Origin of the sequence: Nocardia jiangsuensis, from assembly GCF_042650385.1 — a bacterium.
In the GTDB taxonomy this organism is placed as follows: domain Bacteria; phylum Actinomycetota; class Actinomycetes; order Mycobacteriales; family Mycobacteriaceae; genus Nocardia; species Nocardia jiangsuensis.
Genome location: NZ_JBHSAX010000004.1, coordinates 203,273 through 296,393 on the forward strand (window position 1 = coordinate 203,273; position 93,121 = coordinate 296,393).

Genomic DNA, 93,121 nt, shown 5'->3' on the forward strand with positions numbered 1-93,121 from the left:
GGTCGCGCCGTGCTTGCAGAAGGTGGCGATGAGGTAGCTGCCGCGCCCGTGCTCGCGGCCGTCGAAGGGGTCGCGGTCGAGCAGCGCGCGCAGCTCGGCGTGGCTGCGCACGATGGTGCCGCCGCCGATGCCGAGTTCGGCGCGCAGCGCCTCCTGGATCCGGTCCTCCAGCGCGGGCACGTCGTCGTCCGCGGCATCGAAGACGATATTGCCGCTGGCCAGCACCGAGCCGACCTTCGTGTAGCCGAGCGACTCGAACACGCCGCGGAGCTTGTCGTTGGCCATGTTCTTGTTGCTCGGCATGATGCCGCGGAGCAGGGCGGCGTACCCGGTCATGCCGCGCCGCCGCCGACCCCGCTCTTCTTGCGCTCGATATCGGCCAGCGCGGCCAGGTACTTCTCCCGCTCGGCGGCGCCGGCCTCCCAGGTCACCTTGCGGTTCTTCACCACCCGGGCCGGGGCGCCGACGGCGATGCTGTAATCCGGGATGTCGCCCCTGACCACCGCGTGCGCACCGAGCACGCAGCCGCGGCCGACCCTGGTCTCGCGCAGCACGGTGACCTTGGCGGCGATCCAGGTGTCCGGGCCGATCCGCACCGGGCTCTTGACGATGCCCTGGTCCTTGATCGGCAGCGTGATGTCGTCCATCCGGTGGTCGAAATCGGTGATGTAGCACCAGTCGGCGACCAGGGTGGACTCGCCGATCTCGATGTCGAGGTAGGCGTTGACCACGTTGTCCTTGCCGAACACCACCTTGTCGCCGATGCGCAGCGAGCCCTCGTGGCAGCGGATGGCGTTGCCGTCACCGATGTGTACCCAGCGGCCGATCTCCAGCCTCCCCAGCTCGGGGGTCGCGTGGATCTCCACCCCCTTGCCGAGGAACACCATGCCGCGCAGCACGACGTGCGGATTGGCCGCCTTGAACTTGAACAGCCGGTAGTAGCGCACCAGGTACCAGGGCGTGTACGCCCGGTTGGCGAGCACCCAGCGCAGCGAGGCCGGGGTCAGGAACCTGGCCTGTTTCGGATCGCGGCGCCGCGATCCCCGCCAGCGCGAGTGCAGCGGCGCACCCCACATGCTCGTCACGAAGTCTCCTCCGTCGATCGGTCTTCGGATACCACAGACTAGTCTTGCCATCGGCCGGTCTCGGCGCCGGCAACGACCACGAGGGGAGAGCAGCAGGTGCGAAGCGGCGGTGCACGTTCGGCGTCCCGGTTGGCGGCTCCCGCTCCGCGCTCGCGTCCGGGCGCACGCACGCTAGCCGCGGCTCCCGGCGCGCGCCGCGCGGCGGCGCTCGCTGCCGCGGCGCTGGCCTGCCTCGCGCTCACCGCCTGCGGCACCGACGTCGACGACATCACGCAGGGCCCCGGCTTCGGCTGGACCGCCGCGCACAACGACGGCCGCAACAGCGGCACCACCGCGGTCGAGGGCTCGCGCCAGCTCGGCCCGGCCTGGCAGCGCCCGCTCGGCGGGCCGGTTGCCGCGCCGGTGACGGTGGGGTCGCAGGGGCAGATGTTCGTCACCACCCGCACCGCGAACTGCGCGATCTTCTCGTTCCAGATGAGCGGCCGCAAGCGCTTCTGCAACCAGCTCGGCCCGAACGCGATCGCCGCGCCCACGCTGCTCGATTCGGCCAACAATGTCTACGTCGGCGACGACAGCGGCGTGAACTCGGACAATTTCCTCGGCCAGCCGCGCTGGCGCACCCCGGTCGCCGGGGTGCCGGTGACCATGCAGTTCACCGGTGACGGCCACGTCCTCTCGATCACCCAGACCGGCCAGGTCGACGTGCTGGAGCGGCAGACCGGCAAGCGCATGGTGCCAACCGTCCAGCTGCTCGGCGAGCCGGACTTCCTGCGCGCCCCCGACCTCACCTGGCCCGCCGCCGGGCAGGGGCTGGACGACTGCGCCACCGGCGGCCCGCGCTGCGCCGTCTCCACGCAGGCGGCGGTGGACGGCGCGAGCGGGCGGATCTACGCGACGGTGTGGGAGCCCGGCCGCCCGGCCGCGGCGCTGGTGGCGCTGCGCTACACCGGCGACCGGATCGAGCGGCTGTGGAGCGCCGAGCTGCTCACCGACGGCGCCGCCGCCGGGCCGACCGTCTCCGCCGACGGGAGCACCGTCTACGTGGGCGACAACAGCGGCAGGCTGCTCGCCATCGACACCGCCGACGGCCGCACCCGCTGGGCGCACGAGCTGGGCTGGACTCCGCGCGGCGGGCTCTCGGTCGACGCCGACGGGCTGCTCGTCCCGGCAGGCGACGACGGCTACCTGATCGCCCTGCGCGACACCGGCGACGCCGTGGAGACCGTCTGGGAGCGCAAGGATCTGGCGCTGCGCGGCACCCCGGTGCAGACCGCGGGCGGCACCGGCTACACGGTGGCCGCGATCGGCGACGGGCTCACCCTCATCACCTTCGACACCGAGACCGGCGCGACCGTCGACTCCGACGTGCTGCCCGACGCGCAGGGCAGCACCACCGGCACCGCTGTCGGGCCGAAGGGCGAGGTGGTGACGGCGACCAGGATCGGGGAGCTGTTCGTCTTCACGCCGGTGTCGCAGGGGTAGCGGTACAGAGGAAGACCGCGGCGGCGCGGCCGATCCTGGTGACCACCAGGGTGTAGGGGGTGCGGCCGCTCGGGGCGAGGGTGCGGCGCAGGCGGTCCGGGTCGAGGTCGACGCCGCGGACCAGGATCTCCAGGGGGCCGCAGTCGCGGCGGCGCAGTTCGGCGCGGAGGGGTTTCTCGCGCAGCTCGAAGCGGTCGACGACGCGGAAGCCGCGGGTGCCAGGAGGCACGGTGTCGCCGGTCAGGTAGGCGATTCGGGGGTCGAGCTGCCAGAGGTCGTTGGCGGCGGCGTACTGCCGGACCAGCCCGGCTCGGACAACGGCGCCGTCCGGGTCGACGATCCAGGCGCCGGGTTCGCGCTCCGGGATGTCGTCCGGGTCGGCGTCGGTCAGGGTGGTCGATCGCTGCCCGGTCCGGAGCACCGTGGCGCGGCGAGTGATCCCCGGTTCGGTGAGCCCCGGTGACCAGAGGCAGGCTTCGCGGACGCCACCGTCCAGCGAGACCAGCTCGATCTCGCCGGGCCAGTCCAGGCGGGAGAAGTCCAGGCCGGGCGCGCACTTCACCACCAGGTCGCGGCCCGCGTAGGCGGTCAGCAGGTCCGGTAGCGGCGGTTGCAGTGCCGCGGGGTCGTGCGTCCGCTTCCCGCCCGCCCGCCGCCCCGGATCGGCCACGATCACCGCGTCGCGGCTGCACGGGACCAGCGCATCCGCGCGGACGAGCACCACCGGCGCGAGTGCCGGGCGAGCCGCCGCGGCGGCTCGCTCCGCAGCGGTGCCCGCCCCGCGGGCACCGTCCCCGGCCGCGCCGGGCGAGGTCTCCGCCGTGGCGGCGAGGTTTTGCGCCGCCATGTCGAGGCGTACCGGATCGAGATCGCTGCCGAGGACGGCGGGACAGCACCGCGCGAGGGCGGCGAGTTCGCCGCCGATCGAGCAGGTGACGTCGTGCACCGCGCGCCCGGCGAGCCGAGCGGCCCGATGCCTGGCGACAGCGCTCGGCGTCGCCTGCTGCAGCGCGTCGTCGGTGAACAACCACTCCCCCGCGCCGTCCAGCTTGACGGCGGCGCGGCGGCGCAGCCGCACCGTCTCCACCAGGGCGGCGGCCGCCGCACCGTGCGCGCGCCTGACCCGGCCGAGATCGGTGAGCAGCGATCCGTCGGTGAGCGGCAACCCGTCCGTCTCGGCCAGCGCCGCGCGCCCGGCCGCGCTCGCCAGGAACGCGATATCCGGGCGCGCGAAGGAGTATCCCAACTACTGGGCCGGTGCGCCCGGCTTCACGCCGGTGATCATGGCGTTGTAGAAGAAGCGCCGCGGCACGATCCGGTGCAGCACCTTCTCGTCCAGCGCGCTCAGCTTGAGCCACGCCTTGTACTGGAACAGCCGGTACCGCATGGTGAGCTTCTCGTCCGGAACCGCCGCCTCGAAGGTGCGCACCGGCCAGCCCCAGAGCGCGGCCGCGAACTCCTCGGTGTGCGCGAGCGCGTCGACCGCGCCCGCCCGGCGGGCGATGGCCTCGAGCTCGCTCGGCTCGAAGGTGTGCAGGTCGACCACAGCCTCCAGGGCAGCGGCCCGCGACGACTCGTCCAGCTCGGCCTGCGGGCGCCGCCAGCCCGCGAGCACGGGCAGCTTGGTGATCGTTGTGGTGATCTTCCAGGTGATCCGACCGAGCCAGCGGGCGTAGAAGTTGCCCGCGGTGGTCGGCTCACCGGCGAAGACGAAGCGGCCGCCCGGCTTCAGCACCCGCAGGCACTCCTTCAGCGCCAGCTCCACGTCGGGGATGTGGTGCAGCACGGCGTGCCCGACCACCAGGTCGAAGGTGTCGTCCTCGTACGGGATGGTCTCGGCGTCGGCCACCCGGCCGTCCACGTCCAGCCCCAGGTGCTCCGCGTTGCGCAGCGCGACCTTCACCATGCCCGGCGAGAGGTCGGTGACCGAGCCGCTCTTGGCGATCCCGCCCTGCATCAGGTTCAACAGGAAGAAGCCGGTGCCGCAGCCGAGCTCGAGGGCGCGGCCGTAGGGCAGCTCGACCTGGCCCGCCGCGAGGTCGAAGCGACCGCGCGCGTAGTCGATACACCGCTCGTCGTAGGAGATCGACCACTTGTCGTCGTAGGTCTCCGCTTCCCAGTCGTGGTAGAGGACCTGGGCGAGCTTGTTGTTCTCCCGCGCGGCTTCCACTTCGGCCTCGGTGGCGTGTGGGTTCGGCGCGGGGTCGTCGGGGCGTACCGTCATGAGTTCAGAGCCTACCGTCCGGTTCCCGGTACCTGGTTCGGGCCGTCCGCCGCGTACGCGCCCGCGGCCCGCTGCGGCTCCCCGGTTCGCGCGAGCCCGATCCATGCCGAGATCGCGTGCGAGGAGTGCTGCGCGGGCGCCTCCAGCACCGACTTGGCGGCGGCCACCGCCGCGCCGGGCAGGCCGGCGAAGCGCTCGGCCCAGCGGTGTGCGGCGTCGTAGACGTCGTCCGGGGCCACGACCTCGTCCACCAGCCCCAGCCGCAGCGCCTCGTCGGCCTCCACGTAGCGCCCGCTGTAGACGAGGTCGCGGGCGGTGCGCAGCCCGACCGTCCGGATCAACCGGTCCATCCCGGCCGTCGGGACGGTGCCGCGGTGAATCTGCGGCAGCCCCAGCTTGACATTGTCGCCGACGATCCGGCGGTCCGCGCCGAGCGCCAGCTCCAGCGCGCCGCCCAGGCAGTAGCCGGTGATCGCGGCGACCGTCGGGCACGGCACCGGCGGCAGACAGTCCAGGTGCTGCGCGTGGTCGCTCGCCAGCGCGGCCGCCTGGTCCGGGCTCCAGGTCGCGATCTCGGCCAGGTCGTCGCCCGCGCTGAAGATTCGCTCGTCGCCGTAGACGACCAGCGCCGCCACCCGCTCGTTCTTCCCCGCCCGCTTCGCCGCCACCGCGATCTCGCGGGCGAGCTGCAGGGTGATCAGGTTGGCCGGGGGCCGGGAGAACCGCAGCACCGCAACCCCGCGCTGCTCGGGCAGCTCCAGGGTGGTGAACTCCGCGGGCGTGTTGTTCGACATGGCTGGCGAGATTACCCGGCCGAACTCCCGGTCAGCGCGCCGAGCCGCGCAGCTCCATGGGGTCCGGCACGTCGGCGAAGTACCGTTCGTGGTCCGGGAATTCGAGCACCGTGCGGCCGCCCGGGTGCACCACCAGCGGCTCGATCGGCTCGATCACCGGCTGCGCGGCGAGCACCGCGGCGGTGTCCGGGTACCGCTCGATCGCCACCAGCTGCGACCAGGTGGGCGGGAGCAGCACGTCCTGGCCTGCGCGCCAGCGCGCCAGCGCATCGGCCGGAGTGCGCCAGTGCACCAGTTCGGCCTCGGAGGTGGCGCCGTCCGCGCGCTGCCCCGCCGGCAGCACCGCGACGAAGAAGCGGGTGTCGTAGCGGCGGCGCTCGATGACCGGGGTGACCCAGTTGGCCCAGGGCCGCAGCAGGTCGGCGCGGAGCACGAGGCCGGTCTCGGCCAGGAAGGCCGCCAGCGAGGTCTCCCGCGACTCCAGTGCGTGTCTGGCGTCCCGGTACTCGGTGGTGTCGGAGACGACGGTCTCGGCGGTGGGGCCGGCGAGCAGCACGCCGCACTCCTCGAACGTCTCCCTGACGGCCGCGCAGATCAGCGCCTGGGCACGCGGGCCGGTGGTGCCGAAGCGCTCGGCCCACCAGTCCGGGCCGGGCCCGGCCCAGGCGATCTCGGCGTCGGCGTCGGACGGGTCGACCCCGCCGCCGGGGAACACCGTCATCCCCGCGGCGAAATCCATGCCGGTGACCCGCCGCTGCAGGAAGACCTCGGGCCCCGCGGCGCCGTCGCGCACCAGCAGGACGGTCGAGGCGTCCCGCAGCGGGGCGACGGGCTCGGGATCGTTCGGCTCGCTCACCAACTCACCCTAGCGCTTGTTCGGACAGGTCAGCGGTGCCGGTGCTTGCCGGAGCGCCGCGCCCGGCGCGCGAACCAGCGGCCGTCGACCTGATCCAGTGCGATGGACTGCCGGAAGGCCGCGCTCAGGTTCTCCGCGGTGAGCACGTCGGCCAGCAGCCCCTGCGACACCACCTCGCCCTCGCGCAGCAGCAGGCCGTGCGTGAAGCCGGGCGGGATCTCCTCCACGTGGTGGGTGACCAGCACCATGGCCGGGGCGTCCGGGTCGCCGGCCAGGTCGCCGAGCCGCTCGACCAGCTCCTCGCGGCCGCCGAGGTCGAGCCCGGCGGCAGGCTCGTCGAGCAGCAGCAGCTCCGGGTCGGTCATCAGGGCGCGGGCGATCAGCACCCGCTTGCGCTCGCCCTCCGACAGCGTGCCGTAGGTGCGGTCGGCGAGGTGCTCGGCGCCGAGGCTCTCCAGCATGTCGAGCGCGCGCTCGGTGTCCACCCGCTCGTACTTCTCCCGCCACCGGCCGAGCACCGCGTACCCGGCCGAGACCACCAGGTCGGCGACCTTCTCGTCGGCGGGCACCCGGGCGGCGACAGCGGCGGAGGAGAGGCCGATGCGCGGGCGTAGCTCGGTGACCGCGACCTTGCCCAGCACCTCGCCGAGCAGGTTCGCGGTGCCCGCGGTGGGGTGCATCTCGGCGGCGGCCATCCGGAGCAGGGAGGTCTTCCCCGCTCCGTTCGGGCCGAGCACCACCCAGCGTTCGTCCAGTTCGACCTGCCAGGTGACGGGGCCGACCAGGGTGCGGCCGGACCGTCGGATGGTCACGGCGTTGAAGTCGATGAGGAGATCGGGATCCGGTTGCGACACGGGCTCCATCTTGGACCACGGGCGGCGGCCGCGCCCCGCCGCCCTCGGCGCGGTGTGCCCGAAGTTCTCCGGTGGCGCAGGATGATTGCCCGCGGGCGCGTCGGGGGCGGCGGTGCCGGGGCGCTGTCTGCCGCGGTGCCCGCGGGCCAGGCTCATCCGAGCGCGGGCGGCACGGCGATCACCGTGATCGAACCGGGCGCTACCTCGGTGTACCCGGCGTCCCTCACCGCAACGGCGCCACCACCGGCGTGCAGGGCGAGCAGCTCCCGCCACCGCTCCGGCCCGGCTTCGCGCACCGCGCAGCGGAATTCGTCGCGGGCCCAGCGCGCCGCCGCGGCGAGCGGGAGCGCACCGGCGAGCAGCATGCTCGCATGCCCGACCTGGGCGGCAGCCTTGCCGACCGTCATCCCGAGCTCCCGGTTCACCCAGAGCGCCGGCACATCGGCCGCGGGCTCCTCCGGTTCGTCGGCGAGCAGCTCGGTGCCGCCGATCTGCAGCCGCTTGATCCGCGGGTCCACCGCGCCGACCGGGCCGGGCACCAGCGCCCGCGCCTGCGCGCCGCGCACGGTCAGCGTGATCCCGGGAACCTCCTGCGCGGCCCGCCACTGCGCCCCGCGCGCCCGCCGCGTGACCTTGCGGATGCGGGCCCGCTTCCAGGCGAGATACCCCTGCTCCCACGGCCCGCCCGGTGCGGAGCGCTCGTCGAGGCAGAGCGCGACCGCGACGGCAGCGGCGGCCGCGAGCAGGTCGCTGCGGGCCGGTGGCTCGATCTTGGGCAGATGCAGCACCATCTGCATGGCCTGGACCTGCGCCGGATCGGCCGGGTCCGGGGCATCGCCGTAGCCGCGCGCGAGCTCGGCGTGCAGTGCGGTGAAACCCGCTGTGGGGCTTCCGTTCTCGTCCACCCCGAGTTCGGGGCCGACCGGCGTGCACGTCCCGCCCGCGCCGATCTCGCCTCGCGTATCGAAACCGACGTCCTCCACCCTCGACCTCCGTCCGTCACGCAAGCGAAACTCCGTGAGAATACGTGGCCGAGCGGGCACCCGCCGGGTGAACGGCGGGTCAGCCCAGCGGAACCCGGCGCAGCAGCCCGTCGCGGGCGTCGGCCGCCTCGACCTCGTCGCGGGTCACGCCGAGCACGAAGAGCACCGCGTCCAGGAACGGGTGCGAGAGCGCGGCGTCGGCCACCTCGCGCAGCGCCGGCTTGGCGTTGAAGGCGACGCCGAGCCCGGCGGCATTGAGCATGTCGATGTCGTTGGCGCCGTCGCCGACCGCCACCGTCTGCTCCATCGGCACCCCGGCCTCGGCGGCGAAGCGGCGCAGCGCGGTCGCCTTGTAGGCCCGGTCGACGATCTCCCCCGTCACCCGGCCGGTGAGCTTCCCGTCCACGATCTCCAGCGTGTTGGCCTGCACGAAATCCAGCTCCAGCTCGTGCGCGAGCGGCTCGATCACCTGCCGGAAGCCACCCGAGACGACCCCGCAGCGGAACCCGATCCGGCGCAGCGTCCGGATGGTGGTGCGGGCGCCGGGGGTGAGCTCGATCCGCTCGGCGACCTCCTCGATCACCGACTCGTCCAGCCCGGCCAGGGTGGCGACCCGCTGCCGCAGCGATTCGGCGAAGTCGAGCTCGCCGCGCATGGCGGCCTCGGTGACCGCGCGCACCTCGTCCTCGACGCCCGCGTGCGCGGCCAGCATCTCGATCACCTCGCCCTGGATCAGCGTGGAGTCGACGTCGAAGACGATGAGCCGCTTGCCGCGCCTGGCCAGCCCGGCCCGCTCCACGGCCACGTCCACCTGCTCGGCCACCGCCACCTCGGCCAGCGCGGTGCGCAGCACGGCGTCCTCGTCGGGCGCGGTGACCAGCAGCTCCATCCCGGTCACCGGGTAGTCGGCGATTCCGCGGATGGAGTCGATATTGGCGCCGAGCTGGGCCAGCCTGCGGGAGACGGCGCTGAACGCCCGCGCGGTCACCGGCGCGCCCAGGATCACCACGGCGTGCGTGGAGACCGGCTGCCTGCCGATGGCGGCATCCACCTCGACGTCGACGTTCATGCCGACGGTGTTCATCGCCTCCTCGACCTCGTCCTGCAGCAGCTCCGGGTCGGCCGGGCAGGTGACGAGGACGCCGAGCGTGAGCCTGCCGCGGATCACCACCTGCTCCACGTCGAGCAGGTGCACGCCGTGCCGCGACATGGCCGCCAGCAGCACGGAGGTCACGCCGGGGCGGTCGGGCCCGGTGACGGTGACGAGAACGATGGTGTCGGCCACGCGGTTGCTCCAGGGTCGGTCGGGTGCGCTCACGAAACGAGTGTGCACCCGCCGGGGATCGGCGGGTGCACACTCGGGTCACACGGTTACTTGGAGAGCGCCACCCGCTCGTCGGACTCGGCCTGGTGCTTCGTGGTGCCCCAGCCCACGTGCGCCTCTTCCCGCATCCGGTCGATCATGTGCGGGTAGTGCAGCTCGAACGCGGGGCGCTCGGAGCGGATGCGCGGCAGCTCGTAGAAGTTGTGCCGCGGCGGCGGGCAGGTGGTGGCCCACTCCAGCGAGTTGCCGTAGCCCCACGGGTCGTCCACGGTGACCACCTCGCCGTACCGGAAGCTCTTGAAGACGTTCCAGATGAACGGGAGCATCGAGGCGCCGAGCACGAAGGCGCCGATGGTGGAGATGGTGTTCAGCGTGGTGAAGCCGTCGGTGGGCAGGTAGTCGGCGTAGCGCCGCGGCATGCCCTCCGCGCCCAGCCAGTGCTGCACCAGGAACGTGGTGTGGAAGCCGATGAAGGTGGCCCAGAAGTGCCACTTGCCCAGCCGCTCGTCCATCATCCGGCCGGTCATCTTCGGGAACCAGAAGTAGATGCCGGCGAAGGTGGCGAACACGATGGTGCCGAAGAGCACGTAGTGGAAGTGCGCGACCACGAAGTACGAGTCGGTGACGTGGAAGTCCAGCGGCGGGGAGGCCAGGATGACGCCGGAGAGGCCGCCGAAGAGGAAGGTGACCAGGAAGCCGAGCGAGAAGAGCATCGGTGATTCGAAGGTCAGCTGGCCGCGCCACATGGTGCCGATCCAGTTGAAGAACTTCACGCCGGTCGGCACCGCGATCAGGAACGTCATGAAGGAGAAGTAGGGCAGCAGCACCGCGCCGGTGGCGTACATGTGGTGCGCCCACACCGCGATCGAGAGCGCCGCGATGCCGAGCGTCGCGTAGACCAGGGTGGTGTAGCCGAAGATCGGCTTGCGCGAGAAGACCGGGAAGATCTCCGAGACGATGCCGAAGAAGGGCAGCGCGATGATGTAGACCTCGGGGTGCCCGAAGAACCAGAACAGGTGCTGGTACAGCAGGATGCCGCCGGTGGCCGGGTCGTAGATGTGGCCGCCGAGGTGCCGGTCGTACGCGAGGCCGAAGAGCGCGGCGGTGAGCAGCGGGAACGCGAGGATGACCAGCACCGAGGTGACGGCGATGTTCCAGGTGAAGATCGGCATCCGGAACATGGTCATGCCCGGAGCGCGCAGGCAGACGACCGTGGTCAGCATGTTGACACCGCCGAGGATGGTGCCGAGGCCGGAGACGGCGAGACCGAGGATCCACAGGTCGGTGCCGACGCCGGGCGAGTGCAGGATGTCGGTGAGCGGCACGTACGCCGTCCAGCCGAAGTCCGCCGCGCCGCCGGGGGTGACGAAGCCCGCGGTCGCCATGGTCGCGCCGAACGCGTACAGCCAGTAGCTGAAGGCGTTCAGCCGCGGGAAGGCGACGTCGGGGGCGCCGATCTGCAGCGGCAGGATGATGTTCGCGAAGCCGAACACGATCGCCGTCGCGTAGAAGAGCAGCATGATGGTGCCGTGCATGGTGAACAGCTGGTTGAACTGCTCGGGCGAGAGGAACTGCAGGCCGGGGCGGGCCAGCTCGCCGCGCATCAGCAGCGCCATCAGGCCGCCGATGAGGAAGAAGCTCATGGAGGTGGTCAGGTACATGACACCGAGGACCTTGGGGTCCGTGGTGGTGACCATCTTGTAGAGGAACGACCCCTTCGGCCCGGTACGGGCTGGATACGGCCGAGACGCTTCCACCTGTTTGACCGGCTGGGGCTCAACAGCAGTCACTGATCCTCCTCGTTCGCGTGCGCTCCCCAGATCGTAAACCTTCTGGCCGGGGCGGTCCGACTCCGGTCCTACTCTGTGTCGTATTTCCGTTCCGGGCCGATGCGCAGGTGGGTGCTACCCGCTCCGCCTGTACCCTCACCCGCATGCCGGTGAGTGCCCGCGTCCGCACCCGATTCCTGTCCGCCAGCCCGCGCACCCTAGCGGTGCTCGCGGCGGGCACGCTGCTGCTGGCGGGGTGCGGTCAGCAGACCGACGATGCCAGCACGATCATCCGCACCACCACCAATATCGCGGGGGCGGGCGTGGTCGGGCTGGAGCGCGACACCAGCCGGGCCTGCCCGCTGCCGAGCCGCCCCGACCCCGGTCCCGGCACCCGCGCGGTGACGCACACCGGCGGGGTCGCCCAGGTGCCCGCCGACCCGCAGCGCATCGTCGTGCTCGGCACCCCCGCACTGGACGCCGCCTGCGCGCTCGGGCTGTGGGAGCGCGTGGTCGGCACGACCAGCCCGAACGGCCCGCAGCCCGACTATCTGGGCTACGGGGTCAAGCGGATCGCCTCGGTCGGCCCGGACGGCGCCCCCGACCCGGCCCGGATCGCCGAGCTGGACCCGGACGTCGTCATCGGCACCCAGGGCCAGGGTGACTACGCCGCGCTCGCCGCCGTCGCCCCCACCGTGCTGGCCGGGAGCGGCAGCGGCTGGGCCGCCGAGTTCGTCGGGCTCGCGGCCGGGCTCGCCCGCGCCGACGTCGCCGAGGCGGCGCTGGCCGGGTACCGCGCCGACGCCCCCGCCATCGGCGCCGAACCCGCCGTCGCCGCCGCGCAGTCGCAGGCATCGGTGGTCCGGTTCGGCGCGGACAGCATCACCGTGCAGGGCACCGACACCTTCGCGGGCGGCGTGCTCACCGACATCGGGGTGCGCAGGCCGCAGAACCAGCGCGGCGCCTCCTTCACCGTCGGCGCCGACGACCTGGACCAGGTCGAGGGCGACGTGATCTTCGTGCTCTTCGACGGCGAGGCGGGCCGGGAGTACGGCGAATCGGTGCTCCGCTCGGACGCCTGGAAAGAGCTCGGCGCCGCCACCGACCAGCGGGTCTTCGCGGTGGAGGACTCGGTCTGGCACGGCAGCGGGCTGGTTGCCGCCCGCGCCCTGCTCACCGACGTGCGGCAGAACCTGAACGGCTACGTCACCGGGTGACGTAGCCGCCACCGGCTCAGAACTCCCAGTCCTCGTCTTCGGTGTTCACGGCCTTGCCGATGACGTAGCTGGAGCCGGAGCCGGAGAAGAAGTCGTGGTTCTCGTCGGCATTCGGCGAGAGCGCCGAGAGGATGGCCGGGTTCACGTCGGTCTCGTCCTTCGGGAAGAGCCCCTCGTACCCGAGGTTCATCAGCGCCTTGTTGGCGTTGTAGCGCAGGAACTTCTTGACGTCCTCGGTGAGCCCGACCTCGTCGTACAGATCCTGGGTGTACTCCGCCTCGTTCTCGTACAGCTCGAAGAGCAGCTCGAAGGTGTAGTTCTTCAGCTCGTCGCGCTCCGCCTGCGAGACCAGCTCCAGGCCCTTCTGGTACTTGTAGCCGATGTAGTAGCCGTGCACCGCCTCGTCCCGGATGATCAGCCGGATCATGTCCGCGGTGTTGGTCAGCTTGGCCCGCGAGGACCAGTGCATCGGCAGGTAGAAGCCGGAGTAGAAGAGGAAGCTCTCCAGCAGCGTCGAGGCCACCTTGCGCTTGAGCGGATCGTCGCCGTTGTAGTACCCCAGCACGATCTCGGCCTTGCGCTGCAGGTTGCGGTTCTCCTCCGACCAGCGGAACGCCTCGTCGATCTCGCGCGTCGAGCAGAGCGTCGAGAAGATCGAGCTGTAGCTCTTCGCGTGCACCGACTCCATGAACGCGATGTTGGTCAGCACCGCCTCCTCGTGCTGCGTCACCGCGTCCGGGATCAGGCTCACCGCGCCGACCGTGCCCTGAATGGTGTCCAGCAGGGTGAGCCCGGTGAAGACCCGCATGGTGAGCTGCTTCTCGTCCGGGGTCAGCGTCGCCCAGGACGGGATGTCGTTCGACACCGGCACCTTCTCGGGCAGCCAGAAGTTGCCGGTCAGCCGGTCCCACACCTCGGCGTCCTTCTCGTCGGGCACCCGATTCCAGTTGATGGCCGACACCCGATCGATCAGTTTCATGCTGCAGCCTCCGGTCCTCGTCGTAGTCCTCAGAACACTACCTCTTGTGGACCGGTCGCTTTCGTAGCACAAGAACTTGTGGCATGAATGTCGCGAATCCACTGCATAGAGTGGCTCCGGGCGCCGGTCGCAGCGGCCGCGCCGGGAGGGGAAAGCCGTGTTCCGGAGGGTACTGTCACTGGTCGCCTGCTGCGTGGCGCTGTCCGGTTGCGGGCAGCCCGAACCGGACTACTGGTCGCAGCCGCCCGCCGGTGACGCGGAGCTGCGGGCGCTGCTGGAGCGGGCCAGGGCCATCGACGTCTGTGCGCTGCTCGGGGCCGGGGAGCTCGCCGAGGCGGGGTTCGGCGAGACCCCCGTTCCCGTCTGGTTCGATGGCTGCGGCACCATCTCGGACGATCCCGCGGTCGGCGTAATTTGGCAGGTCACCACGGCGAACGGCCCGCTGGAGCCGCAGGGGGATGCCGTCGCCACCACCATCGACGGCGCCCCGGCCGTCGTGCGCGAGACCGCCCCGGAGCCGGGCGGGCCGCGGCGCTGCGAGACGACCGTGCAGCTCGGCGCGGTACTCGAGCTGGACCTGGACCTCACCTCGCGGGACGCGGAGAACTGCGCTCCGGCCACCCGGCTCGCCGCAGCGGCCGCCGCGCGCTGGCGGGCGGAGCCGCGCCGGGCGAGCACCCCGTTCGCGAACACCGATCCCTGCGCGGCCACCGCGGCGCTCGGCGTCCGGCCCAGCGCAGTCCGGCTGTGGGAGTGCGGGTTCGAGTACCGGGGGCAGCGGTTCCTGCTGACGCTCGGCGAGGTGGGCGAGCAGCAGCTCGGCGCGGAGCGCTTCGAGATCGACGGGCACCCGGTGCACTGCGAAGAGCACGAGCCGGGCGCGTTCGTGAACCCCGCGCGCGTGCCCATGGGGCCGCCGCTGCCCGCTACCGTCTTCGATGACGAGACCGGGCCGCGCCGGGCGGTACTGAGCCTCTCCCCGATCCAGTTCGATGGCCCGGCCGAAGTCGTGACCGAGGTCCTCCGCGCCGCCGTTCCGCTCGCGGCCGGGTAGAGCGCGTCATCGGATGCCATCGCCGGACGGCGCCACTTCGGACGAAGGCAGGTGCCGCGCTCGGGTTCCCGGCCGGGCGCGCCGCCGGTCGATCTCGGCCCCGATCAGCGCTCGCGCCGCCGGGCCCGGCACGGATGAAGTGGGCGAGGTCTGGTCAACGGCCGGGCGGCCGACCGCCCGGCGGCATTCCGCCGGGACCGCCGCCGGGTGCCGCCTGCCGGGACTGCGTGTTCTGCGACTTCTCCGCCACCCCGACCGTGATGGCGACGGTCATCCGATCGTTCGGCGAGCCGGTAACGGTCGCGAGTTCCGCGTCCCACCCGTCGCCGAAGACATTGTCGGAGTCGAGCGAGACCCGGGAGAGGTTGCTGACGCTCCGCGCGTACCCGGAGTCGGCGGCGAAGACCTGCTCGCTCGCATCCTGCGGGAGGGCGATCTGCGAGGTGAGGCGGGCGTTCTCGCCCGCGACGGCGACTTCGAGCGAGTCGTAGACCTCGAAGTGGATGTGCGGCCAGCGGCCGGAGTAGCAGGCCGGGAAGATCGAGGTGAAGGTGACGGTGCCGTCCGCATCTGCCACCTGGACTCCGCGCAGGTAGTTCTGCTCGGTGATGTTCTTCCCGTACAGCGAGTACTCGCCGTCGCGGTCGCAGTGCCACACGTACACCGCCATGCCGGTACCCGCCGCGCCGGACTTCGCCAGGTCCTTCAGGGTGATCCGCAGCGTCATCGGTACCCCCTCGGCGGTGCCGGTGAATCCGCCGAAGCTGGTGGTGATGTCGCTGCGCACCACGCCGGACCGCACCAGCACGTTGGGCCCGTTCGAGCCGTCGCCCGGGTACGGCCCGGCCGTCTCCTGCGGTGCCGCGGCGACGGACGTACTCGCCGTCGTGGTCGGGGTCGTCGAGGTGTCCGAGCCGGACGCGCACCCGGCCGCGGCCAGCCCCGCCGCCCCCGCACCGAAGAAGAACAGCGCCCGTCGGCGCGTCATGGTGCGCAGGTCGTGCGCCAACCCCAGATCGTGCTCGTGCCGCTCGCCCATGCGAACCCCTTTCGTCGTTTCCGCTGATCAGGAGCGACAGTAGGGGCCGGGTCCGGCACGGAGCCGGCTGCGCGCTGGGAGAATCCTGTGTGTCGGCGGGCTCAGATCCCGAGCACCAGCTTGGCGATGCTGAAGTAGAGGATCAGCCCGGTGGCGTCGACCAGCGTGGTCACCATGGGCGCGGAGACGACCGCGGGGTCGATGCGCAACCGCTTGGCGAGCAGCGGCATCATCCCGCCGATGGTCGCGGCCCAGGCGCAGATCAGCACCAGCGTGAGCCCGACGACGACGGCCACCTTCGGCCCGACGAAGACCCCGCCGATCAACACACCGGCGACGGCGAGCATGCTGCCGAGCACGAACCCGACCCGGCACTCCCGCCAGATCACCTTGAGCAGGTCACCGCCGCGCACCTCGCCGACCGCGACCGCGCGCACGCACGCCGTCGCCGCCTGGGCTCCGGCATTGCCGCCCGCGCCGATGAGCAGCGGGATGAACAGCGCGAGCTGGGCCGCCTGCTCGAGGGTGCCCTCGAAGAAGTCGGTGACGCTCACGGTCAGGGTGGCGGCGACCAGCAGGAGCAGCAGCCAGAGCGCGCGGTAGCGCGCCAGCTGGAAGACCCCGGCCGCCATGTAGTGCCCGGCCCAGGGCGCGGAGCCCGCCTGCTTGGCGACGTCTTCGCTGTCCGCGGCCTCGATCACCTCGACCGCGTCGTCGATGGTGAGCAGCCCGACCAGCCGGTCCTCGCTGTCCACCACCGGCAGGTCGATGACGTTGGTCTCGCGCATCACGCGGGCGGCGCGCTCGGCGGAGTCGGTGGCGCGCACGAAGGCGGGCTCGGTGCGCACCAGGTCGGCGACCAGCGCCTCGGGGCCGCTGAGCACGAGTTCGCGCAGCTCGACCACGCCGGTGAGCCTGCGGCCGGTATCGACGACCGGCAGCGTGTACACGGTTTCGGCGCGGCCGCCCTTGGCGCGCACGGTCTGCAGCGCGGCGGCCACGGTGAGGTCGCGCGGGAGCGCCACCACCTCGGGGGTCATGTAGAGCCCGACCGACCCCTCCGGGTAGCCGAGCAGCCCCGCGGTCATCCGGCGTTCGCGCGGGCTCAGCCCCGCGAGCACCTTCTTGGCGACGGTGGCGGGCGCCTCGCGCAGCATGCGGGCCCGGTCGTCCGGGGCCATGTTCTCGATCAGGTCGCGGAAGCTCTTGTCCCGCAACCCTTCCAGGATCTGCTGCTGATCGACCGGCTCGAGCTCCTCGAAGACGGCGAGCGCGAGATCCTTGTCGAGCAGCCGGAACGCCATGCCCGCGCGGACGGCGTCCATCCGGGCGAGCTGGTCGGCGATGGCGTGCGGCGAGTGGTTGCCGAGCCAGTCCAGCGCGGCGTCGGCGCGGCGCGTCTCCACGAGTTCCTGCACGGTGTCCGGCAGCGAGAGCGCCGGGCGTACGTCGATGACATCGGTTTGCGACATGGGAGATCCCCTCGGCACGAGGCAATGGGTGAGCGAGTTCTACGACTGCGTCACACCGCGAAGCGCTATCCCACGCGCGCACCCGGCCGGAAAAGCCGAGGGATCGGAAAGATCAGAGCGAAGGGGCGGCGCCGCGCGGCCTTCGACTGGGAGGTTCACTGCACATGACAGTCCACCTCCTCGTTCCGGGTGCGGGGCGAGTGCCGCCGCGGGAATCAACGTGGGCGAGAGTACACCGCCGCGCCGCGGATTTCACCTCGTGGCGCGGGCGCGGTGACGGCGCTCATAGCGTGCGCGCGGCTTCGACATCGGGCCAGGTAGGGGTGTGGGTAACCCGATTGGCGCGGGTTCGCGCCGTGCCCGTAGAGGTAGAGGTGCGGAACCAGGCCGCGCAGCGCGCGGTGCACGTCGAGCCGGTCGTCGATCATGTGCGTGGTGCCGAGCACCGCCTTCTCCTGGCGGGCCCGGCAGAACCGGAGATCGCCATCCGGCACACCGGTGCGGGGGGCGTACGCATGGCGTCGGCGTGGCGGCCGTCCGGAATTCCCGCGGTCCGCCTTCGAATTCTCTAACCGGCGGCGACCACGGTGTCGGCGACCTCGGTGCGCAGCCGGCGCAGCCCGTCCCGGATCCGGCTCTTGACCGTGGAGAGCGGAATGCCGAGCTGGTCGGCGACCTCGGGGTAGCTGCGGCCGCCGTAGTAGGCGAGTGTGATGGCCTCGCGTTGAATCGGGGTGAGCACCCGCATGCCGTCGGCCACCGAGTTCGCCTCCAGCCGGCGGGTGACCGATTCGGTGACCACGTCGTGGTCGACCGGCCGGTGCGCGTGCCCGAAGACCAGGTCGCGCGCCGACGCCGCGGCCTCCCGGCGCACCCGGTCGACCGCGCGCCGGTGGGTGAGCATCAGGAGCCAGCCGAGCGGGCTCGACCTCCCGGCGTCGTACCGCGCCGCCGTCAGCCACACCTGGAGGTACACCTCCTGGGTGATCTCCTCCGCCGCCGCCTCGCGCCGCACCACCCGCAGCGCGAGGCCGTAGGCCCTGGCGCTGGTGGCGCGGTAGAAGCCGGTGAAGGCGGACCGGTCGTTGTGCGCGACGGCCGCGAGCAGCGCGTCCAACTCGGACCGTTCCCCCGGCTCACCCGACGTGTGCGCTCGCGTCATTTCCGCTGGTCCCTTCGTTTCGGGCGCACCCGCACACCCCGTGTGCGCGCGTACTGCCCGCGTGCAACCGCCGCAAACTCCGGGATCGGTGGACCGATCCGGCCCCGCTCTCGGCCGTGATCGGAATTGCGCGCGCGGAGCGCCGAATCGTTGCCCGCGCGGCGCCGGCTCGACAGAGTGGAGGATGGGCGCGTGTGCGCCCGACACGCGACGACACACGAGGAGAGTGCTGTGCGCTTCGGAATCTTCGTCCCGCAGGGGTGGCGGCTGGATCTGGTCGGCATCGACACCGCCGCGCAGTGGGGGGTGCTGCGGGATCTCGCCGCGCGCGCGGACGCGAACCCGGTCTGGGAGTCGCTGTGGGTCTACGACCACTTCCACACGGTGCCGGAGCCGACCGAGGAGGCCACGCACGAGGCGTGGACGCTCATGTCGGCCTTCGCGGCGACCACCTCGCGAATCCGGCTGGGTCAGATGTGTACCGCGATCAGCTACCGCAACCCGGCCTACCTCGCGAAGGTCGCCGCCACCGTGGACGCCATCTCCGGCGGCCGCACCGAGATGGGCATCGGCGGCGGCTGGTACGAGCACGAGTGGCGCGCCTACGGGTACGGCTTCCCCACCGCCGGTGAGCGGCTGGGCAGGCTGGACGAGGGCGTGCAGATCTTCCGGCAGGCCTGGACCACAGGCAGCGCCACCCTGGACGGCAAGTACTACCAGGTGGACGGCGCCCGGGTGTACCCGCTGCCGCTGCAGGAGGGCGGGATCCCGCTGTGGATCGCGGGCGGCGGCGAGAAGAAGACGCTGAAGATCGCCGCAAAGTACGCGCAGTACACCAACTTCGCAGGCAACGACCCGGCGGAGTTCACCCACAAGTCCGAGATCCTGCGTGGGCACTGCGCCGACGTCGGCACCGACTACGACGCCATCGTGCGCAGCGCGAACTTCAACGTCGTGGTCGGCGCGACCGAGGCCGAGGTCGCGGAGCGCAAGAAGGCGATCGCCGACCGGCTCGCGCCCGTGCTCGGCGCGGAGAAGGGGGCCGGGTACATCCAGAATCTGACGGCGGGCGGCGCGGCCGTCGGCACGCCGGAGCAGATCATCGAGCGGCTGACAGCTCTGCGGAAGCTGGGGCTCGGGTACGCCATCTTCAACTTCCCGGAGTCGGCGTACGACACCAGCGGGATCGAGCTCTTCGAGAAGGAGGTGCTGCCCGCGCTGGCGTAGATCGTTCGAAGCGATGGGGGCGGAACCGTTTTCGCCCCATCGCTGTCGGTGCCTTGTTCTACGGTCTGCGTCATGTCCGTGAACATCGATGTGTTCTTCAGGGTTCGCAACTCGAGGGACGAGCGCGAACGCGCCGGCGTGGCCGCAATACTGACCGACGTTCTCGAAAGCGAACGCTTGGCTCTCGACGTGGCCATCACCCTGGGGGAGGAAGCCGACGACCTGTACGTGCAGGCGGACTCCGATGATCCGGTCATCTTCAGCGGGTTCTATCGGTGGGTTCCGGAGTTCGAGCGGACGCTCACCGACCGGGTGGTCGCGCTCGTGCCGCACGCCCGCCTGGATTTCGGGTGGGAGTACGTCGATGAAGACTGACTCCCTGCCGGAGCAGGTGCCGGTCGTCCACCGAAACCTGACCGTGACAGTCGGTTCCAGGACGTTCGCCACCTTGACCCGGGACCACCTGCACTACTGGCTGAACAGGCTTCCGCATGCCCGCGGCGGGCCGTTCATGACAGTGATCAGACCCGGCCGCGCGGGTTTCATCCAGACCTATCGCAACAGCGACACCGACTATCTGCTCGAGGTACACGGTCACTCCGACACCGAATTCCTCGGGACCACCGTGGCGGACCTCGCGACGGTCGAGCAGTTGATCTGGGACTGGCTCGAGGGGGACCTGCAGCGCCTGGATGCCATCGCGTGGAACCGTGAGCGCTACTTCTGGTCGGAGTCGCCCGGCGCACCCTGATCGCCGTAGCAGGCGGCCATGGCCGCGGCCCGCTCCCGCAGCGCGCCGCGCAACGATTGCGGGGAAACGACCGCCGCGGCCGCGCCGAGCTGCCACAGTGCCCATTCGGCGTGCCTGAGATCTTGGAAAGCGAGTTCCAGGCAGAGGCGACCGTCCGGGTCGAGGTGCTCGGCGTGGACGGCCAGGGCGGTGTCCGTCAGCTCCGCCCGGCGGTCCGGGTCGACCCGAACCGCCACGACGAGCTGGTCGCCGCCGGTGCGGAAACGACTTCCCCTGTCTCGCCAGACTCGCTCGAGGTCGACGGCTTCCGGCCGTTGCGCCGGTTCGTCCAGTGCCTCGGCTGTGAGCACCCTGGACAACTTGTAGGTGCGGTCCTCCCCCGCCCTGAGGGCGAGCAGGTAGCCCTGGTCGCGTGCGGTGACCAGGCCGATCGGGTCCACCGTGCGCCATCGGGGATCAGTGCCGGCCGCCGCGTAGTGGATGCGCAGCCGGCGCCCGGTGACGACCGCGCGGCGGATTTCCGCCATGACCTGAGCCGGGATGTCGTCGCGGGTGCGTCTGCGCTCGAGCAGATCCGTCTCCGGTTCGTGCAGGAGTCGCCGGGCTCGATCGCCCGCAGCGGCCGCATGGCTCTCCGGCAGCGCATCGGCCACTTTCCGCAGCGCCGACGCGAGCGCGGGCCCCAACCCGAAAGTTCCCGCTCCGGAGGTGAGCAGGGCCAGCGTCTCGTCGTGGTTGAGCCCGGTGAGCTCGGTCCGGAAGCCGGGGAGCAGTGCGAACCCGCCGTGCCGCCCGCGCTCGGCGTAGACCGGGACCCCGGCGGTCGACAGCGCCTCGATATCGCGCAGCACGGTCCGGGTGGAGACCTCCAGTTCGCGGGCGAGCGCGGGCGCGGTCATCCGGCCGCGGCTGCGCAGCAGCAGGACCAGCGAGACCAATCGGTCGGCGCGCACGGCTCGAAAATACCCGACAGCGGTTGTCGTGATTCGTTGCGAGGCTGGTCCGCATGGAACGAACCGCGATCAACCCCGTCACCTGGTCCCTGCCGCTCGGCTTCAACCAGGCCGAGCTGGTCACCACCCCCACCCGGACCCTCTACTGCTCCGGCCAGACCGCCATGAACGCCGACGGCGAACCCCAGCACCCCGGCGACCTCGCCGCCCAGCTCGCCCTGACCCTGGACAACCTGGAAGCCGTCCTCGCCGCCGCCGGCATGGGCCTCCCGAACCTGGTCCGGCTGAACGTCTACACCACCGACGTCGACCTGCTCTTCCAGCACTACGGCGTCCTCGCCGCCCGCCTCGGCGCGGCGGGCATCGCCCCCGCCACCACCATGCTCGGCGTCACCCGCCTCGCGGTTCCCGGCCAGCTGGTCGAGTTGGAGGGGACCGCCGTGGACTGAGTTACACCGCGACCACGGTCAGCAGCGGATCCAAGCCCTTGAAGTCGGCTGCATTGCGGGTGAACAACGGCAGGTCGTTCGACGAGGCGATCGCGGCGATCATCAGATCCATCCGGCGCGGCTTGGGGCTTCGCCCCGCGGAGACGATCAACTTCGCCATCGAGGTGAATCGACGCGCTGCCGTCGCGGAGAACGGCAGCGCGTCGACCGCGTGCTCGATCTCCAGGAGGCGCTCGGTACGGAGCGCCAGCGTCGTCGGATCCGCCGCCAGGGCCACCCCCAGCCCCAGCTCCGCGAGCGTGACCGTGCTGATCCTCGACTCGGTCGGCAGGTCGGCCTCGGAGAGGAGGGGGAGATCGATCAGCGTGCAGGTGTCGAGCAGGCCGACGGGGTACCGGAACCTCGCCCCCGGCTCAGTCATCCAGCCGCTCCTCGCCGAAGACCGCGTCGATCTCCGCCCGCTCCCCCGCCCCGCTCGCTTGACCGGCGAACCTGGCGAGCCGCCGCTGTAGCTCGGCGGTCGTCAGGGTGCGCGGCCGGGTGATGGGCCGCAGCTCGCCGACCGGCTGCCCGTTGCGGGTGATGACGAAGTCCTCACCCGCTTCGAGCGCATCCATCACTCCCGCACTCCCGTTGCGTAGTTCGGCCTGGCTGATCGTCCTGGTCATCTCTTCAGAGTAGCCATGGATGCTATAGGTGGCTATAGCGATCGAGAGGACCGATCGGAGAGGGTGCAGGCCCGGTCACAGCATGCAGCTGACGCAGCCCTCGACCTCGGTCCCCTCGAGCGCCATCTGCCGCAACCGGATGTAGTAGAGCGTCTTGATCCCCTTGCGCCACGCGTAGATCTGCGCCTTGTTGAGGTCACGCGTGCTGGCGGTGTCCTTGAAGAACAGCGTCAGCGAGAGCCCCTGGTCCACGTGCTGGGTGGCGGCGGCGTAGGTGTCGACGATCTTCTCGTAACCGATTTCGTAGGCGTCCTCGTAGTACTCGAGGTTGTCGTTGTCCATGTAGGGGGCCGGGTAGTAGACGCGGCCGATCTTGCCTTCCTTGCGGATCTCGATCTTCGACGCCACCGGGTGGATGGAGCTGGTGGAGTGGTTGATGTAGGAGATCGAGCCGGTGGGCGGGACGGCCTGCAGGTTCTGGTTGTAGATGCCGTGCTCCATGACGGAGGACTTCAGCTCCAGCCAGTCCTGCTGGGTGGGGATGTGCACGCCGGCGTCGGCGAAGAGCTGCCGGACGCGGTCGGTCTCCGGTTCCCAGGTGCGCTCGGTGTACTTGTCGAAGTACTCGCCGCTGGCGTACTTGGATTCCGGGAAGCCGCCGAAGTACGAGCCACGCTCGATGGCGATCCGGTTCGAGGCGCGCAGGGCGTGGTACACCACCGTGTAGAAGTAGATGTTGGTGAAGTCGATGCCCTCGGGCGAGCCGTAGTGGATGTGCTCGCGGGCCAGGTAGCCGTGCAGGTTCATCTGGCCGAGGCCGATGGCGTGCGAGGCGTTGTTGCCCTGCTCGATGGAGGGCACCGAGTAGATGTGGGTCTGGTCGGAGACGGCGGTGAGCGCGCGGATCGAGACGTCGATGGTGCGCGCGAAGTCGGGCGAGTCCATCGTCTTGGCGATGTTCAGCGAGCCGAGGTTGCAGGAGATGTCCTTGCCGACGTGGTCGTAGGACAGGTCGTCGTGGTAGGTCGACGGCGTCGAGACCTGCAGGATCTCCGAGCACAGGTTGGAGTGCGTGATCTTGCCCGCGATCGGGTTGGCGCGGTTCACGGTGTCCTCGTACATGATGTACGGGTAGCCGGACTCGAACTGCAGCTCGGCGATGGTCTGGAAGAATTCGCGGGCCCGGATCTTGGACTTGCGGATCCGCTTGTCGTCGACCATCTCGTAGTACTTCTCGGTGATGTTCACGTCGGCGAACGGCTTGCCGTAGATGCGCTCGACGTCGTACGGCGAGAAGAGGTACATGTCCTCGTTGTTCTTCGCCAGCTCGAAGGTGATGTCCGGGATCACCACGCCGAGCGAGAGGGTCTTGATCCGGATCTTCTCGTCCGCGTTCTCCCGCTTGGTGTCGAGGAAGCGGTAGATGTCCGGGTGGTGCGCGTGCAGGTACACCGCGCCCGCGCCCTGCCGCGCACCGAGCTGGTTGGCGTAGGAGAAGGAATCCTCCAGCAGCTTCATGATCGGGATGACGCCGGAGCTCTGGTTCTCGATCTTCTTGATCGGCGCGCCGTGCTCGCGGATATTGCTGAGCAGCAGCGCGACCCCGCCGCCGCGCTTGGAGAGCTGCAGCGCGGAGTTGATCGAGCGCCCGATGGACTCCATGTTGTCCTCGATGCGCAGCAGGAAGCAGCTCACCGGCTCGCCGCGCTGCTTCTTGCCCGAGTTCAGGAAGGTCGGGGTGGCCGGCTGGAAGCGGCCGGTGATGATCTCCTCGACCAGCTCGACGGCGAGCTTCTCGTCGCCGTCGGCGAGGGTGAGCGCGACCATGCAGACCCGGTCCTCGAAGCGCTCCAGGTAGCGCTTTCCGTCGAAGGTCTTGAGCGTGTACGAGGTGTAGTACTTGAACGCGCCGAGGAAGGTCGGGAACCGGAACTTCTTCGCGTAGGCCTGCTCGAACAGCGCCTTCACGAAGGGGCGGCCGTACTTCGCCAGCACCTCGCCCTCGTAGTAGTTCTCCTCGACCAGGTAGTCGAGCTTCTCGTCGAGGTTGTGGAAGAAGACGGTGTTCTGGTTGACGTGCTGCAGGAAATACTGCCGCGCGGCCTCCCGGTCGCGGTCGAACTGGATGCGTCCGTCCGCGCCGTAGAGGTTCAGCATCGCGTTCAGGGCGTGGTAATCGAGGCCCTCTCCGGCGTCTCCGCCGCGGACCGGGGGCTGCTCCAGGCGGGCTGACTTTCCGGCCGGTGCTGTCGTTGCTGTTGCCAAAACAATCCCAATCCTTCGCGGACGCGGGCCACGTCCTCTGCGGTTCCCATGAGTTCGAAGCGGTAGAGGTACGGAACCGCGCACTTGCGCGAGATCACCTCGCCCGCAAAGCAAAACGTCTCGCCGAAGTTGGTGTTACCCGCGGCGACGACCCCGCGCAGCAGGGCGCGGTTGTGCGGATCGTTGAGGAACTGGGCCACCTGCCGTGGCACGAATTCCCGGTCGGAGCGGCGGCCGTCGAGGTGCTTGCCGCCGCCGTAGGTGGGGCAGATCAGCACGTACGGCTCGTCCACGCGCAGCTTCTCGGAGAGGTGCAGCGGGATGCGCCGGGCGGGCAGCGCCAGTTTGGTCACGAAACGGTGGGTGTTCTCCGATGCGCTGGAGAAGTAGACGAGTCCGGTCACGACACCCTCCTGGAAATGGGCCGCCCGACGGCCCTGCGGCTCAGGCCGCGACGGTGGCGAGCGCCTTGATCCGGTCCGGCCGGAAGCCGGACCAGTGCTCCTCGCCCGCCACGACGACGGGCGCCTGCAGGTAGCCGAGCGCCATCACGAAATCACGGGCGTCGTCGTTCTGCGAGATGTCGACGATGCTGTAATCCACCCCGGCCTTGTCGAGCGCCTTGTAGGTGGCATTGCACTGGACGCACGCGGGCTTGGTGTACACGGTGATGGTCATTGATGTCCCTCTCATCCACGGCCGAATGTCCCTGCGCAAACTTTGGATCCCGGCACGAACATCCCCTTGACAGTTCCCGCCGGGGGCGGTGGACGGGGTGTGCGATTCGGTACGGCAGACACTACACCTAGTGGCCGACAGAACCGAGCAGCACTAGACCTGGTGAGTCACATCCGTGGAATTAACTCCCAGGACACGCCGAGGACGCTTCCCAAAACATGTGATCCAGATCACAAAACACGCTCTCGGCAGCACCTCAGCAAACTCTCGCCCCGCCCGCATCGCCAGTCACAGCGGACACAGCGCGGCGCCCCGCCCACCCGAGGTGGACGGGGCGCCGGGACGGAGTGGAATCAGGCGTCGACGCGCTGGCCGGCGGCGGCCACCAGCTCGTGCAGGGTGGCGCCGAGCTGGGTCAGCGCCTCGGCGTCCTCGCGCGGGTGCGCGGCGCCGAAGCGCTCGCCGATCCCGCCGAACCGCGCGTGCGCGGCCTCGACCACGGTGCCGCCCGCGACGCCGACCGCCTTGACGGTGTCGCCGTGCGCCCACGCCGCGGCGTTCGAGCTGATCGAGGCGCTCACGATGGCGACGGGCTTGCCCTTGACGGCGCCGGAGCCGTACGGGCGGGAGGCCCAGTCGATGGCGTTCTTGAGCACGGCGGTGATCGTGCCGTTGTACTCGGGGGTGACCAGCAGCAGCGCGTCGGCGGCGGCGACGGCGTCGCGCAGCGACTGCGCGGCCGCGGGCACCGAGCCGGGCACATCGATGTCCTCATTGTAGAACGGGACGTCGCCGAGGCCCTCGTACAGCGACACCGATACGCCCTCGGGGGCGGCGTGCACCGCGGCCTCGGCGAGCTGCCGGTTGACCGAGGCGGCGCGCAGGCTGCCGACGAGGACGAGAACGCTGGTCTGGCTCATGACGACTCCTGATGTACTGGGATAGATTCCGTCTGTCCGCAGTAGTAACCGGACCACGGTCCGATTACTTCCCCCGACCCGGAGCCAGCCTTGTGAGCTATGACACACCGAAGGATCGGGCGCCGCTCCCGCTGCTCGGCGCGGTGCCCGAGGTCCCGGTCGAGCGGGCCGACGCCGCGCGCAACCGCAGGCTGCTGCTCGACACCGCGCAGCGGCTGGTGCGCGAGAAGGGCGTGCGCAGCCTGACCATGGACGAGCTGGCGCGCCGCGCCGGGGTCGGCAAGGGCACCGTCTTCCGCCGCTTCGGCACCCGCTCCGGGCTACTGGTGGCGCTGCTCGACCACTCCGAGCAGAAGTTCCAGGGCGCCTTCCTCTTCGGGCCGCCGCCGCTCGGCCCCGGCGCGCCGCCGGTGCGGCGGCTGGTCGCCTTCGGCCGGGCCCGGCTGCTCGACATCGAGGTGGAGGGCGAGCTGCACCGCGCCGCCGAGCTGGGCGAGGCCGAGCAGCGGTACCGCAACCCGCCCTACAACGTGAGCCGGGTGCACGTCACCACGCTGCTGCGCGAGGCGGGCGCGCCGGGCGATCCGCGGCTGCTGGCCGATGCGCTGCTCGCTCCGCTGGCCGCGGCGCTGGTCATGCATCAGCTGCACGACCTCGGGTACACCCGGGACGAGATCGCGGACAACTGGGAGACGCTCGCCCGCAGGGCGAGCGTGCCGGAATGAGGAGCGACATGGCAGGGCTGCGCGAACAGATCAGCGCCGAACTCGGGGTCCGGCCCCGGATCGACCCGGAGGCGGAGATCCGCAGGCGCGTGCAGTTCCTGAAGGACTACCTGAAGTCGACGCGGGCGAAGGGGTACGTACTCGGCATCAGCGGCGGGCAGGACAGCACGCTCGCCGGGCGGCTGGCCGCGCTGGCGGCGGCGGAGCTGCGCGACGAGGGGGTCGAGGCGGCGTTCGTCGCGGTGCGGCTGCCGTACGGGGTGCAGGCGGACGAGGCGGACGCGAAGGTCGCGCTCGACTTCATCCGGCCGGACCGCTCGGTGGTGGTGAACGCGAAGCCGGGGGTCGACGCGCTCTCCGCCGAGACCGCGCGCGGGCTCGGGGTGGACGGGCTGCGCGACTTCGTGCGCGGGAACGTGAAGGCGCGGGAGCGGATGGTGATCCAGTACGCCATCGCCGGGCAGGAGAACCTGCTCGTACTCGGGACCGATCACGCGGCGGAGGCGATCACCGGCTTCTTCACCAAGTACGGCGACGGCGGCGCGGACGTCACGCCGCTCACCGGGCTCACCAAGCGGCAGGGGGCGGCGCTGCTGCGCGCGCTCGGGGCGCCGGAGAGCACCTGGGCGAAGGTGCCGACCGCCGATCTCGAGGACGATCGGCCCGCGCTGCCCGACGAGGAGGCGCTCGGGGTTCGGTACAGCGAGATCGACGACTACCTGGAGGGGGCGGAGGTGAGCGATGCGGTCGTCGAGCGGCTGGAATCGCTCTTCATCGCTACCAGGCACAAGCGGAATCTGCCCGTCGCTCCGCTGGACACGTGGTGGCGGTGACCCGCTCCACCTCGGCGAGGCGGGTGCGGAGGAAGGCGCGAACCGGTTCGGTGGGCGCGGTGGGGATGGCGGCGCGGTAGTGCGCGGCCGCCTCCTGGTAGCGGGCGGCACGCCGGTAGGTGTCGGCGTAGGCGGCGGTGAGCAGGTGGGTGCCGGTCAGGCGGGGGTGCTCGGCGACGGCGTCCAGTTCGGCGATCCCGGCATCGGGGCCGTCGCGGAAGCCGATGGCGATCGCTCGGTTGACCAGGACCGGGGCGGCGGCGCCCGCGGCGGTGATGGCGTCGTAGCAGGTGACGATCCGGGTCCAGTTCGTCTCCGGCCAGGAGCGGGCGGTGGCGTGGGCGGCCGCCATCTCGGCCTGCGGGAGGTAGGGGCCGGTGGCTCCGGCGGCGGCTCGGAGGTGCCGGAGTCCGGCTTCGATGCGGGTGGTGTTCCAGTGGGCGCGGTTCTGGTGTTCGAGGGGCACCAGGGCGCCGGTGCGGGTTCGCCTGGCGGCGCGTCTGCTGTCCTGGAGCAGCATGAGTGCGTTGAGGGCGTTCGCCTCGGCGGCGTGGGGGCCGGGGAGGGCGCAGATCAGTTCGCCGAGGCGGAGTGCCTCGTCGCAGAGATCGTCACGGACGGCGTCCGGGCCCGCGGTGGCGAAGTAGCCCTCGGAGAAGACCAGGTGGATCACCGCGAGCACGACCGGGACGCGCTCCGGGAGGCGGTGCCGCGGTGGGAGTTCGAGTGGGATCCGCGCGCGGCGGATCTTGGCCTTGGCGCGGGAGATGCGCTGGGCAACGGTCGGCTCCGGGACGACGAAAGCACGGGCTATCTCCGCGGTGCGCAGGCCGCAGACGAGGCGCAGGATCAGCGCCACCCGCGCCTCGGGTGCGAGGGCGGGGTGGGCGCAGGCGAAGAGGAGGCGCATGCGTTCGTCGGCGAGGGGGTTGGTCGCTGATGCGCCGGGTGCGGCGCCGTCCCGCGCGGGGCCTACCGGCGCGAAAGCATCCGGCGCAGGTCCGTCCGGCGGGAAGGGGGCGGTTGCGGTGGCGAGGAGCGCCGCTTCCCGTTCCTTGCCTGCCCGCGCGGCTTCCCTGCGGAGCCGGTCGAGGGCGATGCGGCGGGCGACGGTGGTGATCCAGGCGCCGGGGCGGTCGGGGACGCCCTGTTCCGGCCAGTGGCGAACGGCTCGGGTGAAGGCCTCCTGGACGGCGTCCTCGGCGCTGCCGAGGTCGCCGGTGTCGCGGGCGAGTACCGCGACGGACCGGCCGAACTCGGCGCGGTAGATCGCGTCGAACCGGCCGGCCCGCCCGGTCATCCGAAGGCCAGGACCGGGCGCAGCTCGGTGGCCCCGCCGGGGCCGAGCGGGATCCCGCCCGCCAGCTCGACGGCGGCGGCGCGGTCGGCCGCGGTGAAGAGGTAGAGCCCGTCGAGCACCTCCGCCGCCTCGGCGAACGGCCCGTCGGTGAGCAGCAGCTCGCCCGCGGGGGCGCGCAGCGTGGTGGCGGTGCCGGGCGGGTGCAGCGCGACCCCGCCGGTCAGCGCCGCGCCCGCGGCCTCGGCGAAGGCGCCGTGCGCGGCGGCGGCGCGGTCCCACTCCGCGGTGTCCGGTGCGATCACCGCCTCCGGCCGCTCCCAGAGCAGCGCGGCCCACCACTGGGCGCCGGGCTCGGCGTGCGGGAAGTACTGCGCCACGGGCCGCAGCTCGACGGCACCCGTGCGCACGGCGGGCAACTTCCCGGCCACGTCGATCGCCTCGTCCAGATCGGCCACGTCGAGGACGTAGAAGCCGCCGACCACCTCCGCGGACTCCGCGAACGGGCCGTCGGTCACCAGAATCCGCTCATCCTGCCTGGTCAGCCGTACCGCCTCGGAGGTGTCCGCCAGCGCCGCGCCACCGGCGACCGCCGCACCGGCCGCGGCGTCGAAGGCCGCGTACCGCTCCACCTCGGCGTCGAACTCCGGCGTTCCCGGCGTGGCATCCGGCCCGCCCTCGGCCCCGAGCAACACTGCCAAGTAGTACATATCGGTCATCCTTCCCGGTTTCGGAAGAGCACGGAACCCCTCCTACCAGGACGACGAAGACACCCGCCGCACCTCGACAGTGTGATCTGCGTCACCCGCCAGCGAAGGGCGGGAGGACGTCGACCATCGGGGTGAGCACTGCGGCGCGATCCCGGGTGAGCTCGTCGCCGACGAGGTAGGCGCAGGCGTCGAGCATGGCGTCCAGCTCGGCGCCGTAGGCGGCGGCGAGCGCCCCGCGCAGGTCGGCGACGGTGGCGCCGACGGGCAGCGCGAGCGTCTCGCTGTGCTTGCCGACCGCGTCGGCGATCGCGGCGAAGTAGCGGACCTCAACCACCGATCGCTCCCATCGTGCGTTCCGGGGGGACGAAGTCGGCGGCGTCGATGCCGTGCCCAGCCCACTTGTTCCACATCGCCCCGCGCCAGATCTCGGCGAGCCCGGCGTCGTCGACGCCGGTGCGCAGCGCCCGGCGCAGGTCGAATTCCTGATCGCTGAACAGGCAGGAGCGCAGCATGCCGTCGGCGGTGAGCCGGGTGCGGTCACAGCTGTCGCAGAACTTGCGGGTCACCGAGGCGATGATGCCGACGGTGGCGGGGCCGCCGTCGACGCTCCAGGTCTCGGCCGGGGCGGACGGGTCGGAGCGGCCGACCGGGACCAGGTCGAAGCGGGTGCCGAGCACCTCGAGCAGCTCGGCGGCGGTGACCATCGCGCCGCGGGCCCACTCGTGGTCCGCGTCCAGCGGCATCTCCTCGATGAAACGCAGCTCGCAGCCCTGGTCGAGGCACCAGCGCAGCAGGTCCGGCGCACCGGCCAGGGTGGCGCGCATGAGCACGGCGTTCACCTTGACCGGAGTGAGCCCGGCGGCGTGCGCGGCCCTGACTCCGGCGAAGACCGAATCCAGCCGGTCCCGGCGGGTGAGGCGGTGGAAGTCGCGCGCGTCGACGGTGTCCAGCGAGATGTTCACCCGGTGCAGGCCGGCGGCGGCCAGCCCGGCCGCGCGGTGCGCCAGCCCGACCCCGTTGCTGGTGATCGCCAGCGGCACATCGGGGACGGCGGCGTGACACCCGGCCACGATCTGCTCCAGATCCCGCCGCATGAGCGGCTCACCGCCGGTGAACCGCACCTCGCGGATGCCGAGCTCGCGCACCGCGAGCGTCACCAGACGCACGATCTCGGCCGCGGTCAGCAGCTCCTCGACCGGGATCGGCGGCAGCCCCTCCTCCGGCATGCAGTAGGTACACCGCAGCGAACACTTCTCGGTGATGGAGACGCGCAGGTCGCGAGCGGTGCGGCCGTATTTGTCCAGCAGCAGCGGGGTATCGGGGCGGCCGGCCAGCGAGGGATGCCCGGACCGCACGGCTGGGATCCCCATGTCGACCAACGTCACCCCTCCATTATGACGACGGCCGCCGCCGGGTGACCGACTAGGCTGAAACCCATGAATTCCCGGCCCGCTCTCGCCCCGGCCCGGTCGGTCGACGAATACCGGGCCACCGTCGCGGAGCTGCTGCGACCGGCCGGGCCGCGGCCGGTGCGGCAGGTCGCGCCCGGTGCGGCGCTGCACGCGCTGCTCGCCGCCGATGTGCACAGCCCGCTGGAGCTGCCGGTGTTCCGCAACTCCGCCATGGACGGGTACGCGCTGCGCGCGGAGTCGGTGCTGGTGACGCCGGTGACGCTGCCGCTCGCCGGGGTGCTCGCGGCAGGTGCCGACGCGCTCCAGCCACTGCCCGCAGGCGCCGCGGTGAAGGTCATGACCGGCGCACCGGTGCCGCCGGGCGCGGACTGCGTCGTCCCGGTCGAGGACACCAGCTCGGACGGGGAGACGGTGACCGTCTCGCGCGGCCGCGGCGTGGGCGAGTTCGTTCGCGAGGCAGGCACCGACGTGCGGCGGGGTGACCTGCTCGTGCCCGCCGGGACCCGGCTGGCGCCGCGGCACGTCGCCGCGCTCGCCGCGGTCGGGCTGGTGACCGTTCCCGTCGTCGCGCCGGTGCGGGCGGCGGTGCTGACCACCGGTGACGAGCTGATGCCCGCCGGGGTGCCGCTGCGGCCGGGCACGATCTACAACTCCAACGGCGCCGCGCTGGCCGCCGCGCTCACCGACAACGGCGCCGAGGTGGTGTCGGTGGCGCACAGCACCGACGACCACGGCGAGTTCCGCGCGCTGCTCGGCGCCGCGGTGGCCGCCGCGGATGTGGTGCTCACCAGCGGCGGGGTCTCGCAGGGTGACTTCGAGGTGGTCAAGGAGGTGCTCGGGCCGCTCGGCGGGGTGTTCGGCGCGGTGGCGGTGCAGCCGGGCGGGCCGCAGGGGTACACCGTGGTGGACGGGGTTCCGGTGCTCAGTTTCCCGGGCAACCCGGTGAGCACCGCGGTCTCCTTCGAGGTGTTCGCGCGGCCGGTGCTGCGCGAGCTGGCCGGGCTGCCGCCGGTGCCGGAGCAGTGGCTGGCGCTGCGCGACCCGATCCGCTCGCCCGCCGGGAAACGGCAGTACCTGCGCGGTGCGCTGACGGCCGCGGGGGTGCGGGTGGTGGCCGGGCCCGGCTCGCATCTGGTGGCCGGGATGGCAAGGGCCGACGCGCTGGTGGAGATTCCGGAGGCGGTCACCGAACTGCCCGCCGGTGCGGTTGTGCGAGTCTGGTCACTGTGAGCGATCTGTCGCACATCGACCGAGAGGGCCGCGCGCACATGGTCGATGTGAGCGCGAAGGCCGAGACCGCGCGTACCGCCACCGCGGCGGGAGTACTGCGCACCACGCCGGAGGTGGTGGCGCTGGTGCGCGCCGACGACCTGCCGAAAGCCGACGTGCTCGCCACCGCGCGGGTGGCCGGGATCGCGGGGGCGAAGAAGACCTCCGAGCTGATCCCGCTCTGCCATCCGATCGCGCTGACCTCTGTGAAGGTGGCGTTCGAGTTCCTGGCGGACGGGATCGGGATCGAGGCGACGGCCAAGACCACCGGGGTCACCGGGGTCGAGATGGAGGCGTTGACCGCCGTCGCGGTGGCGGGGTTGACGTTGCACGACATGGTGAAGGCGGTGGATCCCGCGGCCGTTCTGGACGGGGTCCGGCTGCTCACCAAGAGCGGTGGGAAGCGCGGGAACTGGTCCCGCGAAGGCGAGGTGGCCGGCGTCGGCGCGGAGCCGGCATTCGCCGCGGTGGACGAGTCCGGCGCGCCGGCCGCCACGGGCGCGACCGCGGGCGCGAGTGCGGTCGCGGGCGCGACTGCGGGCGTGGCCGACAGGACGGCGGATGCCGGAGACGCCCTGGCGGACGACGTCGCCGGAAAAGTGCGATCGGACTCCCCCGCGGGCATCGCGGAACCGCCCGGCGCGCCCGCGCGGAACGCGGTGGTTCTCGTCGCCTCGACCGGCGTCGCGGCGGGGACGCGGGAGGACCGGACCGGGCCGGTGCTCGCCGACTGGCTCACCCGGCTCGGCTTCGCGGTGCGCGGCCCGCTGGTCTACGCGGACGCCGAGATCGCGCTCGGCCTCGCCGACGCCCTCCGCTTCGAACCGGAGCTGGTGATCAGCACCGGCGGCACCGGCGCCGCCCCCACCGACGCCACCCCCGAGGCCACGCTGGCCCTGCTGAACCGGGAGCTGCCCGGGATCGGCGAGGCCATCCGGCGGCACGGCGCCGCGAAGTTCCCGCTGGCCTCGCTCAGCCGGGGCGTCGCCGGGCTGGTCGGCCGCTCGGTGGTGGTGAACCTGCCCGGCTCCCCCGGTGGCGTCCGGGACGGCATCACCGTGCTGGAACCCCTGCTCGACCACCTGCTCGCCCAGGTGGCGGGCGGCGGCGCACACAAGGAGTAATCCCATGTCGACGACTGAGCCGCAGCACTCCGGCGACGTCCGGCTGGCCCGGATCAGCGAGCAGCCGCTCGACCCGGCCGCGGTCGAGGCCGCCGTGCTCGGCCCCGAGCACGGCGCCGTCGTGGTCTTCACCGGCGCGGTGCGCAACCACGATCACGGTCAGGCGGTCTCCGCCCTGGAGTACTCGGCGCATCCGAAGGCGGAGAACTTCCTCGCCAGGTGCTGCGCGGAGGTCGCGGCGGCGTCCGGACTGCCGGTGGCGGCGGAGCACCGGATCGGCGCGCTGGCCATCGGGGATCGCGCCATCGTGGTCGCAGTGGCGGCGCCGCACCGCGCGGAGGCCTTCGCCACCTGCGCGGAGCTGGTGGACCGGATCAAGCTCGAGGTGCCGATCTGGAAACGGCAGATGTTCGCCGACGGGCTCTCCGAGTGGGTCAACGCCTGCGGGTGAACCTGGGCGCGACGGCTCGGCTCGAAGGTGGGCCGATGCCTCCGGTCGAGCGGCCGGATTCCGCCGCCCGGGGCGGATCAGGTCGCCGCTCGGCAACGAAAAGGGGCATCCCCGGCGTTCTACGGGCGGGATCGGACAGGATGGGCTGACCGGGTGTCCACCCGGCCGGTGCCGGCGACGAGGAGCAGGGGTGAGCACGGACCAGATTCTGCTGCACAGGTTCGTCATCGAGCAGCTCGCGGCGGCCGGGGTCGACCCGCGCCGGCTCGCCCGCGAGGCCGGGCTCCCCGAGTGGGCGCTGACCGGCGACTCCGGCCACCTGCCGAGCCCCACCTTCTCCCGGCTGTGGGAGGTGGCCGCACACGCGCTCGGCGACCCGGACGTCGCGCTGCGGGTGGGCGGCAACTTCCAGCTGAGCAGCCTCGGGCTCTACGACTACCTGTTCTCCTCGGCGCCGACGCTCGGCGCCGGGCTGGCCACCTCGGACCCGTACGTCACCGCGGTCACCACCAACCACCGGTTCCACCTGCTCGCCGACAACGAGCGCGAGGTCACGCTCTACCTGGACATGCTCGACGGCGAGGGCCCCGGCCGGGACCTGACCCAGCTGTGGGGGCTGATCGCCTCGCTGACACGGGCGCGGCGCGCGGTGCGCGGGCCGATCGTGCCGATCAAGGTCGGGCTGCGGCAGCGGGCGCCGAGCAGGCAGGCCGTCTACCAGGAGGCGTTCGGCACCGGCGCGGTGGAGTTCGGCGCCGCCTACGACGGCATCACCTTCCGCGCGACGGACATGGAACTCCCGCTCGCGACCGCCGATCCGGCGCTGGCCGCGGTACTGCGTCCGCTGGCCGACGCGCTACCACCGCCACCACCGCTGCGCGCGGTCTGGCCGCGCCGGGTGGCGGCGGCGCTGGAGCGCGCGATGGACGAGGGCGACGTCTCGCTGGAACGGGTGGCCCGCGCACTGGCGCTCAGCCCGCGGACGCTGCAGCGCAGGCTGGCCGAGGCGGGCACCACCTGGCGCCGGGAGCTGGACCGGGCCCGCGACGCGCGGCTGCGCCGGGCGGTGGCGGTCGGCCCGATGAACCGGTCGCGGCAGGCTGAACTGCTGGGCTACTCGGACGCGGCGTCCATGCGCCGGGCGGCGCGGCGCTGGTCGGCGGCGCGCCGGGAGCACTCCCCGCTCACACCCTGAGGTAGCTCGCCGCGATCCGCCAGAAGGACTGCGGCTCCAGGATCTCGAAATCCCAGCTGTCGATCACGCTCTGCACCGAGGTCACGATGGCAGGCACGTCGAAGTCCTCGCGGGTGGCGGTCCCCTTGGCCTCCAGCGCGGCGATCACGTAGGCGGTGGCGCTCTCGCAAGTCTGCACGAAGCTCTCCCATCGGTCGCACGACACGGCGCCCACAGCATTGGACGTCGAATCGACCGCCGCGAAACGAGCCGGAGATGCGCGAGTCCGGCGCGGCGGTCCCGTGGACGAGTCTTGTCGGCGTGTCGCCGGGCCACCAGCACCGAACGCGACAGCCGCCGCCCGAACACGCCAAGATCAGGCGGGTTCCGGGGTGTAGCGCCAGAGCCCGAGCAGGGCGTCGGCGTCGAGCGGCTCGGTGGCGGTGTGCTCGGTGGCGGCGAGCCGGGCGCGCAGCGCCGCCTCGTCCAGGCCGGTGCCGATCAGCACGATGTCGGTGCCGCGGCGCTCGCCCCGCGCCGAGGCCACCGGCTCGACGGCGACGTGCCTGCCGACCAGGTGGAAGGTCCACTTGCGGCGCTCCCCCGCCACCGCGACGGCGGCCACGCCCTTCGCCCGGAACAGCCCGTCCGGCGGGTCCTCCAGGAAGGCGACGAGGGCGCGCGGGTCCAGCGGGCGCTCGGTGCGGAAGGCGATGCTGCGGTAGTCGTCGTGCAGGTGGGGGTGCGGCTCGTCGGCGCAGGGCTCGGCGAGCAGGGCGTCGAAGCTGAGTTGCTCGGGGCCGTCGGTGCGGCGGCGGACCGGTTCGTCGAAGAGGAGCCCCGGCGCTACGCGGCCGTGCGTGGTGGCGTGGATCGGCACCTGGCCGACCGTTTCGGCGATCCGGGCGCGCAGCGCGTCGGCGTCCCGGGCGCGGTCGATCTTGTTGAGCACGACCAGGTCCGCGAGCCGGAGGTGGGTCAGGAGCTCGGGATGCCGCGCGCTGGTCTCCGGGAACTGCTCGGCGTCGACCACCTCGACCAGCCCGCCGTAGCGGATGCGCGGGTTGGCGCTGCCGATCACCATGCGCACCAGGTTGCGCGGCTCGGCCAGGCCGCTGGCCTCGACCACGATGACGTCGACGGCGTGCCTGGATTCGGTGAGCCGGGTGAACATCTCGTCCAGCTCGCCCAGGTCGACGGCGCAGCACACGCAGCCGTTGCCGAGCGAGACCATGGCGTCGACCTGGCCCGCGACCAGCATGGCGTCGATGTTCACGGCGCCGAAATCGTTGACGACGACGCCTATCCTGGTGTCGCCCGCCGCGCGCAGCAGGTGGTTCAGCAGGGTGGTCTTCCCCGATCCGAGGAAGCCGGCCACGATCAGCACGGGAATCCGCTCCGCCATTCCATCCACCCTAGTGAACGTGGGAGCGCCGTTCAGTTCGCGGGTTCGGTGAGGGCGCCCGCCAAGCGGTAGGCGAGATCGATGAGCCCCGTGGTGATGTCGCGCTCGTCCAGGCCGAGCGCCTTCGCCAGCGGGCGGAGCAGCTCGAGGACCTGGGTGATGGGGCCATCGGCCGGGCCGGGGGGTGCGGAGTCCCACGGGTCGACGCCGCGGGCGCGCGGGAGGGACGGGGTCCGCGCCGTCCCGGTCGGGGGCACCGTCGTGGTCGGGGTGGAGGTCCCGTCGGGTGCCGCGCCCGGCTCGGTGCCGTCCGGCGCGAGGGTCGGTGCCGCGCCGCCCGGTGCCGCGCCGGCGCGGGCGGGGTCGGTGGGCTGACCGTTGCCGGGGGAGAGCCCGAGCAGGTAGCCGGCGATGCCGGTGGTGATGGCGATGGCGTGCTGCAGCTGCCCCTCGGCGCTCTCCAGGACGGCGGCGTCCTCGGGATTGGCCCCGTTGCCCATCTCGAGGAAGACCGCGGGAACGTGGGTGAGCGCGGGGCCCGCGATATCGGCCCTGGTCTGAATGCCCTCCATGGCGCCGCCGTAGGTGGCGGGCGAGAAGCCCGCGCGCACGTAGGCATCGCGCATGGTGGTGCTGGCCGCGCGCCCGGCGCCGGACTGGGCCCGGTCGGCGTTCGGGTCCGGGATCGGCAGCTGCGGCACGATCAGGTGGAAACCGCGCTGGTCGGCCGGGGCGCCGTCGGCGTGGATGCTCACCGCGAGCGCGGCGCCGGAGCGGTTCGCCGCCGCTGCCCGCTCGTCGACGCAGCCGCCCCAGCCGGTGTCGTCGGCGCGGCTCAGCACCACCCGCGCCCCCAGGCTCTCCAGCGAGGCCTTGACCAGCTGGGTGACCTCCCAGTTGACGGTGTGCTCGGGCACGCCGTTGACCGTGGTCGTGCCGGTGGTCTGGCACGGCTTGGTGCCGCCGCGGCCGTTGTCCACCTGCCGGGAGAGGTCCTCGGCGTGCTCGGAGCCCTGGTGGCCGGGGTCGAGGAAGACGGTGCGCCCGGCGAGCTCGTTGTTCGCGGGCTGCGCCTGCACAGCGGCGGGAGCCAGCGCGAACGCCGACGCGGTGAGGATCGGCGCCAGGACGACGCGGGTCGTGCTTCGCAGAATGCTCGGCTTCATGTGCGGTCGGCGCTCCGCGAACGGAACGCCCCTCCCTTCCCATTGGTCACACCACACCCACAGGTCACTTCCGTGACTATCCTACGTACCACCGACCGGTGTGTCCTAAATCTCGAAAAGGGCAATTCATACCCGGACGCTCTGGTACATCTGACGGGTATGCGCACCACAGCGGCGCTCGTCGCCGGAGCCCTCCTGTCCGTCGCGAGCCTGGTCGGAGCGGGTACCGCCGCCGCCGAGCCGATCACCGTCATCCCGGTCGACGGCCTCTACCTCGTCGGCGAGGAGATCGTGCCCGGCTGGTACGAGGCGCCGGGAACGCCCGACCAGCGCTACGGCTGTGACTGGCGCAGGCTCTGGACCACCGAGGGCGACCTCTTCGACATGAACCACGTGATCGGCAACGACTTCACCAGGAAGACGCCGGTGCGCGCGGAGATCAAGGCGACCGACGTCGCCTTCCTCACGGTGAACTGCGGTCCGTGGCGGCTGATCCCGGCGCCGCCACGGACCGGCTCGGCGGGTCAGGCCTTCGCCCCCACCGGGTTCGCGTCGGTGGCGGCGTCCGGCACCTCGGTGCCGCGCAGCGAGGTGCCCGCCGTCTCGCGCAGGAAGAACCAGGCGATCAGCCCGATCACGCTGGCGCCCATCATGTAGGCGGCCGGGAAGAGCGACCAGCCGGTGCCCTCGATCGCGGCTTCGTTCACCAGCGGTGCGGTGCCGCCGAAGAGCGCGGTCGAGACGTTGTAGCCGAAGGCGAAGCCCGCGTAGCGCACGTGCGTCGGGAAGATCGCCGGGAAGGTCGAGCTGATGGTGGCCAGCTGCGGCAGGTAGAGCAGCCCGAGGACGACGAATCCGACGACCGCCCAGGCGATCCCCTGCCCCATCAGCCAATACATGGGCAGCGCGAAGACGATCAACCCGAGCAGCGAGACCAGCCACATGGGCCGCCGCCCGACCCGGTCGGAGAGCGCGCCGAAGAACGGGATGGCCAGCATCATGATCAGCTGGCCGATCAGCATCATGGCGGTGGTGGTCGACTCCGCGACGCCGACGGTGTTCTGCAGGTAGGTCGGCTGGTAGGTGAGCAGCGTGTAGTTGACCACGTTCAGCGCGACGACCAACCCCATCAGCGTGAGGGTCTCGCGCCGGTAGGTGACGACCACCTCGCGCAGCCCGGTCGGCGGCCGCTTCGCCTTCGACGCGGCGACCTCCTCGAAGATCGGCGACTCGTCGAGCCGCGAGCGCAGGTACCAGCCGATGGCGCCGAGCGGGAGCGCGATCAGGAACGGGATCCGCCAGCCCCAGTCGTGCATGGCGTCGGTGCCGAGCGCGAGCTGGCAGGCCAGCACCACCGCGGAGCCGCCGACGAAGCCGCCGAGCGTGCCGAACTCCAGGAAACTGCCGTAGAAGCCGCGCTTGCGGTCGCCGGCGCACTCGGCCATGTAGGTCGCGGCGCCGCCGTACTCGCCGCCGGTGGAGAAGCCCTGCACCACGCGCAGCATGATGAGCAGGATCGGCGCGAGCACGCCGACCTGGCCGTGCGTCGGCAGGACGCCGATCGCGCCGGTCGCGGCGGCCATCAGCAGGATGGTGGTGGCGAGCACCGCCTTGCGGCCGATCCGGTCGCCGAGCGGGCCCCAGACCATGCCGCCGAGCGGGCGCAGCACGAAGGAGACGGCGAAGCCGAGCATGACGCCGAGCGTCCCGAGGTCGCCGGGGAAGAACGCGTCGGCCAGGTAGGTGGCGGTCGCGGCGTAGACGCCGTAGTCGAACCACTCGGTGGCGTTGCCCATGGCCGAGGCGGCGACGGAGCGCTTGAGCGTCCCCGGATCCGCCGGTCCCGTTGCCGGTGGCTTGCTGTCGGTCACCATCGTGTCCTTCCCAGCCCGCGGCTCGGGCCTCGCTTCGGCGAGGAGTACCCGTTATCGCGTACAGCACTCCGTGATCATTTCCGGGCTCCGGAGTCTCGGCCCTTAGCAATTACTCAGCTACCATCGGGTACGTGGTGTTTCGACACCGTGGACCGAGCTGGAGGGTCGTCGCGATGGCGGAACCGAACACCTGGCAAGCCCTGCTGGAAGCATTCGCCGAACAGGTGCGCCGACGCGCCGAGATCGACGGCGCCCCCGCACCCGGCCCGCCGCCGCGACCCGGCGCGAGCCCGGCCGAGCTGGCCGCCGCCGAGCAGCGGCTCGGCAGGCCGCTCGACCCTGGACACCGCGCGCTGCTCGCCACCGCGGACGGCTGGGACGGCTACGCCGACGGCGCCGCGCTGCTCGGCACCCCCGACCTCGGGGGCGAGCGCCACGGGTCGGCCGTCGCGGTGCTCGCCGACTTCTTCGCCGAGAGCGAGGGCCGCTTCCCGGCCGCGCTCGGCATCGACCCGGACCCCGCCGTCCACACCCCGGTCGGCGACAGCGCCGAGGACGGCTACAACCGGAACCTCTACCTCACCCCCGACGGTGCCGCCTTCGAACTGCGCGCCCGTCGCCCGGTGCTGCACCCCGGCCTGGGCGCGCTGCTCCGGCACCGGCTGCGCGAGTACACCGAGCGGGTCGACCGGCTCATGTGGGGGCCGGAGCACGGGCCGTGGGGCCGCGACGTGCACCTGGACCCGCCGCCGGTGGACCGGATCATCGCGGTCATGACCGCGCTCGGCCGGATCGCCGACCCCGAGGTGCCGGTGCAGGCCGGGCCGCCCGCCACCCCGGAGCGGCTGAACCGGCTGGAGCGCGCGCTCGGCGTGTCGCTGCGCCCGGAGCACCGCGCCGTGCTGCTCGCCGCGGACGGGTTGCGCTACCCGGGCGGGCAGGTGCTCTCGGTGCCGGAGATCAGGGAGAGCGTGCTGGTCGCGCAGCACACCGCCGCGGGCGACGGGCGCAAGCGGGCCGCGCGGGCGCGGATCAGCAGGGTGCCGCGGGTGCCGTTCGCGCTCGCCGGGATCGCGCTGCTCGGCGTCGACGTCCGGGACGGGCTGGTGCACGATCTGCTCACCGGGCAACCGGTCGCGGGGCCCGCGGGCGAGCGGGACGGGACGGTGCTCGGGCACCTGCTCACCGAGTGCGAAGCGCTGTGGCGGGCGGCCGGGCGGCCGCCGCTGCACACGCTCTGCGTGGTGCTCTAGACGCGCCGATGCCTAGGGACGGACGAGGGTGAGCACCGTGACGTCGGACGGGGCGGCGGTGCGGACCGGCGGGCCCCACGCACCCGCGCCGCGGGTGACGTAGAGCTGGGTGTCGTCGTAGCGCTCGAGGCCGAACAGGGTGGGGTTGGCCAGCCGGGCCAGCAGGTTGCCGGGGAAGACCTGGCCGCCGTGCGTGTGGCCGGAGATCTGCAGGTCGACGCCGTGCGCCCGAGCCTCGTCGACGAAGGCGGGCTGGTGCGCGAGGAGTACGACCGGGCGCGCGGGGTCGCGGCCGGCCAGGGCCTTGTCCAGGTCGGGGCCGTTGCCCTCGTCCTCGCCGGCCAGGTCGTTCACCCCGGCCAGGTCGAAGCCGGGCAGCGCGACGCGCTCGTTCAGCAGCACCCGCATGCCGAGCCGCGGCAGGTAGTCGACCCACTGCTGGGCGCCGGAGATGTACTCGTGGTTGCCGGTGACGAAGAAGACGCCGTGCGGGGCGCGCAGGTCGGCGAAGGGGGCGACGTCCGGGCGCAGGTCGTCGACGTCGCCGTCGACCAGGTCGCCGACCACGACGATGGCGTCCGGGTTCGTGGCGTTCACCGTGTCGACCACGGTGCGGGTGAAGCCCGCGGCCAGCACCGGGCCGATGTGGGTGTCGCTGACCACCGCCAGCCGGAACCCGGCGGCCTCGGGCGGGAGCTTGGCCAGCGGGACGTCGACCTCAAGCACGCGCGGGCCGCGCAGCACGCCGTAGGTGCCGAACCCGACGGTCGCCACCGCGGCCGCAACGCCCGCGCCCGCCAGGGCCTGCGCGATCAGCCTGCGGCGGGTCAGGTCGGTCGCGGTGGGCTCGGCGGCGCCGACGGTCGGCCCGCCCGCGGTCGCGACAGCACCCTCGCCACCCGCCCGGGCGGCAGAATTCTCGCCACCCGCCGCCGGAGCGGCGTCGCTATCGCTACCGCGCCGGGTGGCGCGGAGCAGGAGCGGGCGCAGGACCTCGCCGATCAGGACCGCGAGCAGCAGGTAGAGGAAGAGGACGGCCCAGAGGTAGCCAGGCCAGGCGATGGCGCGGACCGCGCCGATCGGCAACCCGGCGCGGGCGCCGACGAAGGTCGCCAGGGTGAGCAGCGGCGCCACCACGAAGAGCACCGTGCCGAGGCCGCGCGGCACCGAACCGGCGTCGGTGGTGTCCCGCACCAGGCGCAGCCAGAGATACCGGTGCAGGGCGGCGAGGAGCGCGAGCACCAGCAGCCCGACGACGACGAAAACGATGGCCACCGGGCCGACCCTCTTTCCGTTCCGGCCCGTGACCTGCGCACGGACGCCGCCCACCACAGTAGCGACCGCGCAGCGGGACGCACCCGCGGCGGTATCATGCGATCCGTGTCGAATCTGCGGATCAGTGAGGCGGCCGAGCTGCTCGGCGTGAGCGACGACACCGTGCGCCGCTGGATCGAGCAGGGCAGGCTGACCGCGGTCCAGCTGCCCAACGGCCGCAAGGGAGTCGAGGGCAGGGAGCTGGCCGAGTTCCTGCGCGCCACCGCCGAGGCGCCGGAGCCGGGCGTCACCGTCGCCGCGTCGGCCCGCAACCGGTTCCGCGGCATCGTCACCCGGATCGTCAAGGACACGGTGATGGCACAGGTAGAGCTGCAGGCCGGGCCGTTCCGGGTGGTCTCGCTGCTGAGCGCGGAGTCGGTGGACGATCTCGGCCTGGAGGTCGGCAAGGTGGCGGTGGCCTCGGTCAAATCCACGCACGTCGTCGTGGAGGTGCCGGAGCGGTGAGCCGCCGGGTACCCGCCCGGCGGCCGTTGCTGCTGCTGGTCCCCGGCCTGGGCGGGCTGGTCTTCCTGCTCGTCCCGGTGGCCGGGCTGCTGGTGCGGGCGCCGTGGCGGGAGCTGCCCGCCCGGCTGGCGAGCCCGGAGGTGGCGACCGCGCTGCGGCTCTCGCTGGTCAGCGCGACGCTCGCCACCGGGATCTGCCTGGTGCTCGGGGTGCCGCTGGCCTGGCTGCTCGCCCGCGGCGAGCTGCCCGGCCGCGGGCTGCTGCGCGCGCTGGTCACGGTGCCGCTGGTGCTGCCGCCGGTGGTCGGCGGCGTCGCGCTGCTGCTCGTGCTCGGCAGGCGCGGGCTGATCGGGCGGTATCTGGACGAGTGGTTCGGCGTGAGCCTGCCCTTCACCACGGCCGCCGTCGTGCTCGCCGAGGCCTTCGTGGCGCTGCCGTTCCTGGTGCTCGCGGTGGAGGGAGCGCTGCGCTCGTCGGACCCGAGGTACGAGGAGGCGGCGGCGACGCTCGGCGCCTCGCGGTGGTACACGTTTCGTCGGGTGACGCTGCCCGCTGTCCTGCCCGGCGTGGTGGCGGGGGCGGTGCTCTGCTGGGCGCGCGCGCTCGGTGAGTTCGGCGCGACGATCACCTTCGCCGGCAACTTCCCCGGGACCACGACGACCATGCCGCTCGCGGTCTACCTGGCGCTGGAGACCGATCCGGCGGCCGCCATCGTGCTCAGCCTGGTGCTGCTCGCCGTCTCGGTGACGGTGCTGGTCGCGCTGCGCGAACGCTGGCTCGAGGGGGCGCTGTGACGCTGCGTGCCCGGCTCGGGGTGAACCGCGAGCGGTTCGAGCTCGGCATCGAGTTCGAGGTCGCGCCGGGCGAGGTGGTGGCGCTGCTGGGGCCGAACGGCGCGGGCAAGACGACGGCGCTGCGGGCGCTGGCGGGGCTGACCCCGCTCGACTCCGGCGCGGTCCGGCTCGGGGCGCGGGAGTGGGACGTGCCGCCGAAGGTCTTCGTGCCGCCGGAGCGACGCGCGGTCGGCGTCGTCTTCCAGGACTACCTGCTCTTCGCGCACCTCAGCGCGCTGGAGAACGTGGCGTTCGGGCCGCGGGCGCGCGGGGTGCGGCGGGCCGAGGCACGGGCGCGAGCCGCCGCCGGACTGGCGGCGGTCGGGCTGGCCGAGCAGGCCGGGAGCAGGGTGCGGGCGCTCTCCGGCGGGCAGGCGCAGCGGGTGGCGCTGGCCAGGGCGCTGGCCACCGACCCCGAGGTGCTGCTGCTGGACGAGCCGCTCGCCGCGCTGGACGCGGGGACGCGGGTGCGGGTGCGCGCCGACCTGGCCGGGCACCTCGGCGCGTACCGGGGGCACACGGTGCTGGTCACGCACGACCCGCTGGATGCCATGATGCTGGCCGACCGGCTGGTCATCCTGGAGCACGGGCGGGTGGTGCAGGAGGGGCCGCCCGCCGAAGTGGCCCGCCGGCCGCGCTCGGACTACGTCGCCGAACTCGTCGGGTTGAACCTGTACCGCGGGGTCGCGGCGGGCACCGAGGTCGTGGTCGGGCCCGGTGACACCGCTCGGCTCGGCGAACGCGGAGACCGCGCCGCGCCCGCGCGGGACCGCGCCCCGGCACAGCACCCCGACCCCGCTCAGGGAACCTTCACCCTGGCCGAAGCGGCCCAGGGCCCGGTCTTCGTCTCGTTCGCGCCGAGCGCGGTCGCCCTGCACCCGGAGCGCCCGGCGGGCAGCGCGCGCAATACCTGGCCGGTGACGGTCGCGGCCGTCGAGCAGCACGCGCACAGCACGCGGGTGCGGCTGGACGGCGCACCACCGGTCCTCGCCGACGTCACCGCGGCGGCCGTCGCCGAGCTGCGCATCCGGCCGGGCACTCGGCTCTGGGCGGCGGTCAAGGCGACGGAGATGCAGTGCTACCCGGCCTGACTCAGCTCAGCACCGGCCCGTCCTCGGCCGCCCGGAACAGCGGCAGTGCCGCGGCGTTGCTGCGGAAGACGAAATCCCGCGCCCGGCTGTCCACCTCGCCGTCGGTGGCGAGCGAGACCGGCGGCCCGCTCACCCGCACCGCGATCCGGTGCACCTCGCGCCGCACGTAGGTGGGCGAGTGCTCCAGCGTCCCGGTCAGCGTCGACCACACCAGCCTTGTCCGCGAGAAGGGCACGTCGGCGCGGAGGTAGCGCACGTCGAGCGTGCCGCGGTACATCTCCGGCCTCGACATCGGCACCTGGTGTGCCGGGTGGTAGCGGCCGTTGCCGACGAAGAGCATCCACAGCGCGTTCGACTCGCCGTCCACCTCGGCGTGCACCGGCCGCGCGCGCAGCAGCACCCGGATCATGGCGAGCGCCGCGGCCGGCCACTTGCCGAGCCTGCGCTCCCACTGCTCGCGGATGCGGACGAAGTCCGGGTACCCGCCCAGGCTGGCGGTATTGACGAAATCGCGGTGCTCGCCGCCGTCCAGGTCGACCCGCGCGGTGTCGGCGAGCACCACCTCGCCCGCGTTCAGCGCGGCGACCGTGCGCACGGGATCCTCCACCCCCGCGTCCCTGGCGAAGTGGTTCAGCGTGCCGCCGGGAAAGACCGCGAGCGGAAGCCCGTGCCGCACCGCCACTCCGGCCACGTAGGAGACGGTCCCGTCGCCGCCGCTCACGCCGAGCGCGGTGATCCCGCCCGCCGCGATCCCGCGTTCCAGATCGGCGACCAGGTCGCGCTCGGGATCCAGCTCCAGCACCGTCGCCTCGGGCAGCAACCCGATCAGCTCCGCCGCGAACCGCGCGCCCGCGCCGCTGCCGGAGGACGGGTTGACCACGAGCAGCAGCCCGCGCCCGGCGGGCACCGGATCGACGTACTCGGCCGGGCCGAGCATGGCGGGCTCGTCGGCGCGCACCGCCCACCAGCGGTGCGTTGCCCAGGCCAGCCCGACGCCGAGCGCGGCGCCCGCGACCACGTCCGACGGCCAGTGCACCCCGATGTGGACCCGGGAGTACGCCACCGCCACCGCGACCGGCGCCACCACCGCCGCCGCGGGCGGGTACTCCAGCGCCACCCCCGCGGTGAAGGCCGCCGCCGAGGCCGAGTGCCCGGACGGGAACGACGAGGAGACCGGCGGCTTGACCAGCCTGCGCACGAACGGCACCGACTCGTCCGGCGGCCTGCGCCGCGGGAACAGCGGCTTCGCCACGCCGTTGGCGGTGCCGCTGGCCAGCGCGACGGCGAGCAGCCCGCGGGCGCCTGCCCGGCGCACCGGCCGGTTGCCCGCGAGCAGCATGAGCGTGCCGGCCACCAACCAGAGCCGATTGTGGTTCGCGCTGGTCGAGAGGCGCCGCAGCGCGCGGTCGGCCCCGCTCGGCCGCACCTCGGCGCTGCGCTCGACAAGCCACTCGTCCAGACTGCTCGCCATGCCCATCGGCCGCGCGAGACGGCGGGCCCGGTGTAACCCCATGCCGCAGAGCCTAGCGACGAACCGGCACCGGCGAGCCGGCTCGGAAACCTCGTGGCAACATCGTGGACTTCACCCCGATGCACGTGCAATGGAACTTACTGGTGCACAAATGCTTTGAATAAGCGATAAAAGGGCCCTTGCGCAACGTGATCTTTACCCGATTGCCATGCCAACCCCCCGAAAAGCGAATATTATTGCATCACTGCCAGTTTCGATTCGTGCGTGCGCCACTGTCTGGGCGCCTTTCGTGAGCTCTGCCCGGCACCGGCGCACCGGCGAGACTCCGGAGGAAAGCTGCCATGATCCGTCCCGGCCCCGCGCCGCTGCCCGAGCACCAGCAGATCCCCGACGGCGAGGAGCCGTCGACCGCGGTCGTCTGGCCGGACCCGAGCCCGCTCACCTCCTGGTGGGCCGATGTGATGGCCCGGGAACCGGTGACCGAGAGCTGACCCCGGTCAGCCGACGGCCGAGCTGGGCTGTGGAAGCAGCCCGGCCTCGCGGAATCGGAGCAGGCACCGGTCGATCACCGCGGCGTCCACCGCCGGGCAGGTGATGCCGGTGCCCGCCAGCGCACGCCGGGTGGCGGTGTCGTCGAGCACCAGGTCACCGACCCCGGAGTTCAGATCGGCGTAGTTGCCGACCAGCAGCGCCGCTCGCGCCAGGTCGTCACCCGGCGCGCCGCCCGCGGCCAGCCGGTCCGCGAGCACCTGCTGCGCCTCGTCCGGGGTGACGGTGCGCAGCGCGTACCCGAGCCGCTCCAGGCCGTGCAGGATATCCCGCACCGGCGTCGGCGCGGTGTTCACCAGGTGGTACCGCTCACCCGCCGGGATACCGCCGGTGACCAGCGCGGCGAGTGCGCGCGCCACGTAGTCCACCGGCGCCAGCGAAACCGCGGCCTCCGGCGGAACCGCGGGTGCGATGCCGAGCAGCGCGGCGGCCCTGACCATGGTCCAGAGCGAGTCGTCGGCCGCGATCAGCCCGGTGCGGGCGGAGGCGCCGACCAGCCCGGGCCGGTACACCGCGACCGGGAGGCCGCGCTCGCCCGCGCGCCGGACCAGCTGCTCGGCCACCCACTTGCTCGCCACGTACCCGTGCCGGTTCACCTCGTCGGCGGCGAGCACGCTCCGCTCGGTGACCACCCCGCTGCGGTCCGCGCCGAGCACCGCGTCAAGGGTGCTCACCAGATGCACCGGCACCACCCGCGCGGTGCTCGCCAGCCGCAGCAGCTCGCGGGTGCCGCCGACATTCGCGGTGCGCAGTTGCTCGTAGGTCGCCAGGTGGTTGACGAGCGCACCGTTGTGCACGATCGCGGAGAGCCGCGTGGCCAGCTCCGCGAAGACCGGCTCGTCCAGCCCGAGCCGCGGCCGGGCCAGGTCGCCGGGGAGCGCGGTGACCCTGGCCGCCAGATCGGCGGAGTCCAGCTCGTAGTGGTCGAGCGCCCGGCCCAGCCTGCGCAGCCCGTCCGCCGGGTCGGCGGCCCTGACCAGGCAGTAGATCGGGCGGTCGGTGTGGTCGAGCAGCTCGCGCAGCAGGTGACTGCCGAGGAAGCCGGTGCCGCCGGTGAGCAGCAGCGGCCCGGCGGGGTCGGCCGGTTCCAGCCCGCCGAGCTCGATGTCGTCGGCGAGCGCCGCGTCCTCGGCGAGCCGGGCGGCGAAGGCGGCGGGGTCGTCGGCCTCGCTCGCCGCGGCCAGCGCCCGCACGGTGGCCCTGGCGAAGAGCGCGCGCGGCTCGACCCGCAACCCGAGCCGGTCGGCCAGCGCGGTGCGCAGCGTGAAGACCAGCAGCGAGGTGCCGCCGAGCTCGAAGAAGTCGTCCTCGGGGCCGACCTCGTCCAGGTCGAGCACCTCGGCGAAGACCGCGGCGATGGCCTGCTCGCGCGCGGTCATCGGGGCGATCTCGCGGGCCGCGCGGGCGGCGTGCGCGCCGCGCGCGGCGGCCGGGTCGGCCACCGCCTCGCCGCCCGCCGCGGCCAGCACGCCGACCGGGGCGGCCGGGTCGACCAGGGCGGCGGCCAGCACCGCGCGGTACCCCTCGGCGAACCCCTCCACGCTGTCCCGGTCGAAGACCGCGGTGTCGAACCGGAAGACGGCGCGCGGCGGGTTCTCCCTGACGGTGAGGGTGAGGTCGAACTGCGCCGTCGGCTGCGGCACCTCCAGCACCTCGACCCGCAGCCCGGCCAGGGTGAGCGGCGGCGGGGCGGGCAGGTTCTCGTAGGAGAAGACGGTGCGCAGCAGCGGGTGCCCGCCGTCCAGCCGGGGTGCCCGGACGGCCTGCACGATCCGGTCGAACGGGACGTCGGCCTGCTCGAAAGCGTCCAGCGCGGTGGCGCGGACGGCGGTGACCAGGTCGCCGAAGGTGGCCTCCGGGTCGATCCTGGTGCGCAGCGGGACGGTGTTGACGAACATCCCGACCAGGGCGTCCAGCGCCGGGTGGCCGCGGCCCGCCACCGGGGTGCCGATCACCAGGTCGTCCTTGCCGGAGAGCCGGTGCAGCAGCACCGCGTAGGCGGCGAAGGCGATCATGAACGGGGTGCCGTCGGCGATGCCGCCCGCCGGGACGTCGAGCGGGATCTCCACCGCGTCGCCGTCGCCCGCGCGCTCCTCGGCCACCCGGGTCGGGAGCGGCAGGCTGTCCGGCATGTCGGTCAGGACCGTGCGCCAGTAGTCGAGCTGCTTCGCCGCGCGGGAGTCCGGGTCGGCCTGGTCGCCGAGCCGCGCCAGCTGCCAGAGCGTGTAGTCCGCGTACTGCAGCGGCAGCGCGGGCAGCTCGGCCGGGCCGCCCGCGTGCGCAGCGGCGTAGGCGGCGGTGAGGTCGGCGACCAGCGGGCCGAGCGACCAGCCGTCGGCCGCGATGTGGTGCGCGACCAGCGCGAGCACGTGCTGCTCGTGGCCGAGCCGGAACAGCCGCAGCCGGACCGGCGGGTCCACCGCGACGTCGAACGCCTCCGCGGCGAGCGCGTGCAGCTCGTCCCTGAGCTCCCCGGCCGGGGGGCGGGGTTCGAGGTCGAGCCCGGCCAGCACGGCGGAGACCGGGAGCACCTGCTGCCTGGCCCCCGAGCCGGACTCCGGGTAGACCGTGCGCAGCACCTCGTGCCTGGCCAGCACCGCGCGCACCGCCGCGTGCAGCGCGGGCGGCGCCAGCGGGCCGTCCAACCGGACCGCGACCGGGAGGTGGTAGGCGGCCGAGTCCGGGAGCAGCTGGTTCAGCAGCCAGAGCCGGAGCTGGGCCGGGGCGGGCGGGATGACGTCGGGGCGCTCGCCCGCCACCGGCTCCGGGCCGCCGGAATCGGTGCCGAGCAGCGGAGCGAGCCCGGCCACGGTCGGCGTGTCGAAGACCGCGCGGACCGGAACCCGCAGCCGGGCGGCGACGCGGGTGGCGGAGAGCGAGGTGCCGCCGAGCGCGAAGAAGTCGTCGTCCGCGCCGATCCGGCCTTCGGTCTCGAAGACCTCGGCGAAGACCTCGGCCACCCGCTGCTCGGCCGGGCCGGTCGGCGCGCGGAACTCGGTGCGGCCGAAGGTGGGGGCGGGCAACCGTTTGGTGTCGAGCTTGCCGTTGGCGGTGAGCGGCAGGGTGTCCAGGATCTCGTAGGCGGCCGGGCGCAGGTAGGCGGGGAGCCCGCGGCTCAGCTCGGCGCGCACCGCGGCGAGCTCGATCCGCTCGCCGTCGGCGGGGACCAGGTAGGCGACCAGGTGGGTGCCGGTGCGCGGGTCGGTGTGCGCGGTGACGGCGGCGCGGGCGATGCTCCGCAGCGCGGTGAGCGCGGTCTCCACCTCGCCGGGCTCGATCCGGTGCCCGCGCACCTTGATCTGGAAGTCGCTGCGACCGCGGTACTCGAGCGCGGGCTCGCCGTCGACGTCGGTGACGGTGACCAGGTCGCCGGTGCGGTAGAGCCTGCCGCCGGGCGGGCCGTACGGGTCGGCGACGAAGCGGCCCGCGGTGAGCGCGGGGCGGCCGTGGTAGCCACGGGCCAGGGCCGGGCCGCCGATGTACAGCTCGCCGAGCACGCCGGGCGGCACCGGGCGCAGCGCGGCGTCGAGGACGAGGGCGTGGAAGCCGCGCAGCGGGGCGCCGATCGTCACCGGGCGGCCGGCGACCAGCTCGCCGATGGTGGCGATGTCGGTCGCCTCGGTGGGGCCGTAGCCGTTGCGCATGGCGCGGCCGGGGGCCCAGGCGTTCACCAGGTCGGCGCGGATGGCCTCGCCGCCGACGCCGAGCACCTTCAGTTCGGGCAGCTCGGCGGGGTCGAGGGTGGCCAGCACGGCCGGGGTGATGATCGCGTTGCTGACCCGCTCGCGGCGCAGCAGTGCGGCCAGGTCCTGGCCTGCCACGGTGAAGCGGGAGGCGACCACCAGGGTCGCGCCGCCCGCGAGGGCGCAGAGCTGCTCGCCGACGGCCATGTCGAAGCCGGGCGAGGCGTGGTGCAGGGTGATCGCGCCCGGGCGAAGGGCGTAGCGGTCGTGCCGCTCCGCGGCCAGGTTGGCCAGGCCGCCGTGCGTGACGACGACGCCCTTGGGGCGGCCGGTCGAGCCGGACGTGTAGATCAGGTACGCCGGGTGCTCCGGGCGGAGCGGGGCGATGCGCTCGGCATCGGTGATCGGCCGCCGTCCGAGAGCATCGGGACCGGCGAGCGCGTCATCCAGCAGGATGCGCGGCATCTCGGCGGGCAACCGGTCGGCGTACTCCGCGGTCGTGAGCGCGAGCGCGGCGGCGCTGTCCGCGAGGACGTAGGCGATCCGCTCCTGCGGATACCCCGGATCCACCGGGACGAAGGCGCCGCCGGCCTTGGTGACCGCCCACACCGCCGCCACCGACTCCGCCGAGCGCTCGAGCAGCGTCACCACCCTGGTCTCCGGCCCGACCCCGGCCGCGATCAGCTCGCGGGCCAGCCGGTCGGTCCGGGCGTCGAACTCCAGGTAGCTCCAGCGCCGCTCCTCGTGCACCACGGCGGTGTGCTCCGGCGCCCGCCGCACCGCCGCCGCGATGATCTCCGCGAGCGGCCGCGCGGGCACCGGCTCCGGCCCGCGCCACGGCACCAGGGCACGCCGCTCGGCCGGGTCGAGCGGGTCGAAGGCGCCGAGCGTGGCGGCCGGGTCGTCGGTGAGGTGCGCGAGCAGCCGCAGGAAGCGGGCATGGTGCGCGGCCAGCTCCGGCTCGGTGTAGCGGTTCGGGTTGCCCTCGAACTCCACCCGCAGCCCGGACTCCGACCCCGGGTAGATGTTCAGCGTGAGATCCGGCACCGGCCCGGTGGTGAGCAGGTGCAGCGTCCCGCGCGCCGGACCGAGCTCGACGGTGGAGTGGAAGTTCATGATGTTGACCGCGGGCCCGAACCCGGCGCCGACGCCGCCGCGGTCCCGCTCGATGTCCTCGCCGCGGTAGCGCTGATGCCGCAGCGCCCCGCCGACCTCGGTGCGGGTCGCCGCCACCAGATCGGCGGTGATCGCCGCGTCCGGCACCGCGATGCGCAGCGGCACCACATTGCTGACCAGCCCCGCCGCCCGGCGCAGCACCGCATTGGTGCGCCCGGTCACCGGCAGGCTCAGCGAGACCTCCGCCGTGCCGCTGCTCCGGCCCAGGTACCCGGCGAAGGCGCCGATCAGCACCGCCGCGGAGCCCGCGCCGCCACCCGCCGACTCCAGCGCCGCGACCCGCGCCGGATCCAGGTCGGCGCCGACGATCACCGACCAGGGCGCGAGCTCGCCGGGCCGATTCGACAAACTGACCGGATCGGGCAAACCCGTGGCGTGTTCGGTCCAATATTCCCGGTCCGTACGGAACCGCGGAGACTCCCGATACGTCCGGTCCGCGTCGAGCAGCGCCCGCGGCGAGCCGAGCTCGGGCTCCGGCAGCGTCTCCCCCGCGACCAGCCGGCCGTAGAGCTCGGCGTGCCTGCGCGCGACGGTCATCGCACCGAAGCCGTCCAGCACCAGGTGGTGCACCCGGGTGTAGACCAGGTGCCGCTCCGGGCCGAGCCGCAGGATGGACGACCAGGAGGCCTCATCGGCCGTGATGTCGATCGGGCGGCGCTGGTCGGCGCGCATCCAGGCGAGCGCGGCGGCGAACGGGTCGGCGGCGGCGCCGAAGTCGTGGAAGTCGACCTCGTCGTACTGGTCGTAGTCGAGCCGCTGCCAGGGCGTGCCGTCGGCATCGCGGCCGAAGCGCAGGTAGGAGCCGTACTCACGGGCCGTGTGCCGGGCCGCGAGCGCGTACGCCGCGCGGTCGAGCGGGCCGTGCACGTCCACGTACTGGGTGATCGTGAGGGGGACGTCGCCGAGCAGTTGCTGGGCGAACCACACCTCGCGCTGCGCCGATGTCAGCGGCAACGTCGCTTGCGGGCGGGTACTCATGCTTTCCTCGATCTGTCGAACAACGCGGGAAGGGTAGCCTTTCCTGACCCGGAGTGGGAAACCCGATTCTCACCCCCGCCGCCCGTCGTCTTCTAGATTCGGTCACGTGACCACCGACGCTCGCTCCCCCGCCACCGCCCGCATCCACGCCTTCACCGACGACGCGCTCGGCGACCACGATGCCCTCGCGCTCGCCGAGTTGGTGCGCCGCGGCGAGCGATCGCCGGGCGAACTGGCCGCGGCGGCGGCGCGGCGGGCGGAGGCGGTCGCGGAGCTGGCGGCGGTGGCCTACGAGAGCTTCGCCGAGCCGGTTCTCCCGGTGCGGGCGGACGGCGTCTTCGCCGGAGTCCCCACCTTCGTCAAGGACAATTCCGACATCGCGGGCATGCCGAGCAACCACGGGACGGCGGCCATCTCCGCCGCGCCCGCCCGTGGCACCGACGCCTACGTCCGGGAGTTCCTGAGCACCGGCGCCGTTGTGCTCGGCAAGAGCGCACTGCCGGAGTTCGGCTTCAATGCCAGCACCGAGCCGGAGTACGGCGAGCCGACCCGAAATCCGTGGAACCCGGGGCGCTCAGCGGGCGGCTCCTCCGGCGGCGCCGCCGCGCTCGTGGCGGCAGGCGTGGTCCCCTTCGCGCACGGCAACGACGGCGGCGGCTCGATCCGGATCCCGGCGGCGAGCACCGGGCTGGTCGGGCTCAAGCCGAGCCGGGGCAGGCACGCCGACTCCCGGCTGGCCCGGCTGCTTCCGCTGAACATCGTGAGCGAGGGAATTCTCACCAGAACCGTCCGGGACACCGCCGCCTTCACCGCCGCCATGGAGCGGCGGCACCCGAACCGCGCGCTGCCGCCGATCGGCTCGGTCGAGGGCCCGCCGGACCGGCCGCTGCGGGTCGCGGTGCTGCTGGAGTCGGCGGCGGGGCCGGTCGCCGACCCGGCCGTGCGCGAATCGGTGCGCCGGGTCGCGGAGCTGCTGAGCGCGCACGGCCACTACGTCGAGGACGTCTCACTGCCCTTCGTCAAGGCCATCGAGACGGCGTTCCTGCACTACTGGGCGATGCTGGCGGCGGTGGTCTCGGATACCGGAAAGCTGGCCGACCGGCACTTCGACCGGTCCAGGCTGGACGGGCTGACCATGGGGCTGCGGCGCAAGTTCTACCGCGAGGTGTGGCGCACCCCCGGCGCGCTGCGCGTCCTCGCCCGCGCCTACCGCACCTACGAGGCCGAGATGGGCGGCTACGACGCGGTGCTGGTGCCGACGCTCGGCCACACCACCCCGCCGCTCGGGCACCTCGCCCCCACCGTCCCCTTCGACGAGCTGCTCGATCGGCTGCGGCGCTACGTCGGTTTCACCCCGCTGAACAACATCACCGGCACCCCGGCGATCTCGGTCCCGGCCGGGCTGGCGCCTGCGGGCGTGCCGCTCGGCGTGCAGTTCGTCGGGGTGCGCGGCGCCGAGCGGGTGCTGCTGCAGCTGGCCTGCCTGGTCGAGGCAGAGCTGCCCTTCCCGAGGATCACCGCGCCCGGCATCTGACGGCGGATGACCGCACTCGAGCGGGCGAAGGGGGTATCCGGTGTGAGACACACAAAACACGAACGACCGTGTTTGTGAACCTTCCCGCCATCGTTCGCGCGAGTGGAAGATCATTCTCGAAGTTCGATACTGTGCGCCCGTTCACCGTGCTTCATCCGCAGATCGAAGGAAGACCGTGCCCAGAGTTCGAACCAGAATTCTGATCGTCCTGCTGAGCCTGTTCTCGGCTGGTTCGATCGCGGCGCCCGCCCAGGCGCAGCCGCTGTTCCCGACCCCGGATCCGGATCCGTTCTTCACCGCGCCCGCGAACCTGGCCGACTACGCCCCCGGCGATGTGGTGCGCACCAGGAAGGTCGACTCCGGCATGTACGTCGGAACCGATATCCACCAGGTCGCGTTCCGCTCCAGCAACTCGTCGGACGAGCCGATCCTCGGCATGACCACGGTGCTGCTCCCGATCGGTGTGCGGAACCCGCCGCTCGTCTCCTACCAGGCGCTGATCAACTCGCTCGGCACCCGCTGCAACCCCTCCCGCTCGCTCTTCAACGGTGAACTACAGGACGCCCCCGGCGCCATGCTGCCGATCGGCAAGGGCTGGGCGATCAGCATGCCGGACTACCTCGGCCCGCACGTCGCCTACGGCGCCGCGCAGCTGGGCGGCCGGATGACGCTGGACAGCGTGCGCGCCGCCAAGCAGGCCACCGAGCTGGGGCTCGGCGACTCCAAGGTCGCGCTGGCCGGATACTCCGGCGGTGGCATGGCCACCGCGTGGGCCGCCGCCATGCAGCCCACCTACGCCCCCGACCTCGAGCTGACCGCGGTCGCCGCCGGTGGTGTCCCCGCCGACCTGGAGCAGATGGCGCTCTCGCTCGGCTTCGAGCCGCACATCGGTTTCGGCCTCGCCTTCGCGGCCGCCATGGGGCTGGAGCGCGAGTACCCGAACCGGCTGCCGATCAGCGACCAGCTGAACCCGAACGGCCTGTGGTTCCGCGAGTTCACCCACGACGCCTGCCGCCGCTTCCTGCTCTTCCACGGCGCGTACCGGAGCGCGGACCAGATGGCCGCCAGCAAGGCGCTGATGGACTCGCCGGAGGCGCGCGCGGTGCTGCACGAGAACAGCCTGGTGGATTACCCCGGCGCCCCGACCGCGCCGATCATGCTCTGGCAGGGCCGGTACGACCAGCTCACCGCCTTCGAACCGCTGGAGCGGACGGCGAACCGCTGGTGCGCCGCGGGCACCCCGCTCAAGTTCGCGCCCTACGACATCGCCGAGCACATGACCACCGCGGTGGCCGGCTTCGGCGAGGCGTGGAACTACGTGGAGTCCCGCTTCAACGGTGAGGCGACGCCGGTCACCTGCTGATCGACGGGAACACGAGGAACGGCGGCGGGGCGGGTTCGAGACGAACCCGGCCCGCTCCTCGTTTCGCTCAGGCCGTCCGTGTCGGCATCAGCGCGCGCAGGATGTCGGTCAGCGTGATCACGCCGAGCAGCCGCTCGTCCCGGTAGACCAGGGCGAGGTGGTTGCGCGAGTCCTGCAGCGTCTGCAGCACCTGATACGCCGGGGTCTGCGCGGTGAGCACCGGCACCGGCCGCATCAGGTCGCGGGCGCGGGCACCGTCCGGGGCACAGAGCGTGTCCCTGGCGTGCACGACGCCGATGATCGCGCCGTTCTCGGTCACCAGCAGCCGCAGGTGCCCGGCGGCGCGGGCCCGGTCCCGGATCCGCGCCGGATCGGCGTCCGCCGGGACCGAGCTCGGCTCGGCCCCGGCGTCGACCATCTCGCCGACGGTCCGGTCCTCCAGCTCCAGCGCGGCGGCCAGCCTGCGGTGGTCGTGCTGGTCGAGCGCGCCGACCGTCGCCGAGTGCTCGACCAGGTGCCGCAGCGTCTCCGGATCCTGCCGCGCCGCGACCTCGTCCACCGGCTGCACACCGACCAGCCGCAGGCAGCGGTTGGCCAGCCGGTTCAGCGCGACGATCACCGGCCGGGTGAACCACATGAACCCGCGCATCGGAATCGCCAGCAGGATCGCCGACCGCTCCGGGTGCGCGATGGCCCAGGACTTCGGCGCCATCTCACCGATCACCAGGTGCAGGAAGGTGACGACGAACAGCGCCAGCACGAAACCGCCGGCGTCGGCGAGCCCGGACGGCGCGCCGATCGACTCCAGCCCCGGCGTGATCCAGTGGTGCACCGCCGGCTTGGTGATGGCGCCGAGCGCGAGCGTGCAGACCGTGATGCCGAGCTGCGAGCCCGCCAGCAGCACCGAGAGCTCGGTGGCGCTGCGCAGCGCCGCCCTCGCGGCGCGGCTGTTGACCGCGGCGTCCTCCAGCCGGTTGCGCCGCGCCGCGATCAGCGCGAACTCCACCGCGACGAAGAACGCACTCGATGCGATCAGCGCGGTGGTGACCAGCGCGACGATCAGCGGATCATCCATCGGACGGCACCACCTTCACGAACAGCGCGGACGGCACGTGCTTGCCGATCGCGATCACCTCGGCCCGCAGCAGCGCCCGCTCGGGGTCGGGGTGCAGCGGGTCGTGCTCGGCGGGCAGCGGCACCTCGACGGTCTCGCCGACCTCGGGCAGCCCGCCGTGCGCGGTGATCACCAGCCCGGCCAGCGTCTCGTAGTCGCCCGCCGGGAGCGGCCGCTCCAGCACCCGCTCGGCCTCGTCCAGGTGGATGTCGCCGGGCAGCTGCCAGCCGCCGTCCACCCGGCGCACGGTGGCCGGGTCGATCGCGGGGTCGTGCTCGTCGGACAGCTCGCCGACCAGCTCCTCGGCCATGTCCTCGACGGTGACGAGCCCGGCGAAGCCGCCGTACTCGTCCACCACCAGCGCCATCTGCTCGCCCGCCTCGACCAGCCGGTCCAGGACCTCGGTGAGCGGCAGCGTCTCCGGCACGACGACGGCGGGCCGCGCGGCCTCGCCCGCGGTGCCGGAGACGGTGTCGGCCAGCAGGTCGGGCAGGTGCACGATGCCGATCAGGTCGTCGCTGGTCTGCCCGATCACCGGGTACCTGGTATGGCCGCGGCCCATCAGGGCGCGCACCTCCAGCACCGGGTCGCCCGCGTTCACCGTGTCCACCCGGGGCCGGGGCACCATGGCGTGCTCGGCGGTGCGGGTCGGGAAGTCGAGCATCCGGTCCAGCAGCACCGAGAGCCGCTTCGGCAGCTCCCCGGCGTCCCGCGATTCGGCGACGATGTGCGCCAGGTCGCGGGTGGTGGCCGAGTGCTCGACGTCGTGCACCGGCTCGATCCGCAGCAGCCGGAGCAGCAGGTTGGAGGCGGCGTCGAAGAGCTTGATGAGCCAGCCGAAGAGCCGCAGGTACCAGGTGGTGGAGAGCGCGAGCGCGCGCGCCACCGGCTCCGGTTTCGCGATGGCCAGGTTCTTCGGGAAGAGCTCGCCGAACACCATCTGCACGACGGTGGAGAAGGCCACCGCGGCGAGCGCGCCGACGCCGACCGCGATCGCGGCCCCGCCGAACAGGTCGCCGATGCCGCGGCCGATGAGCGGCTCGGCGACGTAGCCGACCAGCAGGCCGGTGACGGTGATGCCCAGCTGGGCGCCGGAGAGCATGAAGGAGGTGCGGCGGGTGACGGTGAGCGCGCGCTCCGCGCTCGCGTCCCCGCCTGCCGCCCGCGCCGTGAGCCGGGAGCGATCCACGGCCATGTAGGCGAATTCCTGGGCGACGAAGTAGCCGGTCAGTGCGGTGATGGCCAGCACGACCACGATGCCGAGGGCGATGGTCGCGACGGTCAGCATCGGAGTGCTCCGGGTTCAGGCCCGGATCGGGGCGGTTCGGGTTTTCGACGGCGCGTGCGGCGCTTCATGACCTGCTTTCGCTCGAGGATCCGCGGGGAGTGCCGCCCTGCGGCGACAGCACCAGAATAGGGCATATCGCCCAACCGTTCCGGTGCCCGAGGCCGTTCGGGGTGTTCGAGACAGTGCCCGCAGCACCCCCGTGGCAAACCTCGCATCCGATCGGGGCGGATCGATCGTCCCGGTATTCGGTACGGTGGCCTCGTGCTTTCGATCCCCGAAACCGTTCTGGCCTCCGATGTGACGAATCTGGCGCTGCTGCCCGGGTTCCTCGACCCGGTGAACCTGCTCAACTCGTTCGGCACCTGGATGCTGATCGGGCTGCTTGTCGTGGTCTTCATCGAGTCCGGCCTGCTCTTCCCGTTGCTGCCCGGCGACTCGCTGCTCTTCACCGCGGGGCTGATCGTCGCGGGCAAGTCCGCCGACATCGAGCCGTTCGCGCCGCTCTGGCTGCTGCTGATCCTGATCCCGGTGGCCGCCGTCCTCGGCGACCAGGTCGGATACTCGATCGGCCGGGGCGGCGGCATGAAGCTCTTCAAGAGCGATGACGCCAAGATCTTCAAGAAGAAGTACATCGTCGAGGCGACGCTGTTCTTCGAGAAGCACGGCCCGATCACCATCGTGCTGGCCCGCTTCGTCCCCATCGTGCGCACCTACGCGCCGCTGGTGGCGGGCGCCGCGAAGATGAACTACCCGGTCTTCCTGACCTACAACGTGGTCGGCGGCGTGCTCTGGGGGTCGGGCGTGACGATGCTCGGGTACCTGCTCGGGCAGATCGAGATCATCCGCGACAACGTCGACCTGATCTTCCTGCTGATCGTGTTCCTCTCGGTGCTGCCGATCCTCTGGGAGATGCTCAAGCGCTTCCGCGGCCGCGGCAAGGACGAGGAGCCCGCGGGCGTCGACCCGGAGGCGACGGCGGTGCTGCCGATCGAGACCGGGCAGCAGCGCCCCTGAGCGCGCCGGTTCAGCGGGTGCGGGCCGGTTCGCCGCCCGCCCCCGTCCGGTAGCTCCGCGCCACCAGCGCCGACCGCAGGTACCAGAGGCCCTTCACCTGTCCCGGATCGAAGCCGGTGAGCTGGCCGATGCGTTTGAAGCGGTGGTCGATGGTGTTGGCGTGCACGTAGAGCACCCGCGCGGTGCGCTGCCGGTTCAGGTTGTTGCTGATGTGCACGCGCAGCGTCTCCAGCAGCTCGGGGCTGTCGTCCAGCGGGTCGAGCACGGCGCCGAGGGTGGCCCGCGCCGGGCCGGGGCGGGTGAGCTGGTACTCCAGCGCCAGGTCCGCGAAGCGGTAGAGCCCGCCGACCAGGTCGAGGCGCGTCACGATGTCGAGCAGCTCGTGCGCCCGGTCCGCCGACGCCGGGATGTCGTCGGTGGCGCTGTGCACCAGGGTGGCCCGGATCGGCACCTGGGCCGCGGCCGAGAGCTGCTCGACGAACTCGTCGGCGCGCTCCGGGTCGAAGTGCCGCTCGGGGATGAGCACGGTGCCGCCGTCCACGCTGAGCAGCGCCAGCGCGTGGTCGCCGCAGCGGCGGGCCAGCTCGGCCTGCACCCGGCGCAGCTTGCGGCGGGCGACGACGGCGCGGTCCAGCGCCGGGTCGGACTCGTCGCGGTGCGGCGGGACGGCGAGCGCGAGCACGTGGTACGAGTCCGCCACCGCGATCCCGCACTCGCGCGCCATCGTCGAGGAGCTGTGCCCGCCGAGCAGCGCGGAGGTGAGCGTGTGCACCGCCGTGTGGTGCTCGTTCACCACGCCGCGCAGCTCCCGCACATAGGCCAGCGCCACGGTGGAGGTGATGCTGTCCACGATCTCGAGGAAGCGGCGTGCGATGTCGACCATGGACCGGTAGTCGCGGACGGTGGCGTTGGCGCTGATCCGGTCGAAGGCCATCTTGAGCCCCTCGTGCACCGCGTGGTGGATGGTGTCGATCGGGATCCCCTCGCGTGCCCACTCGGCGGCGGCGGTGCGCAGCCGGTCGGACTTCTCCGGGGAGGCGTCACCGTCCAGCATCCGCGCGGCGAGCTCCAGGCACACCCTGGTCACCGCGGTGACGTCCCCGCTGATCGCCTCGCCCGGCAGCGTGCCGCAGGTCGCGACGGTGCTCACGAAGTGCCTGACCACCTGCCGCGACATGGTGCGGACGTCGCCGAGGTGGGTGGAGGCCGGGCGGCCGGAGACCACCAGATCGCGCTCCGCCACTTGCTGTTCGATGGTCATACCGTCCTCTCCGGCGGGAATCCCGGGCGCCCGCGAAGACCCTTCATGCTTCCGTGCCCCTCCCCCGCGGCCAAGATCGATTCCGCACCGGATCGGGCGCTCGATGGTGCACAATGCACCGGTGGGATCGGCGGTCGGCTCGGGTGTACGGCAACCTTCGGCACGCGCGCGGGAGTTGATCCGACAGGGAGCCGAAGTCGCGCTCACCGTGCCGCCGGACTGGCTCGAGGAGCTGCACTCCGCCACGCTCGGTGCCGACGGCATCCGCCCCTACGCCGAGAACCCCCTGCTCATGGCCGCGGTGCGCCGGGTGAACCGGGCGAACATGCTGCACTGGACCACCGCGAACATCCGCGACCCCGGCGCCCCCGTCCCGGTCGCGCTGGACCGGGAGCAGCTCGACCTGGCCCGCGGCGCCGCCCGGCTCGGGCTCAACGAGTCGGCGCTGGAGGCGTACCGGGCGGGCCAGGCCGTCGCCTGGCAGCGCTGGATGGCCATCGTCTTCGAGATCACCTCGGACCCACAGGAACTCCAGGAGGTGCTGGAGGTGACCGCGGCCTCCATCGCCCGCTACATCGACGGCATCATCGAGGCGCTGATGACGGTGGTGTCGGTCGAGCGCGCCGCGCTGGACGAGGGCACCGACCCGGCGCGCCGCGAACTCGTCACCCGGCTCCTGAACGGCGACCAGGCCGACGTCGCCGACGCGGGCAGCCTGCTCGGCTACCCGCTGGACCGGTACCACACCGCGGCCATCGCCTGGACCGACGGCGCCGAGTTGCCGGACGCCGCCGTCGCCGAGGCCTTCGCCCGCTCGGTCGGCGCGCCCGAGGTGCTCGCGGTGCCGCACTCCGCCGCCACGCTGTGGCTGTGGGCGCCGGGACCGTCGGTGCCGGACCCGGCCATCCTCAGCGCCGCGCTGGATCGGCTGCCCGGGGTGCGGATCGCCGTCGGCTCACGGGCTTTCGGGCTGGACGGGTTCCGCAGCGGGCACCGGGACGCGCTCACCACCCAGCGGGTGCTGGCTCGGCTGCCCGACCGCAGGCTGGCCGATTTCGCCGCCGTGCAGCTGACGGCGCTGCTCGCGGAGAACACCGAGCAGGCGGCGCGGTTCGTGCAGCAGACGCTGGGGAGCTTCGCCGACGCGAGCCGGGAGCTGCGCGACTCGGTGCTCACCTTCGTCCAGGAGCAGTGCAACGCCTCGCGCGCGGCGACCCGGCTCTACACGCACCGGAACACGCTGCTGCGCAGGCTCGCCCGCGCCGACGAGCTGTTACCCCGGCCGCTCGCCAGCAATTCGGTGCACGTGGCGGTAGCGCTGGAGCTTCTGCTCTGGCACGGGGTCGGCCGCCCGCCGGGCTGAGCCTGCCCGGCCGGCTCGGCGTCGTCGCCCGACTGCGCGCCGCAGCAGCTACGCGCGGCCCACCGGCTCCGGCCGGGCTGTGCTGCGCGCGAGCGCGTTCGGCCACCAGATGCGCGGCCCGGTGATCGCGAAGAGCGCCGGGATCACCACCGTGCGCACCAGGAAGGTGTCGAGCAGAATGCCGATGCCCACCACGATCCCGAGCTGGGTCAGCGTGATCAGCGGCAGCACCCCGAGCACGCAGAACACCGCGGCGAGCACCACACCCGCGCTGGTGATCACCGCGCCGGTGGCGGAGACCGCGCGCACCATGCCGTCGGTGGTGCCGTGCTCGGGCGTCTCCTCCTGCGCCCGCGTCACCAGGAAGATGGTGTAGTCCACGCCCAGCGCCACCAGGAAGAGCAGCGCGAACAGCGGCGTGTTGGTGTCGAAGGCCGGGAAGCCGAAGACGTGGATGCTGAGCAGACTGCCGACCCCCAGCGCGGCCAGCGCACTGAGCACCGTCACCGCCACCAGCAGCACTGCCGCAGGCGCCGCGCGCAGCAGCGCGAGCAGCACCAGGAAGACCACCGCCAGGATCAGCGGAATGACCACCTTCTGGTCGCGCTGCGCGGCATCCCTGACATCCAGCGCCTCGGCGTCACTACCGCCGACCAGCGGCTCCGCACCGGGGATCCCGGCGACCGCGGCGCGCAACCGCTCGACCGTCGCGAAGGCCTCGTCCGAGGCGGGCGCGGCCTCGAGCACCACGCTCCAGCGCCGGAGTCCGGTGTCGGAGTCTCCCGCGGCGGTCACCCGGTCGACGCCGTCGACACCTTCCAGCGCGCCCTGCACCGCGGCGCCGGCAGCGGCCCGCGCGACCACAGTGGTCGGATCGGCCGCGCCGGAGGGGAAGTGCTCGGCGAGCGCGTCGAACCCGTCCACCGATTCCGCGCTGACCCGGAACTGCTCGGTCTGCGAAAGCCCGACCCGAGCGCCGAGCAGCGCCAGCGCGCAGAGCACGAGCGCGGTGAGCGAGGTCGCGGCGACCAGCACCGGCCTGCGCACCACCCCGGCCGCCACCCGGTGCCAGATGCCCTCGGTCGCACTGTCCCGCTCGTCCACCTTCGGCACGAACGGCCAGAAGATCTTGCGCCCGCAGAGCGCGAGCGCGGGCGGCAGCGCACCGAGCACGAAGACCGCGGCCACCACCAGCCCGGCTGCGGCGAGCGCACCGAGACTGCGGGTGTTCGGCAGCACCGCGAGCAGCAGCACCAGCAGCGCGAGCACCACGGTGGCATTGCTGGCCAGGATGGCCGGGCCGGCGCGACGCACCGCGAGCCGCAGCGCCTCCCGGTGGTCGGCGTGCCGGTGCAGTTCGTCCCGGTACCGGGAGACCAGCAGCAGCGCGTAGTTGGTGCCCGCGCCGAAGACGAGCACGCTGGTGATGCCGGAGGTCGACCCGTCGAAGCTGAGCCCGGTGAGCTCGGCCAGCCCGGTGCCGACCGAGGTAGCCACCCGATCGGCCAGCCCGACCACGAGCAGCGGAACCAGCCAGAGCACCGGCGACCGGTAGGTGGCGATCAGCAGGATCGCGACCACCAGCGCGGTCACCCCGAGCAGCGTCACATTGGCGCCGGAGAAGGAGTCGGCGATATCGGCGCCGAAGGCGGGACCGCCGGTGACCTGAACGGTCAGGTCTTGGGGCAGGCCGTCCTTGGCGGCCGTGCGCAGCTCGGCGACGGCGTCGGTGAGCGCGAAGCCGTTGAGCGCGGCGTCCACCGGCACCTGGCCGAGCGCCGCCGCACCGTCCGGGGCGGGAATGATCGGCGCCGCCGGGCCGTCCGCCCGCACCACGCCGGTGGCGCGCATCCGGTCCAGGGCCGCGCCCGCGGCTGCCAGGTCGGCGTCGGTCAGTTGCCCGTCGTCCGTCCGGGTGACCACGGCGATGGCTGCGGCCACGTCGGCCCCGGGGAACTCGTCCAGCGCGACGGCCGCGCGCGCCGACTCGGCGCTGTCCGGCAGCGAATTCGGCGCCTGACCGGCCGAATCGTTCGAGCCGATCAGCCCGATGGCGGCGATGCCCGCCAGTAGCAGCGCTACCAGCAGCAACCATGACTTCTTCGCGGAAACCACGGCCGCGTGCCGGTCCCAGAAACGCACGACGCCACTCTTTCAGAAAATTAACTGTTAAGCAACGTAACGATCTGAGTCACCAGGTGAGCACCGGCTTGACCACCGCGCCGGCGCGCTGCGCCGCCAGGGCGGCCTCGATCTCGGTATACGGGAAGGTGGTAACCAGCCGCTCCAGCGGTAAACGTCCCTCGCGCTGCCAGCGCAGCAGCTTCGGGATGAAGACCTGCGGGATGGAGTCGCCCTCCAGGCAGCCGCGGATCGACTTGCCGTTCAGCACCAGGTCACCGAGGTCGACCGGCGGCACGCCGGCACCGAGCCCCACCGCGACCACGGTGGCGCCGGTCGCCAGCGCCGCGACCGCGCCGCCGAGCACCGCCGGGATGCCGGTGGTCTCCAGCGCGTGCGTGGCGCCGCCGCCGGTGCTGTCGCGCACGGCCGGCGGGATGTCGGTCTCGGCGGGGTCGAGCGCCGCTCGAGCGCCGAGCTCCAGCGCCAGCGCCCGCCTGGCCGCGGAGGTCTCCACGACCGTGATCGCGACGTCGTCCAGCGCGCGGGCGGCCAGCAGCGCGGCCATGCCGACCGCACCCGCGCCGTAGATCACGAAGTGCGAGCCAGGGGCGGGCGCGAGCACGTTCAGCACCGCGCCCGCGCCGGTCTGGAAGCCGCAGCCGAGCGGCGCGGCCAGCGTGAGGTCGGTATCCGGCTCGACCACGACGGTGTTGTCCTCGGTGGCCAGCGCGTACCCGGCCAGGCTGGACTGCCCGAAGAAACCGTCCAGCACCGGCGCGCCGTCCAGCGTCACCCGCGGCCCGCCCTCGGCGCGGCGGCCGAAGTTGTTCAGCGCGGTCGCCTTGCGGCAGTAGGCCGGGCGGTCGGCGAGGCAGTTCGAGCAGCGGCCGCAGTGCCGGAAGGTGAGGACCACGTGGTCGCCGGGGCGCACGTCGGTCACCGCGTCGCCCACCGCCTCGACGATGCCCGCCCCCTCGTGGCCGAGCAGCACCGGCCGGTCGGCCGCACCGGCGGCGCGCGAGATCAGGTCGGTGTGGCAGACGCCGGACGCGGTGATCCGCACCAGGATCTCGGTGCCGAGCGGCGTGTCGACCTGCACCTCGGCCAGCTCGAACGGCGCGCCCGGATCGCGGGAGAGCAGCGCACCGGTCTTCACACCCGCTCCAGCAGGAAGTAGAAGAACTGCCCGTCGGCGAGCACCAGCTCCGGCCGACCGTTCATGATCCCCATGAGGGTGCGGTCGTCCAGCCACTTGAAGTGATCGAACACCGCACGACCGTCGTAGACCATGGTCGCGGTGGTCTCACCGCGGAACTCGATGTTCCACAGCGTCGCCTCGCCCCCGCCCAGCTCCACATTGGAGAAGAGCGACCCGTCCTCCGCCCGGCAGATGAGCGGCTTGGCATCGTTCAGCGCATTGAAGGTCTTCCCGTACCAGCGGCTCTTCGGCAGCGCCCGGCACAGCGGATGCCCGGTCTGGAAGGCATCCCCCTTCCACTCACCCAGAATGTCCTCGGCGCGGGCGGGTTTCAGCCGGGCCCACAGATCGTCCAGCTCCGCCGGGGCGACCCCGCCGCTCTCCGCCCGCAACTGCTGCCACCGCACTTCGCCCATGACCCTGCTCCTCCGGTTCAGAACCGATTGGTTCGGCAGCAGCGTAGAGCCGAACCGGATGGTTCGGCAAGATAGGATCTCGGCATGCGCGCAGCAGGACACGCCACCCGGGAACGCATTCTCACCGCCGCACGCGCGGAATTCGCGCGACACGGCGTAGCGGGGGCACGGATCAATCGGATCGCGGCCGACGCGCATGCCAGCAAGGATCGGCTCTACGCGTATTTCCCGGGGAAGACCGAGCTGTATGCCGCGGTCACCGAGCAGTGGGCCACCGAGACCACGACCAGCACCGCTTTGCGCGCCGAGGATCTGCCCGGGTACGCCGGTCGGCTGTTCGACCACTTCGTCGCGCACCCCGACGACGCGAGGTTGCAGGCATGGGCGGATCTGGAGGCGCTGGATCCGCGGGTCGAGGCGGTGTTGCGGCGGGCGACCATGTCCAAGTTGGAGGAGGTGCGGCGCGGTCAGCGGGACGGGCTCGTCACCGCCGACTTCACCCCCGCTGCGCTGCTCCGGATGCTCACCGATCTGACCCGCACGGCGGCGACGCACGCGGTGCAGGCACGGAAGTCGGACGGCGCGGTCGAGCGGCAGCGCTCGGCCGTCATTCTCGCCGTCCGCCGCCTGGTCGCACCGTAGGCAACCTCGAAGCTGGCCATCGTCCGAACGGCCGGACGCCAGCCACACGGCGGGTGTCTACACCTTGCCCAGCGCCACTCTGCCCCTGGCTCTTCTCTGTGACGACTCGGTGCGACGCGGCGCTGCACTTCAATTGCGGGTCATCGGGTAGTGACGAGTCCACCGGATCGCTCAGGGTCGTGCTCGCGTTCAGGTCGAGCGCATCGAGAGAGAGGCAAGGAATTGCCACTCATCCTCGAACTCGCTGCGGGGACAGGTGCTTCTCGCAGCAGCTTCGGGGATTCGGTGGTGGCCCCCGTATTGCCACCGGGACTCGCCGGTCTTGGCAGCCATCGGCGTGAATAGCGCTGCGATGCAGCGCGTAGCTGGCCCCGACTCGTTCCTGGCGGACCTGTACCGCACGCAGGCTCGCGACATCGATGCCGGTGCCGAGCTCTGTGGGGGCGATCGTGGTAGCCGGGACCGAAGACGTGCAGGCGCAGCCGGTGACCTTCCTCCTGCTATTCAGCCGACGAGCAGGCAGAACGGGTGACCGGCCGGATCGAGCAGTACCCGCCACCGGTCGCCGCCCGGCTGGTGGTCCGGCCTGACCGCGCCGGACTCCAGCGCGGCCTTCTCCGCCGCGTCGAGGTCGGCGACCTCGAGGTCCAGGTGCAGCTGCTGCGGCACGTCCTGACCGGGCCACCGCGGGGCCCGGTACCCGTCGACCTGTTGGAAGCCCAGGTCGCGACCCGAACCATCGGTCAGGGCGACGAACTCCTCAGAGTCGTGACCGAGCTGCATGTCTGTCAGCTCTTGGTAGAACCGAGCCAGAGCCCGGGGATCGGCGCAGTCCAGAGTCACGCCCCGCAGTGTGGCGATCGGCATCGTCGGCTCCATCCATGTTCGCGGGGCCGCGTAGCGGCCGTAGGCAGTCATCCAACCGTGCTGTCGGGGCCGGACTCCACTCGTTTCCATACCGGTTCCTGGGTCACCTGCTCGCCGACAGCCCCGGCATGCAGGCCAGGATCACCCGCCTGCGCGCGCCGCACGAGCACGGTTACGCGCTGCGGCTGCCGGTGAACCTGGTACCGCCGATCGCGCGGCCGGTGGTCGAGACCGCGCTCACCTTCGTCCGCAGCGCCCCGGCGCCCGGGGACCGGCTGATCGTCGACGGAGTCGGACCCACGGCGTGCACCTCGCTCCGGCCCCGCGTGACCTCGGCGCCGCGTGGATCGGAACCACGAGCAGGCCGGCATCCCGCAAACCCAGAGCCAAAACGGGGGTTGCGGGGCCAGGGCGAGAAGAATAAGTCAGGCCCAGTCAATGACCGGGTTTGACTTACTGATCGGAGAAGTGCGCCAGCAGTACGAGAACACCTACATCGGGCGGCCATTGTCGGGAGCAGGCAGATCGGTGATCACCTGTCCGGCGACTACCCGTTTCCAGGCTGACGCCGGGGCACTCTAGCTCCGGCCGGGCGCGTCACCGTAGACGGTGAACCAGATCCCGCGGCCGAGCGCCTCGGCCAGCGCCTCGTCCCCGACTCCGGTGGGCGCGCCGAAGGTGACGGTGATCGACCGCTCGACCATCGAAGTCAGCACGATGGCGGTGGCGGCCGGATCGATGGCCGCGCTGATCCGCCCCGCGGCCCGATCGGCGTCCAACCGGGCCCGGACCATTTCCATGAAGAACGCGAGCCGGGTGTGCCAGTACTCGCGAACATCCCGGTCGTAAGCAGCGAGTTCGTTCAGCGCGAGCAGCAGAAAACGATGTTGGCGAAAACCGGTAATCATCGCCCGCATGGCACGGATGACGCCGGCCTGCTTGTCGGTGTGCGCGGAACTCCACCACTGCTCAGCGGCGGCGAAGAGGTCGGCGGTGGCCAGTTCGGCCATGCGGATCAGCAGGCTGCTCTTGTCGGGGAAGTAGCGGTAGAAGGTGGAGCGGGCCGAGCCGGAGGCGGTGGCGATCCGCTGTACCGCGATCTCGGTGAACGGGGTGCCATCGGCCAGCAACTCCTCAACCGCCGCGAGAACGCGCTGCTCGAACTCCGCGCGCCGGTCGTCGGTACCCTTCCGTGCGGTGCGGGGTACGCGGGTCAGCGAGGGCACGCCGGGCTCGTCATCCGTCGATTCGATTCGCGCATGGGGTCCATTCTGCCCCTCCGCGCGCCGTCGTTGACTTTTTCCCACCCGGCCCTCACCCTTATCGGACATAGTGTCCGAGACTCGGTGACCGACCTCGAAAAGGGCCGTTGACCGGGTGATCTCAGCGTCGAGGCGGTCCCATGTCTGCTCCATCCGTGACGACTATCGACCACGCGGACGTCGTGGTCGTCGGCGCCCGCTGCGCGGGCAGCGCGGCCGCGCTGACGCTGGCGAAGGCCGGCCGCCGGGTCGTCGCCATCGATGCCGCCCGCTTCCCGTCGGACACGCTCTCCACGCACCTGCTCTGGCCCTCCGGGCTGGCCGAGATCGAGCGCCTCGGCGCACTCGACGCCGTCGCCGCGATCGGCGCGCCGAAGCTCACGCACGCCATGGCGGCGATCGCCGGCTACAAGGTGGCGTCGCGCTTCCCCGCGGTCGGCGAGATCGACTACGCCATGTGCGTGCGCCGGACCGGGCTGGATGCCGCGCTGCTGCGCACCGCGATCGCCGCGGGGGTGGAGCTGCGCGAGCGCTGCCGGGTCACCGACCTGCTCTGGGACGGCGAGCGCTGCGCCGGCGTCCGGTACATCGACCCCGACGGCGCCGAAACCGAACTGCGCGCGGCGCTGGTGATCGGGGCGGACGGCAGGCGCAGCACGGTTGCCCGGCTGGCGGGCGTCGAGGAGCCGTTCGCGCAGCGGCCGAGCGGTCGCGACTGCTACTACGCCTACTGGAGGGACACCAGGGACGACTGGCGGCACATCGCCGCGCAGTGGCGCAGCGGCAGCGACCTCGGCACCGCCTTCCCCTGTGACGACGGCCTGCTGCTCTGCCTGGTCCAGCCCGCCGCCACCGGGGAGCGCGCGGGGGCAGGCGCGGCCGAGGCCCGCTACGCCGCGGCCATCGGGAACATCCCGGAGCTGGTGGAGCGGCTGCACGGCTGCACGAAGGTGGGCCGGGTGCGCTCGGCGACCGACATCGCCTCGTACTTCCGCCACTCCAGCGGCCCGGGCTGGGCGCTCCCCGGCGACGCGGGGCACTTCAAGGATCCCGTGACGGCACAGGGCATCCGGGACGCGCTGCGCTACGGCAGGCTGCTCGGCGAGGCCGCCGCCCCGGTGCTCGACCACCCGGAGCGGCTGGACCGCGCGCTGCGCGACTGGGAGCAGACCAGGGTGCGCGACTGCGTCGACATCTACCAGTGGACCAACAAGCTCGCCCGCGGCGAGACCATCAGCCCGCTGGAGCACGCGCTCTACCGGGCCGCCGACACCGACCCCGCCATCTCCGAGACCGTCGTCGCGATCTTCTCCCGCACCGTCGACCCCGGCTCCTTCTACACCCCGCAGCGGGCGGGAAAGCTTGCGCTGCGGGCGCTCTGGAATGCACGCGCCGACCCGCTCCCGGTCCTCGCCGACATCGCGCGCACCGCCCGCGACACCGTCGCCGAGCTCGCCGAGGCCCGCGACATCCGTCGCCGGGCGCACCGCCGATCGCCATCCCCGTCCCGACCCGCCGAACCCGCGCTCACCCCGTCCTCGCCAGGAGACGACCATGCCTGACCTGCCAGCGACAATGCCGTTGCCGGAGCTCCGCCCGTCCACCACCGTTCCCCGCCGCGATGTGCTGCGCGGCGTGCTGGCCGCGGGCGCCGTCGTCGCCGTTGGCGCGGCGCCGGCCGGCCCCGCCCAGGCGAGCCCCGCGCCACGCAGCCCGGCGCTGCACACCGGCGGCCGCTCCGTCGCGGTCTTCGGTGGCGGCATGGCCGGGCTGTCGGCCGCGCACGAACTGGTCGAGCGCGGCTACCGGGTCACCGTCTACGAACCCGCCTACCTGGGCGGCAAGGCGCGCAGCATGGGCGTGCCGGGCACCGGGCGGGGCGGCCGGATGGATCTGCCCGGCGAGCACGGGTTCCGATTCTTCCCCGGGTGCTACCAGAACGTCCCGGACACGATGGCGCGCATCCCGTTCCCCGGCAATCCGAACGGCGTGCGGGACAACCTGATCCGGGTCGAGGGCACGGTGGCCGGCTTCCGCGGCAAGCCGCCGCTCTTCGCCCCGATCGAGATCGGCGCGCTGGACCAGCTGACCCCGGAGCTGCTGGCCAACACCATGATCGGCGCGTTCAGCTTCCTGCCCGAGCTGCCGCCGCACGAGCTCGCCTTCTTCGGCAAGCAGATGACGATGTGGTTCAGCTCCTGCGAGGAGCGGCGGTTCGGGCAGTGGGAGTACGTCACCTGGCAGCAGATCATGCGCGCCGAGGGGAAGTCGCACGCCTACCGGGAGTATCTGGTGAGCGCGCTGACCCGGATCACCGTCGCGGCCAAACCGCACCTGAGCTCGGCGCGCACCATCGGCACCATCGGCGAGGCGCTGGTGCTCGCCGCCACCGGCGCCATCCCGCAGTTCTCCGGCGGTGTCGACCGCATCCTGAACCGGCCCACCAACGAGGCCTGGATCGACCCGTGGGTCGCCTACCTCATGTCGCGCGGGGTGCAGTTCGTGCTCGGGCAGAAGCTGACCCGGTTGAACCTGAACAACGGGGTCATCAGCTCGGCGACGGTCGGCGGCAGGACCGTCGAGGCCGACTACTACGTCTGCGCGATCCCGGTGGACCGCACGGTCCCGCTGCTCACCGGCGACATCCTGGACGCCGACCCGCAGCTCGGCGGCATGAGTCAGCTGCTCACCGACTGGATGGTCGGCATCCAGTACTTCCTGCGCCGCACCACCGGCATGCCGGAGGGGCACATCGCCGCGCTCGGCTCGCCCTGGGCGCTCACCGCGCTGCGCCAGGCGCCCATGTGGGTCGGCGACTTCCCCGCCCGCTACGGCGACGGTTCCGCCGTCGAGTGCCTCTCGGTGGACATCTCGGACTGGGACTCGCCCGGCATCGTCTTCGGTCGCACGGCGAAACAGTGTTCGGCCGAGGAGATCTCGATCGAGGTGTGGGCGCAGTTGAAGGAGTGGTTGAACACCGGTACGGGGTGGTTGCGGGACGAGGACATTCACTCCTGGCACCTCGATCCAGGTGTGAGCTGGTCCGGCGGGGTCGCCTACAACGAGACGCCGCTGCTGGTGAACACCATCGGCTCCTACGACAACCGGCCGAACGCGCACTGCGGGATCCCCAATCTGTTCTTCGGTGGGGATCACGTGCGAAGTCACATCGATCTGGCGACCATGGAGGGGGCGAACGAATCAGGGCGGATGGTGGCGAATGCCGTCATGGACGCGGCCGATGATCCGCAGCCGCGGGCCGATGTCTTCCCGCTGGTCGCGCTGCCCGCGTTCGAGGGGCCGAAGGCATTGGATCGGGATCGGTATCGGGCCGGGTTGCCGCACATTCTCGATTTCTGAGGGGGCCCGGCGAGCAGCGGCAGGGCTACGACCCGGCTGCTCGGCGGCGCCACCACCGGCGCTGTGCCTTCGGTGGCGCCGATGCGGCCGGCTTCGGGATGGCGCGGGCCGCGCGGCATTGCTCCTCGCGCTCGCGCCGCCACTCCGCGACCACCGCCTCGATGTCCACGGTGGACACCGGCACCACCGGTCCGGACGGAATCCGCAGGTATTCGACGATCCGCCGGTTCAGCGCGACGACCTCGGCGCGCACCTGCTCCTCGGTGGTGCAGTCGCGCACCGTTGCCCCGATCCGCTCGGCATCGCGGCGCAGCAGCAGTGGGGTCGGCAGCACGAGGCCGGTATCCGCGCCCTCGCGCTGCAGGTAGCCGCGCAGCCAGGCATCCTCCTGCACCGGAGCCCCCGCACCGGGGATCGGCTTTCCGGAGCCGCGCAGGTTTCGCAGCTCCCCGCGCTCCTCGGCCTCCCTGACCTGCTTGTCCACCCAGGATTCGAAGCTCTGCCGCGCCGGTTTCCGCCCCGCGCTTCCGTCTGCGCCCATGCGTCCAGGGTACGAAAACTGTCGTCCGAACGAGCGACGCCGCGACTTCGCCGCACCCGGCACGATCGGACGGCATGGAGCACGCCGCGATCGTCACGCCGGGCAGGCGCATCGCCGCTTGGTCGCTGGACTTCGGTGTCGTCGTCCTGCTGACCGCCGCGCTCGGCTGGCTGACGCGGTATCGAATCGGCGACTACCTCTCCGATTGGCCGCCGCTCGGGGCAGGCAGCGCCTGGGAGCTCATGGGGTCGGCGGGTGACGTCGCCGCGGCGGAGGTCGAGATCGGCTCCGGTGTGGTCGGCGAGCTGATGTCGCTTGTTCGGAACGCGCCGAGCAGGTGAAAGCCGCCGGTCGGCGCCTCGGCGACCGCCCGCGCGGCACCCGCCCCTGATCCGACCGGACGGCGTCGCCCACGCGGCTCGCGTCGCCGACCGAACCCGGCGGCCGCACAACGACCGCGCGGCTCGGACCAGGCAGCCTCACACCGGCTCAGGAACCCCCTCCGGCTCGAGCACGTCGGCGGACGGCTCCGCGGCGTAGAGCCCTTCGATCTCCGCGGTGTACTTCTCCGCGATCACCCGCCGCTCGAGCTTCGAGGTCAGGGTGAGCTCGTCCCCACCCGCCTCCCAGAACACCGGAAGCACCCGGAACCGCCGAACCTGCTCCACCCGAGCCAGCTTCGCGTTCCCGGCGGCGATACCCGCGGCAATCGCCGCGCGAACCCCGGCATCGGCGGCAAGCGCAGAAGCGGAGGCATCGGCCAGCCCGTGCTGCCCGGCGTAGCGGGGCGCCGTCTCGGCATCGAGCACCACCAGCGCGGTGTTGTACGGCCGCCCGTCACCGATCGCCGCCACGACCCCGATCAGCGGCGTCGCCGCCCCGAGCGCGTTCTCGATCGCGGTGGGCGACATGTTCTTGCCGGAGGCGTTGATGATGAGCTCCTTCTTGCGGTCGACCACCCGCAGGAACCCGTCGTCGTCGATGGTGACCACGTCACCGGTGTGCAGCCAGCCGTCGGCGTCGATCGCCTCGGCCGTCTTCTCCGGCTCGCCGCGGTACCCCTTCATGACCAGCGGCCCGCGCACCAGCAGCTCCCCGTCGTCGGCGACCCGAGCCTCCATACCGGGCAGCAGCGTGCCGACGCTGCCCAGCTTGGCGTCGTCGGGGTGGCTGACGCTGCAGATGCAGGCCAGCTCGGACATGCCCCAGATCTCGGCGATCGGGATGCCGAGCCCGGCGAAGAAGCCGAGCGTCTCCGGCGGGATGGGCGCGGCGCCGGACATGGCCCAGCGCACCCGGTCCAGCCCGAGCTCGGCGCGCAGCGGGCCGAGCACCAGCGCATCGGCGCGCTGCCACTCGACGGCCAGCTCCTCGGGCACCGGCGCGCCTGCCAGCTGCCTGGCGCCGCGCCGCCCGGCGACCTCGAGCGCCCACCGCAGTCCGGCGCGCTTCTGCTCGTCCGGCTCGGCCGCGACCGCGAACTCCACCGCGGCGCGCAGCTTCTCCCAGACCCGGGGCACCGCGCCCCAGATGGTGGGCCGCAACTCGGCTAGCGCGGGCGCGATGCCGGTCGGATCGGCGACGCAGGTGACCTGCGTGCCGAAGACCTCCTGGAAGTAGAGCGCGGTGAGCCGGTCGGCGATGTGCGCGGTCGGCATGTAGGAGGTGATGGTGTCGCCGTACCGGATGCCGAGCACCTCCGCCACCGCGTAGGACTCGAAGAGCAGCGCGGCGTGCGTGGTCTCCACGCCCTTGGGGTTGCCGGTGGTGCCCGAGGTGTAGATGAGCGTGGCGACGTCGTCCGGGCGGACGGCCCGCCAGGCGGCCTCGAAGTCGAACGCCGGGTCGCCGCCCGCGATCAGCGCGGCGACCCCGACGGTGCCGTCGGGCGCTTCGTCGAGGCAGACGATGTGGTCGAGCTCGGCGCCGCCGGCCCGCAGCCGCGGCACGTACTGCGGCTCGCAGATCACCACGCGCGCACCGGAGTTGCCGAGCACGTGGGCCAGCTGCTCGGGCGCGAGCGTGTTGTAGACGGAGAACGAGGTGGCGCCGAGGTGCTGCGCGCCGACCTCCAGCGGATAGAACTCCACCCGGTTGCCCATCATGAGCGCGACGGTGTCGCCCCTGCGGACGCCGAGCGCGGCGAGCCCGGCGGCGACCGCGCGTACCTCGGCGGCGTAATCGCGCCAGGTCAGCGTCGTGGTGTCGCCGGGGGTGCGCAGGGCGATGTCGTCCGGTGCGCGGGTCGCGGTGTGCTGGAAGGCGGCGACCAGCGTGTCGAAGCGGGGGTGATCGGTGGTTCGGGTCACACCGGAGAACGTACATCGCAACACATTGCATTGCAATGTTGCACTCAGCGGACAGGCGACGACCGCGGCCGGATCGCCCCGGCCGCGGTCGCGGGGGAAGACCTAGCGCGGGGCCATGCGGATGGCGCCGTCGAGCCGGATGGTCTCGCCGTTCAGCATCGGGTTCTCCACGATGTGCCTGGCCAGCGCGCCGTACTCGGCCGGGTTGCCGAGCCGCGAGGGGTGCGGCACCTGCGCGCCGAGCGAGTCGATGGCCTCGTCCGGCAGGGTGGCGAAGAGGGGGGTGTGGAAGAGGCCGGGGGCGATGGTGAGCACCCGGATCTTCAGGCTCGCGAGGTCGCGCGCGACCGGCAGCGTCAGCCCGACGATGCCGCCCTTGGAGGCCGAGTACGCCGCCTGCCCGATCTGCCCGTCGAAGGCCGCGACCGAGGCGGTGTTGATGATGACGCCGCGCTCCTCGCCCACCGGCTCGGTGGCGGCGATACGCTCGGCGGCCAGCCGGATCACGTTGAAGGTGCCGATCAGGTTGACGCTGACCACCTTCTGGAAGGCCGCGAGCGGGAAGGCGCCCTGCTTGCCGACGGTCTTGATGGCGTTGCCGATCCCGGCGCAGTTCACCGCGATCCGCAGCGGGCCGAGCTCGGCGGCCGCGTCCAGCGCGGCGGTCACCTGCTCCTCGTCGGTGACGTCGGCCGCGGCGAACACGACGCCGTCGCCGAGCTCCTCGGCGACGGTCTCACCGGGCGAGGAGGGCAGGTCGACGATGACGACCTTCGCACCCTGCGCGTGCAGCTCCTCGACGGTCGCCAGCCCGAGGCCGGAAGCGCCACCGGTGACCAGCGCGACGAGGTTGCTGTCGATCTGCATGGGAGTTCCTTTCCGCTCCGGCCGCGCGTGGTCGACATCGGCCGTGCCACCGAGAGTATCCATCGCGACGGCAACAAGTAAACAGTGATTCGCATAGCGTAAGTGCGAGAATGCCATTTCGGCGGCACCGATGTTCGGCTGCATTCACCTATAACAGGTTCTATTTATAACACACCCCTTGACCTCGAGCGCGGTACAGGTTGCACGGTGGAGCCATGACCGAGGCCACCCAACGCTGGGACTCCGTGTACGACGACGACACCGCACCGTGGGTGATCGGCCGCCCGCAGCCGGCGATCGCCGAGCTCGAGCGCGCCGGCGGCTTCACCGGCCGGGTGCTCGACATCGGCTGCGGCGCCGGCGAGCACACCATCCTGCTGACCGCGCGCGGCCACGACGTCCTCGGCGTCGACTTCTCGCCGAGCGCCGTCGGCTTCGCCCGCCGGAACGCCGAGGCGAAGGGCGTGCCGGAGGCCAGGTTCGCGGTCGCCGACGCGCTCGCGCTCGGCCCGCACTTCGCCGGCGCCTACGACACCGTGCTGGACAGCGCGCTCTTCCACATCTGGGGCACGGAGCCGGAGCAGCGGGCGCGCTACGTCCGCTCGCTGCACGGCGTGCTGCGGCCGGGCGGGGTGCTGCGGCTGCTCGCGCTCTCCGACGCCGAGCCCGGCTTCGGCCCGCGGATCGGCGCCGACATCGTGCGCGGCGCCTTCACCGACGGCTGGCGGCTCGTCTCCCTCGAACCCGCCCGCTACCTGGGCCGGGTCACCCCGGTGGTCGCGGACGATGTCGCCGGGCTCGCGGTCTCACCGGAGGGGCTGGTCGACGCCGCCGCCTGGATCGCCGAGGTCGAGCGGAGCTGAGCGCGCGAGCCGGTCCACCCGCCGCACCAGCGGCAGCACGAGCAGCAGGCACACCGCGGGCAGCAGGAAGGCCGCGCGGAGCGCGGGCCCGGCCGAGATCAGGCCGGGCAGCACCGCCCCGGCCAGCGCGCCCGCGTAGTTGAAGAGGTTGACGGTGGCGACGATCTCGTCCGAGCGCTCCGGCCGCACCTCGCCCGCCGCGCTGAACGCGATCGGCACCAGCGCGCCCGCGCACAGCCCGGCCGCCGCGAACCCCGCGATCGCGCCCGGCACCAGCGGCAGCGCCGCCACCAGCACGCACCCCGCGAGCCCGGCCGCCACCGCGCCGAGCGCCACCGGCGCCCGGCCGAACCGCACGACAGCCGCGTCCACGGTCAGCCGCGCGCCGAGCACGGCGGCCTGGTAGGCGGCGTAGCCGAGCGGGGTCACCGCGGCGACCGCGCCGAGCCCGTCGGCCAGGTACACGGTGCTCCAGGTGGAGACCGCCGCGTCCACCACGAAGGCCGCGAAGATCAGCGCGCCGACGATCCGGATGGCGGGCCACGGCAGCGGCCCGCGATCCTCGCGCTGCCGCACGGCACGCTCCGGGTCGAAGCCGAGCAGCGCCACCCCGACGTGCACCGCCGCCGCGGCGACCAGCGCGAACACCGCGGGCAGGTCGAGCGCGAGCAACCCGGCGACCAGCAGCGCACCCGCGACGGCCGCCGCCGTGTACCCGGCGTAGAAGCGCCCGAGCAGCTGCCGTCCGGCCCGCCGCTGCACCAGCACCCCCTGCATGTTCGAGGCGGCGTCGACCCCGCCGAGCCCGATCCCGTACAGCACCAGCGCCACCGCGAAGAGCGGCAGGCTCCCGAGCAGCGCGGCGCCGAGCAGCGCCACCGCCTGCGCCCCGAGCGCCGCGACCAGCGCCCGCCCGCTCCCCCAGCGCACCGCGATCGCCTCCGCCGCGACCGAGCCGAGCGCCGCCGCGAGGACGGTGCCGAGCAGCAGCACCGACACCACCGTGTCCGAGATCCCGAGCCGCTCCTTGAACTCCGGCAGCACCGTGACGATCGCGGCGTACCCGAAGCCCTGCGCGGCGTAGGCGGCCGCCACCGGCCGCACGCGCTCCGTCATACCCGACTCCCCGCGATGAGCTGGACGTTTGTCCAGATGTCGGGCGAGCGTACACCCGGGCGGTTGCCCGGGTCAGCCGAAAGGCGAGGCCACGTACCAGGAACCGCCGACGACGGCGTGCAGCTCCGCGCCGAGCCCGAACAGCGCCAGCCGCCCCGAGCCGGGAAGCGGCACCCGCTCGACCCGCTCCACCACGTACCGGTCCCCGGCCACCCTGCCGATCGCGAGCCGCTCCCGCTCCCCCGAGTACCCGCCGTACAGCGCGACCCGGTCCCCCGACACCGCGAGCGCCTTCGCCCCGGCGATCTCGTCGTTGCGCCAGAGCGTGGTGCGCCCGTCCGCGATCCGGACGATCGGGAAGTCGGTGTAGTAGCAGGCCCACGCGGTGTCGCCGGCCAGGGTGAAGGCGTAGCAGTCGGCCATGCCCGGCCCGTCGAAGCTCCAGACCGGGCACAGCGCGCGGTCGAAGCGGACTATGCCCGGGTGCCCGACCGGCTCCGGCCCGCCGCCGCCCCAGCCGAAATTGCCGAACACGCCCTCGTCGAAGAAGCTCACCCAGATGGCCCCGGACGGGGACACCGCCACATCCTCGATCCCGTCGCCGAGCACCCCCGTGCACTCCACGGTCCCGTCCGGGAGCACGACCATCGCATTGTGCTCCGGCCCGCTCGCCGACCAGCGGCACCGGTGCCCGACCACCAGCACGGCGCCGTCCGGCAGCAGCCGCACCGACGGGAACGCGATCGTCAGATCGTGGATCGGCACCACCCCGCGCGGCCCCGGGCCGAAAATCACCACCCGCGCCGACACCGGCTCCTCCGCCCTCGTCAGCGGGAACGACGCTCCACCAGGCGATTCCGTGCGCGCGGTGAGCAGCGCCGCCCCCGCGTCGGTGGTCCACAGGGTCACCAGCGTCCCGTCATATCCGGGCGCGGCGTCGAGCAGACGATCATGCCCGTCGACCGGGCGCGGCTCGGCGCGAAGTTCGAACACGTCCGCATTGTGCCGCACCCGGGGAAACCCCCGTGCCGGGTCTCCTCGCCCGCGATGCGGTCGGTGGGGGGTGGGCGGCAGATCCACCACCAAACCAGCGGCAGATCCATCACCGAACCACGATGGCAGCACCGAGCCGCTCGTACCGAGCGGTGTACGCCGACCACCGCGCCCAAGTGGTCGAAAACCGGCTCAGTAGGTCGGCGCGAGCAGCATGCCGAGCACCCGCTTGGCCGCCGCGTTGAACCGCCCGAGATTCACCCCCGGCGTACTGGTGACCACCAGCAGCAGCGTCGAGCTGACCGGGAAGACCCCCACGCACCCGCGATCCGCCTCGAAGACCGTCGACTGCAACCGTCCCTGGTGCAGCAGCCCGGTGAAGTGGTCACCGATCCCGATGGCCGCCGCCGCCATGGCGGAGCCGCGCATGGCGACGGAATCGCCGCCGTCGACGCCGGCCGACGCCGTGTCGGAGGCGACGACCAGCCCGTCCCTGCTGGTCATGACGGCGTGCTCGACCTCGTAGATCTCGTCGCAGGCCCGCTGGAGCAGCCTGCCGACGAATTCCGGGTCGCCCAAAGCGATCTCGGTGCGGTCGAGCGATCTCGTGCCGGGCCGGTGGAAGGGTGCGCTCATACCGTGATCGCCTGTTCGATTCTGCGTAGCTGGTGCCTGGCGAGCGCGAGGTTGCCGCGGGCCTTGTCCAGCGCCAGGTAGAGGAAGAGCTGTTCGTCGTCGTTGCGCACCAGCGGCATGATCAGGTGGTACTGCGTGCCGAGCGTCACCAGGATGTCCTGGACCTCGTCGCCGAGCTGCAGCGCCTCCACCGCGCGCCCCTTGGCCCGCAGCACCTCGGTGTTCAGCGCACCGGCCATCTCCAGATCGAACAGCGAATTCCCGCCCTGCTTCGCCAGCAACATCCCGCTCTGCATATCGACGAGCGCGATGCCGATCGCACCGTCCATGCTCATTCCGTCACGCAGAGCATCTTCGAGCCTCATATTTACCGCACACCCTGAATCGCTCCGCCTTCGGATGATCTCCGAACGCGGAGCGATACCTTTCACTCTTGATCCCACAGAAAAGACATTGCACAGAAGAAACCAGTCGGTTTCCCTTTGTGTCGGCAGCGTAGCAATGCCCCGGCGATCGGTCGAGATGGATGGGAACAGTCACGGAAAGTCACGATCGGGCAACGCGACCGAGACCTTCCATCCCAGACGCGGCACCTCGGCCCGGTGCGCCCTAACCACTGGCAACCAGGCCGTGCGGCGACCGCTCGACCACCCCGCCGAATCGGACATTCCAGCCGCGTCACGGTTACTGCGCACCTGTAGGAAATTGTCCCGGACAGGATCGGCGAGCTAACCACCGGCTGCCGGGATCACATCGCCGAACATTTGCGTTCGCTATCAGGAGTCACGTTTCTCGCCAATGCCGACCACGCGGTATGCCGCTGCCCGGAAACGGTGTGAGGATGCCCGGGTGCATGAAGATATTCGGTGTTCCTATCCGGTCGCCATCACCGCACCCGGAAAGGATTCGGTGGTCGCGGACGCGATCGCCTGGGTGTTGCACGCTTCGCGCGAATTCGGGGGAATTCCGCTGGTCCTCGTGGCCGACGAGGCCAGGGTGCGCACGAGTGCGTGGTTGCGCGCGTTCGTGGCGGACGCGCGGCTCCCGGTCGCGACCGCGCCCGCGCCGGACCGGAACTGGCACGGCGGCGTCGTCCTGGCCGCCTGGCCGCAGGCCGAGCAGCTGGCGACGATCGCCGCCGACCCGCGCACCCGCGGGCTCTGCGTGGTGCCGGACGACATCGCCGAGGTCGGGGTGTGGGCGGAGGCCGCGCACCCGTACCTGCTCGGCGCCGAGGCGGCACCGGAGTGCCCGCCCGCGCTGGACCCGGTGATCGCCGAGGCGCTCACCACGCTGGGCGGGCTGGTGAACCCCTCCGGCACGCTGGCCGGGCTGCAATCGCGCCGCGACGCGGTCGCGCTGCTGGTCATCGCGCACGAGGGCGGGCACCGCTGCACCCGCGAGCAGCTCTATGGCTGGTGCCTGGCGCACGGCTGGTCGCAGCGCGCGGCCCGCAGGCTCGCCGCGCTGGCCGCGCACGTGGCCGCGGGCCGCCGCCCGGCCGCGCCCGCGGGCCCGTTCCGCTCGGACATCCTCGGGCTGTGGCGGGATCGGGCCGCCACCCGCCCGCACGGCTGCCCCTGCGTCGACGGCTGACCGGCCGCCCCGCCGACCTGCCCGCGCGGCGCTGCTGCCCGACAGCCGGTACGGCACTATCGAGGGCATGAGCGCAGACCCCACCCCGGCGAGCACGACCGAATTCCGCGCGCTCGCGCACGCCCGGCTGGACGGGTTCGAGCGCGCGGAGGTGCCGGAGGCACCCGGGCTGCGCCGCGCCGCGGTGGCGCTGTGCGTGGCGGCGGAGCCGGAGGGGCCGCTCTCGGTGCTGCTGATCCGGCGCGCCTACCGCGGCCGCAATGCCGGGCAGTGGGCGCTGCCGGGCGGCCGCCTGGAGCCGGGCGAGACACCGCGGGCCGCGGCGCTCAGGGAGCTGCACGAAGAGCTGGGAATCCACGCCGAGGAGAGCGACGTCATCGGCGCGCTCGACGACTTCCCCGCCGCCTCCGGCTTCGCCATCACCCCGTTCGTGGTGGCGCTGCGCGACCTCACCGAGCTGCGCCCGGCCCCGGACGAGGTGCACTCGGTGCACCGAATCGGGCTGCGCAGGCTGGCCGAGCCGGACGTCCCGCACTGGGTCTCCCCCGAGGAAGCCGTCCCCGGCGGCCTGCCGCCCGGCGCCGCCCCCGCCCCGCCGACCGGAATCCGTATGCTGCAGATGCGTTTCGGCCCCGGCATGACCATCCACGCCCCGACCGGCGCCCTGCTCTTCCAGTTCCGCGAGGTCGTGCTGCTCGGCCGCACGCCCGCCGAATCGCGGGTCGCGCACTTCGCCCAGCCGGACTGGACGCACCACTGACGCGGCCCGGTTGACCGGGAGCACGCCGGGTAATACCGGACAGGACAAGGGGGGATTCGTGACCGTCGTACCGGGAGCACCGCTGGATGCCGTCGTCGCACCGACGACGGCGCCGCTCCGGCGCTCGCGCGGACAACTGGCCAGGTACCTGTTCGACCTGATCTTCGACGACACCCTCGCCGACCACGCCGCCACGCTCACCTTCTACGCGGTGCTCGCGGCGCTGCCGACCCTCACCACCATGCTGGCGATCGTCGGCGCGCTGAATCAGTCGGTCACCGATCCGCTGGTGGACGAGTTCCGCGCGCTCGGCCCCGGGCCGGGCGCGCAACTGCTCATCGATACGCTCCACGAGCTGCGTGGCTCGGCGCTCTCGGCGCCGCTGATCCTGCTCGGTCTCCCGGTGACGCTGTGGATCCTGACCCGGTATCTCGGCGCGCTGGTGCAGGGGATCCAGTCCATGTACGGGATCGTCGGCGACGAGCCGCGCAAGCGCACGATCCTGCTGCGCGCGGTGCTCGCGGCGGTGGCGTTCCCGCTGCTCGCCTGCTGCCTGGTCGCGGTGGTCACCACCGGCGAGATGGCGACCGGAATCGGCGAGCGGCTCGGGCTCGGCGAGGAGGTCGCGGCGACGTGGCCGATCCTGAAGTGGCCGCTGCTGCTCGCGGTGATGACGTTCCTGGTGGTGCTGCTGTACCGGCTGGTGCTGCACGGCCACGGCACCCGCTACCGGCGGCTGGCCAGGGGCAGCCTGCTCGCGCTCGCGGTCTGGCTGACCGCCTCCGCCGGATTCACCCTCTACGTCGAGCATTTCGGCTCCTACAGCAGGCTGTACGGCTCGCTGGCGGCGGCCGTCATCCTGCTGGTGTGGGTGTGGATCACGCACTTCGCGCTGCTGCTCGGCGCTGCCTACAACGCCCCCGACCCGGGTGCGGTGCCGCGGCAGCCGACCCGCAGGCTCAATCGGGACGGAACGGCCAGCCGGTGAGCCGCTCGGCGGCGCGCCGCTCGTAGGGCAGCGCGCCGAGTTCGCGGGCCCGCTGCCGCGCCGCCGCCACCTCGACACTCGCGCCCGGCATCCCGAGCATGCCGCGGATCGTGCCGCTGTACAGCCCGGACGGCCCCAGGCAGACCAGCCCCGGCCACTGCACGATCGCGGCCGCGCCCCACCCGCGGGTGAGCGGCTCCAGCACGGCCGCGTAGCCGCGCACCCGCTCCCTGAGCTCGGGCGCGGTGCGGCCGAGCGCGAGCAGCGCCTCGGCGAGCAGCGGCACCCGGACGGCGACGCGCGGCCCGTGCCAGCGCCCCGGCACGGCCAGCACCGACTCGATCGCGGCCAGCGCGCGCCCGTGCTCCCCGGTCTCGGCGGCGGCCATGGCGACGACCAGCGCGAAGTCCTCGTCGAAGTCGGTGGCCATGCGGTCGGCCTCGGCCAGCACCTCGGCGAGCCTGCCGCGGTGCCACAGCTCGATGGAGCCGCTGGTGAGCAGGGAGGCCTCGGCGAGCATGCGGGCCCGTTCGTCGACCGGGCCGAGGTCGGCGGCGAAGCGCTGCATGAGCGCGCGGGAGCGGTCGTAGTCGCCGCGCAGCACGGCGAGCATGACGTCCCACCACAGCTGGGTGGCGGCGAGGTCGGTGCCGCCGTCGGCGGCGAGCCGGGCGAACTCGGCGGAGAGCCTGCGCACCAGCCGCAGATCGCCCGCCTCCAGCGCACAGACCCGGCGCAGGTGCAGCGCGGTCGCGCGCGCGGTGTGGCAGGCGCCCGCGAGCTCGGCCAGCTCATCGGCGATCTTGGTGCGGTCGGCGAGCGTGCCCGGCTCCCAGGTGCAGACGAACTCGGCGAGCAGTACCTGCGGCCAGGAGCGGCTGCCCGGCGCGCTGCGCGCCTTCGCCTCGGCGAGGGCGTCCAGGTCGCCGGCGATGCCGTGCACGGCCCGGTCGGTGGCCTCGATCGCCTCCACCTCGGCCACCGCGTCGGCGTCGAGCTCCAGCCGGTGCGCCAGCGCCCGGGCCCGCAACCCGGACGAATCCGACTGCACCACGCCGTATCCGGAGAAGTACCCGGCGACGCCGTGCGGCGCGGCGAGCAGCGCGATCCGGGCGAGCCCGGCCGCGTCGGCGTGCCGGGCGGCGCGCTCGAAGCAGCGGGCGGCGGCGTCGAAGCGGCCGCGGCGGTGGTGCGCCTGCCCGGCGAGCAGGTCGAGCTCGACAGCGGTGGCGCGGCTCGCGTGCGGGCGGCCGCGCTCGGCGAGTTCGGCGCACTCGTCGGGGGCGTGGTCGTGCAGGGCCCGGGCGGCGGCGGCGAGGCAGGCCGCCGCGGCGCGCTCGTCGGCGGTGTCCAGTGCGGCGGCGCAGCGGTGCCTGGCCTGCGCGGCCAGTGCGTCCGGCTCTCCGGCGGCGAGCGCGTCGGCGATGCGGGCGTGCAGTGGTGCCGCTCGGACCGGGCCGATGCCGTCGAGCACGGTGGCGCGGATCAGGTCGTGGCCGAAGGTGATCGTGCCGTCGGTGACCGTGACGATTCGGTTCTGTACGAGTTCTGCTGTGGCGCTGTCGAAGTCGGGGTGGTCGGCGAGCAGGCCGACGGGGGCGCTCGTGCCGACGAGCGCGAGCAGCTCGGCGAGCTCCCTCGCCTGCGGCGTCAGCAGGTCGACGGTCACGGCATCGAGCGGGCGCCCGGCCAGCGCTCGGTCGCAGAGCTGGGTGGCGACGAACGGGCTGCCCGCCGCGGCCGCCACGATCCGGTCGCGCAGCGCCGGGTCGGCCGGGAGGGTGGTGCGCACCAGCTCGGCCACCGCGATGTCCGGCAGCGGCGGGAGGTCGACGGTGGTGATCTCGCCGAGCGCGCGGAGCGGCTCGGGGAGCGGGCCGGGGCGCTGGGCGAGCACGAGCAGCACCGGGTGCGCGCGGAGCACCCGGGCGGCGCCGGTGATGATCCGCAGCGAGGCGGGGTCGGCCCACTGCACGTCGTCCAGGACGGCGACCGCGCGGCCGGTCTCCCGCGCGACCCCGGCGAGCAGTGCGGCGAGCGCGCGCGGGGTCGGGATGTCGGGGACGTCGCGGCCCGCCAGCGCCGCCTGGTCGAGCCACGGGGCCAGCGTGGCCAGCGGGTCGGGGCTGCCGGTGCTGATGAAGGCGTGATCACCGTTGCGCCGCAGCGCGTCCCTGATCACGGCGGTCTTGCCGATTCCCGGCTCCCCGCGGACCAGCACCACGGTGAGCCCGTGCCCGGCCCGCTCCCTCGCCCGGTCGAGGAGCGCGGCGACCTCGTCCCGGCCGACCAGGCCGGACGGCAGCGGCGCCGGGGCGGGCGCGCGGAGTTCGTGCTCCACCCGCACGGTGTCCGGCGCGGGGTCGAGGCCGAGTTCGTCGCGCAGCGCCAGGCGCAAGCGCAGCAGCAGCGCGAGGGCCTCCGGGGTGCGGCCGCTGTCGCGCAGCGCGAGCGCGAGCAGCCGGGCGGTTCCCTCCCGGTGGGGGTGCCGCTCGTGCTGCGCGGTGAGCAGGGTGACGGCCTGCCCGGCGCGGCCGAGTACGAGCAGCCCCTCCGCGCACAGCTCGGTGAGCTCGGCGCGCAGCTGGTCCAGCCGGGCGCGCTCCGGGGCCAGCTCGGCGATGTCGGCGACATCGGCGAGCGGTTCGCCGCGCCACAGCGCGAGCGCGGGCTCGAGCAGCCGCACGGTCTCCGCGACATCGCCCGCCGCGTGCGCGGCCCTGGCTTCGCGGGTCAGCAGATCGAGCAGGTCCAGGTCGGTGCCGGAGCCGGAGCAGCGCAGCACGTAGCCGTTCGGGCCGGTCTCGATGGCGAGCTCGGGCACCGGGCGCAGCGCCTTGCGCAGCCGGGACACGTAGCCGTGCAGCGTCACCGTCGCGCTCTCCGGCGGGTGCCCGCGCCAGAGCAGTTCGCACAGGTAGCCCGCGCTGCGGGTGGTGCGCTCGGCGGCGAGGAGCACAAGGAGCTCGGCGTGCTTGCGGGCCGGGATCGGGATGGCGGCGCCGTCCCGGCCGCGCACCGCGAGCGGCCCGAGCACCGCGACGGCGGGCGCACCAGCGCCGGACCAGCCGCGCACCAGCGGCCCCGTCGACCCTTGCCCCATGACTTCCTCTTCGGTTCTCCAGCCCACCGCGGGCCCCTCCCGCGCGACTGTACTTCGCCTCTGCGGCGCCGCGCTGACCTCCGGCGGCGCGCTCTGCATCGCGGGCGGCACGCTGCACCCGATCGTGGCGGGCAAGGGCCACTCGGTCGAGGCGCTCACCAGCCCGGGCACCCCGGTCGCGCAGATCCTGCTCGGTATCGGCACCGTGCTGCTCGTCCTCGGCCTGCCCGGCATGTACGCATGGCTGCGGCCGCGGATCGGCACCGCCGGGTTCGTCGGGCTGCTCTGCTACCTGCTCGGCAATATCGTCACCGCGACCGGGCACCTCACGGTTGAGCTCTTCGTCGCGCACCCCTTCGCCGCCGACCCGGCCACCGCGCACCTGATCGCCGACAACGACCAGATGCTCGACTCCACCGCCTTCGTGCTGTTCAACCAGATCGGCGGGCTGGTGATGCTCGCGGGCATGGCGCTGCTCGGCGCGAGCCTGCTGCGCAACCGCGCGGTGCCGCGCTGGATCGCGGTCCTCACCCTGGTGGGGATGGCCGGGTTCTTCCTGCCGATCCCCGCGGTGCAGGGCTTCTCCGGATTCCTGTACGAGGCGCCGCGCGGTATCGCGGTCGCGGCGATCGGGGTGCTCATGCTGCGCTACCCCGGCGGGTGGCGGGCGGCTCAGGCCGGGGCGGGTGCCCAGCTGTCCGGGCCGAAGACCTCGTAGTGGATGTCCGCCGCCGCGACGCCGCGCTCCAGCAGCGCCCGGCGCATGCCGAGCATGAAGGGCAGCGGGCCGCACAGGTAGGCGCGGGTGCCCGCGGCGATCGCGACCTCGCCGAGGTCGGCGCGGCCCGCGAGGAGCCCGGCGCCGGGCGCGCGGGAGCCGAGCTCCTCGTACCAGCGGTGCATCACCGCGTACGGCAGCCGCTCCACCAGCTCCGCCAGCTCGGCGCGGTGCGCGTGGCTGCTCAGCGCGCGGTCGGCGTGCAGCACCGAGACCGGGCGGGGATCCCCGGTGTCGGCGAGGTGGGCGAGCATCCCCATCATGGGGGTGCAGCCGATCCCGGCCGAGATGAGCAGCAGCGGGGCGTCGTCGTCCGGCAGCACCAGATCGCCGAAGGGCGTGGTGACCTGGAGCGTGTCACCCTCGAAGACATTGTCGAGCACGAAGTTCGAGACCTCGCCCGCCCGCTTCACGGTGATCCGCCAGTCGCCGGCGGCGGGCGCCGAGGAGAGGCTGTACTGCCGGATCTGCCTGGCGCCGTCCGGCAGCCGCACGGCGACCGAGAGATATTGCCCCGGCGCGAATGTCGGCAGGGCGTCCCCGGTGAGTACGAAGGAGACGGTGTCCGCCGACTCGTATCGCCGCTCGCGCACCCGCACCGTCCGCCAGACCGCGCCCGGCGCCACCCCGGCGGCCCGGTAGAGCTCGGCCTCCATGGCGATCAGCGTCTCGGCCATCAGCCAGTACACCTCGTCCCAGGCGGCGGCGACCTCCGGCGTGACGGCGGCGCCGAGCACCTCGGCGATGGCCTGGAACAGGTAGGTGTGCACGATCTCGTACTGCGCGGGCTCGATGCCGAGCGAGGCGTGCTTGTTCGCGATCCGGGAGAGGATCAGCTCGACCCGCGCGGGGTCCGGCTCCAGCTGCAGCGCGGCGAAGGCGGCGATAGCGCCTGCCAGCGCCTGCTGCTGCTGCCCCTGGCGCTGGTTGCCCCGGTTGAACAGGTCGCGCTCCAGCTCCGGGTGCGCCTCGAACATTCTGCGGTAGAAGAGCGCGGTGATGTCGCCGATGGCGGCACCGACCGCGGGCAGGGTGGCGCGGACGGTCTCCGTCGCGGTGGCCGAGAGCATGGCTATTCTCCGATCGTTCGAGCCGCCGGGGTGCTCCGCACCCCGGGGAGTGCGAGCAGCACGGCGCGCGTCGGTTCGCCGGTGAGGTCGCCGACCGTCACGGTGTCCAGCGCGGCGTAGAAGGCATCCTGCGCGCCGCGCAGTGCCGTCCGGAGCCGGCAGCCGTCGCGCAGCGGGCACGGATTCGCCCCGTCGCACTCGACCACCTCGCCCTCGCCCTCCAGCCGGCGGGCCAGCCAGCCGACCGAGGCGGTGCGCCCCAGTTCGGTGATGGCGAGCCCGCCGCCGCGGCCGCGCCGCGCGTCCACCATGCCGAGCTCACCGAGCCGGGTGATCACCTTCGCGACGTGCGCGTAGGACACCGACAGCTCGTCGGCGATCTCCCTGCTGCCCGGCCGCTCCCCGTCCCGCGCGACCGCGAGCCGCATGACGACGCGGAGGCCGAGATCGGTGAACCTGGTGAGCTGCACGGCTCGACCCTACGATAATTCGCATTCGAAATACCAATTATGTGATCGAGGCCGCAGCAACGGTTTTCAGCCCAGCGGACCGTGCCCGAGCGCCACCCGGCCGCTGAACAGCAACTGCTTGGCGCGCGGCAGCGGGTGGAAGAGGATGCCGTGCACGTCGCGGTAGCGCCGCTCGATATCGCAGCCGCGCGAGTAGCCGATCCCGCCGACCGTCTCCATGGCCAGCCGCACGGTGGCGATCAGCTGCTCGGCCGCGACGGTCTTGCGGCTCAGGGTGCGCGCGGCGTAGGCGTCGGTGTTCGCGAAATTCAGATCGTCCGAACCGGCGAACATGGCGGTGACCAGGTCTTCCGCGGTGGTGTGGGCGTTTACCAGCTCGCCGGTCAACTGCAGGACGTGCTGGTCGGTGCGACCGGCGACCAGGCGCAGCGCCGTCTCCACCGCACCGTCGGCGATGCCGAGGTAGGCGGCGGTGATGAGCGGCATGGCGGCGCCGATGACGGTGTTCAGCAACGGCGGCCAGGCATCGACCGGGCGGATCAGCGAGACCGCGGCGTCCGGGACGAAGACGTCCTCCAGGACGACGGTGTGCGAGCCGGTGGCGCGCAGCCCGATGGTGTCCCAGGTCTGCTCGATCCGGACCCCCGGCGCGCTCAGCGGCACCGCACAGTGCAGCACCCGCGGCCCCTCCGGCCCGGTGTCCCAGCGAATGCTGGTCACCAGGATGGTGCCGATCTCGCAGCCGCTGGCCGGCGCCTTGCGCGCGGAGACTCGATAACCGCCGTCCACCCGCTCGGCGGTGCCGCTCGACTCCACCCAGTCCGAGGCGCCGGTGCTCACCAGGATCGCGCCTCCGCCGACCTTGGTCAGTACGCCGGAGGCATCGGCGCCGTGCTTGTGCCGCCACACCTGGGTGGCGACCAGGTGGCTGTGCATGGCGAAGGCGACCGCCGTCGAGGGGTCGTACCTGCCGAGTTCGCGCAGTATCGCGCCGATTTCGGCGTGCGTGGCGCCGCCGCCGCCGAACTCGGTGGGGACGCCGGCGCCGATCAGGCCGCGCAGGGTGTCCGCGGGGGCGATCTCGCCGGTGCGGTCGCGCTCGGCGACGCCGGGGAGCAGGGTCTCGCCGACCGCCTTCGCGCGGTCGAGCCAATTCACGGTGGTGGTTTCGATGGTGGTCATGTTTCGAAGTTAGAAAGCTCCGCGATAACCGGATAGTCCAGGAAATGGACCCGTCCGGTACACGAAACAGACCCCTCCGCGAGGTGCCACCGATGCCCGAACCGACCGCAGGCTACGGCCAGTACTGCCCGATCTCCCGTGCGCTGGAGCTGCTCGGCGAGCGCTGGTCGCTGCTCATCCTGCGCGATCTGCTGCTGGGCAGCACCCGCTTCAACGACCTGGCCCGCGGGCTGCCCGGGCTCTCCCGGAGCCTGCTCGCCAAGCGGCTGCGGCAGTTCGAGCGAGCCGGGCTGGTCGAGAAGGCCGGGGTGCGGTACCTGCTCACCGAGGCGGGCACCGATCTGGAGCCGGTGCTCTTCGGGCTGGGCGAGTGGGGTGCCAAGCACACCTTCGGCGAGCCGGACCCGAGCGAGCTCGACGCCGACCTGCTGGTCTGGTGGATGCACACCCGGTTGGACACCACCGCGCTGCCCGGCTTCCGGCACGTCTTCGCGGTGCGCTTCACCGACGACGTGCGGCGGTTCTGGATCGTGGTCGATCGGGGCGCACCCTCGGTCTGCACCACCGATCCCGGGTTCGAGGTGGATGTCACGATCACCGCGGATGTGGCCGGGCTGTACCAGGTCTGGCTGGGCCGGATGCCGATCGGGCACGCGGTCCGCAGCGGTCGGCTGGACTTCGCCGGGCCGAGCGCAATCACCCGGCGGATGCCGAACGTGTTGCGGCTCAGCCCGATCGCGCCCTACCTCGCGGTGCCGCTGCCGGTCGAGGTGAGTGCCTGATCAGCCCGCGCGGTCGGCGCCGAGGGCGGAGAGCACCTTGTCGGCGAGCTCGGGGCGGCAGATCACCAGGTCGGGGAGGTACGGGTCGGGGCGGTTGTAGCGCAGCGGGCTGCCGTCCAGCCGGGAGACGTGCAGCCCGGCCGCCGCGGCGACCGCGACCGGCGCGCAGGAATCCCACTCGTACTGCCCGCCGGAGTGCGCGTACACGTCGGCGACCCCGCGCACCACCGCCATCGCCTTCGCCCCCGCCGACCCCATCGGCACCGGCCGCCCCGCGATCGCCCCGATCAGCGCCGTCACCTGCGCCGACGGCCTGCTCCGGGAGACCGCGACCCGGATCGGCCCCGGCTCCGCGGACGCGAGCACCGGCGGCTCCCCGGTGTGCAGCACCACCCCCGCCGCGGGCAGCGCCACCGCCCCGATCGCGGCCACCCCGTCGATCGCGAGCGCGACGTGCACCGCCCAGTCGTCCCGCCCCGGCTGGCCGTACTCCCTGGTGCCGTCGAGCGGGTCGACGATCCAGACCCGCTCGTACCGCAGCCGGGCCGCGTCGTCCGGCGCCTCCTCGGAGAGCACCGCGTCGTCCGGCCGAGCCGCGCGCAGCCGCTCCAGCAGCAGCGCGTTGGATTGCCGGTCGCCGGCGGCACCGCCCTGATCCCGGATGCCGAGCAGCAGGTCGCCGGCTTCGGCGGCGAGGGACGCGGCCAGTTCGTGGTCGTTCACCCGCATCACTTTCGCCGGGAACGATCGATTTGTCACCTCCCGGGCAGGGTCGATTCATCCTCGAGGATGAGCGTGCCGCGAACGCATCCCACCGCGGGGCCATCCGCGCCCACCCGGAACGGCGATGCGCCCGCCCGCGCCCGCACGCAGAATCGGGTTCATGAGGGCGACCGAACGGGGATCGGAGTTCGCGGCGCGGCCGCTGCTGCTGGTGGCGGCCGTCGTCGGCGTTGCGCACCTGGTGGCCGCGAGTATCGGCGGCGGGCGCCGGGATCGCGCTGCTGCTGGCGCTGCCGACGCTCCGGTGGCAGGCGCGCAACGGCTGGCCGCAGCTGCGCCCGGTGCGGGAACAGACGGCGGTCTGGCGCTGCACCGGCCGCCGCGAACCCTGGCCGGAGCTGTGGCCGCGGCTCCGGCACCTGGACGTCGGCTAGCGCAGGAACACCGGCAACCGCCTGTGCCCATTCGAGATGAAGCTCGGCACCCGCCCCAGCTCGGACTCCGGCACCGCGAGCCGCATCTCCGGGAAGCGCGCGAAGATCGCGGGCAGCGCGACCTCGGCCTCCAGCCGGGCCAGCGGCGCGCCGAGACAATGGTGTGTGCCGTACCCGAAGGCCAGGTGCTCCTTCGCCGACCTGGTGAGGTCGAACTCGTCGGCGTCCGCGCCGTACACCGCCGGATCCCGGTTGGCCGCCGCGTAACTGGCGAGGATCGCGTCACCAGCCGCGATCCGCACCCCGCCGACCTCGAGCTCCTCCACCGCGAAGCGCAGCGGCAGGTGCGCCAGCGGCGCCTCGTAGCGCAGCGCCTCCTCGATCAGGTCGCTCCACGGCACCGCGCCCGAGCGCAGCCGATCGGCATCGGCGGGCCGGGTGAGCAGGGCGTGGATGGCCTGGTCGAGCAGGTTGACGGTGGTCTCGTGGCCCGCGCCGATCACCAGCAGCAGGGTGTCGAGCAGCTCCTGCTCGTTCAGCCTGCCGCCGTCCTCGGAGTCCCGGTAGGTGATGAGCAGGCTGGTCATGTCGTCACCCGGCTCGGCGCGCCTGATCTCCACCAACTCGCCGAGCAGCCGGTACATCTCGGCGTAGTTGGCCTGCGCCGCCTCGGGCGGCAGCGAGGTGTCGAAGAAGCCGTCGACGCAGCTCCGCAGCCCGGCGTGCAGCTGCTCCGGCACCCCCATCAGGGTGCTGATCACCCGGATCGGGAGCGGGTAGGCGTACCCCTCGCGCAGGTCGACCACGCCGCCCGCCGCCGCCAGCTCGTCGAGCAGCTCGTCGGCGATGGCCTGGATCCGCGGCCGCAGCGCCGCCGTGCGCCGGTGCGTGAAGGCGGGCGCCACCAGCTTGCGCAGCCTGCGGTGCTCCTTGCCGTAGGCGCTGAGCATGTTGGTCACCGCGACCCACGGCAGCAGCGGCCAATCCGCCGCGATCTCGCCGGCGATGAACGGGGGCCAGTGCTGCCGCGCGTCCTTGGAGACCCTCGGGTCGACGAGCAGGCTCTTCAGCAGCGCCGCGTCGGTGACCGACCAGGCGGCGATCCCGCCGGGCAGCTCGACCCGGGTGACCGGGCCGAGCGCGCGGATCCGCGCGCCCTCGCCCTGGATATCGGCGCCGGTGGGATCGAGGACGAGGGGTGGCTGTGCCATGGCGGGCTCCTCAGAAACTCTGCAGCGGTGGAGAGGGCGGAAAGGTGACCGGCAGCGCGACCAGGGCCCGGTGGAACGGGCCCGGTCGCCAGGCGAGCTCGTCCGGCCGCACGCCGAGCGAGAGTTCGGGCAGCGCGTCGAGCAGCAGATCGATCGCGTCCTGCACGATCAGATAGGCCACCGAGCGGGCCGGGCAGGCGTGCGGGCCCGCGCTCCAGGCCAGGTGCGAGCGGTTGTCGGTGTAGCGGCCCGCGTCGATGGCCGGGTCGTTGTTGGCGCCGGCCATGCTGATCAGCACCGGCTGGTTGGCGGGCAGCCAGACGTCGTCGATGAGGATCGGCTGGCGCGGGTAGGTCATGCAGAAGTTGGCCAGCGGCGGGTCGGTGAAGAGCACCTCGTCGAGCGCGTCCCTGGTGGAGAGGCTGCCGCCGAGCATCTTGCCGCCGAACCGCTCGTCGGTGAGCATGAGCCGGACCGTGTTCACGATCAGGTTCATCATCGGCTCGATCCCGGCGCCGTAGAGCGTCAGCAGCTGCTGGATGGCCTCGTTGTCGTCGAACCCGGCCGGGTGGTGCACCACCCGGGACGCCATGTCGGGGCCGGCTTCCCTGCGCTTGAGCAGCACGAGCTCGTGCAGCCCCGCGGTGAACATCGCCGCGCCCTTCTCGGCGTGCTCGACGTCGAAGACCAGCGCCATGCCCTCGGCGATGGTCTGCCCGATCTCCGGCGGGCAGCCGACCAGCTCGTTGACGACCGCGAAGATCAGCGGGAACGCGTACTGGCTGACCAGGTCGGCCGCGCCGACCTCGCAGAAGCTGTTGATCAGCGGGGTGGCGATGCGCTCGACGGCGCGCTGCGCCGCGTGCATGTCCACCTCGGCGAGCGCGGCGACGCTGGCGGCCCGGTACCTGGCGTGCTCGGCGCCCGCGCTGCGCAGCGCGTTCGGCCGCCACTCCAGCATGGGGAGCACCGGGCAGTCCCGCGGGGCGTCGCGCTGCCACATCCGCGGGTCGGCCGGAAAGTGGTCGGGGTCGTTGAGGATCTGCACCGCGGTGCGGTACCCGATCACCAGCGTGGCGGCGACGCCGGGCGAGAGCTCCACCGGTACCAGCGACCCGAACCGCCTGCGCATCTCGCGGTACGCGCTGTGCGGGTCGGCGGCGAACTCATCGGTCCAGAGCGGATACCTCGGCCCCTCGGTGTCGAACGGCGACCCGTGCGGGACGGGGCACCCGGGTGCGGCTTGGCTCATTGCTGAAACTCCAGACGATGGAACAGGAATTCGACGAGGGTGATCAGCGAGCGCAGGCAGGCACCGCGATCCCTGGCGTCGAGGTGGACCAGCGGGGTGCTCGGAGCGAGGTCGAGTGCGTCGCGGACCTCCTCCAGCGGATAGGTACGCGACCCGTCGAACTCGTTGATCCCCACCGCATAC

Annotated in this window: 88 protein-coding genes and 1 pseudogene (1 of these 89 only partly in view); 33 read left to right on the plus strand and 56 right to left on the minus strand. The window is 72.5% G+C overall.

Features of this window, described 5'->3' with window-relative positions; all coding sequences use genetic code 11:
- Together ACFO0B_RS04730 and ACFO0B_RS04735 are read right to left on the minus strand one after the other, a co-directional pair.
- Positions 1-336, minus strand: partial view of a DUF1697 domain-containing protein gene (locus ACFO0B_RS04730; protein ID WP_378611040.1) — the 5' portion only. It extends 204 nt beyond the left edge of the window; only the first 336 of its 540 coding nucleotides appear in the window; it begins with the start codon at positions 334-336; its stop codon lies beyond the left edge, outside the window.
- Entirely contained in the window at positions 333-1,085 is a 753-nt protein-coding gene (locus tag ACFO0B_RS04735) for an acyltransferase (protein WP_378611041.1), read from the minus strand. Before ACFO0B_RS04735 ends, ACFO0B_RS04730 begins: the two co-directional genes overlap by 4 nt.
- Positions 1,086-1,214: 129 nt before the next feature.
- Here ACFO0B_RS04735 and ACFO0B_RS04740 point away from each other — a divergent pair, with 129 nt between their 5' ends.
- Positions 1,215-2,567 carry an outer membrane protein assembly factor BamB family protein gene (locus ACFO0B_RS04740; RefSeq protein WP_378611042.1) on the plus strand — a complete coding sequence of 451 codons (1,353 nt, stop codon included), beginning with the start codon at positions 1,215-1,217 and terminating at the stop codon, positions 2,565-2,567.
- Here the strand turns inward: ACFO0B_RS04740 and ACFO0B_RS04745 are convergent.
- From ACFO0B_RS04745 to ctaD, 8 genes are all read right to left on the minus strand, one after another.
- Positions 2,545-3,813: a class I SAM-dependent methyltransferase gene (locus ACFO0B_RS04745; RefSeq protein ID WP_378611043.1), complete on the minus strand. Its 1,269-nt coding sequence runs from the start codon at positions 3,811-3,813 to the stop codon at positions 2,545-2,547. The genes ACFO0B_RS04740 and ACFO0B_RS04745 overlap by 23 nt on opposite strands.
- Positions 3,814-4,791, minus strand: coding sequence for a class I SAM-dependent methyltransferase (locus ACFO0B_RS04750; protein ID WP_378611044.1), 978 nt, complete (start codon positions 4,789-4,791; stop codon positions 3,814-3,816).
- An 11-nt stretch (positions 4,792-4,802) separates the two neighbouring features.
- Positions 4,803-5,585, minus strand: a complete 783-nt coding sequence (locus ACFO0B_RS04755) for an enoyl-CoA hydratase-related protein (RefSeq protein WP_378611045.1) — start codon at positions 5,583-5,585, stop codon at positions 4,803-4,805.
- A 31-nt stretch (positions 5,586-5,616) separates the two neighbouring features.
- Positions 5,617-6,441, minus strand: a complete 825-nt coding sequence (locus ACFO0B_RS04760; RefSeq protein ID WP_378611046.1) for an NUDIX hydrolase — start codon at positions 6,439-6,441, stop codon at positions 5,617-5,619.
- A gap of 29 nt (positions 6,442-6,470) precedes the next feature.
- Complete coding sequence (locus ACFO0B_RS04765) at positions 6,471-7,304, minus strand: ABC transporter ATP-binding protein (protein ID WP_378611133.1); 834 nt, start codon at positions 7,302-7,304, stop codon at positions 6,471-6,473.
- A gap of 143 nt (positions 7,305-7,447) precedes the next feature.
- Positions 7,448-8,200: a peptidyl-tRNA hydrolase gene (locus ACFO0B_RS04770; RefSeq protein ID WP_378611134.1), complete on the minus strand. Its 753-nt coding sequence runs from the start codon at positions 8,198-8,200 to the stop codon at positions 7,448-7,450.
- Positions 8,201-8,357: 157 nt separating this feature from the next.
- Positions 8,358-9,563: a phosphoserine phosphatase SerB gene (serB, locus tag ACFO0B_RS04775; RefSeq protein WP_378611135.1), complete on the minus strand. Its 1,206-nt coding sequence runs from the start codon at positions 9,561-9,563 to the stop codon at positions 8,358-8,360.
- Between the two features lie 86 nt (positions 9,564-9,649).
- Complete coding sequence (gene ctaD / locus ACFO0B_RS04780; RefSeq protein WP_378611047.1) at positions 9,650-11,392, minus strand: aa3-type cytochrome oxidase subunit I; 1,743 nt, start codon at positions 11,390-11,392, stop codon at positions 9,650-9,652.
- Between the two features lie 143 nt (positions 11,393-11,535).
- Between ctaD and ACFO0B_RS04785 the strand changes: the two genes are divergently transcribed.
- Entirely contained in the window at positions 11,536-12,588 is a 1,053-nt protein-coding gene (locus ACFO0B_RS04785; RefSeq protein ID WP_378611048.1) for an ABC transporter substrate-binding protein, read from the plus strand.
- Between the two features lie 16 nt (positions 12,589-12,604).
- On the opposite strand, the gene nrdF is transcribed toward ACFO0B_RS04785, so the two are convergent.
- A complete protein-coding gene (gene nrdF / locus ACFO0B_RS04790) occupies positions 12,605-13,567 on the minus strand; it encodes a class 1b ribonucleoside-diphosphate reductase subunit beta (RefSeq protein ID WP_378611049.1) in 963 nt (320 codons plus the stop codon).
- A gap of 157 nt (positions 13,568-13,724) precedes the next feature.
- On the opposite strand from nrdF, the gene ACFO0B_RS04795 reads away from it, so the two are divergent.
- Positions 13,725-14,621 carry a hypothetical protein gene (locus ACFO0B_RS04795; protein WP_378611050.1) on the plus strand — a complete coding sequence of 299 codons (897 nt, stop codon included), beginning with the start codon at positions 13,725-13,727 and terminating at the stop codon, positions 14,619-14,621.
- Between the two features lie 154 nt (positions 14,622-14,775).
- On the opposite strand, the gene ACFO0B_RS04800 is transcribed toward ACFO0B_RS04795, so the two are convergent.
- The 4 genes from ACFO0B_RS04800 to sigK form a co-directional block, all read right to left on the minus strand.
- Entirely contained in the window at positions 14,776-15,660 is an 885-nt protein-coding gene (locus ACFO0B_RS04800; RefSeq protein ID WP_378611051.1) for a dioxygenase family protein, read from the minus strand.
- A 101-nt stretch (positions 15,661-15,761) separates the two neighbouring features.
- Positions 15,762-17,132 (minus strand): magnesium transporter, encoded by a 1,371-nt coding sequence (mgtE, locus tag ACFO0B_RS04805; protein WP_378611052.1) that lies wholly within the window; start codon positions 17,130-17,132, stop codon positions 15,762-15,764.
- A gap of 215 nt (positions 17,133-17,347) precedes the next feature.
- Positions 17,348-17,578 (minus strand): hypothetical protein, encoded by a 231-nt coding sequence (locus tag ACFO0B_RS04810; RefSeq protein ID WP_378611053.1) that lies wholly within the window; start codon positions 17,576-17,578, stop codon positions 17,348-17,350.
- A 122-nt stretch (positions 17,579-17,700) separates the two neighbouring features.
- A complete protein-coding gene (gene sigK, locus ACFO0B_RS04815) occupies positions 17,701-18,294 on the minus strand; it encodes an ECF RNA polymerase sigma factor SigK (RefSeq protein WP_378611054.1) in 594 nt (197 codons plus the stop codon).
- A 231-nt stretch (positions 18,295-18,525) separates the two neighbouring features.
- Between sigK and ACFO0B_RS04820 the strand changes: the two genes are divergently transcribed.
- From ACFO0B_RS04820 to ACFO0B_RS04830, 3 genes are all read left to right on the plus strand, one after another.
- Positions 18,526-19,521, plus strand: a complete 996-nt coding sequence (locus ACFO0B_RS04820) for an LLM class F420-dependent oxidoreductase (RefSeq protein ID WP_378611055.1) — start codon at positions 18,526-18,528, stop codon at positions 19,519-19,521.
- 72 nt (positions 19,522-19,593) lie between these two features.
- Positions 19,594-19,896 (plus strand): hypothetical protein, encoded by a 303-nt coding sequence (locus tag ACFO0B_RS04825; RefSeq protein ID WP_378611056.1) that lies wholly within the window; start codon positions 19,594-19,596, stop codon positions 19,894-19,896.
- Positions 19,886-20,272, plus strand: a complete 387-nt coding sequence (locus ACFO0B_RS04830) for a hypothetical protein (protein WP_378611057.1) — start codon at positions 19,886-19,888, stop codon at positions 20,270-20,272. Before ACFO0B_RS04825 ends, ACFO0B_RS04830 begins: the two co-directional genes overlap by 11 nt.
- Here ACFO0B_RS04830 and ACFO0B_RS04835 read toward each other — a convergent pair.
- The gene (locus tag ACFO0B_RS04835) at positions 20,239-21,225 is read right to left on the minus strand and encodes a helix-turn-helix transcriptional regulator (protein ID WP_378611058.1); all 987 of its coding nucleotides are present in this window, start codon (positions 21,223-21,225) and stop codon (positions 20,239-20,241) included. The genes ACFO0B_RS04830 and ACFO0B_RS04835 overlap by 34 nt on opposite strands.
- Before the next feature lie 53 nt (positions 21,226-21,278).
- On the opposite strand from ACFO0B_RS04835, the gene ACFO0B_RS04840 reads away from it, so the two are divergent.
- Positions 21,279-21,674, plus strand: coding sequence for a RidA family protein (locus tag ACFO0B_RS04840; RefSeq protein WP_378611059.1), 396 nt, complete (start codon positions 21,279-21,281; stop codon positions 21,672-21,674).
- Position 21,675: 1 nt separating this feature from the next.
- Here ACFO0B_RS04840 and ACFO0B_RS04845 read toward each other — a convergent pair whose 3' ends face one another.
- The 6 genes from ACFO0B_RS04845 to ACFO0B_RS04870 form a co-directional block, all read right to left on the minus strand.
- The gene (locus ACFO0B_RS04845) at positions 21,676-22,095 is read right to left on the minus strand and encodes a type II toxin-antitoxin system VapC family toxin (RefSeq protein WP_378611060.1); all 420 of its coding nucleotides are present in this window, start codon (positions 22,093-22,095) and stop codon (positions 21,676-21,678) included.
- On the minus strand, positions 22,088-22,342 hold the full coding sequence (locus tag ACFO0B_RS04850) for a type II toxin-antitoxin system Phd/YefM family antitoxin (protein ID WP_378611061.1): 255 nt from the start codon (positions 22,340-22,342) through the stop codon (positions 22,088-22,090). The genes ACFO0B_RS04845 and ACFO0B_RS04850 overlap by 8 nt, the downstream gene beginning before the upstream one ends.
- A 75-nt stretch (positions 22,343-22,417) precedes the next feature.
- Positions 22,418-24,499: a class 1b ribonucleoside-diphosphate reductase subunit alpha gene (gene nrdE / locus ACFO0B_RS04855; RefSeq protein WP_378611062.1), complete on the minus strand. Its 2,082-nt coding sequence runs from the start codon at positions 24,497-24,499 to the stop codon at positions 22,418-22,420.
- Between the two features lie 5 nt (positions 24,500-24,504).
- A complete protein-coding gene (nrdI, locus tag ACFO0B_RS04860; protein ID WP_378611063.1) occupies positions 24,505-25,011 on the minus strand; it encodes a class Ib ribonucleoside-diphosphate reductase assembly flavoprotein NrdI in 507 nt (168 codons plus the stop codon).
- Positions 25,012-25,051: 40 nt separating this feature from the next.
- Complete coding sequence (nrdH, locus tag ACFO0B_RS04865) at positions 25,052-25,285, minus strand: glutaredoxin-like protein NrdH (protein ID WP_378611064.1); 234 nt, start codon at positions 25,283-25,285, stop codon at positions 25,052-25,054.
- A 353-nt stretch (positions 25,286-25,638) separates the two neighbouring features.
- A complete protein-coding gene (locus ACFO0B_RS04870) occupies positions 25,639-26,205 on the minus strand; it encodes an NAD(P)H-dependent oxidoreductase (RefSeq protein WP_378611065.1) in 567 nt (188 codons plus the stop codon).
- 92 nt (positions 26,206-26,297) lie between these two features.
- Here ACFO0B_RS04870 and ACFO0B_RS04875 point away from each other — a divergent pair, with 92 nt between their 5' ends.
- Both ACFO0B_RS04875 and nadE read left to right on the plus strand, forming a co-directional pair.
- Positions 26,298-26,930 carry a TetR/AcrR family transcriptional regulator gene (locus ACFO0B_RS04875; RefSeq protein WP_378611066.1) on the plus strand — a complete coding sequence of 211 codons (633 nt, stop codon included), beginning with the start codon at positions 26,298-26,300 and terminating at the stop codon, positions 26,928-26,930.
- 8 nt (positions 26,931-26,938) lie between these two features.
- Positions 26,939-27,763, plus strand: coding sequence for an ammonia-dependent NAD(+) synthetase (gene nadE, locus ACFO0B_RS04880; protein ID WP_378611067.1), 825 nt, complete (start codon positions 26,939-26,941; stop codon positions 27,761-27,763).
- Here the strand turns inward: nadE and ACFO0B_RS04885 are convergent.
- The 4 genes from ACFO0B_RS04885 to moaA form a co-directional block, all read right to left on the minus strand.
- Positions 27,708-29,063, minus strand: coding sequence for an RNA polymerase sigma factor (locus ACFO0B_RS04885; RefSeq protein WP_378611068.1), 1,356 nt, complete (start codon positions 29,061-29,063; stop codon positions 27,708-27,710). The two genes, nadE and ACFO0B_RS04885, sit on opposite strands and share 56 nt — an antisense overlap.
- The gene (locus ACFO0B_RS04890) at positions 29,060-29,770 is read right to left on the minus strand and encodes a YciI family protein (protein ID WP_378611069.1); all 711 of its coding nucleotides are present in this window, start codon (positions 29,768-29,770) and stop codon (positions 29,060-29,062) included. The genes ACFO0B_RS04885 and ACFO0B_RS04890 overlap by 4 nt, the downstream gene beginning before the upstream one ends.
- Positions 29,771-29,861: 91 nt before the next feature.
- Positions 29,862-30,104 (minus strand): MoaD/ThiS family protein, encoded by a 243-nt coding sequence (locus tag ACFO0B_RS04895; protein ID WP_378611070.1) that lies wholly within the window; start codon positions 30,102-30,104, stop codon positions 29,862-29,864.
- Entirely contained in the window at positions 30,097-31,155 is a 1,059-nt protein-coding gene (gene moaA, locus ACFO0B_RS04900; RefSeq protein WP_378611071.1) for a GTP 3',8-cyclase MoaA, read from the minus strand. Before moaA ends, ACFO0B_RS04895 begins: the two co-directional genes overlap by 8 nt.
- A 51-nt stretch (positions 31,156-31,206) precedes the next feature.
- On the opposite strand from moaA, the gene ACFO0B_RS04905 reads away from it, so the two are divergent.
- From ACFO0B_RS04905 to ACFO0B_RS04920, 4 genes are all read left to right on the plus strand, one after another.
- Entirely contained in the window at positions 31,207-32,412 is a 1,206-nt protein-coding gene (locus ACFO0B_RS04905; RefSeq protein ID WP_378611072.1) for a molybdopterin molybdotransferase MoeA, read from the plus strand.
- On the plus strand, positions 32,409-33,575 hold the full coding sequence (gene moaCB, locus ACFO0B_RS04910) for a bifunctional molybdenum cofactor biosynthesis protein MoaC/MoaB (RefSeq protein ID WP_378611073.1): 1,167 nt from the start codon (positions 32,409-32,411) through the stop codon (positions 33,573-33,575). The genes ACFO0B_RS04905 and moaCB overlap by 4 nt, the downstream gene beginning before the upstream one ends.
- A gap of 4 nt (positions 33,576-33,579) precedes the next feature.
- Positions 33,580-34,026: a molybdenum cofactor biosynthesis protein MoaE gene (locus tag ACFO0B_RS04915; RefSeq protein WP_378611074.1), complete on the plus strand. Its 447-nt coding sequence runs from the start codon at positions 33,580-33,582 to the stop codon at positions 34,024-34,026.
- A gap of 190 nt (positions 34,027-34,216) precedes the next feature.
- The gene (locus ACFO0B_RS04920) at positions 34,217-35,221 is read left to right on the plus strand and encodes an AraC family transcriptional regulator (RefSeq protein WP_378611075.1); all 1,005 of its coding nucleotides are present in this window, start codon (positions 34,217-34,219) and stop codon (positions 35,219-35,221) included.
- On the opposite strand, the gene ACFO0B_RS04925 is transcribed toward ACFO0B_RS04920, so the two are convergent.
- The 4 genes from ACFO0B_RS04925 to ACFO0B_RS04940 all read right to left on the minus strand — a co-directional run bounded on the left by ACFO0B_RS04925 (position 35,211) and on the right by ACFO0B_RS04940 (position 39,645).
- Entirely contained in the window at positions 35,211-35,399 is a 189-nt protein-coding gene (locus ACFO0B_RS04925; RefSeq protein WP_378611076.1) for a hypothetical protein, read from the minus strand. The genes ACFO0B_RS04920 and ACFO0B_RS04925 overlap by 11 nt on opposite strands.
- 177 nt (positions 35,400-35,576) lie before the next feature.
- Positions 35,577-36,605 (minus strand): CobW family GTP-binding protein, encoded by a 1,029-nt coding sequence (locus ACFO0B_RS04930; RefSeq protein ID WP_378611077.1) that lies wholly within the window; start codon positions 36,603-36,605, stop codon positions 35,577-35,579.
- Positions 36,606-36,637: 32 nt separating this feature from the next.
- Entirely contained in the window at positions 36,638-37,771 is a 1,134-nt protein-coding gene (locus ACFO0B_RS04935; RefSeq protein WP_378611078.1) for an N-acetylmuramoyl-L-alanine amidase, read from the minus strand.
- 524 nt (positions 37,772-38,295) lie between these two features.
- A complete protein-coding gene (locus ACFO0B_RS04940; protein ID WP_378611079.1) occupies positions 38,296-39,645 on the minus strand; it encodes an MFS transporter in 1,350 nt (449 codons plus the stop codon).
- 173 nt (positions 39,646-39,818) lie between these two features.
- Here ACFO0B_RS04940 and ACFO0B_RS04945 point away from each other — a divergent pair, with 173 nt between their 5' ends.
- Positions 39,819-40,898 carry a hypothetical protein gene (locus ACFO0B_RS04945; RefSeq protein WP_378611080.1) on the plus strand — a complete coding sequence of 360 codons (1,080 nt, stop codon included), beginning with the start codon at positions 39,819-39,821 and terminating at the stop codon, positions 40,896-40,898.
- 12 nt (positions 40,899-40,910) lie between these two features.
- Here ACFO0B_RS04945 and ACFO0B_RS04950 read toward each other — a convergent pair whose 3' ends face one another.
- A complete protein-coding gene (locus ACFO0B_RS04950) occupies positions 40,911-42,173 on the minus strand; it encodes a metallophosphoesterase (RefSeq protein WP_378611081.1) in 1,263 nt (420 codons plus the stop codon).
- Between the two features lie 105 nt (positions 42,174-42,278).
- On the opposite strand from ACFO0B_RS04950, the gene ACFO0B_RS04955 reads away from it, so the two are divergent.
- From ACFO0B_RS04955 to ACFO0B_RS04965, 3 genes are read left to right on the plus strand one after another with little or no spacing between them, the layout of a single operon-like run.
- A complete protein-coding gene (locus ACFO0B_RS04955) occupies positions 42,279-42,677 on the plus strand; it encodes a TOBE domain-containing protein (RefSeq protein WP_378611082.1) in 399 nt (132 codons plus the stop codon).
- Positions 42,674-43,471 carry a molybdate ABC transporter permease subunit gene (gene modB / locus ACFO0B_RS04960; protein ID WP_378611083.1) on the plus strand — a complete coding sequence of 266 codons (798 nt, stop codon included), beginning with the start codon at positions 42,674-42,676 and terminating at the stop codon, positions 43,469-43,471. The genes ACFO0B_RS04955 and modB overlap by 4 nt, the downstream gene beginning before the upstream one ends.
- A complete protein-coding gene (locus ACFO0B_RS04965; protein WP_378611084.1) occupies positions 43,468-44,601 on the plus strand; it encodes an ABC transporter ATP-binding protein in 1,134 nt (377 codons plus the stop codon). Before modB ends, ACFO0B_RS04965 begins: the two co-directional genes overlap by 4 nt.
- Before the next feature lies 1 nt (position 44,602).
- On the opposite strand, the gene ACFO0B_RS04970 is transcribed toward ACFO0B_RS04965, so the two are convergent.
- Positions 44,603-46,114: a bifunctional phosphatase PAP2/diacylglycerol kinase family protein gene (locus ACFO0B_RS04970; protein WP_378611085.1), complete on the minus strand. Its 1,512-nt coding sequence runs from the start codon at positions 46,112-46,114 to the stop codon at positions 44,603-44,605.
- A gap of 299 nt (positions 46,115-46,413) precedes the next feature.
- Here ACFO0B_RS04970 and ACFO0B_RS04975 point away from each other — a divergent pair, with 299 nt between their 5' ends.
- Positions 46,414-46,563, plus strand: coding sequence for a hypothetical protein (locus ACFO0B_RS04975; RefSeq protein ID WP_378611086.1), 150 nt, complete (start codon positions 46,414-46,416; stop codon positions 46,561-46,563).
- A gap of 6 nt (positions 46,564-46,569) precedes the next feature.
- On the opposite strand, the gene ACFO0B_RS04980 is transcribed toward ACFO0B_RS04975, so the two are convergent.
- Positions 46,570-52,458, minus strand: coding sequence for an amino acid adenylation domain-containing protein (locus ACFO0B_RS04980; protein ID WP_378611087.1), 5,889 nt, complete (start codon positions 52,456-52,458; stop codon positions 46,570-46,572).
- Positions 52,459-52,564: 106 nt separating this feature from the next.
- Here ACFO0B_RS04980 and ACFO0B_RS04985 point away from each other — a divergent pair, with 106 nt between their 5' ends.
- Both ACFO0B_RS04985 and ACFO0B_RS04990 read left to right on the plus strand, forming a co-directional pair.
- Positions 52,565-53,992, plus strand: coding sequence for an amidase (locus ACFO0B_RS04985; RefSeq protein ID WP_378611088.1), 1,428 nt, complete (start codon positions 52,565-52,567; stop codon positions 53,990-53,992).
- A 175-nt stretch (positions 53,993-54,167) separates the two neighbouring features.
- Positions 54,168-55,355 (plus strand): lipase family protein, encoded by a 1,188-nt coding sequence (locus ACFO0B_RS04990; protein WP_378611089.1) that lies wholly within the window; start codon positions 54,168-54,170, stop codon positions 55,353-55,355.
- A gap of 67 nt (positions 55,356-55,422) precedes the next feature.
- On the opposite strand, the gene ACFO0B_RS04995 is transcribed toward ACFO0B_RS04990, so the two are convergent.
- Positions 55,423-56,430, minus strand: coding sequence for a hemolysin family protein (locus ACFO0B_RS04995; RefSeq protein WP_378611090.1), 1,008 nt, complete (start codon positions 56,428-56,430; stop codon positions 55,423-55,425).
- On the minus strand, positions 56,423-57,757 hold the full coding sequence (locus ACFO0B_RS05000; protein ID WP_378611091.1) for a hemolysin family protein: 1,335 nt from the start codon (positions 57,755-57,757) through the stop codon (positions 56,423-56,425). The genes ACFO0B_RS04995 and ACFO0B_RS05000 overlap by 8 nt, the downstream gene beginning before the upstream one ends.
- Positions 57,758-58,027: 270 nt before the next feature.
- On the opposite strand from ACFO0B_RS05000, the gene ACFO0B_RS05005 reads away from it, so the two are divergent.
- Positions 58,028-58,771, plus strand: a complete 744-nt coding sequence (locus ACFO0B_RS05005; protein WP_378611136.1) for a VTT domain-containing protein — start codon at positions 58,028-58,030, stop codon at positions 58,769-58,771.
- Positions 58,772-58,781: 10 nt separating this feature from the next.
- Here ACFO0B_RS05005 and ACFO0B_RS05010 read toward each other — a convergent pair whose 3' ends face one another.
- Entirely contained in the window at positions 58,782-60,032 is a 1,251-nt protein-coding gene (locus ACFO0B_RS05010) for a PucR family transcriptional regulator (RefSeq protein WP_378611093.1), read from the minus strand.
- A gap of 175 nt (positions 60,033-60,207) precedes the next feature.
- Between ACFO0B_RS05010 and ACFO0B_RS05015 the strand changes: the two genes are divergently transcribed.
- Positions 60,208-61,395, plus strand: a complete 1,188-nt coding sequence (locus tag ACFO0B_RS05015) for a PucR family transcriptional regulator (protein WP_378611094.1) — start codon at positions 60,208-60,210, stop codon at positions 61,393-61,395.
- Positions 61,396-61,443: 48 nt separating this feature from the next.
- Here the strand turns inward: ACFO0B_RS05015 and ACFO0B_RS05020 are convergent, their stop codons facing one another.
- The 3 genes from ACFO0B_RS05020 to ACFO0B_RS05030 are packed head-to-tail and all read right to left on the minus strand — an operon-like array spanning position 61,444 to position 65,133.
- Complete coding sequence (locus ACFO0B_RS05020; protein ID WP_378611095.1) at positions 61,444-63,537, minus strand: MMPL family transporter; 2,094 nt, start codon at positions 63,535-63,537, stop codon at positions 61,444-61,446.
- Positions 63,538-63,586: 49 nt separating this feature from the next.
- Complete coding sequence (locus ACFO0B_RS05025; RefSeq protein ID WP_378611096.1) at positions 63,587-64,675, minus strand: NAD(P)-dependent alcohol dehydrogenase; 1,089 nt, start codon at positions 64,673-64,675, stop codon at positions 63,587-63,589.
- Positions 64,672-65,133 (minus strand): DUF4334 domain-containing protein, encoded by a 462-nt coding sequence (locus ACFO0B_RS05030; RefSeq protein WP_378611097.1) that lies wholly within the window; start codon positions 65,131-65,133, stop codon positions 64,672-64,674. Before ACFO0B_RS05030 ends, ACFO0B_RS05025 begins: the two co-directional genes overlap by 4 nt.
- Before the next feature lie 84 nt (positions 65,134-65,217).
- Between ACFO0B_RS05030 and ACFO0B_RS05035 the strand changes: the two genes are divergently transcribed.
- Entirely contained in the window at positions 65,218-65,775 is a 558-nt protein-coding gene (locus tag ACFO0B_RS05035; protein ID WP_378611098.1) for a TetR family transcriptional regulator, read from the plus strand.
- Between the two features lie 504 nt (positions 65,776-66,279).
- Here the strand turns inward: ACFO0B_RS05035 and ACFO0B_RS05040 are convergent.
- Both ACFO0B_RS05040 and ACFO0B_RS05045 read right to left on the minus strand, forming a co-directional pair.
- Entirely contained in the window at positions 66,280-66,654 is a 375-nt protein-coding gene (locus ACFO0B_RS05040; protein ID WP_378611099.1) for a VOC family protein, read from the minus strand.
- Positions 66,655-67,220: 566 nt separating this feature from the next.
- A complete protein-coding gene (locus ACFO0B_RS05045) occupies positions 67,221-68,057 on the minus strand; it encodes a TetR/AcrR family transcriptional regulator (RefSeq protein WP_378611100.1) in 837 nt (278 codons plus the stop codon).
- A 2-nt stretch (positions 68,058-68,059) separates the two neighbouring features.
- Between ACFO0B_RS05045 and ACFO0B_RS05050 the strand changes: the two genes are divergently transcribed.
- On the plus strand, positions 68,060-69,466 hold the full coding sequence (locus tag ACFO0B_RS05050; RefSeq protein ID WP_378611101.1) for an NAD(P)/FAD-dependent oxidoreductase: 1,407 nt from the start codon (positions 68,060-68,062) through the stop codon (positions 69,464-69,466).
- A complete protein-coding gene (locus tag ACFO0B_RS05055; RefSeq protein ID WP_378611102.1) occupies positions 69,459-71,264 on the plus strand; it encodes a hydroxysqualene dehydroxylase in 1,806 nt (601 codons plus the stop codon). Before ACFO0B_RS05050 ends, ACFO0B_RS05055 begins: the two co-directional genes overlap by 8 nt.
- A gap of 25 nt (positions 71,265-71,289) precedes the next feature.
- Here ACFO0B_RS05055 and ACFO0B_RS05060 read toward each other — a convergent pair whose 3' ends face one another.
- Entirely contained in the window at positions 71,290-71,805 is a 516-nt protein-coding gene (locus tag ACFO0B_RS05060; RefSeq protein ID WP_378611103.1) for a DnaJ family domain-containing protein, read from the minus strand.
- Between the two features lie 74 nt (positions 71,806-71,879).
- On the opposite strand from ACFO0B_RS05060, the gene ACFO0B_RS05065 reads away from it, so the two are divergent.
- Positions 71,880-72,146 (plus strand): hypothetical protein, encoded by a 267-nt coding sequence (locus ACFO0B_RS05065; RefSeq protein WP_378611104.1) that lies wholly within the window; start codon positions 71,880-71,882, stop codon positions 72,144-72,146.
- Between the two features lie 138 nt (positions 72,147-72,284).
- Here the strand turns inward: ACFO0B_RS05065 and fadD11 are convergent, their stop codons facing one another.
- Together fadD11 and ACFO0B_RS05075 are read right to left on the minus strand one after the other, a co-directional pair.
- Positions 72,285-74,114 (minus strand): fatty acid--CoA ligase FadD11, encoded by a 1,830-nt coding sequence (gene fadD11, locus ACFO0B_RS05070; protein WP_378611105.1) that lies wholly within the window; start codon positions 74,112-74,114, stop codon positions 72,285-72,287.
- A 102-nt stretch (positions 74,115-74,216) separates the two neighbouring features.
- Positions 74,217-74,981, minus strand: coding sequence for a 3-hydroxyacyl-CoA dehydrogenase (locus ACFO0B_RS05075; RefSeq protein WP_378611106.1), 765 nt, complete (start codon positions 74,979-74,981; stop codon positions 74,217-74,219).
- 215 nt (positions 74,982-75,196) lie between these two features.
- Here ACFO0B_RS05075 and ACFO0B_RS05080 point away from each other — a divergent pair, with 215 nt between their 5' ends.
- Entirely contained in the window at positions 75,197-75,844 is a 648-nt protein-coding gene (locus tag ACFO0B_RS05080) for a class I SAM-dependent methyltransferase (RefSeq protein ID WP_378611107.1), read from the plus strand.
- On the opposite strand, the gene ACFO0B_RS05085 is transcribed toward ACFO0B_RS05080, so the two are convergent.
- The 4 genes from ACFO0B_RS05085 to ACFO0B_RS05100 form a co-directional block, all read right to left on the minus strand.
- The gene (locus ACFO0B_RS05085; protein WP_378611108.1) at positions 75,788-76,960 is read right to left on the minus strand and encodes an MFS transporter; all 1,173 of its coding nucleotides are present in this window, start codon (positions 76,958-76,960) and stop codon (positions 75,788-75,790) included. The two genes, ACFO0B_RS05080 and ACFO0B_RS05085, sit on opposite strands and share 57 nt — an antisense overlap.
- Positions 76,961-77,032: 72 nt before the next feature.
- Positions 77,033-77,953 (minus strand): hypothetical protein, encoded by a 921-nt coding sequence (locus ACFO0B_RS05090; protein ID WP_378611109.1) that lies wholly within the window; start codon positions 77,951-77,953, stop codon positions 77,033-77,035.
- Positions 77,954-78,145: 192 nt separating this feature from the next.
- Positions 78,146-78,589: a roadblock/LC7 domain-containing protein gene (locus ACFO0B_RS05095; protein WP_233019960.1), complete on the minus strand. Its 444-nt coding sequence runs from the start codon at positions 78,587-78,589 to the stop codon at positions 78,146-78,148.
- The gene (locus ACFO0B_RS05100; protein ID WP_378611110.1) at positions 78,586-78,918 is read right to left on the minus strand and encodes a hypothetical protein; all 333 of its coding nucleotides are present in this window, start codon (positions 78,916-78,918) and stop codon (positions 78,586-78,588) included. The genes ACFO0B_RS05095 and ACFO0B_RS05100 overlap by 4 nt, the downstream gene beginning before the upstream one ends.
- Before the next feature lie 580 nt (positions 78,919-79,498).
- On the opposite strand from ACFO0B_RS05100, the gene ACFO0B_RS05105 reads away from it, so the two are divergent.
- The 3 genes from ACFO0B_RS05105 to ACFO0B_RS05115 all read left to right on the plus strand — a co-directional run bounded on the left by ACFO0B_RS05105 (position 79,499) and on the right by ACFO0B_RS05115 (position 81,933).
- Entirely contained in the window at positions 79,499-80,185 is a 687-nt protein-coding gene (locus tag ACFO0B_RS05105) for a hypothetical protein (RefSeq protein WP_378611111.1), read from the plus strand.
- Positions 80,186-80,252: 67 nt separating this feature from the next.
- Positions 80,253-80,945, plus strand: a complete 693-nt coding sequence (locus ACFO0B_RS05110; protein ID WP_378611112.1) for an NUDIX hydrolase — start codon at positions 80,253-80,255, stop codon at positions 80,943-80,945.
- Positions 80,946-81,003: 58 nt separating this feature from the next.
- Positions 81,004-81,933 (plus strand): YihY/virulence factor BrkB family protein, encoded by a 930-nt coding sequence (locus ACFO0B_RS05115; RefSeq protein WP_378611113.1) that lies wholly within the window; start codon positions 81,004-81,006, stop codon positions 81,931-81,933.
- Here the strand turns inward: ACFO0B_RS05115 and ACFO0B_RS05120 are convergent.
- Positions 81,905-85,036, minus strand: coding sequence for a BTAD domain-containing putative transcriptional regulator (locus tag ACFO0B_RS05120; protein ID WP_378611114.1), 3,132 nt, complete (start codon positions 85,034-85,036; stop codon positions 81,905-81,907). The genes ACFO0B_RS05115 and ACFO0B_RS05120 overlap by 29 nt on opposite strands.
- Between ACFO0B_RS05120 and ACFO0B_RS05125 the strand changes: the two genes are divergently transcribed.
- Entirely contained in the window at positions 85,035-85,754 is a 720-nt protein-coding gene (locus ACFO0B_RS05125; protein WP_378611115.1) for a hypothetical protein, read from the plus strand. The two genes, ACFO0B_RS05120 and ACFO0B_RS05125, sit on opposite strands and share 2 nt — an antisense overlap.
- Here ACFO0B_RS05125 and ACFO0B_RS05130 read toward each other — a convergent pair.
- From ACFO0B_RS05130 to ACFO0B_RS05140, 3 genes are all read right to left on the minus strand, one after another.
- Entirely contained in the window at positions 85,709-86,884 is a 1,176-nt protein-coding gene (locus ACFO0B_RS05130) for a globin domain-containing protein (protein ID WP_378611116.1), read from the minus strand. The genes ACFO0B_RS05125 and ACFO0B_RS05130 overlap by 46 nt on opposite strands.
- A gap of 2 nt (positions 86,885-86,886) precedes the next feature.
- Positions 86,887-87,354 carry an RrF2 family transcriptional regulator gene (locus ACFO0B_RS05135; RefSeq protein ID WP_378611117.1) on the minus strand — a complete coding sequence of 156 codons (468 nt, stop codon included), beginning with the start codon at positions 87,352-87,354 and terminating at the stop codon, positions 86,887-86,889.
- A 66-nt stretch (positions 87,355-87,420) separates the two neighbouring features.
- Positions 87,421-88,536 carry an acyl-CoA dehydrogenase family protein gene (locus tag ACFO0B_RS05140; protein ID WP_378611118.1) on the minus strand — a complete coding sequence of 372 codons (1,116 nt, stop codon included), beginning with the start codon at positions 88,534-88,536 and terminating at the stop codon, positions 87,421-87,423.
- A gap of 92 nt (positions 88,537-88,628) precedes the next feature.
- Between ACFO0B_RS05140 and ACFO0B_RS05145 the strand changes: the two genes are divergently transcribed.
- Entirely contained in the window at positions 88,629-89,318 is a 690-nt protein-coding gene (locus tag ACFO0B_RS05145) for a winged helix-turn-helix transcriptional regulator (RefSeq protein ID WP_378611119.1), read from the plus strand.
- Here ACFO0B_RS05145 and ACFO0B_RS05150 read toward each other — a convergent pair whose 3' ends face one another.
- Positions 89,319-90,041 carry a 3'(2'),5'-bisphosphate nucleotidase CysQ gene (locus ACFO0B_RS05150; RefSeq protein ID WP_378611120.1) on the minus strand — a complete coding sequence of 241 codons (723 nt, stop codon included), beginning with the start codon at positions 90,039-90,041 and terminating at the stop codon, positions 89,319-89,321.
- A 230-nt stretch (positions 90,042-90,271) separates the two neighbouring features.
- Between ACFO0B_RS05150 and ACFO0B_RS05155 the strand changes: the two genes are divergently transcribed.
- Positions 90,272-90,475, plus strand: a complete 204-nt coding sequence (locus tag ACFO0B_RS05155; RefSeq protein ID WP_378611121.1) for a hypothetical protein — start codon at positions 90,272-90,274, stop codon at positions 90,473-90,475.
- On the opposite strand, the gene ACFO0B_RS05160 is transcribed toward ACFO0B_RS05155, so the two are convergent.
- From ACFO0B_RS05160 to ACFO0B_RS05170, 3 genes and pseudogenes are all read right to left on the minus strand, one after another.
- Positions 90,472-91,686, minus strand: a complete 1,215-nt coding sequence (locus tag ACFO0B_RS05160) for a cytochrome P450 family protein (RefSeq protein ID WP_378611122.1) — start codon at positions 91,684-91,686, stop codon at positions 90,472-90,474. The two genes, ACFO0B_RS05155 and ACFO0B_RS05160, sit on opposite strands and share 4 nt — an antisense overlap.
- 10 nt (positions 91,687-91,696) lie before the next feature.
- Positions 91,697-92,938 carry a cytochrome P450 gene (locus ACFO0B_RS05165; RefSeq protein ID WP_378611123.1) on the minus strand — a complete coding sequence of 414 codons (1,242 nt, stop codon included), beginning with the start codon at positions 92,936-92,938 and terminating at the stop codon, positions 91,697-91,699.
- Positions 92,935-93,121, minus strand: a pseudogene (locus ACFO0B_RS05170) (ATP-binding protein); the annotation flags it as partial. The gene ACFO0B_RS05165 and the pseudogene ACFO0B_RS05170, both read right to left, overlap by 4 nt.

Bases quoted from the DNA above. Each gene is read 5' to 3' on its own strand.
- ACFO0B_RS04750 (WP_378611044.1), bottom strand. From the start codon at position 4,791: ATGACGGTACGCCCCGACGACCCCGCGCCGAACCCACACGCCACCGAG.
- ACFO0B_RS04755 (WP_378611045.1), bottom strand. From the start codon at position 5,585: ATGTCGAACAACACGCCCGCGGAGTTCACCACCCTGGAGCTGCCCGAG.
- ACFO0B_RS04765 (WP_378611133.1), bottom strand. From the start codon at position 7,304: ATGGAGCCCGTGTCGCAACCGGATCCCGATCTCCTCATCGACTTCAAC.
- ACFO0B_RS04785 (WP_378611048.1), top strand. From the start codon at position 11,536: ATGCCGGTGAGTGCCCGCGTCCGCACCCGATTCCTGTCCGCCAGCCCG.
- nrdF (WP_378611049.1), bottom strand. From the start codon at position 13,567: ATGAAACTGATCGATCGGGTGTCGGCCATCAACTGGAATCGGGTGCCC.
- ACFO0B_RS04800 (WP_378611051.1), bottom strand. From the start codon at position 15,660: ATGGGCGAGCGGCACGAGCACGATCTGGGGTTGGCGCACGACCTGCGC.
- mgtE (WP_378611052.1), bottom strand. From the start codon at position 17,132: ATGTCGCAAACCGATGTCATCGACGTACGCCCGGCGCTCTCGCTGCCG.
- sigK (WP_378611054.1), bottom strand. From the start codon at position 18,294: ATGACGCGAGCGCACACGTCGGGTGAGCCGGGGGAACGGTCCGAGTTG.
- ACFO0B_RS04825 (WP_378611056.1), top strand. From the start codon at position 19,594: ATGTCCGTGAACATCGATGTGTTCTTCAGGGTTCGCAACTCGAGGGAC.
- ACFO0B_RS04830 (WP_378611057.1), top strand. From the start codon at position 19,886: ATGAAGACTGACTCCCTGCCGGAGCAGGTGCCGGTCGTCCACCGAAAC.
- ACFO0B_RS04840 (WP_378611059.1), top strand. From the start codon at position 21,279: ATGGAACGAACCGCGATCAACCCCGTCACCTGGTCCCTGCCGCTCGGC.
- ACFO0B_RS04845 (WP_378611060.1), bottom strand. From the start codon at position 22,095: ATGACTGAGCCGGGGGCGAGGTTCCGGTACCCCGTCGGCCTGCTCGAC.
- ACFO0B_RS04850 (WP_378611061.1), bottom strand. From the start codon at position 22,342: ATGACCAGGACGATCAGCCAGGCCGAACTACGCAACGGGAGTGCGGGA.
- nrdE (WP_378611062.1), bottom strand. From the start codon at position 24,499: ATGCTGAACCTCTACGGCGCGGACGGACGCATCCAGTTCGACCGCGAC.
- nrdH (WP_378611064.1), bottom strand. From the start codon at position 25,285: ATGACCATCACCGTGTACACCAAGCCCGCGTGCGTCCAGTGCAATGCC.
- ACFO0B_RS04870 (WP_378611065.1), bottom strand. From the start codon at position 26,205: ATGAGCCAGACCAGCGTTCTCGTCCTCGTCGGCAGCCTGCGCGCCGCC.
- nadE (WP_378611067.1), top strand. From the start codon at position 26,939: ATGGCAGGGCTGCGCGAACAGATCAGCGCCGAACTCGGGGTCCGGCCC.
- ACFO0B_RS04885 (WP_378611068.1), bottom strand. From the start codon at position 29,063: ATGACCGGGCGGGCCGGCCGGTTCGACGCGATCTACCGCGCCGAGTTC.
- ACFO0B_RS04890 (WP_378611069.1), bottom strand. From the start codon at position 29,770: ATGTACTACTTGGCAGTGTTGCTCGGGGCCGAGGGCGGGCCGGATGCC.
- ACFO0B_RS04905 (WP_378611072.1), top strand. From the start codon at position 31,207: ATGAATTCCCGGCCCGCTCTCGCCCCGGCCCGGTCGGTCGACGAATAC.
- ACFO0B_RS04915 (WP_378611074.1), top strand. From the start codon at position 33,580: ATGTCGACGACTGAGCCGCAGCACTCCGGCGACGTCCGGCTGGCCCGG.
- ACFO0B_RS04930 (WP_378611077.1), bottom strand. From the start codon at position 36,605: ATGGCGGAGCGGATTCCCGTGCTGATCGTGGCCGGCTTCCTCGGATCG.
- ACFO0B_RS04935 (WP_378611078.1), bottom strand. From the start codon at position 37,771: ATGAAGCCGAGCATTCTGCGAAGCACGACCCGCGTCGTCCTGGCGCCG.
- ACFO0B_RS04940 (WP_378611079.1), bottom strand. From the start codon at position 39,645: ATGGTGACCGACAGCAAGCCACCGGCAACGGGACCGGCGGATCCGGGG.
- ACFO0B_RS04945 (WP_378611080.1), top strand. From the start codon at position 39,819: ATGGCGGAACCGAACACCTGGCAAGCCCTGCTGGAAGCATTCGCCGAA.
- ACFO0B_RS04970 (WP_378611085.1), bottom strand. From the start codon at position 46,114: ATGGGGTTACACCGGGCCCGCCGTCTCGCGCGGCCGATGGGCATGGCG.
- ACFO0B_RS04975 (WP_378611086.1), top strand. From the start codon at position 46,414: ATGATCCGTCCCGGCCCCGCGCCGCTGCCCGAGCACCAGCAGATCCCC.
- ACFO0B_RS04980 (WP_378611087.1), bottom strand. From the start codon at position 52,458: ATGAGTACCCGCCCGCAAGCGACGTTGCCGCTGACATCGGCGCAGCGC.
- ACFO0B_RS04995 (WP_378611090.1), bottom strand. From the start codon at position 56,430: ATGGATGATCCGCTGATCGTCGCGCTGGTCACCACCGCGCTGATCGCA.
- ACFO0B_RS05000 (WP_378611091.1), bottom strand. From the start codon at position 57,757: ATGCTGACCGTCGCGACCATCGCCCTCGGCATCGTGGTCGTGCTGGCC.
- ACFO0B_RS05010 (WP_378611093.1), bottom strand. From the start codon at position 60,032: ATGACCATCGAACAGCAAGTGGCGGAGCGCGATCTGGTGGTCTCCGGC.
- ACFO0B_RS05030 (WP_378611097.1), bottom strand. From the start codon at position 65,133: ATGGGCGAAGTGCGGTGGCAGCAGTTGCGGGCGGAGAGCGGCGGGGTC.
- ACFO0B_RS05035 (WP_378611098.1), top strand. From the start codon at position 65,218: ATGCGCGCAGCAGGACACGCCACCCGGGAACGCATTCTCACCGCCGCA.
- ACFO0B_RS05040 (WP_378611099.1), bottom strand. From the start codon at position 66,654: ATGGAGCCGACGATGCCGATCGCCACACTGCGGGGCGTGACTCTGGAC.
- ACFO0B_RS05045 (WP_378611100.1), bottom strand. From the start codon at position 68,057: ATGGAGCAGACATGGGACCGCCTCGACGCTGAGATCACCCGGTCAACG.
- ACFO0B_RS05055 (WP_378611102.1), top strand. From the start codon at position 69,459: ATGCCTGACCTGCCAGCGACAATGCCGTTGCCGGAGCTCCGCCCGTCC.
- ACFO0B_RS05060 (WP_378611103.1), bottom strand. From the start codon at position 71,805: ATGGGCGCAGACGGAAGCGCGGGGCGGAAACCGGCGCGGCAGAGCTTC.
- ACFO0B_RS05065 (WP_378611104.1), top strand. From the start codon at position 71,880: ATGGAGCACGCCGCGATCGTCACGCCGGGCAGGCGCATCGCCGCTTGG.
- ACFO0B_RS05075 (WP_378611106.1), bottom strand. From the start codon at position 74,981: ATGCAGATCGACAGCAACCTCGTCGCGCTGGTCACCGGTGGCGCTTCC.
- ACFO0B_RS05080 (WP_378611107.1), top strand. From the start codon at position 75,197: ATGACCGAGGCCACCCAACGCTGGGACTCCGTGTACGACGACGACACC.
- ACFO0B_RS05085 (WP_378611108.1), bottom strand. From the start codon at position 76,960: ATGACGGAGCGCGTGCGGCCGGTGGCGGCCGCCTACGCCGCGCAGGGC.
- ACFO0B_RS05095 (WP_233019960.1), bottom strand. From the start codon at position 78,589: ATGAGCGCACCCTTCCACCGGCCCGGCACGAGATCGCTCGACCGCACC.
- ACFO0B_RS05100 (WP_378611110.1), bottom strand. From the start codon at position 78,918: ATGGACGGTGCGATCGGCATCGCGCTCGTCGATATGCAGAGCGGGATG.
- ACFO0B_RS05110 (WP_378611112.1), top strand. From the start codon at position 80,253: ATGAGCGCAGACCCCACCCCGGCGAGCACGACCGAATTCCGCGCGCTC.
- ACFO0B_RS05125 (WP_378611115.1), top strand. From the start codon at position 85,035: ATGACTTCCTCTTCGGTTCTCCAGCCCACCGCGGGCCCCTCCCGCGCG.
- ACFO0B_RS05120 (WP_378611114.1), bottom strand. From the start codon at position 85,036: ATGGGGCAAGGGTCGACGGGGCCGCTGGTGCGCGGCTGGTCCGGCGCT.
- ACFO0B_RS05130 (WP_378611116.1), bottom strand. From the start codon at position 86,884: ATGCTCTCGGCCACCGCGACGGAGACCGTCCGCGCCACCCTGCCCGCG.
- ACFO0B_RS05140 (WP_378611118.1), bottom strand. From the start codon at position 88,536: ATGACCACCATCGAAACCACCACCGTGAATTGGCTCGACCGCGCGAAG.
- ACFO0B_RS05145 (WP_378611119.1), top strand. From the start codon at position 88,629: ATGCCCGAACCGACCGCAGGCTACGGCCAGTACTGCCCGATCTCCCGT.
- ACFO0B_RS05160 (WP_378611122.1), bottom strand. From the start codon at position 91,686: ATGGCACAGCCACCCCTCGTCCTCGATCCCACCGGCGCCGATATCCAG.
- ACFO0B_RS05165 (WP_378611123.1), bottom strand. From the start codon at position 92,938: ATGAGCCAAGCCGCACCCGGGTGCCCCGTCCCGCACGGGTCGCCGTTC.